Annotated in this window: 103 protein-coding genes, 1 pseudogene and 1 other annotated feature (2 of these 105 running past the window's edge); of the genes and pseudogenes, 25 read left to right on the forward strand and 79 right to left on the reverse strand. The window is 40.2% G+C overall.

Features of this window, described 5'->3' with window-relative positions; genetic code table 11:
• The 8 genes from MHI58_RS16860 to MHI58_RS16895 form a co-directional block, all read left to right on the forward strand.
• A protein-coding gene (locus MHI58_RS16860; RefSeq protein WP_041507825.1) for a PEP/pyruvate-binding domain-containing protein crosses the window boundary here: on the forward strand, nucleotides 1-1,071 show its end. Its footprint begins 1,455 nt before the window's first position; the window shows 1,071 of its 2,526 coding nt (coding positions 1,456-2,526); the start codon falls outside the window, past its left edge; its stop codon occupies nucleotides 1,069-1,071.
• A 90-nt stretch (nucleotides 1,072-1,161) separates the two neighbouring features.
• The gene (locus MHI58_RS16865; protein WP_008348201.1) at nucleotides 1,162-1,734 is read left to right on the forward strand and encodes a TetR/AcrR family transcriptional regulator; all 573 of its coding nucleotides are present in this window, start codon (nucleotides 1,162-1,164) and stop codon (nucleotides 1,732-1,734) included.
• Nucleotides 1,735-1,774: 40 nt separating this feature from the next.
• Entirely contained in the window at nucleotides 1,775-3,109 is a 1,335-nt protein-coding gene (locus MHI58_RS16870) for an MFS transporter (RefSeq protein WP_041507827.1), read from the forward strand.
• A 268-nt stretch (nucleotides 3,110-3,377) separates the two neighbouring features.
• Nucleotides 3,378-4,361: a YncE family protein gene (locus tag MHI58_RS16875; RefSeq protein WP_045033991.1), complete on the forward strand. Its 984-nt coding sequence runs from the start codon at nucleotides 3,378-3,380 to the stop codon at nucleotides 4,359-4,361.
• A complete protein-coding gene (locus tag MHI58_RS16880; protein WP_045033990.1) occupies nucleotides 4,358-5,044 on the forward strand; it encodes a response regulator transcription factor in 687 nt (228 codons plus the stop codon). Before MHI58_RS16875 ends, MHI58_RS16880 begins: the two co-directional genes overlap by 4 nt.
• Entirely contained in the window at nucleotides 5,041-6,459 is a 1,419-nt protein-coding gene (locus tag MHI58_RS16885) for an ATP-binding protein (RefSeq protein WP_024719908.1), read from the forward strand. The genes MHI58_RS16880 and MHI58_RS16885 overlap by 4 nt, the downstream gene beginning before the upstream one ends.
• 148 nt (nucleotides 6,460-6,607) lie before the next feature.
• Nucleotides 6,608-8,731 carry a glycosyltransferase family 39 protein gene (locus MHI58_RS16890; protein ID WP_045033989.1) on the forward strand — a complete coding sequence of 708 codons (2,124 nt, stop codon included), beginning with the start codon at nucleotides 6,608-6,610 and terminating at the stop codon, nucleotides 8,729-8,731.
• A 31-nt stretch (nucleotides 8,732-8,762) separates the two neighbouring features.
• The gene (locus MHI58_RS16895; protein WP_045033988.1) at nucleotides 8,763-9,755 is read left to right on the forward strand and encodes a glycosyltransferase family 2 protein; all 993 of its coding nucleotides are present in this window, start codon (nucleotides 8,763-8,765) and stop codon (nucleotides 9,753-9,755) included.
• Between the two features lie 48 nt (nucleotides 9,756-9,803).
• Here the strand turns inward: MHI58_RS16895 and MHI58_RS16900 are convergent, their stop codons facing one another.
• Entirely contained in the window at nucleotides 9,804-11,153 is a 1,350-nt protein-coding gene (locus MHI58_RS16900) for an amino acid permease (protein ID WP_008348215.1), read from the reverse strand.
• Between the two features lie 75 nt (nucleotides 11,154-11,228).
• Nucleotides 11,229-11,453: a binding site (T-box leader), on the reverse strand.
• Nucleotides 11,454-11,544: 91 nt separating this feature from the next.
• On the reverse strand, nucleotides 11,545-12,219 hold the full coding sequence (locus MHI58_RS16905; protein WP_045033987.1) for an NAD(P)H-dependent oxidoreductase: 675 nt from the start codon (nucleotides 12,217-12,219) through the stop codon (nucleotides 11,545-11,547).
• Between the two features lie 220 nt (nucleotides 12,220-12,439).
• On the opposite strand from MHI58_RS16905, the gene MHI58_RS16910 reads away from it, so the two are divergent.
• On the forward strand, nucleotides 12,440-12,805 hold the full coding sequence (locus MHI58_RS16910) for a helix-turn-helix domain-containing protein (RefSeq protein ID WP_045033986.1): 366 nt from the start codon (nucleotides 12,440-12,442) through the stop codon (nucleotides 12,803-12,805).
• A gap of 8 nt (nucleotides 12,806-12,813) precedes the next feature.
• Here MHI58_RS16910 and MHI58_RS16915 read toward each other — a convergent pair whose 3' ends face one another.
• The 3 genes from MHI58_RS16915 to MHI58_RS16925 all read right to left on the reverse strand — a co-directional run bounded on the left by MHI58_RS16915 (nucleotide 12,814) and on the right by MHI58_RS16925 (nucleotide 16,213).
• Nucleotides 12,814-13,986: a PDZ domain-containing protein gene (locus MHI58_RS16915; protein WP_082055543.1), complete on the reverse strand. Its 1,173-nt coding sequence runs from the start codon at nucleotides 13,984-13,986 to the stop codon at nucleotides 12,814-12,816.
• A gap of 83 nt (nucleotides 13,987-14,069) precedes the next feature.
• Nucleotides 14,070-14,423 (reverse strand): swarming motility protein SwrAA, encoded by a 354-nt coding sequence (locus tag MHI58_RS16920; RefSeq protein WP_007500014.1) that lies wholly within the window; start codon nucleotides 14,421-14,423, stop codon nucleotides 14,070-14,072.
• Between the two features lie 344 nt (nucleotides 14,424-14,767).
• On the reverse strand, nucleotides 14,768-16,213 hold the full coding sequence (locus tag MHI58_RS16925; RefSeq protein ID WP_041091482.1) for a S41 family peptidase: 1,446 nt from the start codon (nucleotides 16,211-16,213) through the stop codon (nucleotides 14,768-14,770).
• A gap of 153 nt (nucleotides 16,214-16,366) precedes the next feature.
• On the opposite strand from MHI58_RS16925, the gene MHI58_RS16930 reads away from it, so the two are divergent.
• On the forward strand, nucleotides 16,367-17,107 hold the full coding sequence (locus MHI58_RS16930) for a sulfite exporter TauE/SafE family protein (RefSeq protein WP_017368130.1): 741 nt from the start codon (nucleotides 16,367-16,369) through the stop codon (nucleotides 17,105-17,107).
• Between the two features lie 48 nt (nucleotides 17,108-17,155).
• On the opposite strand, the gene MHI58_RS16935 is transcribed toward MHI58_RS16930, so the two are convergent.
• The 5 genes from MHI58_RS16935 to MHI58_RS16955 form a co-directional block, all read right to left on the reverse strand.
• Complete coding sequence (locus tag MHI58_RS16935; RefSeq protein WP_045033984.1) at nucleotides 17,156-18,418, reverse strand: murein hydrolase activator EnvC; 1,263 nt, start codon at nucleotides 18,416-18,418, stop codon at nucleotides 17,156-17,158.
• Between the two features lie 114 nt (nucleotides 18,419-18,532).
• Nucleotides 18,533-19,423 (reverse strand): permease-like cell division protein FtsX, encoded by an 891-nt coding sequence (ftsX, locus tag MHI58_RS16940; protein WP_025208057.1) that lies wholly within the window; start codon nucleotides 19,421-19,423, stop codon nucleotides 18,533-18,535.
• Nucleotides 19,416-20,102 (reverse strand): cell division ATP-binding protein FtsE, encoded by a 687-nt coding sequence (ftsE, locus tag MHI58_RS16945; protein WP_008348229.1) that lies wholly within the window; start codon nucleotides 20,100-20,102, stop codon nucleotides 19,416-19,418. The genes ftsX and ftsE overlap by 8 nt, the downstream gene beginning before the upstream one ends.
• 382 nt (nucleotides 20,103-20,484) lie before the next feature.
• Entirely contained in the window at nucleotides 20,485-20,814 is a 330-nt protein-coding gene (cccB, locus tag MHI58_RS16950; RefSeq protein ID WP_045033983.1) for a cytochrome c551, read from the reverse strand.
• Nucleotides 20,815-20,862: 48 nt separating this feature from the next.
• A complete protein-coding gene (locus MHI58_RS16955) occupies nucleotides 20,863-21,711 on the reverse strand; it encodes a YitT family protein (RefSeq protein WP_045033982.1) in 849 nt (282 codons plus the stop codon).
• 189 nt (nucleotides 21,712-21,900) lie between these two features.
• Here MHI58_RS16955 and MHI58_RS16960 point away from each other — a divergent pair, with 189 nt between their 5' ends.
• A complete protein-coding gene (locus MHI58_RS16960; protein WP_045033981.1) occupies nucleotides 21,901-22,635 on the forward strand; it encodes an alpha/beta family hydrolase in 735 nt (244 codons plus the stop codon).
• A 17-nt stretch (nucleotides 22,636-22,652) separates the two neighbouring features.
• Here MHI58_RS16960 and MHI58_RS16965 read toward each other — a convergent pair whose 3' ends face one another.
• The 24 genes from MHI58_RS16965 to MHI58_RS17080 form a co-directional block, all read right to left on the reverse strand.
• Nucleotides 22,653-24,446: a M3 family oligoendopeptidase gene (locus MHI58_RS16965; RefSeq protein WP_045033980.1), complete on the reverse strand. Its 1,794-nt coding sequence runs from the start codon at nucleotides 24,444-24,446 to the stop codon at nucleotides 22,653-22,655.
• Nucleotides 24,447-24,570: 124 nt separating this feature from the next.
• Nucleotides 24,571-25,672 (reverse strand): peptide chain release factor 2 gene (gene prfB, locus MHI58_RS16970; protein ID WP_096881918.1). Its coding sequence is split into 2 segments (ribosomal slippage): nucleotides 24,571-25,599 and nucleotides 25,601-25,672, totalling 1,101 coding nucleotides; the frame shifts between segments, so codons are not numbered across the junction.
• A gap of 67 nt (nucleotides 25,673-25,739) precedes the next feature.
• Nucleotides 25,740-28,265: a preprotein translocase subunit SecA gene (secA, locus tag MHI58_RS16975; RefSeq protein ID WP_039169779.1), complete on the reverse strand. Its 2,526-nt coding sequence runs from the start codon at nucleotides 28,263-28,265 to the stop codon at nucleotides 25,740-25,742.
• A gap of 198 nt (nucleotides 28,266-28,463) precedes the next feature.
• Nucleotides 28,464-29,027, reverse strand: coding sequence for a ribosome-associated translation inhibitor RaiA (gene raiA, locus MHI58_RS16980; RefSeq protein WP_007499992.1), 564 nt, complete (start codon nucleotides 29,025-29,027; stop codon nucleotides 28,464-28,466).
• Nucleotides 29,028-29,216: 189 nt separating this feature from the next.
• Nucleotides 29,217-30,902, reverse strand: a complete 1,686-nt coding sequence (locus MHI58_RS16985) for a methyl-accepting chemotaxis protein (RefSeq protein ID WP_045033979.1) — start codon at nucleotides 30,900-30,902, stop codon at nucleotides 29,217-29,219.
• A 33-nt stretch (nucleotides 30,903-30,935) separates the two neighbouring features.
• Complete coding sequence (locus MHI58_RS16990) at nucleotides 30,936-31,316, reverse strand: hypothetical protein (protein ID WP_008348244.1); 381 nt, start codon at nucleotides 31,314-31,316, stop codon at nucleotides 30,936-30,938.
• A 13-nt stretch (nucleotides 31,317-31,329) separates the two neighbouring features.
• A complete protein-coding gene (locus MHI58_RS16995) occupies nucleotides 31,330-31,671 on the reverse strand; it encodes a flagellar protein FliT (protein WP_008348246.1) in 342 nt (113 codons plus the stop codon).
• The gene (gene fliS, locus MHI58_RS17000) at nucleotides 31,668-32,072 is read right to left on the reverse strand and encodes a flagellar export chaperone FliS (protein WP_008348247.1); all 405 of its coding nucleotides are present in this window, start codon (nucleotides 32,070-32,072) and stop codon (nucleotides 31,668-31,670) included. The genes MHI58_RS16995 and fliS overlap by 4 nt, the downstream gene beginning before the upstream one ends.
• A gap of 17 nt (nucleotides 32,073-32,089) precedes the next feature.
• Nucleotides 32,090-33,616, reverse strand: a complete 1,527-nt coding sequence (locus MHI58_RS17005; RefSeq protein ID WP_045033978.1) for a flagellar hook-associated protein 2 — start codon at nucleotides 33,614-33,616, stop codon at nucleotides 32,090-32,092.
• Nucleotides 33,617-33,636: 20 nt separating this feature from the next.
• Complete coding sequence (gene flaG / locus MHI58_RS17010) at nucleotides 33,637-33,978, reverse strand: flagellar protein FlaG (RefSeq protein ID WP_007499987.1); 342 nt, start codon at nucleotides 33,976-33,978, stop codon at nucleotides 33,637-33,639.
• A gap of 153 nt (nucleotides 33,979-34,131) precedes the next feature.
• The gene (gene csrA, locus MHI58_RS17015) at nucleotides 34,132-34,356 is read right to left on the reverse strand and encodes a carbon storage regulator CsrA (protein WP_008348252.1); all 225 of its coding nucleotides are present in this window, start codon (nucleotides 34,354-34,356) and stop codon (nucleotides 34,132-34,134) included.
• Nucleotides 34,350-34,784 carry a flagellar assembly protein FliW gene (fliW, locus tag MHI58_RS17020; protein ID WP_025208061.1) on the reverse strand — a complete coding sequence of 145 codons (435 nt, stop codon included), beginning with the start codon at nucleotides 34,782-34,784 and terminating at the stop codon, nucleotides 34,350-34,352. Before fliW ends, csrA begins: the two co-directional genes overlap by 7 nt.
• Before the next feature lie 28 nt (nucleotides 34,785-34,812).
• Complete coding sequence (locus tag MHI58_RS17025) at nucleotides 34,813-35,391, reverse strand: DUF6470 family protein (protein WP_024719238.1); 579 nt, start codon at nucleotides 35,389-35,391, stop codon at nucleotides 34,813-34,815.
• Between the two features lie 46 nt (nucleotides 35,392-35,437).
• Complete coding sequence (flgL, locus tag MHI58_RS17030) at nucleotides 35,438-36,349, reverse strand: flagellar hook-associated protein FlgL (RefSeq protein WP_008348257.1); 912 nt, start codon at nucleotides 36,347-36,349, stop codon at nucleotides 35,438-35,440.
• 8 nt (nucleotides 36,350-36,357) lie between these two features.
• Nucleotides 36,358-37,878, reverse strand: coding sequence for a flagellar hook-associated protein FlgK (flgK, locus tag MHI58_RS17035; protein WP_024719239.1), 1,521 nt, complete (start codon nucleotides 37,876-37,878; stop codon nucleotides 36,358-36,360).
• 15 nt (nucleotides 37,879-37,893) lie between these two features.
• Nucleotides 37,894-38,376: a flagellar protein FlgN gene (locus MHI58_RS17040; protein WP_039169793.1), complete on the reverse strand. Its 483-nt coding sequence runs from the start codon at nucleotides 38,374-38,376 to the stop codon at nucleotides 37,894-37,896.
• Nucleotides 38,377-38,394: 18 nt separating this feature from the next.
• Complete coding sequence (gene flgM / locus MHI58_RS17045) at nucleotides 38,395-38,658, reverse strand: flagellar biosynthesis anti-sigma factor FlgM (protein ID WP_003213252.1); 264 nt, start codon at nucleotides 38,656-38,658, stop codon at nucleotides 38,395-38,397.
• A gap of 79 nt (nucleotides 38,659-38,737) precedes the next feature.
• Nucleotides 38,738-39,157 (reverse strand): TIGR03826 family flagellar region protein, encoded by a 420-nt coding sequence (locus MHI58_RS17050; protein WP_017357864.1) that lies wholly within the window; start codon nucleotides 39,155-39,157, stop codon nucleotides 38,738-38,740.
• Nucleotides 39,158-39,213: 56 nt separating this feature from the next.
• Nucleotides 39,214-39,900: a ComF family protein gene (locus MHI58_RS17055; RefSeq protein ID WP_176544677.1), complete on the reverse strand. Its 687-nt coding sequence runs from the start codon at nucleotides 39,898-39,900 to the stop codon at nucleotides 39,214-39,216.
• Nucleotides 39,897-40,190 (reverse strand): competence protein ComFB, encoded by a 294-nt coding sequence (locus MHI58_RS17060; protein WP_008348267.1) that lies wholly within the window; start codon nucleotides 40,188-40,190, stop codon nucleotides 39,897-39,899. The genes MHI58_RS17055 and MHI58_RS17060 overlap by 4 nt, the downstream gene beginning before the upstream one ends.
• A 64-nt stretch (nucleotides 40,191-40,254) precedes the next feature.
• A complete protein-coding gene (locus tag MHI58_RS17065) occupies nucleotides 40,255-41,382 on the reverse strand; it encodes a DEAD/DEAH box helicase (RefSeq protein WP_045033977.1) in 1,128 nt (375 codons plus the stop codon).
• A gap of 371 nt (nucleotides 41,383-41,753) precedes the next feature.
• Nucleotides 41,754-42,596, reverse strand: coding sequence for a DegV family protein (locus MHI58_RS17070; protein ID WP_024719242.1), 843 nt, complete (start codon nucleotides 42,594-42,596; stop codon nucleotides 41,754-41,756).
• Nucleotides 42,597-42,807: 211 nt separating this feature from the next.
• Nucleotides 42,808-43,497 carry a two-component system response regulator DegU gene (degU, locus tag MHI58_RS17075; RefSeq protein WP_008348273.1) on the reverse strand — a complete coding sequence of 230 codons (690 nt, stop codon included), beginning with the start codon at nucleotides 43,495-43,497 and terminating at the stop codon, nucleotides 42,808-42,810.
• Nucleotides 43,498-43,561: 64 nt separating this feature from the next.
• Nucleotides 43,562-44,737: a sensor histidine kinase gene (locus tag MHI58_RS17080; protein ID WP_024719243.1), complete on the reverse strand. Its 1,176-nt coding sequence runs from the start codon at nucleotides 44,735-44,737 to the stop codon at nucleotides 43,562-43,564.
• A 221-nt stretch (nucleotides 44,738-44,958) separates the two neighbouring features.
• On the opposite strand from MHI58_RS17080, the gene MHI58_RS17085 reads away from it, so the two are divergent.
• Both MHI58_RS17085 and MHI58_RS17090 read left to right on the forward strand, forming a co-directional pair.
• Nucleotides 44,959-45,627, forward strand: coding sequence for a YigZ family protein (locus MHI58_RS17085; RefSeq protein WP_017357860.1), 669 nt, complete (start codon nucleotides 44,959-44,961; stop codon nucleotides 45,625-45,627).
• A complete protein-coding gene (locus MHI58_RS17090; RefSeq protein ID WP_024719244.1) occupies nucleotides 45,612-46,709 on the forward strand; it encodes an LCP family protein in 1,098 nt (365 codons plus the stop codon). Before MHI58_RS17085 ends, MHI58_RS17090 begins: the two co-directional genes overlap by 16 nt.
• A gap of 38 nt (nucleotides 46,710-46,747) precedes the next feature.
• Here MHI58_RS17090 and MHI58_RS17095 read toward each other — a convergent pair whose 3' ends face one another.
• The 15 genes from MHI58_RS17095 to MHI58_RS17165 form a co-directional block, all read right to left on the reverse strand.
• Nucleotides 46,748-47,815, reverse strand: a complete 1,068-nt coding sequence (locus tag MHI58_RS17095; protein WP_024719245.1) for a glycosyltransferase family 4 protein — start codon at nucleotides 47,813-47,815, stop codon at nucleotides 46,748-46,750.
• Nucleotides 47,816-47,949: 134 nt separating this feature from the next.
• Nucleotides 47,950-49,146, reverse strand: coding sequence for a glycosyltransferase (locus MHI58_RS17100; RefSeq protein ID WP_039169832.1), 1,197 nt, complete (start codon nucleotides 49,144-49,146; stop codon nucleotides 47,950-47,952).
• A gap of 19 nt (nucleotides 49,147-49,165) precedes the next feature.
• Nucleotides 49,166-49,921, reverse strand: a complete 756-nt coding sequence (locus MHI58_RS17105; RefSeq protein WP_008348281.1) for a glycosyltransferase family 2 protein — start codon at nucleotides 49,919-49,921, stop codon at nucleotides 49,166-49,168.
• 24 nt (nucleotides 49,922-49,945) lie between these two features.
• The gene (locus tag MHI58_RS17110) at nucleotides 49,946-50,623 is read right to left on the reverse strand and encodes a hypothetical protein (RefSeq protein ID WP_024719248.1); all 678 of its coding nucleotides are present in this window, start codon (nucleotides 50,621-50,623) and stop codon (nucleotides 49,946-49,948) included.
• 61 nt (nucleotides 50,624-50,684) lie between these two features.
• Nucleotides 50,685-52,151 (reverse strand): O-antigen ligase, encoded by a 1,467-nt coding sequence (locus tag MHI58_RS17115; RefSeq protein ID WP_045033976.1) that lies wholly within the window; start codon nucleotides 52,149-52,151, stop codon nucleotides 50,685-50,687.
• Between the two features lie 39 nt (nucleotides 52,152-52,190).
• Entirely contained in the window at nucleotides 52,191-53,120 is a 930-nt protein-coding gene (locus tag MHI58_RS17120; protein ID WP_045033975.1) for an NAD-dependent epimerase/dehydratase family protein, read from the reverse strand.
• Between the two features lie 14 nt (nucleotides 53,121-53,134).
• A complete protein-coding gene (locus tag MHI58_RS17125; protein WP_045033974.1) occupies nucleotides 53,135-54,472 on the reverse strand; it encodes a UDP-glucose/GDP-mannose dehydrogenase family protein in 1,338 nt (445 codons plus the stop codon).
• Between the two features lie 75 nt (nucleotides 54,473-54,547).
• The gene (locus tag MHI58_RS17130) at nucleotides 54,548-55,732 is read right to left on the reverse strand and encodes a glycosyltransferase (protein WP_045033973.1); all 1,185 of its coding nucleotides are present in this window, start codon (nucleotides 55,730-55,732) and stop codon (nucleotides 54,548-54,550) included.
• A complete protein-coding gene (locus MHI58_RS17135) occupies nucleotides 55,729-57,180 on the reverse strand; it encodes an MOP flippase family protein (RefSeq protein WP_039169814.1) in 1,452 nt (483 codons plus the stop codon). Before MHI58_RS17135 ends, MHI58_RS17130 begins: the two co-directional genes overlap by 4 nt.
• 18 nt (nucleotides 57,181-57,198) lie before the next feature.
• Nucleotides 57,199-57,858, reverse strand: a complete 660-nt coding sequence (locus MHI58_RS17140; protein WP_045033972.1) for an exopolysaccharide biosynthesis polyprenyl glycosylphosphotransferase — start codon at nucleotides 57,856-57,858, stop codon at nucleotides 57,199-57,201.
• Nucleotides 57,859-58,056: 198 nt separating this feature from the next.
• Entirely contained in the window at nucleotides 58,057-58,635 is a 579-nt protein-coding gene (locus MHI58_RS17145; protein ID WP_223255607.1) for a hypothetical protein, read from the reverse strand.
• A gap of 135 nt (nucleotides 58,636-58,770) precedes the next feature.
• Nucleotides 58,771-60,261, reverse strand: a complete 1,491-nt coding sequence (locus MHI58_RS17150) for an N-acetylmuramoyl-L-alanine amidase (RefSeq protein ID WP_045033971.1) — start codon at nucleotides 60,259-60,261, stop codon at nucleotides 58,771-58,773.
• Nucleotides 60,262-60,401: 140 nt separating this feature from the next.
• On the reverse strand, nucleotides 60,402-61,892 hold the full coding sequence (locus tag MHI58_RS17155; RefSeq protein WP_025208076.1) for an N-acetylmuramoyl-L-alanine amidase: 1,491 nt from the start codon (nucleotides 61,890-61,892) through the stop codon (nucleotides 60,402-60,404).
• Between the two features lie 21 nt (nucleotides 61,893-61,913).
• On the reverse strand, nucleotides 61,914-64,022 hold the full coding sequence (locus tag MHI58_RS17160; RefSeq protein ID WP_045033970.1) for a SpoIID/LytB domain-containing protein: 2,109 nt from the start codon (nucleotides 64,020-64,022) through the stop codon (nucleotides 61,914-61,916).
• A 25-nt stretch (nucleotides 64,023-64,047) separates the two neighbouring features.
• Nucleotides 64,048-64,371: a hypothetical protein gene (locus MHI58_RS17165; RefSeq protein ID WP_024719258.1), complete on the reverse strand. Its 324-nt coding sequence runs from the start codon at nucleotides 64,369-64,371 to the stop codon at nucleotides 64,048-64,050.
• A 182-nt stretch (nucleotides 64,372-64,553) separates the two neighbouring features.
• On the opposite strand from MHI58_RS17165, the gene MHI58_RS17170 reads away from it, so the two are divergent.
• On the forward strand, nucleotides 64,554-65,474 hold the full coding sequence (locus MHI58_RS17170) for a LytR family transcriptional regulator (protein WP_045033969.1): 921 nt from the start codon (nucleotides 64,554-64,556) through the stop codon (nucleotides 65,472-65,474).
• Nucleotides 65,475-65,708: 234 nt separating this feature from the next.
• Here the strand turns inward: MHI58_RS17170 and wecB are convergent, their stop codons facing one another.
• On the reverse strand, nucleotides 65,709-66,848 hold the full coding sequence (gene wecB, locus MHI58_RS17175; protein WP_045033968.1) for a non-hydrolyzing UDP-N-acetylglucosamine 2-epimerase: 1,140 nt from the start codon (nucleotides 66,846-66,848) through the stop codon (nucleotides 65,709-65,711).
• Between the two features lie 268 nt (nucleotides 66,849-67,116).
• On the opposite strand from wecB, the gene galU reads away from it, so the two are divergent.
• The gene (galU, locus tag MHI58_RS17180) at nucleotides 67,117-67,998 is read left to right on the forward strand and encodes a UTP--glucose-1-phosphate uridylyltransferase GalU (protein ID WP_041507852.1); all 882 of its coding nucleotides are present in this window, start codon (nucleotides 67,117-67,119) and stop codon (nucleotides 67,996-67,998) included.
• A gap of 26 nt (nucleotides 67,999-68,024) precedes the next feature.
• Here galU and tagH read toward each other — a convergent pair whose 3' ends face one another.
• The 10 genes and pseudogenes from tagH to tagD all read right to left on the reverse strand — a co-directional run bounded on the left by tagH (nucleotide 68,025) and on the right by tagD (nucleotide 81,487).
• Nucleotides 68,025-69,623: a teichoic acids export ABC transporter ATP-binding subunit TagH gene (gene tagH, locus MHI58_RS17185; RefSeq protein ID WP_041507853.1), complete on the reverse strand. Its 1,599-nt coding sequence runs from the start codon at nucleotides 69,621-69,623 to the stop codon at nucleotides 68,025-68,027.
• Nucleotides 69,624-69,642: 19 nt separating this feature from the next.
• Nucleotides 69,643-70,482, reverse strand: a complete 840-nt coding sequence (locus MHI58_RS17190) for an ABC transporter permease (RefSeq protein WP_025208081.1) — start codon at nucleotides 70,480-70,482, stop codon at nucleotides 69,643-69,645.
• Nucleotides 70,483-70,730: 248 nt separating this feature from the next.
• A complete protein-coding gene (locus tag MHI58_RS17195) occupies nucleotides 70,731-73,430 on the reverse strand; it encodes a glycosyltransferase (RefSeq protein WP_045033967.1) in 2,700 nt (899 codons plus the stop codon).
• Nucleotides 73,431-73,435: 5 nt separating this feature from the next.
• A complete protein-coding gene (locus tag MHI58_RS17200) occupies nucleotides 73,436-74,176 on the reverse strand; it encodes a hypothetical protein (RefSeq protein ID WP_041507855.1) in 741 nt (246 codons plus the stop codon).
• 54 nt (nucleotides 74,177-74,230) lie between these two features.
• Nucleotides 74,231-75,508, reverse strand: coding sequence for a nucleotide sugar dehydrogenase (locus MHI58_RS17205; protein ID WP_041507856.1), 1,278 nt, complete (start codon nucleotides 75,506-75,508; stop codon nucleotides 74,231-74,233).
• A 14-nt stretch (nucleotides 75,509-75,522) separates the two neighbouring features.
• Nucleotides 75,523-76,812 (reverse strand): glycosyltransferase, encoded by a 1,290-nt coding sequence (locus MHI58_RS17210; protein ID WP_041507857.1) that lies wholly within the window; start codon nucleotides 76,810-76,812, stop codon nucleotides 75,523-75,525.
• Nucleotides 76,809-78,023, reverse strand: a complete 1,215-nt coding sequence (locus MHI58_RS17215) for a glycosyltransferase family 4 protein (protein WP_041507858.1) — start codon at nucleotides 78,021-78,023, stop codon at nucleotides 76,809-76,811. The genes MHI58_RS17210 and MHI58_RS17215 overlap by 4 nt, the downstream gene beginning before the upstream one ends.
• 286 nt (nucleotides 78,024-78,309) lie before the next feature.
• Nucleotides 78,310-79,458 (reverse strand): annotated as a pseudogene (locus MHI58_RS17220) (CDP-glycerol glycerophosphotransferase family protein); the annotation flags it as partial.
• 74 nt (nucleotides 79,459-79,532) lie between these two features.
• Nucleotides 79,533-81,002 (reverse strand): alpha-glucosyltransferase N-terminal domain-containing protein, encoded by a 1,470-nt coding sequence (locus MHI58_RS17225; protein WP_045033966.1) that lies wholly within the window; start codon nucleotides 81,000-81,002, stop codon nucleotides 79,533-79,535.
• 95 nt (nucleotides 81,003-81,097) lie between these two features.
• On the reverse strand, nucleotides 81,098-81,487 hold the full coding sequence (gene tagD, locus MHI58_RS17230) for a glycerol-3-phosphate cytidylyltransferase (protein ID WP_008343212.1): 390 nt from the start codon (nucleotides 81,485-81,487) through the stop codon (nucleotides 81,098-81,100).
• 370 nt (nucleotides 81,488-81,857) lie between these two features.
• Between tagD and MHI58_RS17235 the strand changes: the two genes are divergently transcribed.
• Complete coding sequence (locus tag MHI58_RS17235; RefSeq protein WP_045033965.1) at nucleotides 81,858-82,628, forward strand: WecB/TagA/CpsF family glycosyltransferase; 771 nt, start codon at nucleotides 81,858-81,860, stop codon at nucleotides 82,626-82,628.
• A gap of 11 nt (nucleotides 82,629-82,639) precedes the next feature.
• Complete coding sequence (locus tag MHI58_RS17240; protein WP_082055541.1) at nucleotides 82,640-83,827, forward strand: CDP-glycerol glycerophosphotransferase family protein; 1,188 nt, start codon at nucleotides 82,640-82,642, stop codon at nucleotides 83,825-83,827.
• 17 nt (nucleotides 83,828-83,844) lie between these two features.
• Here MHI58_RS17240 and MHI58_RS17245 read toward each other — a convergent pair whose 3' ends face one another.
• From MHI58_RS17245 to MHI58_RS17300, 12 genes are all read right to left on the reverse strand, one after another.
• The gene (locus tag MHI58_RS17245) at nucleotides 83,845-86,475 is read right to left on the reverse strand and encodes a glucosaminidase domain-containing protein (protein ID WP_045033964.1); all 2,631 of its coding nucleotides are present in this window, start codon (nucleotides 86,473-86,475) and stop codon (nucleotides 83,845-83,847) included.
• A 122-nt stretch (nucleotides 86,476-86,597) separates the two neighbouring features.
• Nucleotides 86,598-87,548, reverse strand: coding sequence for a mannose-6-phosphate isomerase, class I (gene manA, locus MHI58_RS17250; protein ID WP_007499909.1), 951 nt, complete (start codon nucleotides 87,546-87,548; stop codon nucleotides 86,598-86,600).
• Nucleotides 87,549-87,695: 147 nt separating this feature from the next.
• Complete coding sequence (locus MHI58_RS17255) at nucleotides 87,696-88,517, reverse strand: carbohydrate ABC transporter permease (protein ID WP_008343219.1); 822 nt, start codon at nucleotides 88,515-88,517, stop codon at nucleotides 87,696-87,698.
• Nucleotides 88,514-89,485, reverse strand: a complete 972-nt coding sequence (locus MHI58_RS17260; RefSeq protein WP_192876889.1) for a carbohydrate ABC transporter permease — start codon at nucleotides 89,483-89,485, stop codon at nucleotides 88,514-88,516. The genes MHI58_RS17255 and MHI58_RS17260 overlap by 4 nt, the downstream gene beginning before the upstream one ends.
• A 57-nt stretch (nucleotides 89,486-89,542) precedes the next feature.
• Nucleotides 89,543-90,811 carry an ABC transporter substrate-binding protein gene (locus MHI58_RS17265; protein ID WP_035389707.1) on the reverse strand — a complete coding sequence of 423 codons (1,269 nt, stop codon included), beginning with the start codon at nucleotides 90,809-90,811 and terminating at the stop codon, nucleotides 89,543-89,545.
• Between the two features lie 99 nt (nucleotides 90,812-90,910).
• Nucleotides 90,911-92,332, reverse strand: coding sequence for a response regulator (locus MHI58_RS17270; protein ID WP_045033963.1), 1,422 nt, complete (start codon nucleotides 92,330-92,332; stop codon nucleotides 90,911-90,913).
• Complete coding sequence (locus MHI58_RS17275; RefSeq protein WP_045033962.1) at nucleotides 92,326-93,768, reverse strand: sensor histidine kinase; 1,443 nt, start codon at nucleotides 93,766-93,768, stop codon at nucleotides 92,326-92,328. The genes MHI58_RS17270 and MHI58_RS17275 overlap by 7 nt, the downstream gene beginning before the upstream one ends.
• Nucleotides 93,765-94,766, reverse strand: coding sequence for a sugar-binding protein (locus tag MHI58_RS17280; protein WP_041507867.1), 1,002 nt, complete (start codon nucleotides 94,764-94,766; stop codon nucleotides 93,765-93,767). Before MHI58_RS17280 ends, MHI58_RS17275 begins: the two co-directional genes overlap by 4 nt.
• A 70-nt stretch (nucleotides 94,767-94,836) precedes the next feature.
• Nucleotides 94,837-95,292, reverse strand: coding sequence for a GNAT family N-acetyltransferase (locus tag MHI58_RS17285; RefSeq protein ID WP_045033961.1), 456 nt, complete (start codon nucleotides 95,290-95,292; stop codon nucleotides 94,837-94,839).
• A 109-nt stretch (nucleotides 95,293-95,401) separates the two neighbouring features.
• On the reverse strand, nucleotides 95,402-96,010 hold the full coding sequence (locus MHI58_RS17290; protein WP_041507869.1) for a bifunctional 4-hydroxy-2-oxoglutarate aldolase/2-dehydro-3-deoxy-phosphogluconate aldolase: 609 nt from the start codon (nucleotides 96,008-96,010) through the stop codon (nucleotides 95,402-95,404).
• Nucleotides 95,982-96,998 carry a sugar kinase gene (locus tag MHI58_RS17295; protein WP_082055540.1) on the reverse strand — a complete coding sequence of 339 codons (1,017 nt, stop codon included), beginning with the start codon at nucleotides 96,996-96,998 and terminating at the stop codon, nucleotides 95,982-95,984. Before MHI58_RS17295 ends, MHI58_RS17290 begins: the two co-directional genes overlap by 29 nt.
• A gap of 86 nt (nucleotides 96,999-97,084) precedes the next feature.
• Nucleotides 97,085-98,095 (reverse strand): LacI family DNA-binding transcriptional regulator, encoded by a 1,011-nt coding sequence (locus MHI58_RS17300; protein ID WP_045033960.1) that lies wholly within the window; start codon nucleotides 98,093-98,095, stop codon nucleotides 97,085-97,087.
• Between the two features lie 257 nt (nucleotides 98,096-98,352).
• Here MHI58_RS17300 and kduI point away from each other — a divergent pair, with 257 nt between their 5' ends.
• From kduI to MHI58_RS17325, 5 genes are all read left to right on the forward strand, one after another.
• Entirely contained in the window at nucleotides 98,353-99,180 is an 828-nt protein-coding gene (gene kduI / locus MHI58_RS17305; protein ID WP_017368169.1) for a 5-dehydro-4-deoxy-D-glucuronate isomerase, read from the forward strand.
• A 4-nt stretch (nucleotides 99,181-99,184) separates the two neighbouring features.
• A complete protein-coding gene (gene kduD, locus MHI58_RS17310; protein WP_045033959.1) occupies nucleotides 99,185-99,958 on the forward strand; it encodes a 2-dehydro-3-deoxy-D-gluconate 5-dehydrogenase KduD in 774 nt (257 codons plus the stop codon).
• A gap of 104 nt (nucleotides 99,959-100,062) precedes the next feature.
• On the forward strand, nucleotides 100,063-101,529 hold the full coding sequence (locus MHI58_RS17315) for a spore germination protein (RefSeq protein WP_045033958.1): 1,467 nt from the start codon (nucleotides 100,063-100,065) through the stop codon (nucleotides 101,527-101,529).
• A 3-nt stretch (nucleotides 101,530-101,532) separates the two neighbouring features.
• The gene (locus MHI58_RS17320) at nucleotides 101,533-102,633 is read left to right on the forward strand and encodes a GerAB/ArcD/ProY family transporter (RefSeq protein ID WP_045033957.1); all 1,101 of its coding nucleotides are present in this window, start codon (nucleotides 101,533-101,535) and stop codon (nucleotides 102,631-102,633) included.
• A complete protein-coding gene (locus MHI58_RS17325; RefSeq protein ID WP_045033956.1) occupies nucleotides 102,630-103,775 on the forward strand; it encodes a Ger(x)C family spore germination protein in 1,146 nt (381 codons plus the stop codon). The genes MHI58_RS17320 and MHI58_RS17325 overlap by 4 nt, the downstream gene beginning before the upstream one ends.
• A gap of 204 nt (nucleotides 103,776-103,979) precedes the next feature.
• On the opposite strand, the gene MHI58_RS17330 is transcribed toward MHI58_RS17325, so the two are convergent.
• Together MHI58_RS17330 and MHI58_RS17335 are read right to left on the reverse strand one after the other, a co-directional pair.
• A complete protein-coding gene (locus MHI58_RS17330; RefSeq protein ID WP_045033955.1) occupies nucleotides 103,980-105,377 on the reverse strand; it encodes a bifunctional glycosyltransferase family 2 protein/class I SAM-dependent methyltransferase in 1,398 nt (465 codons plus the stop codon).
• 136 nt (nucleotides 105,378-105,513) lie between these two features.
• Nucleotides 105,514-106,878, reverse strand: a complete 1,365-nt coding sequence (locus MHI58_RS17335; RefSeq protein WP_089374136.1) for a sugar porter family MFS transporter — start codon at nucleotides 106,876-106,878, stop codon at nucleotides 105,514-105,516.
• A gap of 271 nt (nucleotides 106,879-107,149) precedes the next feature.
• On the opposite strand from MHI58_RS17335, the gene MHI58_RS17340 reads away from it, so the two are divergent.
• Both MHI58_RS17340 and MHI58_RS17345 read left to right on the forward strand, forming a co-directional pair.
• On the forward strand, nucleotides 107,150-108,115 hold the full coding sequence (locus MHI58_RS17340; RefSeq protein WP_035389731.1) for an LCP family protein: 966 nt from the start codon (nucleotides 107,150-107,152) through the stop codon (nucleotides 108,113-108,115).
• 348 nt (nucleotides 108,116-108,463) lie between these two features.
• Nucleotides 108,464-109,345 (forward strand): Cof-type HAD-IIB family hydrolase, encoded by an 882-nt coding sequence (locus MHI58_RS17345; protein ID WP_173408353.1) that lies wholly within the window; start codon nucleotides 108,464-108,466, stop codon nucleotides 109,343-109,345.
• Nucleotides 109,346-109,401: 56 nt separating this feature from the next.
• On the opposite strand, the gene MHI58_RS17350 is transcribed toward MHI58_RS17345, so the two are convergent.
• The 5 genes from MHI58_RS17350 to pgsB all read right to left on the reverse strand — a co-directional run bounded on the left by MHI58_RS17350 (nucleotide 109,402) and on the right by pgsB (nucleotide 113,730).
• Entirely contained in the window at nucleotides 109,402-110,625 is a 1,224-nt protein-coding gene (locus tag MHI58_RS17350; RefSeq protein ID WP_041507879.1) for a C40 family peptidase, read from the reverse strand.
• A gap of 106 nt (nucleotides 110,626-110,731) precedes the next feature.
• Nucleotides 110,732-110,902, reverse strand: a complete 171-nt coding sequence (locus MHI58_RS17355) for a hypothetical protein (RefSeq protein ID WP_008343253.1) — start codon at nucleotides 110,900-110,902, stop codon at nucleotides 110,732-110,734.
• A complete protein-coding gene (locus MHI58_RS17360) occupies nucleotides 110,899-112,065 on the reverse strand; it encodes a CapA family protein (protein ID WP_017360004.1) in 1,167 nt (388 codons plus the stop codon). Before MHI58_RS17360 ends, MHI58_RS17355 begins: the two co-directional genes overlap by 4 nt.
• Before the next feature lie 18 nt (nucleotides 112,066-112,083).
• Nucleotides 112,084-112,533: a poly-gamma-glutamate biosynthesis protein PgsC gene (gene pgsC / locus MHI58_RS17365; protein ID WP_007497520.1), complete on the reverse strand. Its 450-nt coding sequence runs from the start codon at nucleotides 112,531-112,533 to the stop codon at nucleotides 112,084-112,086.
• 15 nt (nucleotides 112,534-112,548) lie between these two features.
• Nucleotides 112,549-113,730 (reverse strand): poly-gamma-glutamate synthase PgsB, encoded by a 1,182-nt coding sequence (gene pgsB / locus MHI58_RS17370; protein WP_007497522.1) that lies wholly within the window; start codon nucleotides 113,728-113,730, stop codon nucleotides 112,549-112,551.
• 747 nt (nucleotides 113,731-114,477) lie between these two features.
• On the opposite strand from pgsB, the gene MHI58_RS17375 reads away from it, so the two are divergent.
• On the forward strand, nucleotides 114,478-115,343 hold the 5' portion of the coding sequence (locus MHI58_RS17375) for a spore germination protein (protein ID WP_045033954.1). Its footprint extends 616 nt past the window's final position; 866 of the gene's 1,482 nt are visible here — the first part of the coding sequence; its start codon is at nucleotides 114,478-114,480; its stop codon lies beyond the right edge, outside the window.

Genomic DNA, 115,343 nt, shown 5'->3' on the forward strand with positions numbered 1-115,343 from the left:
AAGTCTCTTGAAACAGATCAAAAGCTATCTCACTTGGCAAAAGACGTTCTTCAAGATTCCGAGCTTCTTCAGGCATTTAAACATCATTCAACGAATGCTGAACTATTATTTGCCCTCAATCACACAGATAAAGGAAAAATCTTCATTTCTGACGTAGAAGCTTTTCTCCAAGTCTATGGTTGGCGGTCTGTTAAAAGCCATGATTTTACAGAGGAAACATGGGTGGAAAATCCTGAATTTGTCTTGGACATCATTAGAAACAACATTCGGTATCAATCTGATTTTGATGAAGAATTTGCACAAGCCGTGATCAAAAGGCAAGAAACGTATGAAGAGTTTATCAGTCAAGTGACAGATGAAGCGTTTAAAACAAAATTTGAGGAACTTTATCATTTTGCACTCCATGCAGCCAATATTCGAGATGATCATCACTTTTACATTGATGCCATGTTAGATGCAAAAGCGAGACTCTATCTCTTAAAAATTGGTGAACTTCTTGTTCAAAAAGGAGCGATCCCTCATCAAGAAGACCTTTGGTATCTTTACGATGATGAAGTACTCAATGCGCTCACAACTTCGACCACATACGATTCGATCATTCAGCAAAGAAAAATTGAAATGAAGGAAAATGAATCCATCCAACCACCAGCTTATACAGGAACCCCTTCTGAAGCTGAATTGCAGCAAGTAGAAAGAATGCTCGGTTCGCTAAGGGAAAATGAAAACAACACAGACGATGCAATCTATGGAATTGGTGCATCTAGCGGCATTACTTCCGGAAGAGTCAGAGTCATTACATCTGCTGATGAATTTTCACAATTTGAAAAAGATGACATTTTAGTTTGTAAAACAACGACACCTTTATGGACCAGCTTATTTAGAGACGCAAAAGCAGTCATCACCGATTCTGGCGGCATTTTGTCCCATTCCGCTATTATCGCTAGAGAATATATGATACCTGCTGTCTTAGGTACACGGATCGCAACTGAAAAACTAAAATCTGGTGACCTCGTGACAGTAGATGGAGCCAATGGGCGTATCCAGTTATTAAATCAGCATTCACGGGCATAGTCGTCACTGTTTGGATCATATTGGCGGTCACAGATTTTATCGGTATACTTACTTTGTTGCAAACACATTCATAACCTGAGGTGAGTATGCTTGTTAAAATCAACAAATCAGCGGATCATTCGCGCAACAATGGAATTATTGTCTGAAAAGGGCTATCAAAAAACAACGACAAAAGAAATTGCGACAAAAGCGAATGTAAGTGAAGCGACAATTTTTCGTAACTTTAAAAACAAACGCGGCGTGATTGCTGCCATTATGAAAATGAAATCAACACCGACCAAAACCCTTGAAGCTGAATTTAAAGACGATTTATACACCGATTTAAAATTTCTCGGTAGCTATTTCCTTGAAGATTTGACTTCAAAAAAAGAATTTATCTATATCAGCATGAGAGAACCCGCTATGTTTAAAGATTTAACAGACCATGAAAAAATTTATCCTCAAGAATTGAGAGATATGCTGATTCATTATTTCAAAAAAATGAGTGCTCAGCATCGTGTATTAGAAGGAAAAGAAGACATCTATGCAGATATATTTATTAGCACGTATTTTGGCTTTTTCATTCAACAGCTAGAGCAAGACATTCAGCTTGTTTTAACACAAAAAGAAGACTTTATTGAGACATGCACACACATTTTCATGAGAGGAATTTCCCCCACTTAACTGGGTGAAATTCTTCTTTTTTACAAAGGTGGTAAACACATTGAATCTTAAAAAAGAGAACTTGATCATTTATTCTTTGCTGCTTGGAGCTATTTTAGTTCCAGTCAATTCAACCATGATCGCAGTCGCTCTATCATCCATATCAACTTATTACGAGCAATCCATATCAAACATTACTTGGGTGGTCACGATTTATCTAATTGTCATGGCAGTCACTCAACCTATTGCGGGTAAGCTGGGAGATATATACGGCCACCGCAGCATGTATTTAGCTGGTGTGATACTCTTTTTGATTGGCTCCATTGGATGTGCTTTCGCACCTAATCTTGCTTTTCTTATTAGCTTCCGATCAATTCAAGCGGCAGGCGGAGCTATATTAACACCGAACAGCATTGCTTTAATTCGAGCAACAGTATCACATGAAAAACTTTCTAAAACTATGGGTTTTTTCGGTTTTGGAGCGGGAATTGGTGCCGCACTTGGACCTTTTATCGGCTCTATTCTCATTCAGAGCTTTGACTGGCATTCCATTTTCCTAGTGAATATACCATTTTTGATTCTCACACTTGTGACAGGCGTTTTTATGATTCCGAAGATGAAACATACGCGTTTACAAGCCAATGTAGATATCATCGGTTCGTTATACTTAACAATCGGGATCGCCACACTCATTTTGTTTACTAAAAGCCAATTATTAAACGAATACATGATCTATGGCGTTCTAGCGGTCATTTCCATTCCTTTATTTTTCAAACACGTACGGAAAGTTACAAATCCCATCATTGATTTGACATTATTTAAAAACAGTACCTTTACGAACGCTAACCTTTCTATCATGCTTAGTAATTTTGTGATGTACGCGATTCTTCTCATTATGCCGCTGTTTATGGAGCAAAAACTCGCGCTTTCTCATACACAAAGCGGGATTTTCCTTTCGATCTTTTCACTCTGTATGTCTATTAGTGGATTACTCGGGGCAAAGCTCCATCCAATAAAAGGCGCCAAAAAAATGATTCGATTTTCATTTCTCTGTCTTACTTTATCAGGTGTTATGCTGATCACACTAAGCAGCTACCCAAATTTACCACTCCTTATCATCACATTAGTCGCTGGGGGGATCTCATCAGGTATTGGCATGACTAGCATGCAGATGGCTTCTTTAACATCTGTTGATCAGAGTTTATCCGGCTCTGCATCTGGGATTTTTTCTACCTTTAGATATTTCGGAAGTATCATTTCATCTACTTTAATTGGTATATTAAGTGGTTTTCAATCTTTATTTATCATATTAATGGGCGCAGGTATTCTTGGTTTCCTCCTCTCTCATCGTCTAAAAACGAAACCCACTTCTCATTCATCTGAACACTCTGCTTAATGACTCCCTTCGCTCTATTTAGGGCGGGGGAGCTATGATTATTTGTTACTGTAACCGATTATGGATACAATGATCAAACTGTGAAAATGATCTTTTACTCATGAAAAAATGTCATATGAATAAACGAAAAAGAAATTTCAGCTTTCATTTACCTCTACTTCCCCACCTAAAAACTTCTTTTCATTTCTTCCAGCATTCATAACTTCGATTTTTTTTCACAATTTTTGTGTTATGCTTTTTGAAAATAGAGCACAAAAGGAGCAGAAGGATGAAACGAGTGAAATATTTTTTAATATGCTTGTCAGCTCTACTATTTTTCCTAGCAGGCTGCGGAAAAGACCAGCAATTTACGCCCCCTGGCAGCTCTCAATCAATTGCTGTCATTTCTCAACTAAAAAAAGCCTCCTTTTCAATCGTTGATTTACAAAAAAATAAAATTGTCTCTTCCGTTGATTTAAAACATCCTCTCACTGATCTTGTTCACATCAACAAAGACGTGATCATTGCATCAAGTAAGGAAGGACAATCTCTTATAGAAATCAATTTAAAAAAAGGAACAGCAGCGGACTATATGGATGTGAATAAAGGTCTGACTTCACTTGCGTATGATGCGGATACCAACACTTTACTTGTGACCGATTCAGAGAAAAATGTCGTTTATTTTATCGATACAGTGCACAAGAAAATAAAAGCAACTGTGAAGACCGGGACATTACCCTCTTCTATGGCGTTGTCTTCTTCTGGAACGTTGTTTGTTTTAAATGCAAAAAGTCATTCTGTTTCAGTCATTGATATTGAAAAGAAAAAAAAGATACGAACGATTTCCGTTCTAGAACGGCCATCTGGCATTCATTTTGATGGGCATTCCATTTGGGTTGGAGGACACGGTAAACCGGGCACATTAAATAAGAGCATTTTTGCTTACGACCCTAAAACAGGTAAGAAACAGCGAGAAATCAAACTAGGTGTTATGCCAGTCGCATTTTTTTCAGAAAAAAACTCTTCTACTTTATATGTATTATGTCATGGAGACCATACACTATATAAAGTAAATACCGAGAAAAACAAACTGCTTTCCTCTGTTGAGACCGGTCAAAATCCGAATTATATCACTGCTGATTCCTCATCTATATATGTCAGTAACTTAGATGACAATTCAGTATCCGTCATCGACAAACATACATTTATGTTGAAGAACCGACTAAACATCCCAGCAGGACCTTATGCTATCATGTTGGAGGAAAAGAAATGAAAGAACAGATGAATATTTTAATAGTAGATGATGAATTAGATATGCTTGAGTTAATCGGATCCTTTTTGCAGAGACAAGGCTTTAACGTGATAACTGCAAATAATGGCACGGGCGCCTTACATCAGCTTGAAAAAGAGGCCATTGACCTTGTTGTATTGGATATTATGATGCCAGATATGGATGGATTCGAAGTCTGCCAGCGCATCAGGCAAACCTCCCAAATCCCCATTTTATTTTTAACAGCTAGAAGTTATGAAGAGGATCGCATTAAGGGGCTGGAAATTGGAGCAGACGACTATATCATGAAGCCTTTTAGTCTACGTGAGCTTGCAGCTAGAATTGAAACGACATTAAGACGAATTAGAGGTCTTTCTTTAAAGCGCAGTCGAATCATGATTGGTGACTTGGAGATCGATCAAGATGGCAGACAAGTCTATCTCAAGCAAAAGCCCATCAATTTAACAAGAAGAGAATTTGATTTACTTATGTTTCTTCTGCTCAATCAAGGCCAAGTCTTTTCCCGTGAACAGCTCTATCAAAAATTGTGGGAATCACACTCACCTAGTGGCTCTTTAAGAACAGTCGATACACATATTAAAACACTAAGACTGAAATTAAAGGAAGCGGAACGGTATATTAAGACCGTTTGGGGTGTCGGCTATAAGTTTGAGGAGGACAAATGAAGCCATTATCTATTAAAAGGAAAGTGCTTTTCTTAATCCTTTCCGTTATAGGCATCGTTGCTGCCTCAGCTCTTGCCCTGACTTATTACTTATACCAGCACTTATATATAGATAAACAGATTGACTCTTTAAGTTTACAAGGAAAGAAACTGGCAGAAATCTATCACAAACACGGGAAAGACACATATTTTACTGACAGAATGAAGTGGGCAAATGACTCAAGTCAGGCAAGTGTTATTTTTACTGATGATCCTATGGAGCTTTCAAGCGGTATTCCTTTTGATACGAATACAAACGATAACCTCATTACGTTTAAAGAACGCCAAAAGCTTCTTCAGGGGAAAACAGTTGTGTTAATTAGAGAACACCCCCAGTTTCATCAAGATATTCTCGGGATTGCCATCCCTGTGTTCTCAAACAAAAATGATTTATCAGGAACCATTTTCCTCTCTATGCCTTTATCTGATGTGTATGAACCGTTTGTTCAAATTCGATTAACGCTTGGCATCTCTATTTTAATTATCCTGCTTTTGATTTTCTTTATTGGATATAAAAGTTCTAATAAAGTCGTAAGGACGATCAATCAAATGAAAGAAATTGCAATGGAAATGGAATCTGGTGATTTTTCAAAACGCATGGCTGTGACCAAAAAAGGGGATGAGTTAAATCAGCTGAGCCGTTCCTTTAATAAACTGTCCTCTACCTTAGAAAAAGTTGAACAGCATCGCAGAGAGTTCCTTGCCAATGTCTCCCACGAACTGAGAACGCCTTTAAGTTATATGAAAGGCTATGCTGAAGGAATTGAAGAAGGCATTATTGATCAAAAGAAAGGCATGCAGATTATTCAAGACGAATCCACAAGATTAAGCCGGCTCGTACATGACCTTCTTGATCTCGCACAGTTAGAGGGGGAATCTTACCCACTAACGATGGAGCCGATCGTCTTTGCGCAGCTTATTCATGATGTTCTTGATCAAATGACATTCATTGCTAGTCAAAAGAGAATCTCGTTCAACCGAGAACTTGAAGAGGATTGTATTATTTATGGTGATAGCGATCGACTTGAGCAAGTCGTTCGTAATTTATTGGACAATGCCATCCATTACACGCCTTCAGGAAAATCGATTTCGATTGAATTATTCGTTCACCAACAAACTGCTGAATTGAGAATTACAGATGAAGGCAGCGGAATTCCAAAAGGAGATCTCCCTCATGTTTCTGAGCGTTTTTACCGAGTAAATAAAGCCCGCACAAGAAAAGATGGCGGCTCTGGTCTTGGACTAGCCATTGTTTATCAAATTATAAAAAAACATCGTGGCACGTTCGTTCTTCAATCTGAACAAGGCCTAGGTACGACCGCTATTATACAATTACCAAGTGCAGAGAGCACTGAAACTCCGCCTGTCTCCTCATAAAATAAGATGACATCTTAAACAAAACAGCTCTTTTCTAGAGCTGTTTTTATTCAACAGAAAAATAAAGAATTGGCCTTTTTTTATTAACAATTTATTCATATTTGCTTGTTACACTTTTTTCAAGTTAAGAAAAAGGAGTGACAAGCTTTTGATTAGACGCTTTCAGAAATTTGATCTTTATTTATTTTTCATATTGATTTTATCTGCCATTTTAAACATTTATAACATTTGGAACGACGATACGGTGAACGCTTATTATACAGCGGCGGTCACAAGTATGATGCAAAGCTGGCATAATTTCTTCTTTGCTTCGTTCGATCCCTCAGGTTATGTCACGGTTGATAAACCACCGCTCGCCTTCTGGCTGCAAACGATCAGTGCCAAAATTTTCGGCCTGCATGGCTGGAGTGTGATCTTACCCCAAGCTTTAGCTGGCATTGGATCTGTTTATTTAATCTACCGCCTAGTCAAACCTACATTTGGCCAGGCTGCTGCAAGACTGTCAGCGCTCATTATGGCGTGTACACCAATCGCAGTTGCTGTATCTCGTACAAATAACATTGACAGCTTACTCGTCTTTATTCTTTTACTCGCAACAGCCATGATGTTCAAGGCTGTGAAACAGCAGAAAGTGCTTTGGGCGATTGCTTCTTTTGCAATGATCGGTGTCGGTTTTAATACAAAAATGCTACAAGCGTATATGATTGTACCGGCTCTCGTCCTGTTTTACATCATTGCCTATCGAACGACATGGAAGAAAAAGTTGTTATCGCTGATGATTTCAATGATTGTTCTTTTAGGTGTATCTGCTTCATGGTCTATAGCGGTTGATCTCACTTCCAAAGACAATCGTCCTTATATGGGATCAAGTCAATCGAACTCAGCACTAGAATTAGCCTTTGGTTACAATGGTCTTCAGCGGTTGACTGGTCAACAGTCTGGCGGAGGAGGCGGCACAAATCAGGGTGAGGGAAAGCCACCTTCACAGCAGGGTGATCAGCAAAATGACAATAATTCATCCACCATGCCTCAGCCGCCATCAAATGGAACTCAAAACAACTCAGACAGTTCAAACCAATCATCCAGTCAGGAACAGCCTTCAATGCAAGGACCACCAAGCAGTGCAAACGGCACAACACCACCTGATATGCCTTCAGGCGGTAATGGTGATGGACCGCCAAATGGTGGGGGCGGAAAAATGGGAAGTGGTTCTGGCATGTTTGGAACAGGAACAAAAGGGCCATTACGTCTGTTCCAATCTGAACTGTCCGATCAAATCAGCTGGCTGCTTCCATTTGCGCTCTTTGGTGCGATTGGTATCTTCTTCTCGACAGCCTTTGAAAGAAGACGTCTCAATACAAAACAAAAAGAAACACTATTTTGGTTAGCTTGGCTTATACCTGTTGCTGCATTTTTCAGTGTAGCAGGATTTTTCCATCACTATTATTTAATCATGCTGGCACCGCCAATTGCTGTATTAGCAGGAGCCGGATGGGTGTCTATGACTCAATTGTTTCAAACGGGAACTGGCTTTAAAAAATGGCTACTGCCAATTGCGATATTCGTCACAACCGCATTTGAAATCTTTATCCTATCCACATTTACAAGCACAATCGGTCTTGGATTAAGCATTGCAGTCGGTATCATTGGTGTTGGAACCATCCTTTCTCTACTCTTGATAAAAGGGAAAGAAAAACTAAAACGATTCATGTCTCTCATTGCCATCCTTGGGATGCTGATCGCACCCCTATACTGGGCAAGCACACCTCTTCTTTACGGAGGAAACAGTATGCTGCCAGAGGCTGGCCCTCAGCTTGCAACTTCAAGTGGCAGCATGAGTTCACAAGTCAATGAAAAGCTGATCAGCTATCTTGAGAAAAACAATACGGGAGAAGAATTCCTATTCGGGACAACAGATGCAACCACTGCTTCGCCTTACATTATTAAAACAGGAAAAGCTGTTATGGCATTAGGTGGATTTAGTGGATCTGATAACATTCTCACGCTTAATGAATTCAAACAGCTCGTTAAAGACGGCAAAATCAAATACTTCTATCTTTCTGGTATGAGAGGCGGCAGCTCTGACATTCTCACTTGGATTCAAAAAAATGGCAAAGAAGTATCTGCTTCTAAATGGCAGAATAGCTCTACATCCAAAACGAACCAGCAAACAGACAGCTCAGACAGCCAACCATCAAAACAAAATGATCAGTCAAATGGACGAATGGGCGGAATGGAGAGCGGTACTCTTTATGAACTATCCGTTGATTAATTCATCTATTAAAAGGGAGGAACGATGACTGATGGAAAAGAACATACAATACTCTGTTGTAGTCCCAGTGTATAATGAAGAACTTGTGATCCATGAATCGTATCAGCGCCTCAAGACCGTCATGGATTCGACGGGAGAAGCATATGAGCTTCTCTTCGTCAATGACGGCAGTATGGATCGAACAGCTGAACTGATTAAAGGGTACTGCCAGACCGATCCGCATGTGAGACTCATTGATTTTTCTCGTAACTTTGGGCATCAAATTGCCATTACAGCGGGAATGGATTATGCAAAGGGAGAAGCTGTCGTAGTGATTGATGCGGATTTACAAGATCCACCTGAATTGATTTTAGACATGATTGAAAAATGGAAGGAAGGCTATGAGGTCGTATACGCGGTCCGCACGCAACGAAAAGGCGAAACAGCTTTCAAAAAGTACACGGCTTCCCTTTTCTACCGAGTGCTACGTCAAATCACCGAAGTAGATATTCCTATCGACACCGGCGACTTTAGATTGATGGATCGTAAAGTGTGTCATGAAATGAAAAAAATACGCGAGAAAAATCCATTTGTCCGCGGATTAGTGAGCTGGGTTGGCTTCAAACAGATTGCGGTAGAATATGTTCGGGATGAGCGGTTGGCAGGAGAAACAAAGTACCCTCTCAAAAAGATGCTCAAGCTCTCGATGGATGGGATCACATCTTTTTCTTACAAACCTTTAAAGCTAGCCAGCGTGGCAGGTATTACCCTTTCAGCTATTGGCTTCATTTCGATGTTTCTAGTTTTATATTTAAAGCTTTTTACAAACAGCACCATCACCGGCTGGAGTTCATTAATTGTCATTCAGCTATTCTTTAGCGGGATCATCCTCTTTATGTTAGGCATGATCGGGGAGTATATCGGCCGAATCTACGATGAAGCCAAGGACCGGCCGCTTTATATCGTCAGGGATAGCTATGGCCTTCAGGCAAAGCCACATCCCGTTCAATCCCCTGTTCATTTTAAGCAATATAAACAGCATTAAAAAAAGCGTGCGAGACCCTTCAGAAGGTCCTGCACGCTTTTTAATAAATTAGACGGCTGTTTCAAACCGTTTTCTGTTAATAAAGAAAGAAAGTGTAATGATTAAATAAATGCCCATTGTGACCAGCGTTTGAACAATTGGTGTATTGAATACAACGCCGACAAAAATGGCCATGATCGCAATAACTGAAAACCACGTTGTGAAAGGATACAGCTTCACGCGATATCCGCCTGGCTGTGCGACGCTTCGAGATTTCAAATGACCGACGGCAATGATAAACCAGATGAATAGAACTGTGTAACTTAAAGAGCCCATTAAGTAATTAAACGTTTGACTTCCTACAAAAAGAGAAATCAATACAGCTGCATACAAGGTAGATGTACATACAAGGATGGCTCGAACAGGCACCTGCTGTTTTGACAGCTTGGAGAATCCTTTCCATACACGGCCATCCATTGCCTGTGTATAAAGCACCCGTGATGAAGCATACAAGCCAGAGTTCATAGAAGACAAAATCGCTAGTAAGATAATACCATTCATGATGTCACTAGCATACGGTACTCCGATTGTTGCAAACACTGTCACAAATGGACTTACTTGCTCATTGTTTACTTGATTCCAAGGGATTAAGCTGACAATGATAAAGAACGGCAGTACATAAAAACCGATGATGCGTACAAACGTACTTTGAATGGCCTTTGGGATGACTTTTTCAGGGTTTTTTGTTTCTGCTAACGTGACCCCAATCATCTCCGTCCCACCATACGAATACACGACAACCAGCATTGCTGCAATTAATCCGCCAGTACCATTTGGGAAAAATCCACCGTGATCCGTTAAGTTAGACAATCCAGGTGCTGCATGCTGTCCAAATGAGACAAATAGCATGGTAAATCCAATGATAATAAATAAGATGATGACAGCAATTTTAATAGAAGCCAACCAATACTCTGTCTCAGCAAACATTTTGACTGAGCAAACATTAATGATTGTGACTACAAGTGAAATGATTAACACAAGCATCCAGATTGGCACTTGTGGGAACCAGTACTGAATAAAGATGGCCGACACAATCGCTTCTGCTGCAATATTCAGCACCCACATCTTCCAATAGATCCAGTCTAAGAAATAGGCCGGATACTTTCCTAACACAGGTTCAATCAAGTCACGGAATGTTCTTGCTCCAGGTCGTGCAACGGTCATTTCGGCAAGTCCTTGCATAATAAATAATAAAATAAGACCACCAATCATGTATGCCAAAATGACAGCAGGACCCGCAATATCAATGGCAGAACTGCTTCCTTTAAACAGACCAGCACCGATGGCACCGCCAAGCGCAAGCATCATAATATGCCTTGATGTCATTGTTCGTTTTAACTGCACATGTTCCTTTTCCATTTTCTATAGCTCCTTTAAATTTGAATCTTCAGACAAATATGAGATAAAAGCATATAAAAAGGCCAGCCATCTCCTGGAAGAGACGACTGACCTTGCAACCGCGTTACCACTCTTATTGATTCAGCCATGGCTGAATCCAACTTAAAACCCGATAACGGAGGTCACACGTAAAGACTTACTATTCATTCAGTCTTACCGCTCTTTGAGCGAGTTCAATGATTCGTTTTACTGCGTTGCACCGACCCGCAGCTCTCTTAAAAAACGGATGTTCATTTACTATTCTCAAGTCAAAGCGTTTATAGTCAAATTTGTATATTCGTCAAAGATTTTATTTTTTAAATATACTGACTAACCACGCAATTGTCAACAGCCTTTTTCAGACAAACAGCGATTAACGAATCCAAACAGCTACTTCATCCATCGGGCGACGTGTTTTGCCGCGTTTTGGCTCAGTGACACGATAACCGAAGGCTGCCATGACAGAGATGTCGTATTGACCATCCTCCAGTAACCCTTCTTCTTCTAAGATACGATGGATGTGATCGTAGCTAAATCCTTCAACTGGGCATGAATCAATGCCGATCTGTGCCGCAGCTGTCATCATGTTACCTAAGGCAATATACGTTTGTTTTGAAGCCCAATCAAATAATGTACGGTCATTTTCTAGTAGATGAAGATCGTTCTCTTGGAATTCTCTGTAGCGCCCCTTGACCATTTCAAACGTTTCGTCTGTCATTCCTTTGATTTGCTTGTTGATGTATTCTGCATATGCTGAATCATAGCGGGCATCTGTTCTTGCCAAGATGATCACAAAATGGCTGGCAGTTGGAAGCTGCTTTTGCGCCCCCCATGTATACTCTTTTAATTTTTCTCTGAATGCTTCATTTTGAACAACGAGGAACTTCCAAGGCTCAAACCCTACAGAGCTTGGAGAAAGTCTTCCTGTTTCTAAAATAAATGCAAAATCATCCTCTGGAATCTTTTTCGCTGGGTCAAACTCTTTTGTCGCATGACGGAATTCATACGCCTCAATGATTTCTTTTTTTAATAGCTCTTTGTCTCGCATATTATTCATCCTTTCTAATGAACAGGTGTGTTCCCACAATCCAATTTCTTTCCATTCCCTAATAGAAATTGTTATGATAGGAAAACAAACAACCCGAATGTGTGATGTCTATCTCTATGGTAAAAGAAAAGCTTCCATTGATTCAAGTACGCACATTTTTGTTCGTTAGGTACAAACATGTTCGTTTATGACCATTTTCGTTTAAGAAAGGAATGTTGAGATGAGTGCACCATCCAATCCAGTCAGTATTGTGAATCATGGCTGTCCCGTGTCTATCACTACAAATGTCATCGGAGGGAAATGGAAAGGCGTCATCCTTTATCATTTGACTTGCGGTCCAAAGCGTTACAACGAAATACGCCGGCTTCTGCCAAGAATTTCGCAGCGTGTCTTGACGTTGCAATTACGAGAACTTGAACAAGACGGAATTGTTCACCGTGAAGTCTATGAGGAAGTTCCTCCTCGTGTCGAGTATTCACTGACTTCTCTTGGAAATACGTTAAAGCCCATTATCTTTGCCATGCGTGAATGGGGCGAATCCTATGGGAAAGAAACGCGCCCAAAAGAAAAAAGCTGCCATCTCTAGCAGCTTTTTTAAGATGAAATCGCCGTTGGCTCTTGCTCAGGATCGTCCTTCACAAACAAGATACCAAGCTGGTGATGCTCCCCTTCGTAAGAGGCGCGTTTCTCAAACCTTGTCTGACCATTGAGACCAATGATCTCGAGCTTTGTCAGAGCACGGTTGGTTTGTAGTGCTTCATAAAATTCTGAAACGGTTTTGATCTCGATTCCATTGACCTTTGTAATAATTTCTCCGATCTCAAGCTTTAAATCAGCCGCAGGGGTATTCGGAATGATACCAAGCACCATAAGCCCTTGATTCCGCTTAGAGAAAAAGAATGGTGCAGCGTTGTCATTCGCCCTCTGCTTCCATGATAAAAAGGCTCTTCCTGCAATCGCTAGAACAACAGCTCCCCACGCAATCGGCTCAAACCAAATACTTGCCGCACCTACTGCAGCAACAACTAGACCGAGCATCATTATTCGGCGTGACGTAATTTGAATACTCACAATTGGCAGCGATCCTTGAATACGCTGGCCAAAGCCGATGATGTACGGGATCACAATAAATGAAAAGCTTTGATCGTGCACTTGAAGCACAGGCCACCATGGCAGAGAAGAAGTCCATTCACCTGCCGGCATCAGCAAAACAAGTGGTAGAAGCCACAGACGGTTTGCTCGCTGCTGGCCGATCAAAAGTCCTCTCGCACTCATCACCATTGCAGGCGATGTACGTAAATGCGCCGTTCGATAGGCTAAGATGCCTTCGGTCATTAACAGTAGCCCTAACAGGATCACAACGGCTGATGCATTCATCATTGAAAGCTGCGGCAGCCAAGAATGGCTCACTTGAACAGACATCAGTCCAAATGCCGCAATAAAACTGAAACCGAGTGTGTATGCAGACGAAAGCGCACTCGCCTTAAAGAATAAAGAGAAAACGATGGTCATCGCTGCAATCAGCACGATGAATCCAGGCGGAAGGGAAATCCCTAAGCCTACAGATATGATCGATAGACAAATTCCTGGAACCCATCCTTTTGAATATGTAAATTTCAGTTCATCGTAAACATCTTCTATTCTTGTTTGAAACGCTTTTCTCTCCCGCTTTACGCGGATGTAGCCATATAATAGGCTGATTAATATCATAAAATAAAAAAGAGGATGGATTAAAAACAGACCGACCGCTTTTAATCCGGCTCCCATCCACTCCGAGCTCATTATCGTTCACCGCCCAAGTCAAGCATTTTCTCTTATTCTATCAAATAAATCGATGCTTGACATCAGGTTTATTTCTCCTGATTCATCCAAAGTGTGACATTCGACAGTGAAAAATCTTTTAAATAGTGATTTACATCTACATCTAGTATGCCGCCGAGAAGCTGCATGGACCTCTTGATGTCGGTTAAGTTTATACCAAGTCTCTTATGATTATCCATTAAATAATTGAAGTATATCTCAGCACAGTCTTCATCGATCTCGTCGACTGATTCTACCGTTGTGTAATTGACCAAGTACCTGCTTAACAGCATGAGTAGACTTAATGCCTTTGTAGCCGAAAACGTCACATCTTTCGTACGACTCTTAAGCTCCTCTACCAACTCGTAATATTTTTTCTCTCTCACAATACTTGCCCTTTTCAATTGTGTACCCCCATTTACTAGTTCTTTTAAGAAAAGCGCAAACCTCGGTACAGCTCAATGCTTAAGCTGAATATCCGCAAAAAATAAAATATTTAAAATGAGTGCTACTTTTTATTGTAAGAATTATTTATGTAACATACAACTTTCAAAAGTTTCATTTTCATGACATGTTTAAATCAACAGAAAGTCTCTTATATAAATATGTTATCGGGTAAATTCGAAGGAATGTTATGTTTTTTGTAAAATAAATGAATATATTTCTCGATATAATATATTTTTAAGAATAAATTATTACATGTTCGTAACACTTATGAACCAAAAAAAAGAGGCATTTATTCGCCTCTTTATTTTTTGAGATATAGTGCTTTTAGTGCAGTTTGTAGCTGAAGATCATTCTTTTCATAAGATTTCACTTCATCTACCATCTTGTTCATCATTTTCGCTGTCTTTAAATCAATCACACCTGATTTTTCGAGATTGTATGTGCTTTGAAATGCGAGTACAGCCTTTTTCGTTTCTTCGTCAAAATATCCATCTACTCTGCCAGGGTCAAATGACAACCCTTTTAACAATGTCTGTGCTTGTCTGACTTCTTCATTGTTCATATCAAGCTGAAGCGGTTCTTTCAGCTGGAGCGGGCCAACGGTGAAGTAATCTGGTTGATGAATCGCAATGGTCGGCACAACGCCTTTTTTGTGAATCCAATTCCCTTTCGGTGTCAGCCACTTATACAACGTTAATTTAATGTTACTTCCATCTCCCATTGGTACCGCCTGCTGCACAGTCCCTTTACCAAAGGAAACGTCACCTACCACTTCATACTTCCCTGCTTCTTTCATGGCACCAGCCAGAATTTCAGAAGCGGATGCACTTCCTTTATCAATTAAGACATTGACCGGGTATGGTTTTTGTTCTTTTCGTTTTGAAAAATATCGTTTTCGATCGCCATTCCGTTCTGCAATTTGAATATATGGCTGATCCTTTGTGATAAAATGTTTCAAAATGTCTTCCACACTTTGTAGATAGCCGCCAGGATTTCCTCTCACGTCCAGCACAAGGCCTTCCATGCCCTTTTTCTCGAGCTTATTCAAGCTTGCCGTGAAATCCTTCGCCGTATCTTCAGAGAAGCTAGAGATCGCAATATAGCCTGTTTTATGACCATTGACCTCTTTCATTGAAGCCGTTACGGTTTCAAGCGGAATTTCTTCTCGTTTGATATGGAATGTTAGCTCTTTTTCAATTCCATTTCGTCTGATTTTCAAGGCGACAGACGTTCCTTTTTTTCCTCTTATTTTCAGTACAGCATCGTTTAGGCTTTTTTCTTTCATCGACTCACCGTCAATGCTGATGATTTCATCTTTCGGTTTCAGACCCGCCTTTGCCGCAGGGGATTTTTTAAAGGCAGAGACAATGATAATCTTTCCTTCATCCATTCCAACTTCTGCCCCAATTCCTTCAAATGAGGAATCAAGTGAATCCGAAAATTGCTTTGCGGTTTGCTTGTCCATGTATACTGAATACGGATCATTTAAGGTTGAAAGCATTCCTTGTATGGCACCTTCAAGCAGCTTTTGACGATCCACTTCCTCTACATATTCATTCGAAATGAGGTCATAGGCTTTCTCAATTTTCTCCATTCCGTTTTCCTTCGCTCGATCACTTGATTGAGCTTGTCCAGCCACTGCAGCCGCTTTCGGTGACTCCGCTTGAGTCGCCTCTTTATGCGTCATAACCCCTGCACTGATGATGAGAATGACACTTGCCATGATGGATGCGATTTGTTTTTTCATATTTGGCCTCCTTCTTCAACTCTTCCTGATGACCTGAGTTATTATATGCCAGAAGAAGGGATTTCATGTAAAGACATTCTCCTAAGGAGGCTTGACTAATCATTTCATTAGGTGTAATTTTTATTTTGTTACGATCGAGAAGGAGTCTTCGCTATGTATATTATATTGACGATGCTTTTATTAGGAATTTTACTAGGGTTTGTAGGAGCTGGCGGGGCTGGTTTTGTCATCGCATTGCTGACGTTAATCTTTGATGTACCAATCCATACTGCACTTGGAACATCTTTAGCTGCTATGGCATTTACGACTTTATCTGGTGCATACAGCCACTACCGAGAAGGAAATATCCAGCTCAAATCAGGTTTGATTGTCGGTGCACTAGCTTGTATTGCTTCATTTGCCGGAGCAAAAGTGGCTCCTTTTATTCCAGAGGATAGCCTGCACTATTTAACAGCTGGTATGCTCTTTTTATCTGCTGTTTTTATGATGATCAAATTGTTTGTCCTAAAAGAAGATGCTGAGCAGCAGCCGCTTTCTTCACGCCAATTGCTGATCAGGGGCATTATATTAGGCCTTGTATCAGGGATGCTTTCAGGGATGTTCGGTATCGGATCAGCACCATTTATTCAAGTGGGGCTTTTGATTTTGCTGAAGCTGTCTATTAGACAAGCTGTTGGCACAACGATGCTAGTGATTATTCCAATCTCTATTGGCGGTGGAATTGGTTATATTTCAGAAGGCTATGTTGACTTTATCCTGCTCGTTCAGATCTTAATCGGTACCGTATTAGGGGCTTTTATTGGGGCAAAATTTACACGCCTTGCGCCGAAACCTCTCTTAAAATCCGCTGTGCTTTTAACACCTATTATTGCCGGATTACTGCTGTTATTTTAACTTCATCTACATGAAAAAAGCCGATAACATGCTGTTATCGGCTTTTTGTCAGCGGATATATTGCGCTGGATTGACTGCATTTGATTTCGCGCCATTCCATAATCCTTTATGAATTTCAAAATGAAGATGCTGGCCATCTGATTGACCTGTGTTCCCCATATATCCAAGGAATTGACCTTGCTCGACTCTTTGACCTGTTGACACACTTCTTGTTGAAAGATGAGCGTATACCGTTTGATACGTTTGGCCATTGATGTTATGTGTAATGAACACCACATTCCCATAGCTCGTCGAATAGCTTGAGTTCGTGACTGTTCCAGATGCGGCTGCAACGACAGATACAGTGCCCTTTGCAGCGATATCTAATCCGTAGTGCTGTCCGCCAGAACGTCCGCCAAAGCCTGATGAGAAACGGCCTGCAGCTGGCTTAATGAAACCTGAGCTACTTGCTGGTGTATCTGACACTTGATCAGATCCTCCACTTGGTGCAGGTGCACTTTTTTCAGCAGCTGCTTGTTCTGCTTTCTTCGCTTCTTCTTTTTGACGGCGTGCCTCTTCAGACTTTACCGCCGCTTTTTGATTCGCTAAAATTTCTTGTTCATTTTCGAGATTGCCCAGCTCATCATGTGCATGTTTCTTTTTATCTGTCACATCACCTAGGATTTTCCCTTTTTCCTTATACTTCTTAGATAGGTCCTTTTTCAACGTTTCAAGCTCTTTCAAAGATGTTTCAAGTCCACTTAGCTGTTTATTTAGCTCTGCTTCTTTTTGCTCTACTAGCTCCAAATCATTTTCGTGTTCTGTAATCATGTCTTTATCTGCTTCGACGATGGTTGTAACAGCTCCCACACGACTGACAAAATCACTAAAGCTACGAGCACCTAGCAGCACATCTAAATAGTTGATTGTACCGCCACTTTTTTGCATAGAACGAATTCGATCTTTGAAAATCGCTTTTCTCTTTTCAATTCGCTCGTTGATGACTTCAATCTCTTTTTTTAGTTTTTTGATCTCTTGTTTCGTCTGTTTGACCTCTTTTTCTTTTTCAGCGACTTTTTCAGTTGCGGCACTTACTTTTTGGTCAATTTTTTCAATTTCTTGCTTTAGCTTTGATTCTTTCTTTTCAAGCTTTGCCAGTTCTGATTTCTTTTTCTTCAAGGTTGATTCAGTCTTCGATGTTTTCTCTTCAATTTGTTGACGTTTTTGATCTAGGTCTTCGTATGCGAATGCACGATTTTCGTTCCCTGGAATGTATAGCCACGTTGTTCCAATAAACGCTGCCATTCCAGCCATCATCAGCTTTCTTTTCAAAACGATATTCCCCTCCCATGACAACTGCCTGCATAAAGAGTCGACCGGATGAATTGGATCAACCGGTCACACCTTCTATAGAATCTTCGAGTGCTGCCATCAATATAAATAGATTTATACTTTCAAGAATTTACGGATGGACGTTAAACTTCCCCACACACCGATAATGGCACCGATCAATAGAAGGATCAGTGATACTTGATAGACAAACGGATTGTATGGAAGCATTGAAATAAATGAACCTTGTACCCTTGGCGCCACCCAGCCGACAGCATAATGATATGTGCCAAGCAATACAGCGATTGGTATAATCGAGCCAAATACACCAAGTAGTAATCCTTCGATGAAGAACGGCCAGCGGATAAACCAGTTCGTTGCACCTACTAGTTTCATAATCTCAATTTCTTTACGTCTAGCAAAAATCGTAATTTTGATCGTATTGGAAATCAAGAACATCGCTGTAAATAAAAGCCCAATAATAAGTGCGATGCCGACATTACGTGCCACTCCGACAACATTAAAGAGTCGGCTGACCTCTTCTTTTCCATAAGTGACTTTATACGTCCCTTTTAGGTTTTCTAATTTTTTCGCTACTTTTGGTGTATCGTGGGGATCTGTTGTTTTCACAATAAACGCATCATTTAATGGATTTTCTTGATCAACCAGTCCCATAGATTGTCCATTTTCACCAAAGCTTTTAATCAGTGCTTTTAGTTCATCATCCTTGGATGAATATTTCACATCACTGATTTCAGGAATCTTCTCAATTTCTGCTTTTAATTCATCCTGCTGCTTTTGATTCGCAGTTAAATCGATGAGAACTTTTACTTCTACTTCTTTCTCAGCGTTCGATGCCATGTTATTCAAGTTGAGCATAATGACAAGAAAAACCCCAACTAAAATCAATGTGACAGTAACCGCACTAATTGATGCAAATGTCATCCACGTGTTTCTTCCAAGTGAACGGAAGCTCTCACGTAAATGCCGCGAGAGAGTTTTAATCATAAATTCCGTACTCCCCTCTTGCTTCGTCACGCACAATCATTCCATCTTCGATTGCGATGACGCGTTTCTTCATGCTGTTTACAATCTCTTTGTTGTGTGTCGCCATGACAACTGTTGTTCCGCGGTTATTAATCTCTTCGAGTGTCTTCATGATTTCCCATGAAGTATCTGGATCAAGGTTTCCTGTCGGTTCGTCTGCAATGACAACCTCAGGATGATTGACGATCGAACGAGCGATCGATACACGCTGCTGTTCACCGCCGGAAAGCTGATCTGGAAATTGACGAGCTTTGTGCTTTAATTGCACCAAATCAAGTACCTCAAGCACTTTTTTCTTAATAATACTTGGCTGTTCACCAATGACTTCAAGAGCAAATGCCACGTTCTCAAAGACCGTAAGACTTGGAAGTAGTTTGAAATCTTGGAATACTACGCCAATTTCTCTTCTCACATAAGGAATTTCTTTTTCCTTCATCGAGCCTAAATCTTTGTTATTAATTAAGATTTTCCCTTTTGTTGGCTTCTCTTCACGATACATCATTTTAATGAACGTGGATTTACCAGCGCCACTGGGACCAACAACATACACAAACTCTCCTGGATGGATAGAGACATTGATTCCATTGATCGCCTTTACACCATTAGGATAGATCTTATAGACTTCCTTCATTTCAATCATGTAATCACCTAATCTTTTCTTATTCGCTGTCAAACAGCTTATCATGATGTTCTGACACTTCTCGTCAAAAAACGTTATGTATGGTCACGCACATACCCTTCGATACGCACAAGCAATTTATGTCCTTTTCATCCAAAAAGATGAAAAAATTGAATCGTCTAAATTTCAACAACTCCAATTATACGTCATGAATCGACGCAATGGTATTACATTTATATTTCAAAACTTATAAATAAAAGGTAAATAGAGCAATCAAAACCGAAAAACGTGTCTTTTTACCCTTATTTTTTAAATAAAATTTAATATAATACGTTTTCATACTATCCAAAAGTCTTTTTCTACAAATAGAAAATAAAAAAACCTTGTCGATTAGACAAAGGTTTTATTTTTTCTCTGCAAGCCATTTGGCGACTTCTTTTGCTTGTTTTTCATCTACCATTCCACTTGGCATAGATCCTTTACCGTTCTGGGCAATATCTGCAATTTGGCTTTCATTATATTTCTTTCCGACTTCTTTCAGACTTGGACCGCCTCCGCCAGATAAGTCTTTTCCATGACAGCCAATACAGTTTTGCTGATAAATCTCTTCACCACTGCTCACATTTGAAGCACTTTTACTGCCTTCTTTGTCACTGCTGCTTGAATTTCCTCCACAGGCCGCAAGTACAAAAAGCATAGCGAAAAAAAGAAGCGTTAATCCGCTCTTTTTCATGTATTTTCCTCCCTTACAATCATTTGGTCAACGTTATTATATCCTTGTTTACGCCCTTTTAAAACCCTCACCCAGCACCTCTTTTGCATCCATGACGATGACAAACGCTGATGCATCGATCGCTTTTACCACTTGTTTCAACTTTGTGAATTGTGACTGCCCTACCACACACATTAAAATAGGCCGGTCATGGTCGGTGTACCCACCTACTGCTGAAATCTTCGTTACACCACGATCAATTTGATCAAACACCGCCTGTCTGACCTCATCCTCATGACCCGTAATAATCATGGCAATCTTCGAGTGACTAAAGCCAGCCTGTACGACATCAATCGTCTTACTAGAAATGAACACTCCGATCACAGCGTACAGTCCTTCTTCAATCCCAAAAACAGTCATGGCCGCCAAAACAATCAAACCGTCCATCATCGCTAAACAAGTACCTAACGTCAGCCCTGTATATTTATTGATGATTTTGGCCGCAAGAGCCGTTCCTCCCGTTGAACCATTGCCGAGGAAAACGAGCCCAATTCCGATCCCAATCACTACACCGCCAAATATTGCGGCAAGCAGTGCTTCATGGGTGACAGGAGCAATGTGTCTTGTTAAGAACACCATTAAAGGTAAAAAGACAGAACCAACGAGCGTTTTTACCCCAAATGTTCCACCTAATAAATAAAAGCCTGCGATAAAGAGCGGAATATTGAGACCCCATTGTACATATGCAGCTTCAAAACCGAATGACTGCATAATGGTACTGATTCCGCTCACACCGCCAGCAGCAATCTGATTTGGTAATAATAACGTATTAAAGCCAACCGCCACGATGGCTGATCCTATTAAAATAAGTACATAATTTTTCACTTCAATCCAAAGTTGAGAATGTTCCTGCTTCATGTCTTTCTTCCTCCGTTACTTCTGAATGCACACCTATTTTAAGCCCTCTCATTCAGATTGTAAATAACAGCCAAATGCAGTGCTAATGGATTAATACTTTATCACACAGCCGGATCAGCGTACTTGCCGTTTGGCAGAAGAGTAAATGATGGTATATTTAATATGTACATGAGAAAGAAGGGACATACGATGAAGAAAATACTGAAGATCACCGGTATTACATTACTTGCACTCATCATCTTAGCTTTTGGTGCTTTCTATACATGGAGCCGCTTTACATATGGACCATCGGAAGCGTTAAAAAAGCAGATGAAGATTGAGCAGGTCGATCATAAAAATGGGGTATATTCATTTGAAGCATCAAAAAGCGATACTGGCATCATTCTATATCCTGGGGCAAAAGTTGAACCTCTTGCTTATGCCTATCTAGGGAATGCGCTGATGAAGAAAGGCTATTCGGTCTTTATCCCAGACATGCCATTTTCCTTCGCGATTTTTAATACGAAGAAGGCAGAGGATATCCTCAAAAGTCATCCAGCCATCAAGCATTGGTACATTGGCGGACATTCGCTAGGCGGGACAGCTGCCGCTATGTATGCAGAGAAAAATCAAAGCAAGCTGGACGGCCTCTTTTTCCTTGCCTCCTATCCTGCATCAGATGATTTGAAACAGGCTTCCTTGCAAGTATTATCTATTTCAGGCGAAAAAGACGGGCTGGCGACACAAGAAAAAATCAAAAAATCGAAAAAACAGCTACCTTCTCAAACGGTGTACCATGAGATACAAGGCGGTAATCATGCTCAATTTGGCATGTATGGCAAACAAAAAGGGGATCAGCCTGCAGATATTCCAGTCCTCACGCAACAAAAAGACATCGTTCAGACGATGCTGGAATGGTTAAAACCAGCAAAAAAGCTCCCGTAATGGGAGCTTTTCATTTTTTATGCCTTCGTCGCTTCTAAAAACTCTTCAGCATCTGCCACAGCCAGTGAAATGGCCTCTTCCCAAAATGCTTTTTGAGTCAGGTCGACACCTAGGTGCTTATATGCCAAATCTTCTACAGTCATTGACGCTGTATCTTTTAATAGCGCAATATATTTCTCTTCAAATGATGCCCCGGCCTGCAATGCTTTTGCATAAATACCTAGAGAGAACATGTACCCGAAAGTGTAAGGGAAGTTATAAAACGGGACCCCTGTAATATGGAAATGCAGTTTAGACGCCCAGAAATGCGGATGGTATTCATCTAAAGAGTCGCCAAAGGCTTCTTTCTGTGCTTCTACCATCAACTCATTCAAGCGGTCAGCTGGCACTTCTCCTTGTTTGCGCTCTTCATAAAAACGTTGTTCAAATAAGAAGCGTGATTGAATATTCATAAAGAATGCCACACTGCGCTGCAGCTTATCCTCTAGCAAACTGAGACGCTCTTCTTCATTGGCCGCCTCTTTTAATGAAGCATCTGCCACAATCATTTCTGCGAATGTCGACGCAGTTTCAGCTACATTCATCGCATATTTACGATTCAACATCCGAACATCCTGCATGACTTCCTGATGGAACGAATGACCAAGCTCATGTGCTAGTGTCGCTACATTGGATGGAGTCCCTGAGAAGGTCATAAAAATACGTGATTCTCCGCTATCAGGGAAATTCGTACAGAAACCGCCCACTCGTTTGTTTGGGCGATTCTCAGCTTCTACCCAGCGTTCATTAAAAGCTTTTTCAGTAAAAGCAGCAAGCTCTTTTCCAAACCCTGCGAAATGCTTGATAATAAAAGCGGCTGCATCTTGATAAGAATAGGTTTTTGTCTCACTTCCAATAGGCGCTCCCACATCAAACCAGCTTAGTTTATCAACCCCAAGCATGTCAGCTTTACGTTGTAAATAATCAATGAATGGCTGTTTATGTTCATCAATGACAGACCACATAGTATCGAGCGTCTCTTGTTTCATCCGGCAAATATCAAGGGGCTCTTTTAATATATGATCCCATCCTCTTGCTTCATATACTTGTAGACGAAAACCAGCGAGATGATTGAGTGTGCTTGCAAACAAATGTTCATCCTGTGTCCATGCATGTTCTAAATTATGATACACGGCTTTTCTTACTTCACGATCTGAATCATCCATCGCATTTTCTGCTTGGCCTACAGAGATCATTTGTGTTTCACCATTTTGCTCAAATGGAATGGTAATTTTGTTCACCAAGCTAGAATAAAGTTCATCCCACGCATGATACCCATCTACTGCTAGTTTTTGAATGAGTGTTTCCTGTTCAACAGGCAGTTGATCTTTCACATGTTCTCTTCGTTCATTTAATATGTAACGAACATCTGAAAAAGCGACTGAATCCATTAATTCTTCCCACTGGCTAGTAGGAATCTCAGCAAGTGATTGATCAAACCCTGCTAGTATGGTTCCTAATTCAGCTTCCAGCTTGGCAATGGACCCCCGGAGACTGCCCGCCTTCATATCCTTTGTATTTTGAGATTGTAGACAGGATACAAATGAACCTGCTTGCGCTAGTTTTTTATATGTGATTTCATACGTTTCAAGGACAGCTGTTAACTTTTTTTCAATTTGTGTATCTTCTTTTGAAAAGGCATCTACCTTTTGTCGTAACTCATCTAATAGCTGCTGTATATGCTCTAAGTATGTGATAAATTCTGATGAAGAACTGCCTCCTTTAAAAAAGGCATCTAAATCCCACGTCTCTTGTAATGGTTTTAATCCCAAATTATTTCCCCCTTTAATTGCTAATTTCATCATACAAAGGATATAGAGTCAGTATGGCATATGTATTCCTTTATATTCATTATATTTTCTCACAATTAAAAAAACCCGGCAAGAAGCCGAGTTTTTATGATAATTTTGAACGTAAATACGCATCGATAAAGGAATCTAAATCTCCATCCATCACCGCTTGAACATTTCCCATCTCCGTGTTGGTACGATGGTCTTTCACAAGAGAATATGGGTGGAAAACATATGAGCGAATTTGGCTTCCCCAGCCAATTTCTTTCTGTTCTCCTCTGATTTCATCCAATTCCGCCTGCTGTTCTTCGATCCGTTTTTGATAAAGCTTAGATTTCAGCATTTTCATTGCACGTTCTCTGTTTTTGATTTGGGATCTTTCCGTTTGGCACGTCACGACGACATTTGTTGGGATGTGTGTGATACGAACCGCAGAGTCCGTCGTATTGACGTGCTGACCCCCTGCACCACTTGCACGATACGTATCCACCTTAATATCCTCTGTACGAATATCGATATCAATTTCTTCATTAAATTCTGGCATGACATCACAGGAAACGAAAGAGGTGTGTCTACGGCCTGATGAATCAAATGGAGAAATACGGACTAAACGATGGACACCTTTTTCTGCTTTTAAGTAACCATAAGCGTTATGTCCTTTAATCAGTAATGTCACAGACTTAATTCCCGCTTCATCACCAGGAAGGTAATCAAGTGTTTCGACCTTAAAGCCTCTGCGCTCTGCCCAGCGAGTGTACATTCTGAGTAGCATAGAACCCCAGTCCTGTGATTCAGTACCACCTGCACCTGGGTGAAGCTCAAGAATGGCATTGTTTTTGTCATAAGGTTCGCTTAAAAGAAGCTGTAGCTCAAATTCATTAAACTGCTTCGTTAAGTTCTTCAGCTCTTTTTCAAGCTCTGCATGAAGCTCCTCGTCATAATCTTCCTTTAATAAGTCATGTGTCATTTGTAGTTCTTCATGCGATTCACTGAGTTCATGATAGGAGTTCACAGAATCCTTTAGTGCATTGGCTTCATTGATTACCCCTTGAGCCTTTTGCTGATCGTTCCAAAAATCAGCCTCTGACATCGTCGCTTCAAGCTCTGCGATTTTGACTTCTTTTGTTTCTAGGTCAAAGAGACCCCCTAAAATCAGCTAGCCTGCTAGCCATATTTTCAAGCTCTTGTCTAATTTCTACTAATTCCATATCCTTCACCTCATAGATGTATGGGGGCTGACATGAATAGAAAGAGGTTTTCACCTCTTTCCATTACTTATTCTGTCTTCCCATGACAATTTTTATATTTCTTGCCGCTTCCGCAGTGACACGGTGAGTTTCTTCCGATATCCACCACTTTACGCACCGGCTTTTTCTTCACGGTTTTCTCCTCATCGCCTTCTTGAGGCTGATGAGCAGTTGTTTGTCCTTGAACGACTTCTTCACGTTCTAGGTTGTTTTGGATTTCTGATTTTAGCACATATTTAGCGACGTCATCTTCAATTGAAGCGACCATATGCTCAAACATCGCAAATCCTTCCATTTGATACTCACGAAGCGGATTGGTTTGTGCATATGCACGTAAATGGATTCCTTGACGCAGCTGATCCATTGCATCGATATGATCCATCCACTTCGAATCTACTGCACGAAGAACGATGACTTTTTCAAATTCACGCATTTGTTCATCGCCAAATGTCTCTTCTTTTGCATCGTATTTCTCTTTAATCCGCTCCATGATGAATTCGGTGATCTCATCTGCTTCTTTACCGAAGATATCTTTGACCGTAATGGCACCTTCATCTAAATAGTTCGTATTGATTAATTCAACAAGACCATCTAGTTTCCATTCTTCTGGAAGCTCATCTTTCGGCGTATAAGAGCCAACAGCCCGCTCAATAGACGATTGAATCATATTGATCACAATCGATTTCAAGTTATCAGAATCGATGACTTCAAAACGCTGTTTGTAAATGACTTCACGCTGTTGACGAAGAACATCATCATATTGCAGAAGCTGCTTACGCGAATCAAAGTTATTCCCCTCAACACGTTTTTGAGAAGATTCAACAGCTTTTGAGACCATTTTACTTTGAATTGGAGTAGAGTCATCCATACCGAAGCGATCAAGCATCGCCATTGTCCGCTCTGCACCAAATCGGCGCATCAATTCATCTTCCATTGAGAGATAGAATTGAGTAATTCCTGGGTCTCCTTGACGACCAGAACGACCACGGAGCTGGTTATCGATACGGCGTGATTCATGACGCTCTGTCCCAATAACAGCAAGACCGCCTAGTTCTTTCACACCTTCGCCAAGCTTGATGTCTGTTCCACGTCCCGCCATGTTTGTCGCAATTGTGACGGCACCTTTTTGTCCAGCTTCCTCAATAATTTGTGCTTCACGCTCATGGTTTTTTGCGTTTAACACTTGATGAGGGATGCCTTTATTTTTAAGCAGTTTTGAAATCAATTCAGATGTCTCAACCGCAACAGTTCCGACAAGGACCGGCTGTCCTGTCATATAACGCTGTGCGACGTCTTCAGCTACTGCTTTAAATTTGCCATCCATTGTACGGTAAATTAAATCAGGTCTGTCATCACGCACAACCGGTTTATTGGTTGGGATTGTGACAACCTGCATATTGTAAATGTTACGGAATTCCTCTTCTTCCGTTTTCGCTGTACCTGTCATACCAGATAGCTTTTCATACATACGGAAGTAGTTCTGGAACGTAATGGTTGCAAGTGTCATGCTTTCATTCTGCACTTCAAGACCTTCTTTTGCTTCAATAGCTTGGTGCAGACCCTCACTATAGCGACGTCCTTTCATTAAACGTCCTGTGAAGGAGTCAACGATGACGACTTGACCATCTTCCACAACATAATCAACGTCTTTTTGCATCGCAACATGCGCCTTAAGAGCCTGCGCGATATGGTGGTTAAGAGCAACATGTTTGACATCAAACAAGTTCTCGATGCCAAATGCTTTTTCCGCCTTCGTCATTCCGCTTTCAGTCAGCTGTACACTTTTTGTTTTAATATCATAAGTGAAATCGTCTTCTATTTTTAACGTACGAACAAAGGCATTTGCTTGTACGTAAAGTTTCGTCGATTTTGCAGCTTGTCCAGAAATAATAAGAGGTGTTCTCGCTTCATCAATTAAGATGGAGTCAACTTCATCGATGACGGCATAATGAAGTGGTCTTTGAACCATTTGCTCTTTATACAGCACCATGTTATCTCGTAAATAATCAAAGCCAAGCTCATTGTTTGTTGAATACGTGATATCAGCAGCGTACGCTTCTCTTTTTTCATCTTTGTCTAAGCTATTTAAGTTTAAGCCAACCGTTAATCCAAGAAATTCGAAAATCTTGCCCATTTCCTCTGCATCACGGCTTGCCAAATATTCGTTGACTGTTACAATGTGGACGCCTTTTCCAGAAAGAGCATTCAAATAAACAGGCATCGTTGATGTCAACGTTTTACCTTCACCTGTTTTCATCTCAGAGATATTCCCTTCATGTAGGGCAATCCCCCCCATGAGCTGCACCTTAAATGGGAACATTCCTGTCACGCGGCGGGAAGCCTCACGAACCGTTGCAAATGCTTCAACCAAAAGGTCGTCTACAGATTGTCCTTTTTCAAGTTTTTCTTTAAATTCGATCGTTTTATTTCGTAAAGCCTCGTCAGATAATTTCTCGAAATCTTGAGCGAGAGCTTCGATTTCATTTGCCTTTTTTTCATATCGGCTGATCGTACGTTTCGTAGGATCAAACACTTTGTTTAAGATTCCAAGCATATAATAACGCTCCTCTATTTCATGCAATTTTTCGGCATGTCCAAAAGTTTGACAGGTCCATATTTACCTGCATTTATCATACCATACCTTCCTTGATTTCCAAAGAATTTGCAATGATTTAGCACAAAAAACCCGCCCCTAATGAAGGGAGCGGGTTTACTTTTTTTAGGTCATTTTCGGATCAAAAGGAACGAATGATTAAGCGTTCGGCTCAATGAGTCCATATTTACCGTCATTTCGGCGGTATACCACATTGGTCAAATTTGTCTCAGCATTTGTGAAGACAAAGAAACTGTGACCTAACATGTTCATTTGGAGAATGGCCTCTTCGCTATCCATTGGTTTTAAATTGAAGCGTTTTTGTCTGACGATTTCTGTTTCATCAATTTCTTCGTCATCTTGAACTGCTACTTCGGACGCACCGTTTCCTCCAGCAAATAAATGCTTTTTCGCACCTTGCTCACGGAATTTACGGTTCACTTTCGTTTTATGTTTTCTAATTTGACGTTCTAATTTACTGGTTGCTAGGTCTACTGCATTGTACATATCCTCATTATGCACCTCTGCTCGAAGTGCTAGATCAGTCATTGGAATTGTAACCTCAACTTTAGATTCTTGATCGTTGTAAAATTTCAAGTTCACGTTGACTGAAGCATCAACATCTGACTCAAAATAACGCTCCAACTTTCCAATTTTTTTCTCGACATGATCTCTTAGTGCAGGTGTTACTTCGATGTTTTCTCCTCGGACATTGTAATTCATGTAAAGAACGCCTCCTTTAAAATTAAGGATATGTAAACTTATTTCTACTTTTCCCTCCTTTTCTCCTGCTCAAACGTAAAAAAAATGTGAATTTTTATTGAAATTTGTCGAATCCTGCGGTGCTTCAGCTTTTACTTGATAGGTGATGAATATATATTCGATTGATTCTTGAAAAAGACCATCGCGCTGTTAAATCTTGAAAGATGAAATAGATGTTTTCAGTGATTGAGACAAAGATTTTAAATCTTCCGCAGCTGCTTTCATTTCCTCATTCGCCGCTAGTGATTCTTCAACAGCCGCCGACATGTACTCTGTTTCCTCAGAATTTCGCTTGGCTCCTTCTTCTATCACACCAACTGTTTGAGAAATTTCTTCTGTACTAGCTGAGATTTGCTCTGTCGTGGCAGAAAGCTCCTCTGCTTTCATCGAGATATCACGGATGGATTCCAGAATTTCTTGAAAGCTCTGTTCAGACAATTGCGATACTTTCACACCTTCTGCTACATCTCGTTCCACTTTCGTCATAGATTGAGACGATCTTTCAGTATCTTTGTTCACGTTGGCGAGTAACTGACTAATTTGATCAGTCAGTTGACTTGATTCTTCTGCCAGCTTTCTGACTTCATCTGCAACAACCGCAAAACCTCGTCCATGTTCCCCAGCCCTTGCTGCTTCAATGGCTGCGTTTAAAGCAAGTAAATTTGTCTGATCTGCAATGGCATGAATATTCCCCAACAGGCCTTGAATGCCGGTAAACTGTACTTGTACATTGGCCATTGTAGAATGATGTTCATTCACAGATTCCTTAATAGAACTCATTTGTTTCACAAATTGTTGAATGAGGGATGCGCCCTCTTCAGCCTTTTCAGTCACTGAAATTGAGTGACCCGAAACATCAGACGTATGTTCAGCCGCATTATGCATACCAGTCGAGACTTCTTGAATCGCCGAAGCTACTTTTCCTACTGCATCCGATTGTTCACGTGAAGCTTCACTGACCTGTTCAATCGAGCTAGACGTCTGTTCACTAGCCGATATGGTTTGACTGATGGTTTCTTCAAATTGCGCAGCAGAATCAGCTAATTGCCTTGATCCATTTTGCACCTGTAGGATGAGCTGACGCAAATGAGCTGTCATTTGGTTAAAAGCCGTACCGAGCTGGCCAATTTCATTTTTAGAGGTTACTTTAATCTCTTCTAGTGTGAGGTCACCATCTGCCATTCTTCTTGCTGCATGTGTGACAGAGACAATCGGTTTTGTCATACGATGAACAAACCTTGTGCCAATGACTAAAAAGCCGACTATAATCGCTGCGCTAACGAGAATGAGCGTCAGCAATAATTGGTTACTTTCTTCATTGAGCTGACTGATTTTTTGATCACGCTGTTTCAATTGTGTTTGAGCAAATTCTTTTGTAAAGGTATGTATTTCTTGTTCGATAGGTTGTAATTCTTGACTGAGGCGGGTGTTGAATTCTTTTTGATTTTGCATATTCAATGAATTAAATAATCGATTTGTTGAGGTGTAGTAAAGATAATTTTTTTCGGAAATTTGATCTAACAGATTTTTTGCTTGTTTAACGGTGCTCATTTTTGATGCTTCAGCTGTTTTCTTATTGATTTCTTCATATGTTTGCTCAATCTTCTGTAAATTTTCAGCATCTTGAACAACCACATACGTTTTAATTTGTGCTTCTTGCTTTTGTAGCAGTGCCTCTAATTCCAGCGAGGTCTGGTACAGCTTTACTTCTTTGGTGAGAAGTGCTTTATACGATTGATCTGTTTTGTAATAAATAAAACTAGAAAATCCTAAAATACTGACAAACAATACACATATGACAATAAGCCCAAATAAAAATTGATTTTTTAGTCTCATAAATTCCTCCGAATGGTCTGAATTGAACAAAAATTAATGAATGACATACGGCCTCATACAGGCATGTATTTCATCCATCCACTTTCTATATTCAGGTATAAAATATGATGTAAGGAATGACTGGAAGTGATTTGAAGGGAATGTATAGAAAGCTAGTATATCGAAACTTAAAAAAATTTGGTCAAACGATCGAATCGTCTTGGCAAAGTGCTCATTTTCAATAATCGAAAGCAGAAGCGGATGTGTTGTCTCTAAATGAAAGAAGGCATGGATCAGATCATTAAAGATCCGATCCCCTTCTGTTTTAGCGAAATCCTTCTCAATTTCATCTAAATATTTTAGACTCTCTTCTATCGTATATAGAAGGTCATAATATGTGGTTAATAAAATATAGTCATCTGAACGATACGCCACAGGTCTCACCTATTTATTTCCGTTTATCGTAGTATACGCCATCACTTGTCATGGGCTGATACGGATTTTGATAATTCAGCTGTTTTGTTTTCTTACGTTGAATGGCTTGAATATCTGCCTTGATCCCATTTTGAATCTCTGTTAATTGCTTGGCCATCAGTTGATCTGTTTGAATGATTTCTTTGATTTTCTCTTTTTCTTGAACGGAAAGCTCATGTTGAATGTCTCTCATTAGTTCGTCTCTCTCAACTAAAAAAGCATCAAAGTCTTCAACGAGTGTTTCGCTTTGCGGGTTGGCCTCTATTTCCGCTGCCATTTTTAACGTTTGGTCGTGCAGTTGGTCCACAATACTCATAGAGATCCTCCAATAGAGTGGTGACGCCCTTTTCGATCGGTTTGAATGACTTCCTTCCAAGCATCTCGGAAATCAGTCACATATTGCTCTACTTCATTCAGGATCTCTTCGTCATTTTGCAGATTGGCTTCAATCAGTCTTCGATAGATGTAGTCATACATACTTGCCATGCTCTTTGATACATCATACGTACGATTTAAGGTGACATTTAATTCTTGGATGATGTTTTGAGCCTTTTTCAGGTTCAAGTTTCTCATTTCAGCATCTTCTTTTTGAATGCCATGCTTTGCTAGTCTAATAAACTTTAAGCATCCTTCATAAAGCATAAGCGTTAACTCGGCCGGTGTTGCGGTCTCAATAGAATTTTTCTGATAGGCGGCATAAGGGTTCTGAATTGCCATATGTTATAAACCTCCAATTATTGTCCAAGCAGTTGAGAAAGATAGCCAGATTGGTTGTTTAGCTTTTGAATCGCACTATCCATGGCGTTAAACTTTTTGTAGTAACGAGCTTCTACCATTTTTAAACGGTCTTGGAATGTATCCATTCGTTTTGTCAAAGAATCTAAATCCTTACCAAGTCCATATTCTTTTAGCTCCATTGATGTACTACCAGCTTTTGTTTGAATACTCTTCGTGAAGGCTGATAAGGAATTTTTGACGCGATAGATGATTCCTTGTTCTTTATATTGCTGCTGTGCTTTGTCTTTGTCTTTAGAATCAACATTTAAAGAACCAGAGATAAACATTTGCCTTACCTTGTCTGGGTCTTCTTCAATGGCTTTTTTTAATTTCTCTACTCCATTAATATTAATTAATTCAAGCTTCCCGCCATCTTTATACGAGGATGAAGTAGAAATACCGATTTGTGTCATGTGAATTTTATTCCCATCACTTGTCGTAATATCAGCATAAAAATCACTTCTTATTTTAGAGGCACCAGCTCGTAAAATAGAATCACTTCTCAGCAAGCCAGACTTAGCTGTTGTTTCCCATAACTCAATTTCTTTTTCAGACATGGCTTTTTTCTCTTCAGCCGTTAATGGTTGATAGTCTCTATTTCGCTTTTCATTCACTTTACCATTGACCAGTTCAACGAGTTCGTTGTATTTATCAACAAATTGTTTAATTTTATCAAAGATGGCATCGACATCTGTTGAAACGTTCAAGCTGACAGGCTTATCTGTTGTTCCTTTCAGCTCATATGTGATACCAGCCTGCGTGAAAGTATTATTGTTATTTTCCATTTTGAGACCATTAATTTCGTATTGCGCTTTCTGCCCTTGAGTAGTCGCAACTAATTTATTATCTCCATCCACTTGGAAGCCTAATTGCGTTAAAAATGAAGCAGAATTACCATCCGCTGCCTTAATACTGACACCTTCACCAGTCGTACGCGAAGTCAGAGCGATCGTATCTACGTAGTTGGTTCCATCAAAGATCTGGCCTTTATAAGCCGTGACACCAAGTTGAGAGCTGTTCAATTTTGTCACGATTGTATCAAGGGTATCTGTATCAGTTGTATTAATGGTCACTGTTTTAGGTGTTGTAGAATCTGGTGTCGTCACCTCAAACGTAAACGTACCGTTTGAAGCAGTAAATCCAGATGGACTAGAAGATTTGAATACGGATGCTGTCGCTAGTTGGGTCACATTAATTGAGCCAGAGGCAGCATTTGTTGAGCCAGTTGCTGTGACAGCAGATTCGTTTGAGCTTGTCACCTTTTTTGCGCCATAAGTACTTGGTAATGTTAAATTTAGTTTGGCAATGAGATCATCTAATTCTTTGACCTTTGAATTGACCTCGCGGTAGCTGTCTCTTTGCCATTCAAGTGTTTGTTTCTGGCGTGTCATTTTATCAAGTGGTGCTTGCTCAGTTTTCATTAGCTTTGAGACGATTTCATCAATATCAAATACATTTGAAAATCCAGTAATTCGATTAACCATGGTTTATGTTCTCCCTTCAATTACATTCTTTTATCGACAAATAAACCGACAATCTCTGTCATTGCCGCATAGAAATCAAGCCATTCTTTGGAAGGAATCTCTCTAATGACTTCTTCGGTTTGGTTATCTACGACTTTGACATAATATTCATTGAGTTTTTCATGTAATTCAAATTGAAGATGAAATTGAGTAGGTTCAATCAACTTATTTGCTCCTTGAAGCGTTTTCTCAATTTCTTCTTTTGAAACGACTTTTCCATTTGCTTGTAAATCAGTGTTTGCATTGTCATTTTGATGATTCGTAACACGGGTTTGAAATGCATCAATCAGTGGCTCTAGCGAAGTCAACTTACCAACAGACATAGTTATTCAGCTCCTGTGCTTTAATCTATCTTTTATATCGGCTTTGAATTATTAAATTAAATATAGATGGACCGATTTGTTAAAGTTTCATATAGATGGTGTACTTCTACGGTTTCACACGGAGGAGGATAGACAAATAGGATAAAAAAATCCTCACTTTTTTTGTGAGGATAATTGAGAAAGTAGATCGAAGGACAAGCTAGCAGCACGGCTGTTTTCTTCTTGAATAGACAGGTATACTTCCTTCCTGTGAATATCAATATGCTTAGGAGCCTCAATTCCGACTTTTACTTGGTCGCCTTCAATCGCAATAATTTTAACTTCAATATCGTCGCCTATTTGAATCGATTGATTTAATTTACGAGATAGAACTAACATGAGGAAGCCACCTCTAACAAATGTTTTGTATGATAGGCTGAATCATGCAAAATGACCTGCTTGGCTTTCATGTTTTTCCGATTCACAATAATAGGCGCTCTTAAATTGGCTGTCGTTTTTTCAATAGAAGATCCCATTGTTAAAATAACCATGACTTCCACATCATTGGCATCTTCTACCCCAAGAATGTCTACAACCGATTCTTCTAAGTCAAATTCATATTGATTGAAGAACAAAAATGGGCTGCTGACAATAAAGCCTAGTTCTGCATTTTTCAAAGATTGAAGAACTAAAAATGGGGATTCTTCTGATAAAGGTAAAATGACAAATTGTTTTTGATCCAGAAATCCTGGTATCCCATTAGAGAAGTGAATGATTTGCTCCTCTTTAATCGTCACTTCGCCATGGTATTTTGTTTGAATGATCATAATTCACGACCTTTTTCATTTTTCTTAACTATACCTTATCACCATTTTGACCTGTTTCGTCAACTTCTATTTTTAATTCTGGGTATTGTAACATATCAATATGAACTTTACCTGGCTGGTAGTTAACAATTGGTTTATGAGGTGTTGCCTCTATAATAGCTTTTTGCGGCTCCACATCAATTTTAAGTTCAGATGGCTGATAGTGAATTTTCACACTAAAAAATGAAGGAATCACACCGATGTTGAATTGTTTTGCTGGAGGACTGCCGTTGATTTTCGCAAACTCAGCAATCGCATTCCCACCATTCTCGATCTTGATGAGTTCACTTCCTTCTTCCGCTCTACGTCCCATTCCTTCTCCAATCGCACGTTTCCCCTCAGCAGCCCATTCCTCTGAACGCCTAAAAATCGACTTAATATCCATATCGGCAAATGCCTCGGTTTGATCTATGGTTAGTTTCGACGGTGTCCTTGTGATATTCATGACAGCTCTTGGCTGCTGAATCTCAAGCTCAGCTCTTGGCTGCTCTACTTCTTGCTTGGAAGGGGTTGTCGACATTTGCAGCTTTGCATAAGTTTGCTCCATTAACAATCTAGGGATTTGCATAGGTTCACCTCCATGATGCAAAAAAGCACCCAACGGATGCTTTTTCTTATCTTAAGAAATCGACAAGGGATGGCTGAATCACTTTAGCTGTCGTCGCTAAAGCAGCTCTATTCACAGTCTCTTGTTGAAGAAGATCAAGAATGGCTTTTTCACTTTCTACATCTTCGGCATCTGATTTAGCCTTTTTCAGCACTTCAAATTGCGAAGTCAAACGGCTCCCGACTAAGTCGATACGATTGGATCTAGCCCCAAGATCTGAACGCTCAGCACTCATCACTTCTTTAAACTGATCGATATTTCCTAATGCATCATCTGAATTTGTAAACGTTCCATTTTTTAATGAGTTTTCTAAATCAGTCAGCATTTCAATGACATTTTGACCACTGGCAGATTGTCCACCAAAAGCTGAAAGAGGATTTGAATTCACATTTAATGTGATTCCATCAGAAATGTTCGACTGAACCACGTTTGCATCTGTATAGTTTTCAAAGTTAAATGTAAACGTACCATCTGCATTCTCTACAACTGGTTTAACATTTGTATTCGTCCCATTAAAAACAAACTTACCTAACATCTGCGTGTTCATTGCATCGATGATTTGATTCTTCATCTGACCAATTTCCACTCCGATAGCAGCTAAATCTTCTGGCTGTTTTGTTCCATTGGCCGCATCGAGTACTTTATCTCGTATATTTGACATGATATCAATTATTTCAGTGACACTTGTTTCAGATGTATCAATCCAGTTTCGTGCCTCATTTAAATTAGTTTGGTATTGCTCATTTCGAAACATGGCTGTACTATATTGAAGACTTTTCACTGCTGCAACAGGATCATCAGACGTTTTTGTGAAACGTTTTCCAGACTGTGCCTGCTCATTAATTTTAGAGAGTTTTTCATAACTTTTACTAATATTTCGAAGTGAATTTTGAGAAATCATACTTTGCGTGACTCGCATCAGTTAGCCTACCTTCCTACGACTCCCATGCCGTTTATTATTTTATCTAATACTTCGTCTTGCATCGTCATAATTCTTGCTGCTGCATTATACGCATGCTGAAATTGGATCATGTTCGTCATTTCTTCATCTATAGATACAGCACTAGTTGACATCCTGCGTTCATTGGCTGAATTCACAAGAGCTGCTGAACTGCTTTCAAGGGTCATGTTCTTTTTAGCTTGTATCCCCATTTCGGCAATGACATTCTGATAGTAATCCTGAATTGTTGTGGTATTTCCGCCGATTGGTAGCTTTAAGTTTTGAATATTAGCTAATTTCGTAGCATTCGAACCATCACCTTGCGTTTGATTAAGAGATGCAGCAATGTTATCTGTCGATGCTAAAATCACGTCACTCACTTTGATACGGGCTGCCAAGCCTTTATTCAAATCATTGTTATTCTCAATATCGAAAAAGTCTTGTCCACTTGTGCCATTTAACGTGTACCCTTGCTTATGGACATCGTTAAAAGCATCCATAAATACTTTTGCTACTTCATCCAGCTCAGCAAGCATATCCGGGTACATGCCTTTTTCAGCTCCATTAGACATGTAGCCATACGCCTCAACAAGTGCTTTTACTTTACCATTCACTTGTAATTGATCAGCTGCGATGGTTGTCGTTCCAAATTGGAGTGAGTTAACAAGTCCTGTCGTATTATCATAGGAAAGTTGCAATTCAGATTTTTCATTGGTAATGCCATTTAAAATCGTTCCAGCAGATTGTCCATTTGCACCGATAATGTCAATGTTAACGGTTCCTTCAGCAATTTCCAGAGCATTTCCTCCAGAAGGGTTGTAGCTCACTTTAATATCAACAAGTGAGGAAAGCTGATCTATAAGAGCGTCTCGCGTATCATAAAGATCATTGGGAAGATAACCATTTGGCTCAACTGTTGCAATCTGTTTATTCACTTCATCAATTTGAGTTAATAGGGTGTTCACATTTTTTGCCGTTGAATCGAGTTCAGTTTTTAAATTCTTTTGTATCGTTGTTAAAGAAGAATTTAGCAGGCGGAATTGATCTACTAAAGCCTGAGCACTTGTCTTAACAACTGTACGGGCTGAAGCAGTATCAGCATTTTTCGATTCCGATAAGACTTGTAATGATTTCCAGAGGTTATCAAAGGCTCTATTCAAGCCTTCATCTGTCAAATCATTCATCACTCCTTCCATTTGTGAAAGAGCATCAGACTTCGTCGCATAATAAGACAAGTTATTGTTATGATCTCTATACTGAAGATCTAAAAAGCTGTCTCGAATTCTTTCAACAGTTCCAACTTGGACACCTGTCCCCATTTGGCCGTATGTCTTGCCATCATAAACAGAAATCACTGGGTATGGATTCTCTGCTTTAAAGGTAACTCTCTGTCTTGAGTAGCCATCAGTATTTGCATTGGATACGTTGTTTGATGTGACATAAAGCCCTGCACGCTGGGCTGTGATTCCTCGTTTTGCCGTTTCTAGTCCCATGAATGTAGAACCCATAGATATCCTCCTTGTTTACGCCTTTGAATCAAACAAAGCCCTATGCTGTTTAGGCTTTGAACTCTCAAGACCATTTTGTCCGTAATTCATATTTTCTTTGTTAGGATTCACAAGATCGAATGTCAGTGAAATAAATTGAAGTGACTGCTGAATAAGCTGTTTGTTCAGTTCGTTTACATCTTTCAGTTCCACCATGATGTCATTCAGCTTCTCATATAACGAAATAAGCTCTTCTTGATCCGTTCCTGTAGCTTTTTCGATGCATGCGGTGATTGTTGGCGATTGATCATTTTGTAAAAATTGAACTGCTGCTTCAATCCGCTTTTCTTCTAATTGTGAAATGGCCTGAATATATTTTTGCTCAAGGTTCAGAACCTCTGAAAGAGCATCGATCTCATTATTTTTCAGCATTTCTGTTTTATTCTTAGACAACTTTAGAAGCTGTTCATGTAATCCGTAGAGACGGTGCAGTTCTTCAATCATTATTTTTACTGACATTCACGCTACTCCCTTTTGTTATTGTTGTTTATAAAAATTCAACATTTTATCTGCAATGCCTTTTGTATCTACTTGATATGTTCCGGCTTCAATGCTTTTTTTAATTTGGTCTATTTTATCTTGACGTTCTTTCATGATATTCGGCACCTTTTGCATTTCGATTGCCTTTTTAGAAATTTCGACTTTGTCAGTTGATTTTGCTTGATTCGATTGCAACGTTTGTTTCTCATATGTTTTCTTGTAAGGATTTACTGGTTGTGTTCCATATCGATTAATTTTCACGGGATTCCTCTCGCTTTCCGTTACAGTCTGTCTTGATTCTATCCATTTTATCGACCAAACTGCAACTTAGTTTAGGGAATCAGTCGTTTTTAGGATTAATGGCATAATAGGTGTCTTTTTTCCTAGATTCAATCTCCCTTTTACGCTCTTCTTCTTGGTCCATTTGGCTGATTTGTGTCTTTATATCCTTTTCACAATGGCTACACAGCTTGTTTTTCCTGATCGGTTGGCCGCATCTTTCACAAGGATAGTTGATATTCGGGAATTGACTAATTTGAAGTCTTTTCAAACGGATAAATTTCAGGATTAATTCTTCATCAACTTCTGTTGCGTCTACTATCTCAGCAATGGTTGATTGTCTATTACTTTGCTTACGCAAGAATTTATAAACGATATCAAAAGAACGTTCTTCTTCTTCAAAGCATTTGTTACAAACCGTTTGGATGGTGGTTTTTAAAAATAACTGATTACATTGTGGACAGTTTGCCAATTGATTCATAACCAAAACCCCTTACGTTATTTTCTTTTCTTAATATCGGTTGATTGTCATGATTTTTAACTACGAATCAACGTAAAAGAGGAAACACTTTTGGCGCCTGCGTCTTTTAAAATTTTTGCTGCATGATAGACTGTCGCCCCAGTTGTATAAATATCATCGATTAATATGATATCCTTTAGAACGATCGGGTTTGACTGCCTTAATTGGAACAAATTCTGTTGATGTAAACGTTCATTTTTTCTTTTCTTAGACTGCTTACTTTGATGTACTTTTATAAGTGGCTCCAATATAGGTCCGCCAATCATGGAAGCAAGCATCATTGACTGATTGAATCCTCTTTCCTTTAATCTCTCTTTACTCAAAGGAATTGGGACAAGGACCGGTTCTTTGATTGAAAAAGAACGTTTAAACGCTGACCGTACATCTTTTTTAAATAGATCAGCTAAAGCCGTATCACCTCGAAATTTAAATCGAGCTAGAATATCTTTCATAAAGTCGTTGTAAGCATAAACAGACCGATTCATTACAAGAATCTCAGCAAAATCCCGTCGTTTATTCCACCTTGAACAATCCTGACACAATTGATCATTTGATTGCGCTCTTCCGCATTTGGGACAAGTAGGACCTTGAATCTTCATCAAGTGGTTCTTACATGCTACACATAAACGATCTTCATTTAATAGTAGGAATGATTTCCATGTAAAAGCAGCCACAAAATGGCTCTCACAAATTGGACAAATCAACGCTTTTCTTTGTTCAACGGCAAATGATTTTCGCACCTTGGATATGTAGTGACCGTTGAAGCAGCTTCTGTCAGAATGACGAGCATCGCAGTATTTTTCTGTTTATCCACCATCTCGGATTTACTGTAGGATATTTTATCGATATCTGTTATATATTGCGGTTTCACTTGATTTAGAGAAATGGCTAATACATCTTCTATACATTTTTCACAATGACAAATCATGTTTAATTGGTTGAGATATTGATAGAGAATTTCTTTAAGTAGTATTTCTTTTGCGTTGAGTAGCATATTTTGTCTCTCCTGCCATTTGTGTTTTGTGAATATAATGTACCATGATTTAGTTGAACCCACACTATTTTTCAGAAAACTCTTTTTCAGCTGTATTATTCATTTTCACGATATGTTTCTTTGCTTGTTTCATACTTCTCGTTAAACCAAAATGAAAAAAATACACGTCTCCGTTAAAAAAATCTGGATGTCTCCCTGCTCTACCAGAAATTTGGACAAGTGCACTTTCTGAAAAAACAGGAGATTCCGCACCTAATACGCCCACCTGAACATCTTGAATGGTAACGCCTCTTTCTAGAATAGTTGTTGTAACCAATACATCGTATCTATGATCTCTGAAATACTGGACTTTTTGCTTCCTTTCTTGATCATCCGCAGAAACACCCTGTACATTTACATCTTGAACTTGAAGAATATGAGTTACCTTCTTCATAGTAGAAATAGAAGGAACAAAGAGTAACACTCTTTTTTTCTTTGTGATATGTTCATGCAGCCAGTTCATTGTAGATGCTGGAAGCCGATTTCTTTTTAATTTCTTTTTCCAATCTCCAACCCATTGAAATGTTGGGACAGGCAACGGTTTTTGGTGGAAGCGCAGAGGAATTTTGATCGCTTCTAATTGTCTACGAGCAACATCTTTTTGCATTTTTTTAGATGGTGTGGCACTTAAGTAAATTCTAACTCCTGTTTTTTTCATTGATTTTAAAACAGCAAACTGAAGCCGTTCATCCATTGAATAAGGAAAAGCATCGACTTCGTCTACAATGAGGACATCAAAGGCGTTTTTATATCTCATTAGCTGATGGGTTGTAGCGATCATAAGCGGTGCCATTTGAAACCTTTGAGAACTCCCGCCATAAAGTGCAGCTATATTCAGTCCTTGAAATGCCTTTCTCATTCGAGGTTCAAGCTCCAGTACAACATCGGTTCTAGGCGTCGCAATACAAACACTCATTCCGTTATTTAGCGCATATTTTATTCCATGAAAAAGCACCTCCGTTTTCCCCGCACCACAAACAGCCCAAACGAGCAGATCAAATTTGTTTTGGATTGCTTCTACTAGCCTATCGGACGCTCTCTTTTGCCCTTTAGAAAGCTCTCCCTGCCATGTTAATTCAACTCGTCTTGTTTCTTTCTTTTGTGGACCCGTCCATTCGTAGAGAAAGCCACATTCGCTTACTTTTCCCAGCATGATGCAGGATCTACAGTATACACAGTCTTTTTTACATGTTTCACACGGAGAGAGGGCAAAGTAGCGCTTGTTTGATACACCGCACCGGCAGCAGATCAAACCACTCGCCAACCTATCGACAGCAGGTGTTCTATGGATAAATCCTTGATTCTCCAGCCACTCCAATTCGGACTGTGTACATTGACATTCAACAAGAAGAAGGTGCCTTGATTGTAGCTTGTGACTGAGTTCCATTGCTTTTTCCAGATTCAATTTCACGCACTACCTTTCCATTCATGTTGACCCATTATGTACAAAGAGAAGGCCTTTCGTCTAATTGTAAAAATAGAAAAACAAATCCCCTTTTCCATGAGAAAAGGGGATTTTGATATCTACCTGATGATCCAGCCAAGTGCTAAAGAGCCTTCGCCTAGATGAGTGCCAATCACGGCACCAAAGTAGCTTTTATAAAATTCAACATGAGGATACTTTTCTAATAAGTGCGCAATTAATTCATCTGCTTCTTCTTCTCTATTACCATGTATCAGAGTTGCTCTCATTGGAACACCACGTGATGCATCTTCATCAAATAATTCGAAAATACGTGAAATGGCTTTTTTGCGTGTACGAATCTTCTCAAAAGGGACAATTAGCTTGTTGTCAAAATGCAAGATAGGCTTTACCTTTAAGAGGCTTCCAATAAAAGCCTGAGCACCATTTAATCTGCCGCCACGTTGTAAATGAGTTAAATCGTCTACCATAAAATAAGCTCTTTGATTTTCTTTTAGATAATTGAGATGGGAAATCACTTCTTCTGGAGAAGCACCACCTTGGATTTTTTCAGCAGCTTCTAACACATAAAAACCTTGCGCCATACAGCTAGTCTCTGTATCAAACGGATAAATGTCGATTCCGTCAACTAGTTCATTCGCTGAGGCCGCACTATTGTATGTTCCACTAATTCCGCTTGACAGATGTATACTAATCACAGCATCATATGTTTCACTAAGTTTTTCATATAATTCTATAAGTTCACCGAAAGCAGGCTGAGAGGTTGTTGGAAGATCTTTATGTTTCTTGACTTCTTCATAATATGTCTTCCAATCCATTTCTACTTCTTCACGGTATGATTCAGTACCAAAGATGACATTCAGAGGGATCATATGAATATGATGTTTATCACGTAGTTCTTGTGGTATATAAGCAGTACTGTCTGTTACAACGGCTATTTTCATTCTTAAATACCTTCCTTATCCGTTAAGTTGCTTTTTAAAAAAGAATGATCATTGTTTTTCACTAGATTTATAATACTAATCAAAAAAGCTTGCCTAATCAATAGGCAAGCCCGCTATATCCGAAAAAGACTCCTTACCTGCCTATCATTGCTCTCTAACTTGAATGTGAGAGAACTAAAAACAGGCGAAAAAGGAGTACTTGTCCGGAACATTATCTCATTTCTACCCAGCCGTTTTTAATTGCTACAACAACAGCTTGAGTACGGTCGTTTACATTCATTTTTTGCAAGATGTTACTCACGTGGTTTTTGACTGTTTTCTCACTAATAAAGAGCGACTCACCAATACCTCTGTTGCTCTTTCCGTCAGCTAACATTTGAAGAACTTCACATTCACGTCTTGTTAAAATATGAAGTGGTCTGCGAATTTCAGGATATACCTCGTGCTGTGGATGTGCTGAAACGCCGCTTGTTGCTAAGCGTCGGAATTCATTTACTAAGTTATGAGTGACTTTCGGATGTAAATAAGAGCCTCCGTCAGCTACTACTTTTACTGCTTCAATGAGGGTATCTGCATCCATTTCTTTTAACAAGTAGCCTCTTGCTCCTGTTTTTAATGCATGTGTCACATAGTTTTCATCGTCATGAATAGATAGGATAATGACTTTTGATTCGGGATAAAGCTCTACTAGCTGTTTTGTAGCCTCCACACCATTTACATTCGGCATATTAATGTCCATAATGACAACATCCGGATGATAGTGTTCTACGATACGTGCAGCTTCGTCACCGTCGTCTCCTTCTGCAACTACTTCAAAAGTAGGTTCAAAATCTAAAATCCGTTTGACACCTTCACGGAATAATTGGTGGTCATCGATAATTACAATATTTACTTTAGTCACAAGCTACGCCTCCCCATGTTTATTGTTCTACACCTGAACTTTATGGTCAATATGTCTTTTGTCTCTATTTTACAATTTTATTTTGTAATGTTAACGGTACTCTAATCATGATGAATGTCCCTAGACCTATTTTTGAGTCTATGGTCATTTTACCTTCTAGTAAGTCTACGCGCTCTTTCATACCAAGTAACCCAAAGGATTTGTTTTTATTTGTTTTCACATCTTTCATATCAAAGCCTTTTCCATCGTCTTTGATAATTAACGTGACAAAGTCTTTTGTCACTTCTACTTTTACAGAGATTTCTTCAGCTTCGGAATGCTTCAATGAATTTGTGACAGCTTCTTGGGCTAGTCTAAACAGTGCCACTTCGAACTGAGAAGCAATTCTTTCATTTTCTGTATCCCCTAGGCATTGGAACGTAATTTTGGTTTTTCCATCATATTCTTCAATTGTGTTTAAGTATTTTCGCAGTGTCGGAATGAGACCCAAATCATCTAAAGCCATCGGTCTTAAATCATAAATGATTCTTCTCACTTCGTACAGTGCATTTCGCACATTCTGTCTTAGACTTCTAATTTCTTTAAAGCCTTCTTCTGTTCCACGGTCTCTAAAAATTCGTTCAATTAGTTCTGAACGCATCATCACGTTTGCCAGCATCTGAGCAGGTCCATCATGGATTTCTCGTGATACCCTTTTGCGCTCTTCTTCCTGGGCTTCAATAATTCTTAGTCCAAAATCTTGTTTTGCCTGAGCATCTTCAAGTAAAACACCGACCTGACGTAAATCTTGGTTCAAGTAGTTGAGAACCACTGTGATCTGGCTCACAAGCGTTTCAGAGCGTTCAATGACGTCTTGCAGGCTTAACAATCGTCTTTCGAGATCATCTCTTCTTTCCCTCAGCTGTTTTTCGCGCTGCTGGATCATGGTCAATTCTACTTGCAGGTTATGTGCTTTTTCATAGGCTTCTCGTATTTCTTCTTCGCTGAATTTGTTGAAGTTTCTGCTGACCTCAGATAATCGATTTCTAGCATGTCTCGTATGTACTTCTAGTTTATCCCCAAAATCAATTACTTCGTTGACTTGCTGTTTAATTTGCTTGAGCTCTTCTACTAGGCTTTCATATTGTTGACGGGACTGTTCGCCGATTCTAAATACTTCGTCCTTACTGCCATCAACTGTACTTAGCATTTTCATGATGATTGAATCCAATAACTTCGGATCCATTTTAGGTGTTGTCATGGCTTTTCCCTCCCGTAACAGTGATGTCATCTTTTTTTATTATAAATGTCATTGATCTGCATTTTATGTCGAATTATAATGAAAGAATGCGTATAAATCATGAAATTTTTATGACGACCCTTTTTCCGCTCCTATCATCATAACAAAATACGCTGTAAAATTCTAAAACCAATGCAAATTTTCTCTAGCCTTACAATTTGCTTGTCAGGAGGGTATGTCTTTTGCTGAACCGCTATCTCACAGTAAAAAGCCGTGGCGAGCATGAGATCGTCATTGAAAAATCACGTTTTATTTGTCATATACAACGTGCTGTCTCAGAAGAAGAAGCACAAGCTTTTATACAATCCATAAAAAAACAACATTGGAACGCCACTCATAATTGTTCCGCCTATTTGATCGGTGAACATGATCTGATTCAAAAAGCAAATGATGATGGTGAACCAAGCGGTACGGCAGGTGTACCCATGCTTGAAGTGCTAAAAAAACGCAAGCTGAAAGATACAGTAGTTGTCGTCACTCGTTATTTCGGCGGTATTAAGCTAGGTGCCGGTGGATTAATTCGCGCGTACGGAAAATCTGTGTCTGAAGCAATCAATCATGTTGGTATGGTAGAACGCTGTTTAATGCGTACGATGCACACAACAATAGATTATACATGGCTTGGAAAGGTAGAGAATGAGCTTAGAGCCTCATCTTTTCAGCTAAAAGACATCCATTATGCAGAAGATGTGATTTTTGAAACGTATGTAGAAGAAACACAAACAGAGCAGTTCATTGAATGGATGACTGAGTTAACTAATGGAAAGAGTGTTACTAAAGAAGGCGAATTGATTTATTTAGAAAAGGACGTTGGTCCGATAAAGGAGACAGATGAATGGCACAACGAGTAAAAGTGCGTGTACGAAAGAAAAAGAGTAAGAAGAAAAAGATTTTCAAACGGATTCTGGTCTTATTTTTGCTTCTCTTCATCTGCATGGGCGGATTTGCAGTTTATAAGATTGTGAATACACTCCAGGCTGCTGACAAAACTTATGATGAATTAGAGCGTGGGGAGAAATCGAAACTCCGTGATGCTGTTATTGATATAAAGAAAAAACCTTTCTCTGTCCTATTTGTTGGTATAGAGGATTACGCCACAAATGGTGATCACGGCCGTTCAGATTCACTCATCGTCGCAACGATTAATCCTCAGGATAAAACGATGAAAATGGTCAGTATCCCCCGTGACACACGAGTACAGCTTGCTAGTGACACAACGGGAAATAAAGTAAAGATCAATGCGGCATTTGCTAAAGGCGGTAAAGACGAAACGATTGAAACTGTCGAACAATTCTTGCATATCCCAATTGACAAATATGCAACAGTGGACTTTGACGGTTTTAAGGATGTCATTGATGAAGTTGGGGGAATCGATATAGACGTTCCATTTGACTTCAATGAAAAAAGTGACGTCAAAAAATCGAAAAAGATTTACTTTAAAAAAGGAAATATGCATTTAAACGGGGAAGAGGCACTTGCTTATGCGCGAATGAGAAAACAAGATCCACGTGGTGATTTCGGGCGTAACGATCGTCAGAAACAAATCTTACGTGCCATGATTGATCAAATGGCGAAACCGCATAACATTGCAAACGTGGATAATATCGCAAAAGAAGTAAGTGATCATATAACAACCAACTTCCGCATCACAGAAGGACTTGCTCTACAGCAAATTTACAGTGGTTTTAAAGGAGACGATACTGAAACACTATCTATTAAAGGATCAGACCTTTATCTAGGACCAAATCGAACATACTTCTTTGAGCCAGATCAAACCAACTTGGCTGAGGTGCAAAATGAGTTAAGGACACATTTAAAGCTTCCTGCTGAGTCATCGTCCTCAACTGAAACAAATACACAAACCGATTCATCTTCTGGTACAACAGGGTCAGCCGATACACAGGCCCCTTCGACCAGCACATCAGGACAATAATAGGAAAACAGCCCGTTCCTTGGAAGCGGGCTGTTTTTTTATTGTCTTTTGACCATTCGTTTGTAGAATTTCGTAAATGGTTTAAACTCTTCGTTCACCAAACCAGTGACTTCAGCGATAACTTGCATAAACATGACCAGTAAAAAGATGATGATCAATGACAGCCAAATGGTGGCACTTGTCAGCAAAATCGCGCTTAAGCTGAAGACTAAGCCAATCATGTAAATCACAATCACTGCCATTCGATGTGATAAGCCAAAGGCCATCAGTCGATGATGGATGTGTGATTTGTCAGGTGATGAGATAGGCTGTTTATTCAATATTCGTCTTATGATCGCAAAGGTCGTATCAAAAATAGGCACACCTAAAATAATTACAGGGACAACAACACTAAACAAAGTAACACTTTTGTACAATCCTAAAAGTGACAGGACCGAGATCATATAGCCTAAAAATAACGAACCTGTATCACCCATAAATATTTTTGCTGGATGGAAGTTATAAAAAAGAAAACCGATGGTACTGCCAATGACGACAAGAGATAACGAAAGAATCAGGATCTTGTCCGCAGAAAATGCCATGACGGCAATCGTGGTTAAACCGATAACCGAAATTCCGGCAGCCAGTCCATCTAATCCGTCAATTAAATTGATCGCATTTGTAATCCCAACAATCCATAGTACAGTCAGGGGATACGCCATCCATCCTAACTCCAGTCGATCTGTTAAGAAAGGAACAGAGAAAAAGTCCATTTTTAAGCCCGTGCTCACGATTAAGCAAGCAACGAGAACTTGCACAAGAAATTTAAATTTTGCACTTAAATTATATTTATCATCAAATATACCTAAAATGACGATGAGTACAGCGCCAACTGATATAGCTGTAATTTTATTATGTAGAAACAGCCCGCCTGCTAGTGCTCCAGCCGCTACCCCAATAAAAATCGCCAAACCGCCCATTCGAGGCATTACTCTATCATGAACTTTTCGTTTATTCGGCTGGTCCACTGCACCAATCTTAATTGCAAACTTTTTGACGATTGGTGTCACAATTAAAACTGTAGCCAGAGAGACAAAAAACGCTAATAAGGCGCGTTCGTAATCCATAGGTCAGTCTCCTTCTAAATTGAAATCTGTATTTTGTATATTGGCCGCTCTTTCCATTATACAATTGAATATAGGATGATCACAAGCTCCCCCTAAGAAGAAGAAACAAATAAAAACGCACAATCCTGAATGAATTATGCGTTTTCTTTAATATTCGTTAATTCCACCATGTTTGTGAACAGTGCGTGCCAATCTTTTTTCTTTGCCCGGCTTTGTCTTAGATGTCTGCATTTCATGTCATCTTTTTTACTGATCACTTTCTGGCAGGCTTCTACGAAGAGAGCTGGATCTTCGCCCTCTACATATTCATACACATCATTCTCTTTTAGCCTTTCCGTTGATGGAAGATTTAAACCAACAACAGGGATTCCGGCTGCTAAAAATTCATACAGCTTGAGCGGAAAAACCGCTTGATTGTAAGGAGACTGTTTGTATGGCATCATCCCTACATCAATTAATTTCATATAAGCAGGCACTTCTTCTGGTGCGACTGCTCCTGTCCATAGGACATTGGGCAGTTTGAGTGCATGCTGAAAAGATGGATCTCCATTCGTTCCATCCGGACCGACAAATAAAAATGTCCAATCTGGCTGCATGCGAGCAGCTTGAGCGATCATGTCAAAATCGAGCTTCGGCTTGATCCCACCTATAAAGCCAAGAACCGTTCCCTCTCTTCCCTCTAGCACGTCTTCCCTGCTAGGGAGGTTGCTTTTTGCAAACACATCATACTCGACGCCATTTTCCACTGTAAAGACATCTTTCGGTTCACCCATGAGCCTTTTTTTGATTTGATCATGTAAGTATTGTGAAGAGCATGTAATGCTGTGCGCATATTTAATAATGCGGTTTTCTGCTTTTACAATGACTCGCTGTCTCATATAAGAGAGAATGTTGTTTTTTCCGCTGATGGGCTCTCCCCACAGGTCACTGCAATCATACACAATATGTTTCCATTCAAATAAAGAAGATAAGAGCGGAAATCCCGGAAACGTATACCATAAACAGACGGCTATGCCCTGCTTTTCTTCTTGACGCAAATGCTCAAGAAGAGGAGATAATTTATGAAAATAAAACATATCTTGATAACGGCCAAAGCGAAAAAACTTGCTCTTGAGCACATCAGGAATGGTCATTTGCTTCATTCGATCCGTTATAGGCTGAAAGGGAGCTGAATGACGAGTGGCAGATGGGCATACCCAGATGACCTCTTTCGTTTCTGGATCAGATGCAAGAAATTCCGCCAGTCGATGCCGTCTGTACCTTAGGCCATCGTGTCCCCATTCTCCCGTTGCGACAATCACATGTATGATCGACTCTGCTTTCACCTTCATCACCTTTTTTCCCTTCTGTTTATAAGCGCTTTTTGACAGCATTTGTGGCATAGTGCATAAAACACCAAGATGCTTTCACAAAATGAAGCTGCTCAATTTCTCTGTAGACAAACCATGTTTTTTTCGCTGCTTTCCACTTGTTACTAGAAATCGAGTTTCCCACGATGCGATATTCACTGAGCGGCTCACTCATTCCATAGGCAGTAAATCCTTTTTTTAAAATAGAGAGCCATGTGGCTAAGTCCTGCCTTGTTCGAATGTTTGGCATTTCCACGTGTCCTACTTGTTGAAGATCGAGCATCACCGTCAAACAGCCGATAATCGTATTTTTTAAAGCTTCATTGTAGTTCAACTGAGCCGGCGCTGTGACGGTTTTTTGTAACGGCTCTCCATTTTCTGAAATGATGTCATATGCCGTGAAAGTAAAGGCATGATCATTTTCTAACATAAACTTGACCTGCTTTTCGAGCTTTGTCTGTTTCCACATATCATCGCTATCTAAAAAAGCGATAAAGCGGCCTTTCGCCTGTTTGATGGCGGTGTTTCTAGCAATAGCGGCTCCCCCGTTTTCCTCTAAATAAATGACGTTGATTCTGTCGTCCGTCTGACTTAATTCCCCTAACAACTTCCTTGTGCCATCTGTTGAGCAATCATCTGCAATGATCAGCTCCCAGTTGGAATAGGTTTGGGCAAGGACGGAATGAACTGTATCCGTTAAATAACGTTCCGCATTATACGCCGGTGTAATAATTGATACTAACGGTTGATTGTTCACCTAAGACTCATCTCCAGTTCATCATTAAGATTCTTTGAACACTTCAGGTAACACCACAAACATAAGCGAGATGCTAAGGCCAATGACAAGTCCAAGCAGTGCTCGTTTTTTCGCTGACATGCCTTTGCCTGCTTCATCAAGCACTTGGGCAGGATCGACAATCTTTGCCTGCTTCATCCCGAGCTTTGTCGATTCCAATTCATATAAAAATCGTTCTTTATCGACCTTGGAGTCATTGCTGACAGATTCATCTTCAAGAGCGGATAGTCTCCTTTCAATGACTTGCTGTCTTTTCGTAAATAAGGCTTTGTCCTGCTTTAAAAATGTATCTGACACTTGTTTCACTACCGCCAAAGCTCGAGCTTGATCAGCATCTGTAAACGACAACTGCAATTGTGTATCGGACTGGTTCGTGAGAATCAAACGATTTTTCACATCCTGCCTTTCTTCTTCCTTTACATCACGGAGTGCTTGATTCAGAAATGCATCACTTTTTAATAGAGATGTCACTTCTTCCATATTGTTATACACACCGTCGTCATATTTCCCAAGCGTCAAGGTCACAGCAGCTGTGTAACTAGACTGTTCTACTGTCCCCTTGGCAAAAAAGAAACCAAAAGCAGCCAATACAACGGGCAGCAGCACAAGCCAGACGATATATTTTTTCATTCGCTTCCCTATTCTTAACATAAAACCAGACATGCTCATTCTCCCAACATTGACGTATTTGCTTTTTCACTAGTGTAGCCATACAAACTCAGCATCACACGTTTGCCCACGGCTTGAAGCGCTGTTTATTTTTCATGATATTGACCGCTGCGATCACTAGACCTAGAAACACCCAGTGGAAATATAAATTCGAGACCGAACTCGGACTGATACTTGAGACGAGAAAGCTCAGCATGGCAGCAAATAGACCTTCAATGATCATCTTGGCTGATCTCGTGTCAGCCAATTGGTATTGTTTGTACAGTGAGAACATGAGATAGGCATACACTGAGATATAACCTAGCATGACGGCAAACCCAAAATTCGTCATCACCTCTAGCAGCCAATTGTGAACTTCCACGACCTGATCTGTATCAAAGATAGAAAAGTGAGCTAAGTAATAAGACACATTGCCCGCTCCGACTCCGAAACCGTATGAATTCGTAAAGAAATACCAGGCGTTTTTGATTAAATTCGCCCGGGCAATGTTGGACGGAAGTGGTTCGCTGAAAGAATGAGCGACCTGAGAAGCGAGAAACAAGTCATAAAAGACAGAATAGATTTTGGCTGAAAAAATGGCGATACAGATGATAACAAGCCCGCCTGCTGCCATGATGGACCACTTTTTTAAAAAGCGAGGCATCAACAGCCATACATAGATTGTAGCTCCGGCTAATATGCCAAGCAAGCTGGCGCGCGATTCTGTTAACAAAATGAGATACAGCGCTAAGATGGCTCCTAGTAATCCGAACGCTTTGATATAACCATTTTTCATTTGGCGCATGCACGCCACATATAAGAAAAAGCTAATAGATAAAAAAGTCGCAAAATCATTTTGGTTAAAGAAGACAGCTGTAGGATAGTGCTGTTTGTATGCTGGTCCAAGATACAATGAGGTATTCGGTAAATGGTTCAAGGTCAAGTGATTATAGAACCCGATTCCCATCACAAATACGGTCATGACTAGCCAAATACTATAAAAAGTCACGATCTGATCCATTCGCTGAATGTACATGACCACAAGAAAGACAAAACCCATTCCCATCGCAAGAAGAGACATATATTTCAGGCCGTCTGTGACCGAATGAGCCCAAAGCAGTGAGATGAGTCCGTAAAGAAACCATACAGCGAAAAAACCAAGAATGCCTTTAACGCGAATTTGCTGCCACTGGGATATGTACGTTCCTTTGTCCCTCATCCGCCATATGAATAAAGCAAAGACAGCCAAGAGCATGATGCGGTAGAGAAAGAGACTAAAGAATCCGGCACTGATAGAGAAAAAAGCGTTATTGAGAAATGTTAATGCAATCAAAAGGTAAATGGCTGACATGAATATGTGCTCACCATTCATGTAGAGCTTCATACATATAGCAGCCGCTATGAGCACCACAATCAAAACCGGAATGACCACCATCTTCTTTAACCCGATAGGCTGCGTGGATGCCATTTGTACAAGCCCGATACCTGCTGCTAATAAAATACATCCGATTATGATTTGCCATGCTGTTTGTTTCACACTCATACCCTTGTTCCTCCTAAGCAACCCATCCGATTTGAGGGATTAAGCCTTTACTTCCTGTTCATAGTAGGAAATGGTACGAGCCAAACCTTCTTGTAAACTCACAACAGGCTCCCATGCTAAGACTTGTTTCGTTTCCTCATTTTCCAATGTACTATGCACAATATCTCCTGCACGCTGAGGCTTATAAATCGGTTCAAGATCTGATCTCGTGACTCGCTTCATCGTTTGAAACAGCTCATTCACCGTGATGGAATGACCACATGAGATATTTAAACAAACGTTTGATTGAGCTGTTAAAGCTGCAACATTCGCTGCGGCTAGATCGCCTACATAGATGAAATCTCTTGTTTGTTCCCCGTTTCCAAAGATGAAAGGTGCCTCATGCTTTGCAAACTTATCAGAAAAAATTGAGACAACACCGCCTTCACCAAGTGCGTCTTGGCGCGGACCATATACATTGCTGTACCGCATAATACAATAGTCCACATCATAGAGTGATTTTGCCATCTGTAAGTATCGTTCAACTGTCAGTTTCGACAAGCCATAAGGTGAACCAGGCTGCAGTGGATGAGCTGTGTCGACCGGCAGATAGACTGGGTCTCCATAGACTGCTGCCGATGAGGCAAACACCACTTTCTCCACCCCGGCTTCAGCCGCTGCTTTGATCACATGCAGCGAACCTTTAATATTGACCTCTTCGTCGTAGACGAAATGTTGAACCGAAACGGCTACACTCACTTGCGCTGCAAGATGAATGATATAATCTGGTGCAATGTGTTTGATCAAATCGACCGTTTCTGATTTTGTGACATCTGCTTCAATGCATTGTACGGAAAGATGAGCGATATTTTCCTTTGATCCAGTTGAAAAGTTATCAAGAACGATGGGCTCATAACCTTTCTCTAATAAAGCCTCTACCGTATGAGATCCTATAAATCCACTTCCCCCAGTTACCAATACTTTCTTCATCCAAGTTCCCCCTATTATTGTGCCTTCGATACCAATTCTGTTTCCCATACGCCTGGGCGGCCGATGGACTGGTAAATAAATCCTCTCTCTTTCATTTCTGCTGGATCAAACAAATTCCTTCCATCAATTAAAATGGGAGAACGAAGCAGCTGCTTGATCTGATCCTTATCCATCTTCTGTACGTCATCCCATTCCGTTAAGATGAGACAAGCATCTGTATCTTTCACTGTTTCATAGAGATCATTGCTGAAGACCGCCTGCGGGCCAAGCTCTCTTTCTGCTTCTACATAAGCAATTGGATCATAGGCTTTGACAAAAGCTCCGAGCTCTCTCAGCATTGGGATAATATCTAGTGCTGGGGCTGAACGCATATCGTTTGTATTTGGTTTAAATGCGAGCCCTAAAACAGAAATCGTTTTTCCTTTAATATCACCGAACACACTCATCAGTTTGCTGACAAGATGGGCTCTTTGGTGGTTGTTTGTTTCAATGACAGATTCGATCAGCTTGAACTTGTAGCCAGCTGTTTCAGCAATTTTGAGAAGAGCCATCGTATCTTTTGGGAAACAAGAACCACCAAATCCAATGCCTGCTTTTAAAAATTTATGCCCGATCCGGCTGTCTAACCCAACGCCTTCGCTGACTTTTTCCACATCAGCACCAACTCTCTCGCAAATGTTCGCAATGTCATTGATGAATGAGATTTTTGTGGCGAGCATGGCATTTGCCGCATATTTAATCATTTCTGCACTTTCTAGATTGGTCTCAACTACTTCTGTTTGAAACGGATCATGCAATTTTTTAATGATCGTGGATGCATGTGCGCTTGTAGAGCCAATGACCGCTCTCTCCATATTCATCGTATCTTGAATAGCTGAACCTTCCCGTAGAAACTCTGGATTGGACACGACGTCAAATGGATATTTACTGCGTGAAGCCTTTTGAACAATGGCTTGAACAAGACGTCCTGTTCCAACTGGCACTGTGCTCTTATTCACGATGATTTTGTAGCCATTCAGGTGTTCCCCAACCGTTTGAGCCACAGCTTTCACGAATGTTAAATCCGCTTCCCCCTGAGGTGTCATTGGTGTTCCTACAGCAATATAAATAATCTCTGATTCTCGAATTGCAGCGGGAATATTGGTTGTAAAACACAATCTTCCCTCTTCTGTATTCTTCTCAATCAATTCCTTTAAGCCCGGTTCATAAATTGGAACGAGACCGCTTTTTAAGCTGTTGATTTTTGATTCGTCGATGTCACAACAAATGACTCGATTTCCGATATCAGCAAAACAAGTACCCGATACTAACCCGACATATCCTGTTCCAATCACAGCAATTTTCTTCAACATGTTTCATCCTCTCAGTAAAAGCATATTGGTCGTTCCAAACTGTTTATCTATCAGTCTTTGCACATTTCATCCTGTTTAAACGGTGGATGTTGATTGATTCAGCACCTTTTCATATTGCTGAATCAGGAGCGTAGCATTATGTGATGATGAATAATCTGTATGGACGATGTGGTGAAGATCGTTCTTCACTTGCTCGTTCCATCTATTTTCATAAAGATAAGCGTGAATCGCTTCTTTTAGCTGACTCGTTGAACGCGGTTCAATGAGCAGAGGTTGATAGGTAGAAAATAGTGATGGCAGACCACCAACCCGTGTTGCGATGACAGGCAGTTTTAAAGCGAGCGCCTCAAGGACGACAGTCGGCATTCCTTCACTGTAGGATGGAAGGGCAAACAGGTCAGCTGCCATTAAATAATGTTTGACTTGTTCATTCGGCACCTGCCCCGGGAGTATAATGGATTCTCCCGCCCGTTCGGCCAGCTCCTTTGCGAGGGGTCCTTTTCCGACAAAGACGGCTTTTACACCCTCCATCCCGCTGACAGCTTCCGCTAATTCAAGCAAACCTTTCTCTTTGACTAAACGGCCGACAAAAACGACGAGCTTGTCGTGAAGTGGTAAACCAATCTGCTTTCTGATGGCTGTTTGATCCCCCAGTGTTCTAGAAAATGACTTGAGCGGAATTCCAAGCGGGAGGCATTGTGCATCCACCTCTGTCATGTCATGTGTTTTCTTTGCCAGCTCTTCACTCACTGTGAGAACAGCAGACGCCTGTTTTACTGCTTCTTTAAAGGCTGCAAGCGCCCCTTGGCTATAGTTTGGATAGACGTTTACATCACTGCCGTGTAAGGTCAGAAGATAAGGGATGTTTGCTTCCTTTTTGATCACAGCTGCTGCGCCGCCAGACGGCATGGCAAAGTGCGCATGGATGAAATCCGGTGACAGTTCATAACGCTCCATTGTGCGCAGGACAGAAGCTGCGATTCGTTTACTCGGCTGAGCCCATTTTAGCTGTCCAGGCAGCGCTGTATAGGGCGGTCTGTAAACCGGCACGCCGCATCTCACCTCCTCCTGGGGAAGATCTTTTCTCTGACGATAGGAAGCTTTAAGCATCCGTAAGATGGGCGGATTGACAGGAGTAGGACAAATCACGCTCACTTCTACGCCCTGTTTGACCAGCTCCTGCACTTGCGTTTCATGGAAGACGCCTTCACTTGGATGTTTTTCACTAGGATATACACTTGTCAGCCATAGCACCTTCATGACGAACGACCTCTTCTCCATAATTTCCCTGCCATCTGCGGATACATTTTGACAAGTAGCAAGCTATATAAAGCCGCACTTAAACCAATCGTCAGTAGTAATTGAAGCAGTATATCCGCTGATGTCAGCTTCATCCCTTGATGAACAGCCACTGCGCAGCCGGCCATTAGCAGCGTCATGACAGCAGGCTTTACGAGTGATTTTACATACATCTTCATATCTAGCTGAATGACATAAGCCATCAGCCACCTGCCGACAATGAAGTTCAGCAGGCTGACCCCTGAGTAGACCCAAGCTACAGTCAATAGACTGCCAGTATGGACTCCTGCATATAAGGCGCATCCATATACGATGAGCATGCCTGTATCCCAATAAAAAGCTAAGTCAGCTCTCCCTTTTGCAAGAAGGATGGAACCATTTGGATTCATCAGCACACGGAGTAGACCGACAATGCACAAAATATTCAAAACCGGGACCGCCACTAGCCATTTCTCTCCAAACACCACTTCTATAAAGCTATCTGATACGGCAGCAAGACCGATGAGTAGTGGAAAACTAATGAGTGCAAGCATATTCGTCATGCTGAGGAAGCCCTCACGCAGCCTAGAGTGATCACGCTGACTTTTTGCGAAAACTGGGAAAGCCACTCTCGTCACAATCGGGTTAATTTTCAGCACCGGGATTGTGACGATTTGATAAGCCAGGCTGTAAATCCCTAATGCCTCTGCTCCAAGAAACCGTCCTATTAAAATCATGTCGATGTTTGAGCCTGCCCGATTGACGAGTCTTGACGCAAGCTGGAAAGCCCCGAAGGAGAAAAACTCTTTCACTTCCCCTAATGCGAAAACGGGTGCTGGGCGCCACTTCTTCCAATAAGCCGCTGCATACATGAGACCTTTTCCTGATTGAAGCAGCACTTGAGAGATCACATAGGCCACAATTGGATTGATAAAAAAGGCTAGGATAAGTAGAACAATCAGCGAAATGATCGTCGCTATCGTCTCAATCGTACTTAAGGTTTTAAAGGCTAAATCTTTCTGCATCATGTATTGGTATTGCTGACCAATTGGTGCAATAAGAAACATGATTGATAATAACTTGAGTAAGCCTTCCAGCTCAGGTCTGGCATAAAAGGCGGCAATCAAGGGACTTGCGAGGATCAATACACAAAACAAGAGAATTCCCGTCAGCAAGTTGATCCAATATAATGTAGATAATTGACGTTCCGTCGTTTGTTCCTTTTGAATGATCGCAGCACCGATGCCTAGATCAAGTAAAATCTGTGTAAATATTGTGACAGTTGTGATCATGCCAACGAGTCCAAATTCTTTCAGTGACATTACGTTTCCTAAAAAGGCGAACTGTGCAATTTGGATGATGGTAATGATCAATGCGGACAAGCTTGTCCATTTTGCTCCGCCCAGCAGGCGATTTTTCATACTTGCCATTTCTCTTCCCTACTTTACTTATCTGGCTCCGTCACCAGTCACGATGACTTTTAACGTTTTTACCATAATCTTCGTGTCGAGAGAAAATGTCAAGTTTTGAATATACTGTAAGTCGTGTGATAATTTTTCACTTGGACTCATTTCATATCCCCCATTTACTTGAGCAAGGCCTGTCAGCCCTGGCTTCACTGTCAGTCTTTTTGTAAAGCCTGGAATCGTCCGATTAAATTCGGCAGTAAACATTGGTCTTTCAGGACGTGGACCTACAATACTCATTTCTCCTTTTAACACGTTGATAAATTGCGGCAGTTCATCAATTCTTGTTTTTCTGATGAATGCCCCCACTTTGGTGATACGAGGGTCATTTTTTTGCGCCCATTTCGCTCCTCCGCTTTCTGCGTTGGTTCTCATCGATCTGAGCTTCCATAATTTAAAGTAGACACCGTCTTTTCCGACCCTTTCCTGCATATAAAAGGCTGGCCCTGGTGTTTCTAGCTTAATTAAAAGGGCAAACAGTAAAATGATTGGCGTACTCAACATCAATCCGATGAACGAGAATACGACATCTATGAAACGTTTGACAAATAAATATCGAACCATATGTTCTGTTAAAGCAAAAGAGTGGTTTCGTCTCACTTCATATTCTCTGTAAAGGTTCATCGCTTTCTCTGCGCTCACTGACCTGCACCTCACCATTCAAAGTAGTTGTTGTGTAAAGAGATGTTCTATGAAAGTCAGTTTAGCAGAGCAACATTAAGCAAATGTAAATGGGCTGTTAAGTCTTGTAAAAGTGTGTTAAGAATGTGCCCTTATATCAAGTTATGCCCTTTTAAACGTAAAAAAGACCCGCATTTCTGCGGGTCTACGTGTCTTTTTTTATTTGGCCTTTACGGATTCGATCGTCTTCAGTCTAAGCGTTCCGTTTGCATCTTTTGTATAAGTTACTTTCACTTTTGACTCTTCTTTTAGGCTGTTCACTTGTTTAGAAAATGTATTTCCGAATTGAATGGCTACTTCTTTTCCATCAATGTTGACAGCAATTGTATGTCCATCAGCCAAACCGACATATGTGCCTTCTTTGGTGACTTCATTTTTCTTCGTTGTAGATTCTTTTTTTGTTTTAGATTCAGCTTTTGACTGATCGTTTGTCGTTTCTTCTTTTGTGATTTCCTTACTTGAGCTTTCTTTTGCATCTTCATCAGATTGACCTGCTTGGTCTTCTGTTTGAGCAGCTGTTTCTTTGCTTTCATCATCTGCTTTTTCACTTGCAGACTTGTCTTCCGTCTTTTCATCTGTTGCATTTTCTTTCTTTTGATCTGCTGCTTCAGTTGTTTCTTTTTTGCTGTTATCCGTATTGTTATCGTTTGACTGATTTGATGTGCCGCATGCTGTGAGCATTACTCCTAGAAGTAAGACTAAAAACGGCATTGTGATTAATTTTTTCAAGATCGTCACCTCTTCATGATTTGTCGATTTGCTGTCATTGGAAGGCAAATACGTGAAAAATCCACCCTCTATGTTTCGATTATAACAAAAACAACCTGAAATGAAATGTATTTTTAACTTGACATATCATTCATTCGATCTATTTTATTCAAAATATTGAGATACACCTGCAGCGATTCCTGAAGCCATCCGCTCCTTGGCAGTCGATGATTTTAATATACTGGCATCAATCGGACTGGTTACAAACCCCGTTTCAAGCAAGATGCTGGGCATTTTTGAATACTTGATCACGTAGAACCCTGCTGTTTTCACACCACGATCTCTTGTGCCAAGGGCTTTCACCATCTGGGGCTGTACCTTTTGTGCCAGCTTTAAACTATTGGCCGAAGCATACGTCGCATCATAATACGTTTCTGTTCCATTTGCAGCGCTATTATCATTTGCATTGGCATGGATGCTGATGAACACATCCGCACCAGCCTGTGATCCTTTGCTTACACGTGTTTGCAAGGAATCAAATGTATCAGATGTTCTAGACATGACCGTCAGTGCACCCGCTTGTTTGAGCCTCGCTTGCAGTTTTAACGCGACATCCAGATTAACATTTTTTTCAAACAGCCCATTTCCTACCGCTCCAGCATCCTGTGCACCATGACCTGGATCAATAAAGATGGTTTCACCTAACACATGATTTTTCAGCTGTGTGATCACACTGGTTCGTATGGTTGATGTTCCGCCCACCACTGTAAATGTTGAAATCTTTTTAGTCCCAATGACACGACGAATCGCATCTGGCACTGATTGAGCGTCTGTAAGAAGAAGGGTTTGCCCTTGCTTGGCTGCCATACTTGCCGCAGCTGCCGCATCGGCATATGCATAGCCGTTACTCATATACGTTTGGGTTGTCTTCATCGGGTATGTTTTCGCAATTCGGGCTGCCACTTCATACCGATTGGCTCCGCTGATTCTCACGGGTGATGGCAGCTTTTGATAGGCTGCTTGATTGACACTTGTTTCCCCGCCAATCACAATCGTCCGTTTCACCGCTTTGCTTTTTAATAGATTGGCTGTTTCCTGCCGCAGCCCTTTTGCATCGGTTAATAAAATAGGAAAGCCCTGTTTTGCAGCATATGGAGCAATCGCCACAGCATCTGCATAAGCAGAACCATTCACAATCACAGCTGTATCAACACTCTTCATTTGCTTAGCAACGTTTGCCGCCAATTCATATCGATTCTTTCCTTGTATTCGCGATACGGAAAGATTCATTGCTTTTAGCTGCGCTACGACTTTTTGCGAAATGCTTGCGGTTCCGCCAAGAATGATGACACGCTTCGTTTTCAACTGCTGAAGACCTGACTTAGTTGCACCTGAAAGACTGCTAGTATTCGTTAACAGCACTGGGGCTCCCTGCTGAAAGGCATACGGCACAGCACTTAGCGCATCTGCATAAGCCTCACCACCTACTAAAACAACTGTAGATGCTGTCGACCAGCCTCGTTTTGCAGCGTTAACTGCCACTTCATATCGATTACTTCCCTCAATCTTCGATACATTGTGCTGCGCAAATGCTGTTGGTGCATATAAACATAGTGAAACCACAATTAAAACAAAACATTTGATATAAGAACGCATGAAGTCAACCTCCTTGGTTTTGAACCCTTCATCATGGAACCCAGGAAACCCTTCATGTACTTTTGAAAAAAGGCTGCCGAGAGTCGTTTCTCGAGCAGCCTAAGAGGTGTATCTTCGGCACCCCTCATCTGTATGTTTTCTTATCTAAAATAGCCTGAAACACCGCTTGAAATACCTGACGCCAATCGATCTTTATAAGTAGCGGATTTCAAAATATTTGAATCAACTGGACTGGAAACAAAACCAGTTTCTAAGAGAACGCTTGGCATCTTAGAATATTTAATGACGTAGAAGGCAGCTGTCTTCACGCCACGGTCTCTTGTGCCTAATGCACTGACCATTTTAGGCTGAATATTTTGCGCGAGCTTCAAGCTGTTTGTTGCCGCATATGTTTTGTCATAATACGTTTCAGTTCCATTTGCACTGCTGTTATCATTTGAGTTCGCATGGACACTGATGAAGATATCTGCATTTGCTGACGCACCTTTGCTCACCCGTGTTTGAAGACTGTCGAATGTGTCTGATGTTCTTGACATGGTAGTGAGTGCACCAGCATTTTTCAGTTTAGTGTTCACTCTCTTCGCTACGTCTAAGTTTAAATTTTTCTCATAAAGACCATATCCTACAGCACCAGAATCTTGAGCACCGTGGCCAGGGTCAAGGAATACTTTTTTACCTACAACCGGGTTCTTTAATTGAGATGCTACAGTATTCGTCACTGTCGTTGAATTTCCGACTACTGTGAATTTCGTTATGTTTTTACTGCCGATAATTGACCGAGTATGGACAGGCAAAGTTTTCTCATTTGTTAATAAAAGAGCTTTCTTTTCTTTCGCTGCAATGCCAGCAGCTGCTGGTGCAGAGGCATAACCAAATCCTCTCGCAACATACGTATTGCTCGTACTTAGTTTATACTTATTCACAATCTTTGCTGCAATATCATAGCGGTTAGCGCCCTTTATTCTCGTTGGCGACTTTAGCTTGTTGTATGCTGCTTTGGTAACATACGATTCGCCGCCAATCACAATTGTTTGCTTAATATTACTAGCTTTTGCGAAAGTTGAAATTTCAGAACGAAGTCCCTTTTTATCTGTATATAAAATTGGGAAACCTTTTTGTGCAGCATATGGCGCAATCGCAATCCCATGCGCATACGAATGACCTTCTACAACCACTACACCAGCTGGTTTTTTCATTTGCTTTGCAATATTCGTAGAGATTTCATATCTGTTCTTTCCCGTAATTCGTTTTGTTGAAATCCCTAGTTTTTTTACTTGATTGATGACATTATTTGAAACACTTGCCGTTGTTCCAATCGCAATCACATTTTTCGCTTTTAATGACGTTAATCCTTTCTTCGTTTCTGATGAAAGGTTTTTACTATTTGTAAAAAGAACTGGCGCATTATGTTGATACGCTAAAGGGACAGCTGCTGTTGCATCAGCGTAAGCTTTTTTCCCTACTAGCACAACGGTATTCGCTGTTCCCCAACCTTTTTTCGCCACATTGACAGATAAAGAGTAACGATTTCCCCCATCTATTCGTGATACAGAATTGTCCGCTGAAGCTGTTGGAACAATAATGAAAATGGCGATGAGGCTGAGGATGGCTGTTTTGATCATTGAGCGCATCTTCTGTGTCCTCCCTTAACTTTAATAATTTGTTAGTTTTGTACCTGGATAGTAGAACGAAAGTATAGAAGAATACGAGTTTCCAGATTCAGCTCTAGCTTTGGCGCCGTATTGACTCATCCCAATACCGTGACCATAGCCTTTTCCTGAAATCGTGAAATCATTTGTATTATTCTTTACTGACGCAAACGTACTTTTCACCTTTGTTGCGCCCATGACTGTTCTAAACTCTGTCATTTTCATACTTGCCGTTGTACTTTTGTTCACTGTATACGTACCTGTTTTGTTTTTCAGATGGTAATTCAGCTTGATTGAAACGGTCTTCGCTCGCTGACCTTTTGTTTTTCCTGAGAATGTCAGGCTTGAAATAGATGCAATTCTCATGTCAGATGCAGCTGTTTCTTTATTTTTCAACAGCCATGATTTTAGACCAGCAAGGTCGGCAGCATTGGCTTCTTTTGCCTTAGACCACTCAGAAGCTGCTTTACTTGCAGTCAACGTAGTGCCTAATTGCTTTTTAGACAACTTCAGTGTCCACGCATTGACAGGATCTTTTGTGTCCTGCTTAGCGACTAAGTATGGCAGTGCATTTCCCCATACTTCTTCACTCGCCTCAGTGTATCCACCATTACTAGAATAATAGGTGGCTGAAATAAGTTGATTGTTGTATTTTAGAACCTTGCCTTTTGTGGCATCAACAGCTTTTGTCGAATTTGTGTACCAGTTATATCCTCCATATACTTGGAAGGCTGTTGTATCAGGTACGACTTTTCCAATACTTTTCACTGAATACGTTCTAGCGGCAACCGCTTGTGCTTTTAATGCCTCAACATGCCAGCTTGCAGGCATTTCGTTTGGCACAACACCTTTTAGATAGTCTTCAAATGGAATGTTTTCATTAGTCGGCCTAATATATCCTGATTCAATAGCAAAGTTGACGTTACCTAAGTATGGCTTCCCTGCGATTTGAAGGGCATTTTTGGTTGAATATTTCTCAGGAACAACTCTTAATGTGTTATACGTCTTAATGCCTTTCAATGAAATTTTTCCGTTAGAAATATTCAATTGGTAGTTTTGATTTTTTTTCAGATAGACTTGTTTGGCTAAAGCGTTTTTGAGCGTATCTGAAAGCACACTTGAACTGCCTGCTATATGATATGTATGTGTGCCGTTTTCTTTTAAAAGTTTCTTTAAAGAAGAAGAGAAAGAATCTTTTTTGACATAAATCATAGTACGATTGTTTTTCGCTGCTAAAAGTGACATAGGAATTGCATATTTTGAGCTAGAACCTTTAGCAAGATATACTTTATCTACATTTAACTTTAATTTCTTGATGATGTTAACAGAAAGTTCATAGCGATTTTCACCACTGATTCGTGTAACTTGTGAAGTCTTTTTTAATTGTTTTTCTACTTTTTCGCTAATGCTTTTTGTACTTCCAACTACAATTACCTTGCTAGGAATCTTATAAGTCGGAATTGAATTTTTCTTTGTTAATAAGATTGGATACCCATTTCTAGCTGCATAAGAGATCATGGATGTCCCATTCATAAAGGAAGCCCCGCCAGCAACAATTGCCTGCTTATAACTCCCCATCTCTTTGGCTACTTTTTGAGATATTTCAAATTTATCTTTTCCACTTATTCTTCTAATCTTCCCGTACTTTTTTAAGGTTTTCTCAGTTGTAGACGAAATACTTTTTGTATCCCCAATGATTAAGATGTTATCGGGTTTCATTTTTTTAATTTGGTTCTCAGTTGCTTTTGTTAGCTTCGCAGCACCAGAATAAAGAATTGGTGCATCTAATTTGTAAGCCAATGGAGAAACGGTCATTGCATGATCGAAAGCATCCTTATTTACGACAACGATAGTTGATGGATTCTTCCAGCCAGAATCAGCAATACTATTGGCTACTTCGTATCTATTATTCCCCTCATATCTTTTCGTCACAGCAACATTGGATCCTGACAGCTTGTATTCCCCAGTTGTTGAAATATCCATGCTTGTTTTGTTTCCTATATAATTAGACAATTTCACTGAAATTGTCGAGCTGGCCATGGCAGACTGAAAAGGTGCAATTAATAGTGTCATTGTCATGAGAACGATAAGTGTAATGCCTGTTTTCTTCAATTTTGTTCATCCCGCCCATCTTTTTTTACTTCTGTTTTTCAATCTTCTGAATTTCTTTTTGACCATTGTCATTGATAAAGTAAGAGATTTCTACTTTGTCACCTGGTTTAAATTCATTTAATACATCTTTAAAATTATCCGTAAATTCATAGCTTAAGGTCGTATTCACTTTTTTTACTTCGACTGTATGTGCATCAGCCATTCCAATAAATTCAGCTTTTTCTTCCAGCACCTGAGGAGTTGAACTGCTTGTCTTGTTTTCTCCTGAGGATTGCTCAGCCGTTCCACATGCTGTGAGCACGATACCTAGTAGTAGTATTAAGAACGGTAAAACGACGATTTTCTTCATTTTTTTCACCTCATGTCTTTGTATCGTCTTATAACTTAATATTTTAAGGTAAATTTAAGGTTTTTTGAAACCTTTTTTTTGTTACAACGTCTATATCTAGGTTCAGAGTAAAAAAATAACTTGTTTATCAAGATTCGTAAACCTATAATCATGGAAGAATGAGAGAAAAGGTGAGGGACAGAATGAGAGCAGAAAGAAAAAGAAATAAGAAAAAAGCACTTTGGATTATTTTATCTATTATTGGCTTGTTTGTATTAGTAACGGGCGGCTATGCCTATCATCTTTGGAATACAGCAGCATCCACCGTCGCAGGCATTCAGGAGAACTTAAAGAAGTCAGATAAGCGTGACAAAGATGTCGATTTAAGTAAAAAAGACCCGATCTCCATTTTAGTCATGGGTGTTGATGAAAGAAAGAATGACCGCGGCCGTGCAGATACATTAATATACATGACAGTGAATCCGAAAACGAAAACAACTGAGATGGTGAGTATCCCCCGCGATACATATACAAAGATTGTCGGAAAAGGCACAATGGATAAAATCAACCACTCCTACGCTTTCGGTGGTACACAAATGGCGGCAGATACAGTAGAGGAACTGCTTGATGTACCTGTAGATTACTTTGTAAAAGTCAATATGGAAAGTTTTAAAGACATTGTCTATACACTTGGCGGCATTACGGTGAACAGTACGTTTGCTTTCAGCTATGATGGCCATTCATTTGGTACAGGAGAGATTAACCTGAACGGTGATCAAGCCCTTGCCTATACAAGAATGAGAAAGCAAGATCCTAAAGGTGACTTCGGTCGTCAGGAAAGACAGCGTCAAGTTATTGAAGGCATCATTGCAAAAGGGGCTAACATTTCATCTATTACGAAATTCGGTGATATGTTTAAAGTCGTTGAAAATAACATGAAAACGAATATGTCCTTTGACGACATGTGGACGATGATGAATGATTATCGTGATGCAAGGAAAAAAGTGAAACAGCACGAGCTAAAGGGAACAGGCACACGAATCAATAATATTTATTACTATCAGCTTGATGACAGCAGTTTAGCGAAAGTGAAGAAGGAATTGAAGGATAGTTTGGAGCAGTAAAAAAGAAGACTACAGGAATGTAGTCTTCTCCGATTGTTGACAAAGGGCTAAAATGAACTTTATTTTAGCCCTTTGTCTTCTTTTCAGCGTGATAGAAAGCCCTTGAAGTCTAGGAAGGACGAGAACTGGAGCGGAGCGAATTTGATATTCGTGAGTACCAGCACGCAGGACTGACAAAGAATGCGAAGGTTTGTCTACACGCTGAGAAGACTACAGGAATGTAGTCTTCTTTTTTTATGATTGAAATGGGGCTGGTTTTTCATCACTTAAACCAAAACGATGAAGGAGTTCTTGGACAATTCGTTTCGACGCTTGTCCATCACCATAAGGGTTAGAAGCCTTCGACATGTTATCGTACTCTTGCTGGTCTTCTAACAGCTCTTTTGCCATCTGATAAATGGTTTCCTCATCGGTTCCTGCAAGCTTAAGCGTACCAGCTTTCACGCCTTCAGGACGTTCTGTTGTATCACGCAGCACTAATACTGGCTTTCCTAAAGAGGGAGCTTCCTCTTGCACACCGCCTGAATCCGTTAAAATAAAGTGCGACGCAGCAGCGAAGTTATGGAAATCAACTACTTCAAGCGGCTCAATTAAGTGCACACGATCAAGATCACTGAATTCTGTCTGAGCCGCATCACGAACAGCAGGATTTAAATGGACAGGGTATACGACTTGAACATCTTCAAATTCTTCGACAACACGGCGAATCGCTCTAAACATGTTCTTCATCGGCTGACCGAGATTTTCTCTGCGATGAGCCGTTAATAAGATCATTTTATCTGAACCGATCTTCTCTAGAATTGGATGTTGATAGTGTTCTGTGACTGTTGTTTGCAGGGCGTCAATGGCCGTATTCCCTGTCACACAGATGGTCTCTTCTTTTTTATTTTCTACTAAAAGATTCTGCTTCGCCTCAGCCGTAGGGGCAAAATGAATGTCAGCAATAGTGCCTGTCATTTGGCGGTTCAATTCCTCAGGGAACGGTGAGTATTTATTGTGAGTTCTTAAGCCAGCTTCGACGTGGCCGACAGAAATTTGGTGATAGAACGCAGCCAAGCTTCCTGCAAAGGTTGTCGTTGTGTCGCCATGAACAAGCACAATATCAGGTTTTTCTTCTTGGAATAATTGATCTAGTTTCAACAATGCATTTGATGTAATTTCAGATAATGTTTGGCGCTGTTTCATGATGTTTAGATCATGGTCTGGCGTAATAGAAAATGCCTCAAGAACTTGATCTAGCATTTCTCTATGCTGAGCTGTTACAGTGACAATTGAATTTATTTGTGGATGTTTATTAAGTTCAAGGACAAGTGGAGCCATTTTGATTGCTTCAGGTCTAGTACCGAAAATAGTCATTACATTTAGTTTTTTCACTGGTCTATGCCTCTTTCCTAATATAATACTTTCAATTATACACAATTTGGAGGATAAATTTAATGATATAAAAAAGAAATTTACATTGAATTAACGTTATCATTCACCCTCCTTTACATTTAACATATAAAATGTAAACTATCTAAAAATCATTTTTAGTGAAATCATTTGTCTTTCCTATGATTTGTAAGTTACACTTTATAAAGACGACCAAGAACTAACATTGATTATTAAATCGGTTATCTATGTAAGGAAGGTGCAAAGTTCATTGAAAAAAGTACGTAAAGCCATTATACCAGCTGCAGGTCTCGGGACACGTTTCCTCCCTGCCACAAAGGCTATGCCTAAAGAAATGCTACCAATCGTTGATAAACCAACCATTCAATATATTATTGAAGAAGCTGTTGAGTCAGGAATTGAAGACATTATTATTGTCACTGGAAAAGGGAAAAGAGCCATTGAGGATCATTTTGATTTTGCGCCAGAGCTTGAGCGCAACCTTGAAGAAAAAGGAAAAAGTGAACTTTTAGAAAAAGTGAGAAAATCCTCTAATATTGCTGATATTCATTACATCCGCCAAAAGGAACCTAAAGGACTCGGACATGCCGTTTGGTGCGCACGCAACTTTATCGGTGATGAACCCTTTGCTGTTTTATTAGGTGATGATATTGTCCAAGCCGAAACACCTGGACTTCGCCAGCTGATGGATGAATATGAAAAAACCCTTTCATCTGTAATTGGTGTTCAGCAGGTATCGGACAGCGATACGCATCGCTACGGGATTATTGATCCTCTTACCCAAGAAGGCCGCCGCTATCAAGTAAAAAACTTTGTTGAAAAGCCGCCGCAAGGAACCGCACCATCCAATTTAGCTATTTTAGGGCGCTACATTTTCACGCCAGAGATCTTTATGTACCTTGATCAACAGGAAATTGGTGCAGGTGGAGAAATTCAGCTGACAGACGCCATCCAAAAGCTTAATGACATCCAGCGTGTATTTGCCTATGATTTTGAAGGAAAACGATATGATGTCGGAGAGAAGCAAGGTTTCATTGAAACGACGCTAGAGTTTGCCCTTCAAGATGAAGAGCTAAAGAAAAAACTCATTCCATTTATGAAACAGCTACTTGAAAAAGAAGAAGTGAATTAAAAAAAGCTGCCGGCATCGGCAGCTTTTTATTTGCTCGCTGAAACAGTCAGCGTATGCTGTTCATTATCGATAACAAATAGATGATTTTCGCCTTTTACTGCGAATTTCGTTTGTTTTTCATTCATCCATACATTTTGTTCTGTCAGCCCAATTGTTGAAGGAGAGATGGGCATGATCTCGTGGAACACCATCGTATTTGCCTGGCCATTTTCAATCACATAATCGGTTTTCTCAGTGGTCAGCCGCTCAATGGTATCGCCTTGTTCACTTTTGACCGAGCTAAGTGTCTGCATTCTTTGCTTCAGCACAGACTCTTCTTTTCCAAGAAAAGAAAGTAAGTACTCATACGAACCTGCAGATGCAGGCGATACATAAGAACTAAACTGGCCTGGTCCGATGGATAATGGCTTCAATTTATCCGTCGTCTTAAAGGCTTTCGGCTCCACAAAATACGTTCCTGCTGCTGTTTTAATTTGAACGATTTTTTTATTTTCACCTACAGCCTGTACTTCTTGTCCAAACGACAACGAGACGTCTGCCTTTTCCTTCATGGCTTGGTCTTTATAGACTGTTAATGGATCTTCCACAACAATACCTTGTTGATCAACCTTTTTTAAAGACGTATCCTTCGGCTGTGAACTTGTGGACTGGGGCACTTCTGTTTTATTTAACGTAATGGCCCCAAAGGTGGCCAGCGTTCGAAGTGGGCGATCTGAAAACATCGAAAGAGCAAGTAAAATCGTCAAGATTGTAACAAAGGTCACTTGAAATGCAGGACCAAAAAATGAACGTTTCTCTCCTCTATCTTTATAACGAGTGACTTTTTCTGCCTTGTGTACTCCTTTTCGAGCTTCCTTCTGTTCCATGTGATATTCTTGTTTCTCTTTCTTAGAAAGCTTGTTAAACCAATTCACAAACCCTTTGTATTCTTCTACGACCTTATCCGTAGCATCAAACATACGAAGCTCGCCATAATGCATCCATGCAACCCGGTCGCAAATTTTTTGAATTTGACCAATGGAGTGACTAACAAAAAAGATCGTCTTTCCTTGCTCTTTAAATTCTGTAATGCGATCCACACATTTTTGATAGAAGGTTTGATCTCCTACAGACAGTGCTTCATCAATAATGAGGATATCTGGATCAATATGTGCTGATATGGCAAAGCCCAGACGGGATTTCATTCCGCTTGAATAGCTCTTTACAGGCTGATCAATAAAGTCTCCAATATCCGCAAACTCTACGATTTTTTCATAAAGATCGTCAATTTCCTTATTTGTCAGACCCATCATTAAGCATTTTAAACGAATGTTGTCTTTCCCGCTTAACTGATTGTTCAACCCTGCTGATATGGCAATTAACGAAGGCTGGCCGTCCATATCAATCTCACCGCTTGTCGGAGGAATGATTTTCGCTAGAAGGTTCGACATGGTCGATTTTCCAGACCCATTGATCCCAACAAAACCAATTGTCTCACCCTCATATACATCAAAGGAAACGTTACGAACAGCAAAGAAACCTTTATTGTTTTTATTCGGAAAAAACAGCCCTTTGATTTTATCTGACTGCTTTTTATATAGAAAATACTGCTTGGATACGTTTCGAAACGAAACCTTTAGTTTCATCGTATAATCTCCTTACTTTTTAAAGAAAATCGACAAATTTATCCCTAAATTTCAAATGAAGCAATGAACCAACTATTAAAAGAAGAAGTGTAATCAGCCAAAAATAAAGCGTATATTTGACATCTTGAAAAAACCAATCTCCTTTAATAAAACTTTTCCTAAATCCATCAATAATATAATATAAGGGATTTAATTTTAGGGTAGTCGCAATCCATTCATACTTACCCGTGAATTTATCTCCAATATCCCATAAGATAGGCAGCAAAAACATGAGTAATCTTGTCAAGGATTGCAACAGTTGTTGATAATCTCGAACAAGAACACTAATCGTTGAATTAAACAGACTGAAAGCGAACATAAACGCAATCATACAGATAAAATAATAAATATATTGAATCCAGTGGATATCAGGATAGATGCCATTTGCTATGAGCATAATCACATAAATAACCATCATTAAAAAGTAGCTGAATAAATTAGAAGTGATGACTACTGAAGGCAAAGCACTAATAGGGAAATTCATCTTAGATACTAAGTTTATGCGTTTAAAAACACTATTCGCACCCTCTGTAATCGTCGAACTAATAAAAAACCATGGAATTAAACCTGCTAACATCCAAATAAGAAAGGGTATACTTACGTGAGAACCGTCTGCCATTTCTGCGGTTCTTCCGGCCCCTCTAAGACCTAAACCGAACACAAACCAATAAGCCATAATTTGAATTAGTGGGTTCAATAATTGCCACAGAACGCCCAAATAATTCAATTGGTATTTTGATTTGGTTTCATATACAGCTAACCTTAAAATTAATGGCATTGAACCAAACTGCTCTTTTAGAATTTTATACAATGCATTCACTCTAATCTTCCTTAATTTTAATTGAATAGAATAGACTTTAAATTGATAAAAGCACCGCTCATAATTGTAACAGAAAAATTCCTTCTTTTCACCTTTCGCCTTATACAAAGTCTTCACATTTAAATGACGAATATGTCAAAATGCTTTTTTCATTAAAGCAAATATTGACTTCAGCGACGTAATTCCCAGACCGTTTTTGGTGTTTTGCAAAGAACGAAACGCCTTATGTTATCCATAAGGCGTTAGAATTAATCTTTTTCTTTTAGAAACTCTATTATGTTATCATTTTTCCATTTCATACCTTCGTATAAATTCAAAATGCCTTTTAATATATCTCTTGCTTCACTTTTGTCATACTGATGAATAAGGCTGAACTTTTTCAAATACCAATTCTCTACGTATTTCTCTAACTTTTTCTTCTTATAAGCTGCTAAAAGGTTTTCTTCCTTTAACCATTCAATTCTTTCTTTTTCTAATATAAAGTACTTTTCAAAAAAGCTCTTATCGATTCGATTGATTGAAGAGTTCTCAACCATAGCATAATAAATATGGATAGGTGTGTTTAACACCTTGAAAGACTTCGCTTTTAACAACATTTTTTGGAAAAATAGTGTATCTTGGCCAAGTGCTCCTTCTACCATTCTCAGTTCATTTTTTATCAACAAGTCTCTCTTTACAATTAAAGCTTGTATACTCATTGCTTTAAATGCAACATTTATTAAAAAGTCCGAATGCGGTCCTTGCCTGTGATCTACTCCCTCATTAAGGGACATCATATTAGGGTAGTAAGTGAATACTTCCTTTTTATCAGAAAGCCTTATCATATTACCAATAAACAGATCATGTTCTTCAGATAAAGTAGCATCTAAGAGTTCTTTATATCCATCTGTAATTGCTTCGTTATCTGGATCTAGATATGTTACCCAATCCGCTGTCACAAGTTCCAGCCCTTTATTTCTAGGTCGAGAGGCGCTACCACTTCCACCCTTTGGATACAAATACGATTTGACATTCTCGAAATCTTTATCAAGGGACTGTACAATATGATCTGTTATATTATCAGTCGACCCATCATCCACTAAAATAATCTCCATTTTTTCAAATATAGAGCTTCTTTGAAGACTTTGGAAACATTTATATAATAGATGTCTGCCATTATTATAAACAGGGATAATAACAGATAATAAATATTCTTGAGTTGGTTCATTATCCATGATTTCACGTACATTCACTGATAATTCCAAAGGATCAACACTATATCCATTGGAAATAGAGGTATTTGAACTCTTTTCAATATCTCCCCAGGTGAATGACTTTCTCCAATAAACAGTCCTAAACCGGTCTTCTATTCTTTCAACATAATTATGCTCTACACCAGTCGTAAACTCACCATTATACTCATAAGCATCTTTTGTAATATAGTCACAACGTGTATATTTGAATGCATTTATCATATCTTCTAAATAAAATTGTCCATACTCATATTTATTGCTAAAACACGCAATGACGTCATAGTTATTATACATCTCTTCCGACATTTCATCTTGAGATATAAGTGTCTTATCAGGATAGGACTGTTTATTAAACATTTCAATCACATGTTCATTCAGGTTCTCTGCTACAACAAGGACTTTTCGATTTAGATGTCCTATATGATCATTATTAACTATTTGTATCAATTCGTTTACCCTATGGAAAGCCGTTTCGGATTTTAAAACGGTTCGAACACCTTCCATTTGAATTTGATACTTTTCTTTTTTAGTCAATTTAAGCAAATATTGTTTCAACTCTTCACTAGTATTCACTAAAAACACATTAGGAAATTTGCTGTTAATTCCCACACTATAGTTTGAAATGACAATAGTTCCTGTTGCTTGTAACTCATATACGCGATTTGCAAACATCGTCTTGCTATATTTTACTGAATTCAAGTTTAAAGTGAAATCATATAACTTGTGTATTTTTTGAAGCGTTTCATGGTCTGTTGATTCAACAATAAAAGGCACATATTTCTTTGGATAAAAATGGCGCTCCAATTTCAAGAAGAAGTTCCGATCAATAATAGTCAAATCTTTCTCGGCATTAAGCACACCTTCAAATAACTCTTGAGTATCCTCTTGTCGATATGGATACTTTTGATACCAAGACCCAGCGAATAGAATATCATCCCTTCTATTCATTCTGGTTCCTATAGGATTATGATACAACGGGTTTACAGCGAACTCTAGTACATCGTATGACCTGGCATTCGGACAATCTTTTCTGTAATCTTCTAGAACTTCACTACATGTTGTAAAGATATGATCTGCTTGTTGAGCTAAGTCAATATACTGCTCGTAGTTAACTGGATCTTCTTTAGAGTAGAATATTACAGGAATACTTTTACTCTTATAAAGCTCGATAATCGCATTTATTTCGTCTCTTACCTTTTTAATTTTAGGATTGCCGAGCCCTTTCCACTTACCATCTAATCCTTTCCAAGCAGTTGATACTAGGAATAGATCAATTCTTCCTGCCTCTTCTTCAAAATTATCTTGATTGATATAAATAAAATTGGCTGCATCTTTTAGGCTTTTGTACAAAAATTCATCTGCGATAATTCCAATTGTGACATGACTCTTCTGAAAAAATCTCGTTCCATTGCTAGAAGGCAAAACATTTATTTGAGATTTTATGGATTCATAATACCCTTTTTTGTGATTCTTTTTTAAATATTGAAGGTACTCTTTTTTCCTTTGGTTTTCAACTGTCTGAGTCTTTTGAGTTTGTATATCTACCAAGGTCTCCGGCACATGGAAATTAGGTATATTTTCCAGGCTTTTTTCAAGCTCGTTAAAATCTTGATTCTCTTCGAAAGCTTTTAACATTTGCTTAAAATAAGAAAGTTCCTGATTAGCAGTCGTTCTTTTCTTTTGGTTTACTAATAACTGTTTTTGAAATTTCCCCATCAAATTCACCTATTCTTTCTTTTTCGAGATTTATATCTCCAGTAAGCTAGTGTCAACCTACCTAATTTTGATGAGGATAGAGCTGCATAACGTCTTTTTATTAGGTCCAGTTCTTTTTCAGTCTTCTTAGCTTGTTCTAGTACTTTTTTCTCATTTGTAATTAGATTTAATTTTTCTTGTTTTGCTTCTACTAATTTTTTTAGAAGGCTAGCAGTTACATCCCTACTTTGATTTTGTTCAGTGTCATCGGATTTCTTCAGCCGATCCAAAACCTTCAACAGACTTTCAGCAAAATCAATCTCATTAGAGTTTGTAGTAGGAATTGCTATAAAGCCTGTCCATAAAGGTCTGATGACTTGTTCAATTCGAAAATTCTTTTTATGCATATAAAGCATTAATGATACTATTGACTTTACTTGCACAGAATTTTGATCATGGTTAATCCAAAACAACATAACACCATCATTATTTAGAAATGGTAACACATCATCGACTAACCGATTTACATCAGACATAAATTCAGTCGCATTACCTAACACAATTGTGTCTATTTTGTCTGGCTGATTGGACAAAGTACTGAATTCAATGATTTCTTTACCGATAAAGGATAAATATTTTTCACCCTCTTCTTGTAAACCAAATTGAAAAAAGACTCTTTTTCCCCTAGTGTTTGTTAATAACCATTTATCTGGTTGTTCCGTACTTTCTTTAAATACATTGAAAATTTCTGTTGAAGGTATATCCATTACTGCTCCTTTCTAAGAAAATCTAAGCTTTACATTCACCAAGGAAAAGCAGATTTAAACCAAGGCTTCTTCTTTTTTTATTTCAGAAGAGAGATTTCCAAAATTAATATAAGTGAAATGTTCATGTCGGTTTTGCAGAACATTTTTTGTGTCAAAAATCATTTTATTTTTCATGCCATCAAGTCTTTCAAAATCAAATTCTTTAAACTCTTGATGATCGGTTAGAATCAAAATTAAATCAGATTGTTGAACAGCTTCTTCTAAGTTTTTAATGACAAACTCCTCATCCACATGCGGATCATATGCATCGATTTCATATTTATTCTGATTTTTTAATAAATGATAGATTTCCATTGCTGGACTTTCTCGAATATCATCGACATTACCTTTGTACGTAAGTCCAAAAATAGTCACCTTATTTCCTTCTACTTTTTCCATGAGCTTCTCAACATTTTCGACAACATAGTATGGCATAGATGTATTAATTGAGCGTGATAAGTTAATCATTTTCGCTGTTTCAGGGGCCTTCGCTACAATAAAATACGGGTCTACTGCTAAACAATGTCCGCCGACACCAGGTCCAGGTGTATGCAGGTTAACACGTGGATGCTTATTGGCCATTTCAATGACATCTAGCGCATTAATGTCTAGATCATTACATACTTTGGTAAGTTCATTTGCAAGTGCTATGTTAACATCTCTAAATGTATTTTCCATTAGTTTAGACATTTCAGCGGTTTTGGCATTTGTTCTAATAATTTCACCTTGAACAAACGTTTCGTATACTTTTGCTCCCGCCTCTGTACAAGCTTCTGTAATCCCGCCAACGATCCGGTTATTAAAGATTAGTTCATGAAGAATCTGACCCGGCAGAACTCTTTCCGGACAATGTACTAGATATAGATCTTCACCAATAACGTAACCCTTTTCTTCGAATAATGGTTTAATCACGTCATCCATGCTTCTTGGACCAATAGTAGATTCGATAATTACAACATTCCCTTTTTTTAGGAATGGAATTACTTTCTCAACAGCGCTCTCTACGTACGTTAAATCACATGATTTATACATGTCATCACGGTTAGGTGTAGGAACAGCGATGATAAAGACATCTGCTTCCTCTGGTGTTAAAGAAGCTTTAAATTTTTCAAGTTTAATAACTTCAGTCAAAGCGTCTTGGAGACCTGGCTCCTCTATGTGAATCGTTCCACTATTTAAAGAGTCTATCACACTCGGTTTCACATCTACTCCTACGACCTTAACACCATGTTTCGCAAACATAATTGAAGTTGGCAGACCAATATACCCCAAACCTACTGTACAAAGTTTCATTATTTTTACTCTCCTTATGATTGAATTTGTCCATAAACTTTTAGAAGTGATTTTTTTTCTTGTTCCCAATTGTATTTAAGCCTTGCCTGATGACAATTCTCACTGTACTGATGACGCAATTCAGGATTTAAAACTAACTTGTTTACACCCGCTGCGATTGAAATCGGATCGTGAGAGTCAACGACTACTCCAATATTTTCACTGGAAACAACTTTCTTAATTTCTGGAAAGTCACATGCTATGACAGGCACACCCGCCATAATATATTCAAATAGTTTATTTGAAGAGGCTGAATAATGGTTGAAGCACACATTATTCAATACCTGAAAACCTAAATAAGCATTTTTTGTATACCTAGGGAGATCTTCCAAAGGCACCTTTGGTAAAAATTTCACTCGATCAGTAAGCTTCATGTCTTCCGTTAATTGCATGAGGCTTTCTTTAATTCGGCCATCTCCAATAAAGACGAGGATGCCTTCTTCAAAATTAGGTGCTGCCTTAACTAAATTTTCTAAACCTCTACCAGTTTGAATTCCACCTTGATACAACAGAATTTTTTCATCCTTGGAAATGTTTAAAATCTCATGCAAATCTATTTTCTCTATCTCTTTTTTTTGATCGAACGGATAGTTATGAACGACTTTTGGGTAAAAACCATAGAGATCTTCGTTGTACTTGGCTCTCGTGTGATTTTCGACTATCATTTGATCAACAAACTTTAAGAGGAAAGATTCCATCTTCCCATATAGTTTGCTGTCATACCCAGTCCTGCTTGTTTGAACTTCATGTGAATCATAGATGAGTTTTTTTCTGTTAAAAAGTTTAAACTTTGCACAAATAACACCCTGTGGTAAAGTATTTAAATCATTAGAATGATAGATATCATAATTTTTATTCCATCCTTTTACAATCATTCTTAAAAAGATACTAGATCTAATGATTAATGTTCTCACCTTTTTAAGAAGTAAGGATGAAAATAGGATTGTGAAGGCGATCGTTATAATTGGTAAATAAAAAACACCCGCAGCCCACACTAGTAATAGAAGAAGCAGAAGATACTTTTTCTTCTTTAGCAAAGTCAGCATAGACTGAAATAAAACTAACCATCGAGGGTACCTTTTAACTCGGTGGACACGAAATCTTTCATTGATTTCCTCATATGTCTTTAATCCAGGCATTGATGGATCGTGTATACAAATTAGGTCGACATCAGATCCGTCTTCTGACAATGCTGTACATTCTCTCAAAACTCTGGCATCGTTGGTAAAGTGGTTCCATACAAACATACATATATTTTTTTTCATGCTTCATTAACCTTTTTTATAGTATTTTTTATTACTTTATCTAAAATCATAATATTATTATCCCATAAAAAATTCTTTTCAATAAAGTTCTCGCAATTTGTTTTCATTTCTTGAACCAACTCCGGATGATGATACAAGCGTAAAATAAGAGAAACCATTTCTTCACTCGTTTTTGTTTTAGCTACTAAACCTACATTTTCTTGCTCAATTAAATTTTTTGAATATCCAGAAAGTGAAGCCACTACAGGTAACTGGCAGCTCAAGTAATCTATAATACGTCCTGGCAAAACCGTTTCAAAGATGACTGAACGATTAAGCGTTGCTATACCAATATCACAATTTGCCATCATTTTGAGACACTCTTTTCTTGATACTGGATCAATAAATTCAACGTGTTTCAATTCTTTTTCAATGATATATCTCTCTAATTCTTTCTTATTGACTCCATAACCTAGGATCATAAATCTGATATGATAATCCTTTAAACTCGTAACAATCTCACGAAAGACATGCACATCTTGAGCAAGACCTAAATTTCCTGCGAACACTACTTTAAACTCTTTCCTCGTGTTTTTTACTGAAATTTCTGGCAGTTCTTCACGCCTTGCAGAGTTTGGTATGAACGTTAATTTAGCTTCTTGCTCCTGTAAATGCTTTTGAAAACCTTGGCTGTTAATGATAATATGATCTGATTTTGAATAGACAAATTTTTCTGCAAGTTTAAAAAAACCGATGATCATGGGATTTTTGAATATCCCCACTCCTTTTAAAGAGTCTGGCCACAAGTCTCTTATGTCTAAAATCATTTTTGTCTTATATCTAAATTTAGCAATAATTCCAGCAAAGGCAACAAAAATCGGGGGGGTTGTAACATAAATTAGATCATATTTATTTTTATCCTTAAAAATAAATATGATCATCCTAAGCATTATTTCTAGATAATAGAAAAGTCTATTCAAAAAGTTAAAAGCATATTTTTTGTTTTTTACTTTCACTCTTATAAATCTTTCATTCTGACTATTTAATTCTTCTTCGTCCCAAAGGTCATGAGAATCATAGAAATTTTTTTCTGGATAAGTTGGATCCGTTGTTAAAACTTTCACATCGTATCCTTTTCTGTGCAGCATCAAAAATATATTCTTGAGTCTATTACCAGCGCTACCTATTTCAGGGTAGAAATTTTGAGAAATTAATAAAATCCTTTTTGACAATCAAATCCCCTGCACTTTCAATTGACAATCGATATTGGTAAACACAACATATTTAAACAATTTTTTAACTATAACAACAATTATAGGTTTATGCTTCCTTAAAAACAACATCTTTTTGATTCTAAAGACTTTAAATCTTTTAATTTTCAACAAATTTCGCTAAAAAAGTTTTATTTTTTTAGAGAGATTTTGTCATTTACAGGCTTAAAGATCTAAAACTAAAGTTATAAAAAGGGCATAAATCCGGTAAACATACATTGAAAGTATGTTACCTGATTTATGCCCTTCATCTTTTTTCCTTATTCAGAATGGTCTCTACGACTCGCTTAGATGACTCCCCGTTCTCTAAGTAACAGAATTTCTCATAAAACGGTTCAAATGACGGTGGTAATGTAAAGGTCGATTTCTCTGTCTCTTTGATCCAGTCAATTACACTTGCTGTTTCTTTCACAAGCGGACCAGGTGCTTCTTGTTCAAAGTCAAAATAGAACCCTCTTAGTTTGTCGCGATATGTTTCGATGTCTGGAACATAGAACAGCATTGGACGCCTAAGGTTTGCATAATCAAAGAACACGGAAGAGTAATCTGTCAAGAGTAGGTCAGAAATCATATAAAGGTCTCGAATGTCTTCGTAATGGGAGAAGTCATAAGCAAAGCCTTCATATGGTCCGAGATCAAAGTTTTCCGCTACTAAATAGTGCATACGAAGGATGATGATATATTCTTCTCCGATAGATGACCTCAACTCATGCAGATCAAGATCCAATTCAAATTTGTACTTTCCAATTGTATAATATTGATCGTCTCTCCAAGTCGGTGCATAGAGGATGATTTTTTTATCAAGAGGCAGGTTCATCTTTTGCTTCAGCGCTCTTATCGTTCCTTCATTATTCTGATTGTACAGAAAATCATTTCTTGGATACCCTGATTCAATCATGGTCTGTTGAAATTGGAACGCACGTGTAAAGATCTCAGTCGAGTATGCATTAGGAGATATAAGACAATCCCATTTCGATGCTTCTTTCGTGAAATTCTTTTTATATTTCTTCGTGTTTGCTCCAGGAATATGAACTTCGTCCATATCCACAGCCAGTCGTTTTAAAGGCGTCCCGTGCCATGTTTGCAAGTAAGTTGTGTGGTCTGGTTTTGGAATCCATAGCGGCAAACGGCTGTTTACAACCCAATACTCGGCTCTTGCCATTGCAAGAATCCATTTAAACGACAGACGATGAATGTAATAGATGCCCTTTTCTTGAAACGGTGCTTCATACCCTTTTTTAACGCTCCAAATCAACGTATAGTCAGGGTGGTTTTCTTTCATATACTCAAAAATTGCACGCGGGTTGCAGCTGAATTGTTTTCCATTAAAGCTTTCAAAAATAACCGTTTTCTTTTTTGGCTGCAGTTTACTGACACCCAAAAACAAGATTTTAAAAACGATGATATATAAAATTGTAACGATTTTTTTCATTTTCATTCACATGCTTTCACAAAGATACAGTCCGTTCTTTAATTGATCTTCCAAGAGTAGTAACCATTTTTCGTTTGGTAAGACCACCCATCTATTGACGAAGGTTTGTTGGTGAGCAGTTCTTCTTCCACTTCTAAACGCTGTAGTACCTCCTGATGATGTGTTTTTGACTTGCTTCGGATGTAAAAATCGACATGTTTCGTTTGATTGAGTTCGATCTGTTTCTTTGTTTGAAAATGACCAATCGGGAAAATCACTTGTTGATTTTCGTTGATGGTTTGAGAAATAATTTCAGCACCATTGACTCGATCAAATCCTGCAAAATCTATTTCTACCTGATCCGCAATGTTCATCTCGCCTTCCATCTCAAGCTGCAGATGAAGGACATGATGCTCAGAGCTTACATCACGCAACATCCATCTTGTATGTTCCACGACACTTCTTAGTTCTTCTTTAAGTACTCGATTATCAAGCATATTCTGAAGAGCTGCTCCCCAAGAAGAACCATCATCCTGTGGCAATAGATAAAAGGAAGATTGTTCCCCTAAAACTTTTTCGACATCTTCCTTATGTTTCGGATGACAAAAGAAAATAGCATCTACTTGCTGCTTCCTGATTTGTTTAAATAGTTCTTCATAATGAGTGTGCAATTGACGGGGATTTTCCTCGTAGTGTGCGTCATGCACAAAAGCAGCATAAAATACTGAATCGGATTTTTCCATTTTAAACAGATCGTGATCTATCTCTCGATCTTCTGCAATCATCAATTTCATGCGTTCATTTTTTGTTTGAATATCAGATAGCCATTGCTGTACGATATCGGATTTTTTCACAAATGTGGTGATGCCTGTCTTCTTGTACCAATTAATATGCCTTACTGTATTCTTCTTGGCACTCCCAGAATATATGGTTTCCATGTAGATACTTCTATCATCTCTAATGAATTCTTCCAGAAAAGGGACACCCTTATGCGGAACATAGTGAAGTACTCTTCGTAAAGCGCCATGTATATCGTATTCTTCCCGTTTCATCAATTGCTGTTCTTCATTAAATTGATCTATATACAGAATAGGGGAAGAAGGTAGTTCGTATCTTGTCACTTGAACGGTTGAGTTGTCCTCAGATATAACGACTTCATTAATCGATTCCGATACGGTACCTGTAATAAACTCCGAATAAACCCTTTTACTCCCGCTCTCCGGTAAAATATAGTGTTCAAATACATTCAAGATGGAAATTTGAGGGTGGACATTCTCCTCGAGGCTTCGAATATGCCCCTTTACATTTACGTCAAAATTTAAAGTTAAGATGGTAGCTCGTTTATTCTTCTCAGCCAATGATTTTAATCTTAAGTTTAATGAATCCGCTAAGGTGTTGTCCTGTTTTGGCACATCCCTCATCATAAAGTAGTAGTCCATGTCAGGAATTTCAACCGATTTCATTGTTTCATTTCGTTCAGGTTGATCCAATGTGTGTTCACCTTTTTTCTTCATCCAATTTTGAAACACAGGAAGCTCTCCTTATAAAAATGATCACTTGCTATTGTATTTTACATGAAAAAGCACTTCTCACCAAAAGATAAGAAGTACTTTTTTTCAATCTATTATAGTCCAGCAATTTCTTCCTTAATTTGTGTTGTCGAAATACCTTCTGTTCTCTTCAAGTAAACGACTTCGCAATGCTCTTTCAAGAAATCGAATTTACCTTCCCAGTCATCTCCCATAACAAACACATCAATGTCATGTTCTTGTACGTCTCGGACTTTTTGATCCCAGCTGTTCTCTGGAATGACTTCATCTACATAACGAATGGTTTCTAAAATCAGCTTTCGATGCTCGTAGCTATGATAAGCCTTTTTTGATTTTTGTAAATTAAACTCATCTGTCGAGATGGCCACTACTAAGTAATCTCCAAGCTGTTTTGCACGCTCTAGCAGCTTGATATGCCCCCAGTGTAATAAATCAAATGTACCGTAAGTAATAACTTTCTTCATTGCAAACATAAACTCCTTTCTTCATCCTTATTCGACTGCTTCAAGCAGTAATGTTTATCCGTAATCCTATTCTCATCGGTCATGTTTTTTCGCTCTTCGGAACCTCATTATATCATAATGCCTAAAAAACGTTAAGAAAATGTAAAGACAAACTATTTCCAATTTAATGGATGAAATAGTGAAACTGCGTCAATACAGTATTTCAACGTTTTTAGAGACTAGTTGTTTATTAAAATGTCATGAAATTAAAAGGATTGTAAAGTTATTGTTAATATTTCATGGAGCAACTGTGATAAAATGATCTGTAGGTTAAGAATGAATTTACAATGATCGTACAATAGATAACAAAAAGAAAAAGGGGGTTTATACAGTGGAAACAGAAGTGGTCTCTAACCTTTCTTATGTAAATGGCGACTTAGACGAATTTATTAGTTATATGAACCAACACCACCTTTCTCAGCGAAGAGGCGCAATGATTGCAACGGTAAATCCAGAAATAGGCTATGCAACTATGAAGGATCATGCATATCATAAAGTCATCTCTTCTGCAGACTATGTCTTACCTGATGGTGTAGGTGTTGTCTTGATGTCACGTCTTATAAACCATCCGTTGAAATCAAGAATTGCAGGCTTTGAGGTCTTCATGTCTATGCTTGATCTCGCAAACAAGCAATCTAAAAGTATTTTTTTATATGGTGCGAAAAAAGAAGTGCTCGAGGCTGTCAAACAGCGAATTGATACGGAATATCCGAATGTGGTGATTGCAGGCAGCTGTGATGGTTATCAAGCGGATAAACGGTTTGTGGCAAAACAAATTGCTCGTTCAAAAGCAGATATGGTGTTTGTCGCTTTAGGTTATCCAAACCAAGAGAACTTTATTTATGAATACCGTCATTTGTTCCCGCAAGCTGTTTGCATCGGTTTAGGCGGAAGCTTTGATGTATTTAGCGGAACGGTGAAGCGTGCACCACGCTGGATGATTAAAACAAATACGGAATGGCTGTACAGACTCATTGTCAATCCGTGGAGATGGAAACGAATGCTGAATATTCCAAAGTACGCTTTTGCCGTATTAAAAGAAAACAAAGGGAAAAAGCGCTACTATCCTGAGCAAGTAAAAGATCAGACGAAGCAGCTGTGAGAGACTGATACATGATGAATATACGCTCAATGATCATCTCATGCTATGCAGCCTTTGTTTCTTTTGCTGGATGGCTCATGAGCGGCGTGAAACCTCGTGACAATCAGGTGACGCTGCTTGTTTCATTCCAAGAGAATGCAGCTGCTCTCATCGATACTTATCAAAAACGGGCGAATATGACAATGAAGCTCACTGTCCTCTATACGAAGCATGCTTCTGTGATAGAAAAGGACGTGCCTCATGTGTCATTTCGCTATTTTCATGAAAAAAATCCCATCCATCTCATTCAATGTATCTATACGATGCTAAAAAGCAAAGTCGTCGTCACAGATAATTATTTTCTGATGACAAGTGTGCTAAGAAATAGACCTTCTACTACTTGTATTCAAGTGTGGCACGCCAATGGTGCTTTGAAAAAGTTCGGTCTTGAAGATGCTTCAAATCATCACCGTAGTTCTCGTGATCTGCAGCGTTTCAAGCGGGTCTATGCGTCTTTCGATTATATCGTTACTGGCTCAGATCACATGCGCGAGATTTTCAAAACTTCATTTGGCGTCAACGACGATCGTTTTTTGCCAACAGGTGTCCCCTTCACAGATGCGTACTATGATGAGCGCCCTATTTCCTTTCAGACGGATATTTTTCCAAAAGGCAAAAAAGTGCTGCTGTATGCGCCGACCTACCGGGACTTTGCAATGGACGGTCTTGTCTTACCTTTTTCTAAAGAACAATTGCAGAGTGAGCTGAATGGCGACTATATTCTGCTCGTCAAACTTCATCCTGCGGTGAAACATTTAGCCAAAGCAGAAACAGATGGTGAGTGGATCTTTGATGTGTCCGATCAGCCGCTCTTTCCATTGCTCTCTGTATGCGATGTCCTGATTACAGATTATTCGTCCATTGTGTTTGAATATGCGCTGCTCCGAAAGCCTGTTTTGTTCTTCACTTACGATCTAGAGACTTATCGCACAAAACGCGGCTTAGTCGAACGTTATGAAGACATCATTCCAGGAAAGGCTTGCGTCACTCAAGATATGCTCTTAACGGAGCTTAAGCAGCTAAACGAATCAGCCAATCAAGACTTATTGAAAACCTTTGCTGAGGAATGGAATCAATATTCAAAAGGGAAATCAAGTCAGCAGCTTCTTTCCTTTATTGAACATCAGCTCTTACACAAAAAACGTCCGGCTTCTCATTAAGAAGCACGGACGTTTTTTTATTTGTTATACACGGGGATATCATAATACAGCGTATAGTTATCAAGTAAGTTATACAAACTATACATACGAGTGACCTGTTTAGAAGCCCAGCCAATATCTGTTGCATATTGGTGAGTGGCTGTCGCAGACCAGCGCATTTTGTAAATGGTATCTTGTTTGTATGTGGCATTATTGATGTAGCTGTTGCCAATGAATTTTGCCCCGCCAATAATGGCTGCCTCTGGTGTGAACCATTGCTGTTCATACGCATACTTTGCACCGAGGTAATTCGGGTTACTGTCATATGCACCAATGCCATACATGTTGTACACGATTCTATCATTAAACTTCGTACCGTTCGCTAAAATGGAACTGCCGTTGCCTGTTTCAAGCAATGCATGTGAAATCAGATAGATTTCGTTAATATGATACGTTTTTGCTGCTGTGATAAAGGCTTGTCCTTTTCCGGCAAGAATCCCTTTCCCTGCTAAAATCTTCGTATTCACTTCAGTCGGGTTGAGATTTGCAGCTTCAGAGAGTTTGAGAAATTGAAAATAAGATTGAGTGCCCTCCGCGATATTCGCTGGGTCTACATATTTTAATACTTCTGCTGAACTCGCATTTCTCCAGCCGAGGCTAATCTTGATCCAGTTGCCTTCTTTTCCAAGCTGCTTCACTTTTGTCCCTTTGTTCAGCTGTGCGACGATGTTGCTAGCCGAACTTGAATCAGGTGTAGAACGTACATTTAGCCCGTCTGTATTCACTGTGGACGTCGCTGGATCTACATATGTCGCATAGACGTAGGCTGCACCATCTGTCTGCGGCGACACCTTCATTTGTTTGTTTACCATCTCATTGACTGTGAGGTTATAATTCGTCTCCATCACCATTGGACCATTTTTGATTTTGGTCGCAGTGGCTGTCCAGCCGTATTGGCTTTTCACAAAAGCAATGGCCGCATTCGCATTTGGTAACCCTGTAAACTGCTGTGTGATGTTGATTTTATATGCCGGTTTTGTCGTTGTTGTATAAGCAGCTGGTTCATTTCGTTTTTTGAAGAATGTCATGCCTTGGTCTCTTAAGGCAGCAGTCGAAATAACCCCTGTTTTGATCTGATATTGACCATAATCAGTTGCTCCCGTTTTTTGAGCGGCTGCTTTCATTTTTTGTTTGGTTAAATAACTTAAGGCTTGATTCAGCTTTGTCTGATTCACAGTTGCCTCTGTCGTAATACGGTATTGCTTAACAGCTTCTGTTAATGTTTTTGTACTGCTGGCAACGCCATTTTTTTTCATGATCTCTTGTGCCTGCTTTACTTTGCTTTGATCATATACAGGAGTTGTCATTAGGCTGTATGCTTTACTGACGGCTTGCCCCTTGCCTGTTGTGATGCTGCTTGTCACCTTTTGTGCTTTTAAGTATGCAGCACCTTTATTTACTTTTGTCTGATCTGTTGCTTGATTCACAACAAGTCGATACGTGCTGTCAGATGCTTTGCCTGTTTTTTTCGTTGTGGCGGATACTTTTTTCTTTTGGAAAAATGCCGTTGCTTTTTTCGCTTGATCATCGCCCAAAAGATTCCCAGTCACTACTTGATATGGCTGTGTAGAAGAGATCTTTTTAGATGTATAGCGCCATTTCTTTTTCTTGAAAAAGGCAACTGTTTTTGCGTAAGTTGTGTCATTTAATTGATTGAGCTTTACGATATAATTTTTCGTTTTTCCTACTCGCTGTACAGTACCTGACGCACCAGCTTGTTTCTTAATCTGAGCCGCCGCTGAGGCTGCTTCTTTATTGTCTTTGAAATAGCCTGATTCCATGCTATATACATTTTTAACAGCTCCAGCCTTCTGAATCTTTCCGCTAATTTTCGCTTCTTTTTGCAGCTGGGTCAGAAGGGTTTGCGCTTTAGACTGATTCGTTTGTGCAGCAGATGTGACGATGTAATACGGTTTGCCTGCTGCTACCGTTTGGAGTACTGCTTTTAAACCAGATTCCTTTTGAAAACCTTGCAGGATGGTATTTGCCTTACTCTGTCCGACAATATTGCCTGAGATCAGCTGATACACGGTGCCAGCTTTGTTTTCGGTTTGATATGTACTAGTGACTCCGGCCTGTTTTTGTAGTTCGGTTTGAATATTTTTGACTTTCGTTTCAGAATCAATGGCTCCTGATATGACCTGATATGATGGTCTGCTTTGATTGATAGCTTCATAAGTGCTATTGAGTCCTGATGTTTTCGTCAGCTCGAGCGTAAGTTTTTTCGCCTGACTTTCATCGTTGATTGGATCAGATACGATTTTCTGTAAAGGAAGGCGGTCACCTACTGGAGACACCGTACCGCTCATGCCTAACTCTTTTTTTAATGCAGCGGCACTTGCATTAGCTGCTACTTGTGAGTCATATCCTGAGGCAGTCAGTTGATAAGTCGATGTATTTCCTGAAGTTTGATAAGTGGCTGTCCATTTCTTATCCTTTTTCAACGTGTCAACCGCTTTTTTCACTTCTGCTTCTGTTGTAAATACTTTTGAGGTGCTAATCGTATAAATGGATTGATCGACATAGGAGGCTGCTTGCACTTCTTTGCCTGTGTGTAATGTCATACCAAAGGCAGCTGCGAGTAACATAATCTTGATGGTTTTTTTCACGTTCCCTGTCCCTCTCTTAACTTTGCATAATAGTCTACTAATCTCTTTATCGACAAAAACAAGTCTCTTTCAAGTCCTTTATGCAATAGAAAAATAGAGGACTCTCGAAGTCCTCTTTTTCTTTATATATGTGACACAATCAGTTCACAAGATCCTTCAATTGTGAAGTTCCCTGTTTCAGCAGGCAGGATAAAATGGGCTCCTTTTGGCAGCGGATATGTATGCCCATTATGCTCTAAGGACCCTTCCCCATTAATAACGCTGCACAGCAAAAACGGATAATCTTGCGATAGCTCTACTTTTTGATCAATTTCCCATTTATACACAGAGAAGTATTCTGCTTCTACAAATGTTCTAATGGTCACCCCTGGACGAGTTTCTACTGATTCATCTGCATAACCGTCTACATGAGGAACCGTTGTGACATCAATGGCCTGCGTGAAGTGAAGTTCACGTTCATGGCCATTTTGGTCTTTTCGTTCATAATCATACACCCGATAGGTCGTATCTGAACTTTGCTGCGTTTCAAGAACCAGTGTGCCTTCACATAGCGCATGAATGGTACCGCTTGGCACATAATAAAAATCACCCGGCTTAATTTTCACTCGCCGCAAAAGGCCTTCCCAATCTCCGCTGTTCATCATGGTCACAAGCTCAGTTCTCGTCCTTGCATTATGACCGTAGATCATTTCTGCGCCTTCTTTACAGTCAATGATATACCAGCACTCTGTTTTTCCAAGCTCGCCATTTTCATGTCTTTCCGCATAATCATCATCTGGATGAACTTGAACGGATAAGTCTTGGTTTGCATCTAAAATTTTTGTTAAGAGCGGAAAGCGATCGCCTTCTATTCCCCCAAACAATTCTCTGTGATTGTCCCATAGTTCGATCAACGTTTTCCCTTTATATGGACCGTCTTGCACGACACTTGGTCCGTTTGGATGAGCAGAAATTGCCCAGCATTCTCCCGTTTGATCAGAAGGAATATCATAGCCAAATTGATCCCTTAAGGCTGTACCTCCCCATATTCTCTCCTTCAATTCAGGCAGTAAAAAAATTGGTGACTGCTTCATTCAGGATGACTCCTCCCTTTGCTACCCTTTGATAATCCTTGCCTAGCATGATGAAAACTAGCAAGTCTCAACTTTTATTATGACGCTATCTAAAGAGAAGTCAATCCTTTCAGTACACCGAATGAAAACGATAACAAGAAAACCAATTTACCCTTTGACAGAGCCTGCAAGAAGCCCTTTCACAAAGTATTTCCCAAGTAGAATATAGACCAAAAGTGTCGGCAGTGCAGCCAAGATGGCACCTGCCATTTGAACATTCCATTGCACAATTTGACTGCCTGATAAATTTTGCAATGCGACCATGACCGGCTGATTCTCTGCTGTGGTCATAGTGACCGCAAATAGAAACTCATTCCACACATTTGTGAACTGCCAAATGGCAACCACGACAAACCCTGTGATGGAAAGCGGCAGAATCATATGTCTGAAGATCCCGATAAACCCGGCTCCATCCATCTTCGCTGATTCAATCATTTCATCAGGAATACTCACATAAAAATTGCGGAACATGAGTGTTGTGATTGGCAGGCCATATACGACATGGACAAGTACAAGTCCCGGAATGGAGTTATACAAGCCGATTTCACGCAAAAATTGAATGAGTGGAATGAGGATACTTTGATATGGAATAAACATACCGAACAACATGAAGGTAAACACCACTTCTGATCCTTTAAAGCGCCATTTAGACAGCACATAGCCATTCATCGCACCTAATACAGCTGACAATAAGGTTGCAGGAATGACTAGATAAAGAGAATTCATTAAATTGGGTGATAACTTTTCAAAAGCGATTTTGTAGCTTGAGAAATCTAGTGTAGATGGAAGCGACCACATTCGCTCAAGGGTCACTTCACCTAATGGCTTTAAACTTGTGACGAGCATGACATAAACAGGCATGAGAAAAAACAAACTGCACAGTATTAATAAAGCATAAAGAACTGGACGGACAAACCCTCTTGCGGTCATGATGAAGCCCCCTTCCGGCTAGACAGGAGATACGGCACGATAAAGACCGCAACAGAAATCAACATGACGATCGCAATGGCGGCACCACCTGCATAATGGTTTCCTCTAAAGGTCATTTCAAACATATAAACACCTGGCACATCGGTGACAAAGTTTGCACCTGGTCCTGTCATCGAGTAAATCAAATCGAAGATCTTTAAAGAAATATGTGCCATGATAATGACGACGCTCGCTGTGATTGGTTTTAACAGCGGGAAAATGATTTTCCAGTAGATTTGCCACTCGGTTGCGCCATCCATTCTAGCAGCCTCTCTCACTTCCTCTGGAATGCCTCTAAGACCAGCCAAATACATCGCAAGTGAGAACCCTGTCATCTGCCACACAGCAGCGATGACAACTGCAATCATTGCTGCCGGTACACCAAACTCAATTTTTCCCCAGACAAATCCAGCTAAAATGTTCGTATCCGTGTACCACTTGGGCTGGATGCCGAGTGTTTTTAAAAATAGATTCACCCCAGTAGATGGATTTAGGATCCATTGCCACACAACACCTGTGACCACAAAGGAAAGGGCCATCGGAAAGAAAAAGAGATTCCGAAAAAGTGATTCCCCCTTGATCTTCTGGTCTAGTAAAATGGCCAGTACAAGCCCAGAAGCAATGACTGCTCCAATAAAGAATAATGTAAAAAAGACCGTGTTTCGAAGATCTGACTGAAAGCGAAAATCTTGAAACAGCATGACATAATTTTTCATACCTGCGAAAGAAAAATCAGGAACAAGCGAGGTCCAGTTCGATAATGAAACATATCCTGTCCAGCCAATAAATCCGTAAACAAAAATGAATAATAAAACAGCTGACGGTGCTAAAAATAGCAGGGCAAGCAGCTGGTCTCCATTCCATTTTTTCCGAACACGTCTCACTTTTGCTGCTGGTGTTTTTGTGATCGGCGATGTGTCCATGCGCATGAAGCTACACTCCTTTTTTAAAAAAGAGGCGGTGCCTAACGGCCGCCTCTTTCATCTTTATTTCATTGAATCTTTTAAAGAAGAAACGAACTGACTGCTGTCTTTTTGTGTCACGAAAATATTGACGGCTTGGTTCGCCTTCGTGACAAAACCTTCTTCAGCAGCTGAGCCATGCGCAAGAGACGGTGCCAGCTTTGACTCTTTAAACGCCTTCATTGCCGATTTTCCATATTCATCATATTTTGATACGTCTGCATCCACACGTGCCGGTATTGACCCTTTCAGCGGATTAAACGCATCCTGTCCTTCCACAGATCCTAAGACAGATAAGAATTTTTTCACGTTTTCTGGCTGTTTGACACCCTTCGGCAATCCGAATGTATCCGTGATGACCATAAAGCTGCCCTCCGTACCAGGAGTTGCCACGTATCCAAAGTCTTTATTCACCTTCAAATCTAGATCATTCACAAAGTATCCTTTTGCCCAGTCGCCCATGACATTCATTGCAGCTTCCCCTTTTGCCACGAGCTGTGAGGCATCCTGCCAGTTACGCGAGCTATGATCGTCGTTGACGTATTCGAGCATACGTCCAAAGATGTCTGCCGCTTCCTTCACTTTTGCATCATCCATTTTTAAGTCGCCCGCCCAAAGTTTTTGATAGTCATCTGCACCTAGTACACCTAGAAGAACGCTCTCAAACAAATGAGTCGCCGCCCAAGGTTCTTTATCCCCAAGCGCAAGTGGAGTAATCCCTTTTTTCTTTAAGGCATCGGCTGTTTTGAAAAATTCATCAAACGTCGTTGGTGGTTCTAAGCCCTGATCTTCGAATACTTTTTTGTTATACCAAAGCACATTGCCTCTGTGAATATTCACTGGAACGGAATAGATTTTCCCGTCTTTGCTCACAAGGTCAATCAGTGATTCTGGAAATTTATCCTTCCAGCCTTCTTTCTCATAAAGGTCATCCAGCGGCTCCATTTTACCTGCGGCTACCCAGCTCTCATTCAGCTCTGCTCCCCCGTGTACTTGGAAAGTAGCTGGCGGATCATCTCCTTGCATCCGGCTTGTTAGAACAGCCTTTGCATTCGTACCAGCGCCACCGGCGACAGCTGCATTTTCAATTGGAATGTCTTTATTTTTCTCTTCAAACAATTGAATGAGTGCCTTCAGTCCGTCTTCCTCACCTGCACCAGTCCACCAAGAGAAAATTTCTAGTTTCTCCGCTCCGCCCTCTTTTTTTGCATCTGAGTTCGTCGATGAACTGCAAGCAGAGACGACCAGCATACAGAGTGCCAATAAAGTAAAGCCTAATTTAAACTTCATCATGGATCCCCCATCCCTATTTTGTAAGCGTTATCAAAATAAGTATACTGGCAGATCCTTGCCTTTTTTCAGGCAAACTTCTTCACTTTTTTATGAAATTCTTCATTTTTTTACGACCTGCTTTCGATATTCCTTTGGTGAACAGCCAACCATTTTTTTAAACACACGACTGACGTAATTCGGATCAGTATATCCTGCTTGATAGGTGATTTCTTTTAAACTAAGCGAACTCTCTTTCAGTAGCTTCTTCATTTTATCCATCCTACAGGTCGTCACATATTCTTTAAACGTCAGACCTGTCTCATCCTTAAAGCGTTTGGTGAAATACGTCGGGCTTAAATCAACATAGGCGGCCGTTTGCTCCAGCGTGATATGTTCGCAAAAATGTGTTTGAATGTATCGTTTCGCCCGTTCTATATCATTCACCGTCTGGGTTCTTGCTTCATACAGATCAAATAAATGTTCACAGCATTGGCGGCATTCTGTTTCTGTAGTGATAGCTAGAATCGGCACATCTGCACGAAGTCGTGATTTGAGTAAAATGAGCAGCTCTTTCACATGAGAAATGGTTGCCCCTTCTAATTGGAAGGCATCATAGTAAGCAAGAGCATCATCTCTTCTCCCTTCTTCTAGTGCAAGCATCATGTCATCGGCAAGCTCAGGCAAGTTGATCAATACGTAAGGTTGTCTATCTGTATAGTAAAAGCCATAACGAACCGCACCGTCATCTTTTTTTCGCTGATAATAGGAAAGCTTCGCTTCTGCCGCACTTTTCTGAAGTTGAAGTGGATTTGAGACAGGATGACCCATGCCAACAATGAAAGGGGAATGCTGCTCGCTTGTCATAGCAGCGCGAATCGCTTGCAGTACATTCGCCTTTAGATGACCAGGCGATTGACGGCTGTAAATCAAGCATGTAAACAGCTCACCGCTCACTTTGATAGGCACTGCTTGAAAAAGAGCAGACTCCTGCAAATGATTCAGGAGTTGATCCCCGCCTGTCCGCTGAACAGCGATCACTAGACCTGCTTGAAAATCCTGAAACAGCCGCTCAAACGCTGTGGAGGAATAAGATTGACCGTTCAACACATGAGCTTCCAGCCATTTTGACTGCTGATTGACTTTCTCCGCCTGCCGCAGGGAGACCTCCTGCTGAATTTCTGTCGCAACAGAACGAATCGCTGTAATGGTTTCGTCTTTATCAGCTGGTTTGACAAGGTATTGTTTGACCCCTTCCTGCATGGCTTGCTTGGCATAATCAAACGTATCGTAGGCTGTCAGCATAATAAATTTAGTATGAGGACAGCTTGCCTTGATCTGTTTGATCGCTGTGAGTCCATCCATGCCTGGCATCTGAATATCCATGAGCACAAGGTCAATTGGCTTAGACCGCGCCAATTCCACCGCCTTTTTTCCATTCGCAGCTTCCCCTGCAATATGACAGTCTGGCAGCCATTCGGTCATGAACTTACGCATCGCCATTCGTTCAATTTTTTCATCATCCACAATCAGCACGTTCAGCATGCTCGTTCCTCCTTGATTGGTATTGTCAATTGAATGGTGGTCCCTTCGTTTGGCTTTGAATCAATTTGAAGGGCATCCTGTACTCCGTAAAACAAACGCAGCCTCGACATCACATTTCGAAGACCAATTCCTGTCGAGTGACCTTTACTACGTGTGTCTGAATGATCTTCTTCCTCTTGCGATAGCAATCTCTTTTTCTCTTGATCACTGATGCCAAGTCCATTATCCCGAATCCGAATCATGACAAAGCGATCATCTCGATCAATAGAGAGCTCTACAAGCCCCCCCTCCTCTTTTGGTTCTACCCCATGAATAAAGGCATTTTCGACAAGCGGCTGCAATGTGAGGCTCGGAATGTGAACAGATAGACACGACTCATCTATAGTCGTTTTGCATGTAATACGATCGGAAAATCTTGTTTCTTGTATATGAAAATATTCTTTTACCACTTTCACTTCTTGTTCTAACGTAACAGATGCGCTGAGAGGAGATAGCGAATACCGCATCAGCGTAGAAACGGATTGTATCAATCTCGATGTCGCATCAGCTGATTCTAAGTACGCCATACGTGAAACGATGTTTAATGTATTAAATAAAAAATGTGGATTCATTTGGTTTTGTAGTGTTTTCAGCTTCATGTCTTTAATTTTCTGATCTAAAGCGGCCTTTTGTTTCATCTCTTCAATCATGACCTTCATCTCTCGCCGCATTCGCTCAAAGGCATGATTTAACACAGAGATTTCGTCCTTTGATGACACATGCAAATTCGGACCGTCAAAATTTCCTTCTGATACTTCTTTAGCACTTCGAGACAGATGAACGATCGGTCTTGAAATTCCACCCGCAATGATATAGGCCATCCATAAAGCGATGCCTATCGATAATGTAAACAGACATAGAGTAAAAAGCGCATACGTTTGATGTCTTTTTTGAAGGGATTGGTAGAGTACTTGATACTCAGATAATTCATCATCCAAAAGAGTCATTGTCTGCTCTTGGATATAAGAGGACACGGTTCTTACTTCTTTCACACTTGCAGCATATTCTTTGATTTTCCCTTCTTTGACATGATTCATTGTCGCATCACTTTCGTTTATGAGCGTCCGCATCATATATCGATATTTTTCAATGGAGGGGATGGCGGCATGAAGCCCTGCATCTTTGAGCAATGCTTGATCATATGATGTCATTTTCTGTTTTGATTCAGCATACCCCTTGGCAAACGCCTGATCCTTTTCGATGGCAAAGGCGTTGACCTTTTCATACATCGTTTTTGCCTCTGTCGAAATATCATTCAGCAGGAGAAAGGAACGAAAGCTCTTGCTATATTCTGATGTGATTTTTGAACTGCTCCAATACACAAAAAAAGCGGCCACATTACCAAGGAGCACAAGAATTAAAAATGCCAATAATAATTTACTTCGTATTTTTCTCATGGCTGAACCCCCTGTGGTCTTTTCGTTTGATGAAGGGGCAGGTCTCCTCGCCGAATCACACTCGTCTCTGTGTACTGCAGCGGTTCTTGTTTATCCCCTTGCTGCAAACGAACAAGAGATTCAACCGCTTGATAGCCCATTTCATAAGGGTGCTGTACAACCACTGCATCAATTTTCCCATCATCCAGCGCTTGAATCGTATCAGGCAGAGTATCAAATGCGAGCACATAAACATCTTTAGACGAATGATATTGCTCTGTTGCTTGAATAATGCCGACACCGTCTAATGCGCTTGTTCCATAAAATGCGGTGAGCTGCGTATGATCATTTAACAATTTATACGCAGCGCCGGAAGCACCTGATTTTGTAATCGCCGACTCTTCTATTCCAGCAATATGAATGCGTTTTTCACCAGAAACGGCATCTCGAAACCCCTTCACGCGAAGCTTCTGGTGAATCGCATCAAGCCGTCCCGTCACAATGCCCACATACTGTTCGCCTTTTGTATCGGCGATGAGTGCCTGTCCGGCGATAAAGCCAGAATAATAGTTATCTGTTCCGACATACACTTGACGCTTGCTCCCCTCTGCATCGGTATCGACTGTGACAACATCTATACCTTTCTCTCTTGCTTTTTGAAAGAGCGGTTTGTATCTCTTTGCATCAAGCCCTTGCGTCATAATGCCATCCACATGACCAGCAATCGCCATATCAATGGTTTTCAGGTGATCATCCAAATCAGCCTGCTTTGGACCTAGGTATTCAAGATACACCCGATGAACTTCCGCCGCATCAGCAGCTCCCTTTTGCACCAATTGCCAATATTCATTATCAAGTTCCTCTGGTACAAGAACAAAGTGATATTGATAAGTTGATACCGCCTCATCGGAAGCGCTTTCAATTTTAACTAAATCTTGACCTAATATAGATAAAAAAAGAACAGATACGACACAAAATGTGAGAAATGCGCCCATTCCGAACAACTTCGACCATTTCATTCACATTCTCCTCCTTCCATTGTTGCCGCATAAAAAAAGAGCTGCTTATAAAAGCATACTCTCTCGACCTCTATAATTCCTTTGTCATAAATAAACTGTTCGGATCTTCTTGGTATGAACCAAAAGGCGGACAATATTGAAATCCAAAGCTTTCATATAATTTTCTTGCCGGTTCAAAGAAAGCAATCGCACCTGTTTCAAGGCTGACTCTTTTATACCCCCGCCGCTTCGCCTCTTGGAGAAGGTGGGTCAACAGATGCTTCGCCACGCCTTTTCGCATATGGGCTGCTGCCGTTCTCATCGATTTGAGTTCACCATGTTCACTTGATAGCTCCTTGATGGCTCCGCAGCCAAGAAGCGACTCCCCATCCCACACACTCCACACTGTGACATCTTCTTTTTTCAGATCGTCTAACGGAAGGGCATGAATGCTTTCTGGCGGTGAATGTTTTTTCATCTCTTCTAAATGAGCTTGAATCAATTGTTCAATTTGACCATCTTTTAGTTCATCTTCTTGAATGTACATATCGACCTCTCCTTTATGCTCATTTTATGTGAAAAGAAGCGCCTTCCCATCTTTTATGTTAGATAAACGAACAAACAACCGGCAGTCATCAGCCGGTTGTTTATGTGAACTACATGATGGTGGAAGAAAGAACAGCCTGTAATTCTTCTGCTGTACTGCTTTCAAGCTGGCTGCCGACACCTACTGCCACGGCTCCTGCTTCAAGCCACTTTGGCACATCGACTGGATGAATGCCTCCTGTTGGGATGAACTCAATCTCTGGAAACGGACCTTGCAAATTTTTCATATAGGACAAACCGAAGGAGCCGCTCGGAAAAAGCTTTAACACGCTGTATCCATTTGCTTTTGCCTGCATAATTTCACTCGGGGTCAAAACACCTGGAACGTAGAGTGTATCGTGAAAAGATAGGTGCTCTCCGATGACAGGAAGATATCCAGGGCTGACGATGAATTGAGAGCCGGCTTCAATGGCTGATTGTGCCTGCTCAAGCGTTGTAATCGTTCCGGCTCCGACAATCAAGTCTTGGTCATGCTGGAAAGATGCAATGATCCGCTCTGCATTGGGCGTGGTATATGTCACTTCGATGGCCCGCACCCCTTTTTTCTTTAAACGACCAATCATCTCTATCCCGTCTGCTTCACTACCTGCTCTGACCACCGCAATGAGTTTACAAGCTGCGAGCTTCTCTTTAACGCTCATACTTGCTGACTTTCCCATACCTCTCATCTCCCTTCATATCGTGTCGCCTTTGATATCGTTTGGCTTCTTTTATAAATGCCTGAAGCTCTTCCCGAGTCGGCAGTCCCTCGTGATCTCCTGGGGACATGACTGCAAGTGCTCCAATGGCATTGCCTCTTGTCACCGCTTTTTCATATGATAAACCGTCCAACAGACCGCTCATCACTCCCACTGCAAATCCATCACCAGCTCCGACTGTATCCACGACATGAGACACATGGAAACCATCCACTACACCTTGGCCGGATGCACTTTTGAAATAGGCTCCTTCCGCTCCCAGTTTAATGACCACAAGCTTGACGCCTTTTTGTAAATAAATATCCGCAATCGCTTCCGGCTCATGACATCCTGTGAGTCTTTGACCTTCTGCAAGCCCTGGGAAAAACCAATCTACTTGAGCAGCCATCTGGTTTACCGTATGAATCATGTCTTCTTCCTCTTCCCATAGTTGAAGTCTAAGGTTCGGGTCAAAAGAAATGGTTTTTCCTGCTTTCTTCATTTCTTTAAGGGCATGAAAAGAAAACGCTCTCATTTCACTAGACACAGCAGGCGGGATTCCGGTCATATGAAGATGTCCTGCCTTCTGAAAATAAGTGGACGGGAAATCGCTTGGGTTCAATGTGCTCGCAGCAGAGCCTTTTCTGTAATACGTCACATCAGGGTCTCCATCGATGACTTTTGACTTCAGCAATATCCCTGTTTTGGCCCCATCATTTGAACGGAGCACTGCCTTCGTATCGACCCCTTCTTTTTGAAGCTCTTCTAAAATAAATGTACCAAGTGAGTCCGCCCCGACCTTGCTCATCCAGCCTACGCTAAAGCCTAATCTTGCCAAGCCGACCGCAACATTACTCTCTGCACCAGCAAGTGCTTTTTGAAACGTATGCACTTGGTGAAGCTCGCCAATTTCTTTTGCATAAAACATCGCCATTGATTCCCCAAATGTGATCACATCCAATGCTTTCACTCATTTCTCCCCTTTCTTGGTACCGGTTTCAAAACAGTTGAAAAAGAGAGAGCATGCACGTATGTATACTCTTCTCTGCCTAACGTTTATAAAGATTTTCTCACAATGATTTCTCCATCAAGTTGAATGGTCTGGGGTGCACTCTTATCCCCTTCAAGACGCGTCTTGATTTTTTGCATCGCCGCTTTCCCCATCTCATGAGATGGCTGCGCCACCGTAGTGATGCCTGGCCCGATCAGCTTATACCATTCTGTATCATCAAATCCGGCAATGCCTATCTCCTCAGGAATCTTCACCCCAAGATCGACGAGTTCACTGATGAGCTTCAGCATGAGTAATCCATTGCCTGCTAAAATCGCTTTTTTCTGATGGTTTGATTGTAAAAAACGACAAATCTCATCTCGCATTTGTTCCTTTTGCTTCAAATTGATTTCTGCAATCATAGGTTTCTTATGTTGACTCATCGCCGTCTGTTCATAGGCTTCTTTTCGTTCTTCACGAGGACTAATCCCATCGACCGGCTCAGTAAAGAAAGCGATGTGTTCGTAGCCTTTTTCATACATTTGATGAAGTAGACGAGCCGTGATGTCACGGTTATTCGTTGTGACGGTATCGACCTTGAGTTCAGGTAACTTACGGTCAACAAGAACAATCGGTACACCGTTTTGCTTAAAGTCTTGCAAAATGTCATTGTTTTGACCGGTCGTATTAATGATCAGCCCTTCAATATAATGCGCATTCAGCTTCAGAAGCATTTCTCGTTCTTTTTCTGGACGATTATCTGTGTTGCACACCATGATGCTGTATCCATATTCATCACAAATCTCTTCCACACCACGAAGTGTCGCAACAGAGAATGGATTCGTAATATCAGCCACAATAAAACCAATGACCTTGCTCTTTCTTACTTTCAATCCTTGGGCAAGCTGACTCGGACGGTAATGGAGCTCCTCAATGGCTTTTTTAATCTTTTTTACCTTTTCAGGAGAAATTTCATTTGTTCTGCCATTGATGTATCTGGATACCGTTGATTTTGAGACACCTGCATATGCTGCAACTTCGTTAATGGTGACTTTCGTTTGCTTTTTCTCTTTCATACAAAAAACTCCCAAGATCGATCTTCTCATTTTTTTCGAAACCGATTTCAAATAAACTTAAAAAAAGCATACCACAAGTTGAACTGTATCAGAAGATTTTTTTCATGAACATGAAGAAAAAAAGCTTTTATACAATTAAAGAAAGCGATTTCAAATTAATGGTTGACGCCGCCCTCTTTTTCCTCTAGAATTTTCCTTGAAACCGATACCAAATAAAACAATCATATGTTTCAGATGGAAAGGGAGGCTTATCTCAAATGGAAAATCGTTATGCTGTACATCCTGAGCAGGTCAAGCGTTTTACAACAGAGGAACTTCGTCGTCATTTTCATATTCCGACACTCTTTGTCAGTGGTGAATTGAAGCTATATTATTCGCATGAGGACCGTGTGGTGATTGGCGGTGTTATGCCGACATCAGAACCGATCAAGCTAGATGCCGGCGACTTTTTACGTACAGAATATTTCCTTGAAAGACGGGAAATTGGCATTGTGAATGTCGGCGGCCAAGGTACGGTTACAGTCGATGGTGAGTCATTTGTGCTGGAGCATAAAGATTTCTTATATATTGGACTTGGACACGAACATGTACAGTTTGCTAGTTCATCAGGTGAGCAGGCCAAATTTTATCTTGTGTCAGCCACCGCTCATAGAGCGTATCCGACACAAAAGGCTGCGATTGCTGAATTAACACCGAATCATTTAGGGGAAGCATCCGCCTCGAACGTACGGAATCTGTATCAGGTCATTCATGCAGACGGCATCCAAAGCTGCCAGCTTATGATGGGCATCACTCAGCTTGAAACCAATAACACATGGAACACGATGCCTGCTCATATACATGACCGGCGGATGGAAGTGTACTTATATCTTGATATAGAGGAAGACGCACGTGTCTTTCATTTTATGGGGGAGCCATCTGAAACGAGACATCTCGTTGTGGCAAATGAAGAAGCCGTCATCTCACCTGCCTGGTCCATTCATTCAGGCTCAGGTACCGCAAATTATTCATTTATTTGGGCAATGGCGGGAGAAAACTATACGTTTAAAGATATGGACTTTGTCCCGATGGACCAGCTGAGGTAATGAGATGACGACGACATCATATGTAGCGTCCCTCTTTTCCCTCGAAGGCAAAACAGCTCTTGTCACAGGTCCTGGAACTGGTATTGGGCAAGGTATTGCCGTAGCGCTTGCCCGTTCAGGTGCAGATATCATCGGCACCTACCACCATACGCCGCTTGATGAAACAAAAGAACTTGTCGAACAGACCGGCAGATCATTTCATGCGATTCAAGTAGACTTTTCAGATCCTAAGTCCGCAAAGCGGGATGTTGATGCCCTTTTAAAGCAGCATACAATTGATATTTTGATCAATAATGCTGGGACCATTAAAAGAGAAGAGGCCGCTCAATATTCAGAAGAAAACTGGCATACTGTAATGGATGTGAATATCAACAGTCTCTTTTTCCTCACGCAAAAGGTCGGACAGCAGATGCTGAATAAAGGGCAAGGGAAAATCGTCAATATCGCTTCCCTTCTATCATTTCAAGGCGGTGTCTTTGTTCCCGCTTATACAGCAAGTAAGCATGCTGTCGCAGGTTTGACGAAAGCTTTTGCAAATGAATGGGCAAGTCAGCATATTCAGGTCAATGCGATCGCGCCTGGTTATATTGCAACCAATAACACGCAAGCCATTCGTGACGATGCGAACCGGAATGAAGAGATTCTGAAACGAATCCCCGCTGGACGCTGGGGACGGCCTGAAGATCTAGCAGGTGCCGCCGTCTTTCTCAGCTCCACTGCCTCTGATTATATGAACGGTCATATTTTAGCCGTAGATGGCGGCTGGCTGGCGAGATAAACATGTGAAGAGAATTCCTATTTTAGGGGATTCTCTTTTTTCTATTTGCATAATTCTTCTCCTTCCGAGTCACTCTATAAAAAAAGACATGAGGGTGAGGTATTATGAAAAGTCGTATTGAACAAGATATAGAGTCCGTCATTCAGCGTGTCAAAAGCTTTGCCGGCAAAAGTGATGATATCGTGTTCCACTCTTTTTCATTTGGTCCTTCCGCTGTCTCTGCATGTCTCGTGTACGTTGAAGGACTCACAGAATTTGAGATGCTTTCCAAACAAATCATTTCACCTATGCAAAAGGAACTGACCATCACTGAGGTCGACCACACCACACTTTCTTCCCTTTCTAAAACGTTCTTTGGCATTCAAAATGATGTGCTGGAAGATATGAACCTTGCCATCGAGCAGTTATACAGCGGCAGGGCTATTTTATTTGTGGATAGGGCCACTCAAGCGCTTGCGCTCCATACGAATCTTTTTCAATTTAGAGAAGTAGAGGAGCCGCAATCAGAAGTCCTTGTAAGAGGACCCCGGATTGGATTTATTGAAAATCTCGAAAAAAACACGGCATTGCTTCGTGAACGGGCAAACGACCCGAACCTTGTCATTCAAAAGGTGAACATAGGTACTCGTAACAAGAAATCTGCTGCTCTTGTGTATGTTCGTGATATCGCAGACCCCAAATTAGTAGATGATGTACTCTCTCGCATGAAGCAAATCAAAATGGATGATATCCCTGAGACCGGCTACATAGAACAGCTGATTGAAGACAGTCATATTTCTATTTTTCCGCAGATTCAAAATACAGAACGTCCTGATCGGGTGATTGCCTCTGTGCTCGAAGGAAAGGTGTCTATTTTGCTCGATGGGACGCCATTTGCCCTCATTATGCCGATGACACTTACTGCTTTGATGCAATCACCGGAGGATTATTATCAAAGATGGACAAGTGCGACTCTTTTGCGTTTACTCCGTTATATTGCCGTACTTTTGACGATATTTTTACCGGGGCTCTATATCGCCCTTGTTTCCTATCACCCTGGTTTATTACCAACACGAATGGCACTTACCATCGCAGGCAGCCGGCAAAATGTACCCTTTCCTCCTGTAGTGGAAGCCATTTTGATGTCGTTTACGATTGAACTGCTGCGGGAAGCTGGACTTCGTCTCCCTAGGGCGATTGGGCAGACGATTGGACTGATTGGCGGCGTCATTATTGGACAGGCGGCTGTCCAAGCCAATATTGTCAGTGCCTTAATGGTCATTATTGTGTCTCTGACGGCACTAGCCGATTTCACTGCTCCATCATATGATTTCAGCTTTCCCTTACGCATCCTGCGGTTTATGGCCATCTTCAGTTCAGCCATGTTTGGATTATATGGCTTAATCATGTGTTATTTATTTGTACTTTGTCACTTGATGCAGCTAAAGACCTTTGGTTTTGACTATTTCACACCTGTTTTGTCTTCACCGTTTTCAGATTTAAAAGATATGTACGTTCGTTTACCAATAGGGCTATTTAAATCGAGACCGAAAACAGCCAAGACAAAAAATCTCAAAAGACAAGGAGAGTAAACGATGTACAGAGCTGAGAAGCTATCATTGTTACAAGTCACCATTCTGTGCAGTTCTACAATGATAGGCGCTGGAATTTTAACCATTCCACGCAGTTCTGCCAATTCAGGATTCCCTGATGGCTGGATCATTGTATTAATACAGGGAGTCATCTTTGCTTTCGTTGCTTTTTTGCTAGGTTGGATTGCTGAGAAGAATGCGCCGGATACCATTTTTGAATCGAATACAAAAGGAGCCGGTGCCTTCTTTGGCACGATCTTTAATTTGATGCTGGTCGGTTATTTACTAGCCATTGTAGGCTTTGAAGCTCGTGTACTTGGGGAAGTGGTTCAGTTTTTCCTGCTGCAATCGACCCCCATGACCGTGATTGTGATGATTTTTTTACTCGTAGCGATTTATCATTTAAAAAGCGGTATTTTTCCAGTAGTGAAGATGGTGACATACATTTATCCGATCACCATGGTCATTTATATTGGCCTCATGCTGTTTTGTCTAAAAATATTTGATTTTGATTATTTACGCCCTGTCATGGCGCACGGCTTTAAAGATTTTAGTAATTTGTTCTCTCAAACATTTATTCAATTTACTGGCTTTGAAGTCATTTTGTTTGTTGTACCGCTCATCTATAAAGACAAATGGTCAAAAGCGAAATGGGCGGCAGCAATCGGTGTTGGAATGACCTCACTTATTTACTCCCTCACGCTCTTTATTGTGATTGGGTCCATGACGGTTGGAGAAACGATGTCACTCACATGGCCCACCGTTTCACTCATTCAAGCGCTAGAACTTGAAGGGGTTTTTATTGAACGATTCGATATTTTCTTACTGACGATTTGGACATGCCAGCAGTTTATTTGTATGCTTGGTTTTTTCCAATTTGCCATTAAAGGCTGTCAAACGGTCTTTAAGACGACCAATATCACAAGGTTGCTATGGCTGCTGTTTTTCTTAACCTCTGCCCTATCTCTTTTTCCAAGTAATCTCAATGAAGTCTTTTACTACTCGACTTTACTCGGTTATGCGTTGTTCGCTGTTTTAGCCATTCCTTTTATAACAGCTATTCTGCTCATGATACGTAAAAAATGGGGAGGTCGTTCTGCATGAAAAGGCGGCGTTTATTTCTAATCTTTCTGTCTTGCTGTCTTTTGCTTTTATCGACAGGCTGCTGGGACTTAAAGGATATTGAGAAATTATCGTTTGTGCGCGGTGTTGGCATTGACGAGGAAGATGATAACGGAGTCAAACTCACCTATCAAAACCTTGTCCCTAAAATGGGCGGAACACAAGAAGCAGACTCCCCTGGCTATGTGAATGTCGTCTCAAAGGGGAAAAATGTACTGGAAGCAGTCAGCAATGTCGCTTTGAAGGACCCGCCGATTTACAGTGATCACCTCAAAATCTTTTTGTTTGGCAAAAATCAAGCCGAGCATCATGATATTCAAGGAACACTCAACCACTTTATACGAGATGATGAGGTTCGAAGAAGCAGCTACCTCTTAGTGTCACGCCATGAGGCATCAAAAGTCATCAATCAAAAATTAAAATCACAACAAAAGGTGCCAGTTGAGCATATTTTTGAAACATCAAAAAACCGGAGCTTTAACGGGAAGATTTTACTGCCAACACGTATTGGCCGAGCGTCGGATTACTTTCAGATGGGTACAAGCTTTCTTGTCCAAAGTGTGGATGTCGTAAACGGAGAACTCACCTATGATGGTGCAGGCATTATCCATGGAAAAACACGAAAGCTGATAGGGTTCATTCCAGCAAAAGATGTCCAATCTTTAAACTGGGTCATGAATCGCATCTCAGGCGGAGTCGTACCCGCCACCTACAAAGGCTTTCCGATTACGTATGAAATCAAGAAAGCAAAGTCCAAGATTGAACCCTATCTGAAGAACGGAAAGATTTCCTTTAAAATTAGTGTACAAACAAACGGGAAACTATCAGAAGATCAATATCCCCCTGAAAACTCATACGATGAGCAATACATCAAACGATTTGAGCGCATTTTTGAACGCAAAATCAAAGAACGCATTCAAAAAGCTGTCCACCACATGCAAAAAGAAGTTGGTGTTGACCCGATCCTTTTAAATCGGCAGGTGCGCATCAAGTATCCAGACTTTTGGGATCAGCACCGTAATGAATGGGATACACTATTTCAAGAAGTAGACATTGCATATGACGTCAAAGTTAGCATTTTGAACTTTGGTGCAGAAGGCGCAACGAAAAGCTTTAAATGGTAGCACAAAAGGCGGTCATCCGCCTTAGATGGTTGACAAAGGGCTAAAATGAACTTTGTTTTAGCCCTTTGTCTTCTTTTCAGCGTGATAGAAAACCTTTGCAGTCTAGGAAGGACGAGTACCGGAGCGGAGCGAATGAAGGATTCGCGAGCACCGGCGCGCAGGACTGACAAAGAATGCGAGGGTTTGCCTACACGCTGAGGCGGATTACCCGGAGGGGGAACCGCCTTTTTTACGTGCAACGATCAAAAGCTGATAGAGCGTCACTTGATCAGATAATGCTTTTGTTTGAAAGCCAAGTGACTCTCCTACTCTCGCCACTTCGTCAAAAAACAATTGAACGTTTTGATCAATTGGCACATTGATCGGCTGTTCAATCACGCGATGAAATAAATGGTCTGGAAAGAGCGCCCGCATTGTGTTTGGTGTGAAAAATCTCATATGTGTTCGATCTAAAATCCCCACATCTTGATACGTAAAATCACCTGCCAATAAAGGCAGCAGTACTTCCGCATGCATCATATTAGGTAAGCAGCAAATGATCACGCCTCCTGGTTTTAAAGACGCATGCGCTTGAGCAATCATCTGCCATGGGTCTGACACATGCTCTAACACATCAGAAAAGATCACAGCATCAAAAAAAGCTTCTTTCTCTGACCAAGGATACGCCTCCGCTTTTGTCTCAATCACTTCTTTGTAATACGCCTTTGCTATCTCTGCTTTTAATGCATCCGCCTCTACTCCGTACATGTCAACAGACTGCCGGTTGATCAGTTCAAGTCCTGTCGCCCCAGCACCGCAGCCAACATCCAGCACACATCCGGCATCCTCAGGGAGCAGTGCTGCAAAATATGGATGGGGCGTTATCAGATTTAAATCAATGCCCCATTTATCTAAAAAACGAAGCCTGTTCTCCGCAAACAATGTAGAGATGTTCGTTTCTTCATTGGCATTGAAGGTAGCATGACCGTGATGATGCACAAAAGAATCATGGACGATTTGCAGCTGGTACCCCTTCAGCAATGAGCGCAGACAAAGGTCATCATCCTCAAATGATCCATATACAAACCGCTCATCAAATAACCCTACATCCTCGATCAGCTCTCTTTTGACCAGCAAACAAAAACCAACAAGTCTGTGCACATATGTTCTTTGACCTTTTCTCGAAGCCGTATATGCCTTCGCAAAGGCAGGAAGCTCCTTCACATCTGTGTAAGATGGCTGAACGAGCTGAGGACCACTCACATAATTGGAGACAGGGCCTACCATGCCAATACGATCTGATGCAAAAAGGGCTTCTCTTAAAGGCAAAAGCCAGTTTTCGGTCACAATCGTGTCGTTATTTAAAAAAAGAAGACTATCTCCTGTTGCCTTTTTCGCCCCTTGGTTACAGCCCTTGGCAAAGCCTTGATTCTTCTCGTTGTCAATCAACACGACATCTTCCAGTTGTCTCACATATTCCTTTGTTCCGTCTGATGAAGCATTATCCACGATAATGAGTTCATATTCATCACGCCGAGTATGCTTCTTGATACTGTCGATACATTTTTTCGTTAGGTGCAGTTCATTGTACGTCAGCATCACAATGCTCGTTTTTCCTTTCATCTCATTTCCACCTTTCGCCCGCCTGTTCCATATGTATGTCATAGGCAGCACGTTCAGAAGATGAGTGATTGTCCTTTCTTGATTAAACGTTTGTTTAACAAAGGAAGACCAGCTGCCTCATGCAGCTGGTCTTTTTTCATACCGTTTCCCCTTCGTCATTCACGACGGCACGGTTTCTCTTTTTTAAATCTTCTTCAATCTCTTCAAGACTTTTCCCTTTCGTTTCTGTGACTAAATATTTCACAAATAAGAAGGCACCTATGCCGATGGCTGCATAAATAAGGAAAAGGTTACTGATGCCAATTGCACTTAACAAGGTTGGGAATGTGAGCGAGATGATCAAATTCCCTGTATGCAGTAGGAAGGTCGATACCCCCGTACCGATTCCCCGGACATGTACTGGGAACAGCTCCGGCAGCATCACCCATACGACCGGGCCCCAGCTGACAGCAAAAATGACGATGAAAAGTCCTAAACATATAATCGTCGTCCACCCTGCAGCTGTTGATCCCTCGAAAAAACGATTGACCACTGCTAGAACAATCAAACTAAGGACCATCCCTACATTTCCAAATAGGAGTAACGCTTTCCGCCCGACACGATCAATGATTTTAATCGCAACAAACGTCATGACAACATTGACTGCACCAATTCCTACAGTTCCTAAAATGGCTGCTGAATCGCCAAAGCCGACACTTGTGAATGTTTTTGGTGCATAATAAATGATCGTATTTGTCCCAATAAACTGCTGTAAAAAGGCTAAACCGACACCAGCAATTAAAGCGGGGCGCACCCATGGTTCGAGTAATTCCTTAAGACCGCCTTTTTCTTCACTTTCTGCTTTTTGAATATCCGCAATTTCGTCTTCAACTTCTTGCTTGCTTTGTCTAAGTTTTGACAATATTTCTTTCGCCCGGTCCGCCTGTCCTTGGACAAACAGCCAGCGAGGACTTTCTGGCATAAACAAAATACCACATAACAAGAGGACAGAAGGAACAACGGCAATTCCAAGCATCAGACGCCATGCCTCTGCATCCGCTAAAACGTAGTTCACAATATAGGCAAGAAGAATACCAAATGTGATCATGAGTTGGTTTAATGAGGAAAGTGCCCCTCTTGATTCCTTTGGCGCAAGTTCAGATAAATACAATGGAACTATCGTCGTCGAGCATCCGACAGCAAGTCCTAGCACGATTCGGAATAAGACCATGACCTCCGTATTCGGTGCAAGGGCTGTTCCAAATCCGCCGATAATAAATAAAATGGCTGCGGCGATAATCGCTTTTTTCCGTCCGAATTGATCTGTCAGTTTTCCAGAAAGAGAAGACCCGAGCATCGCCCCGATTAAAATCGAGCTGACTACAAGTCCCTCTGTAAATGCATTTAAACCTAAATCCTCTTTCATAAATAAGATAGCGCCAGAAATGACACCTGTATCGTAACCATATAAGGCGCCGCCAAGTGCGCCGAAGAAATAAAGCCACCCATTCCGATTTTTCATGATCATAACCCCTCTTTTATCTATGTAATGACTGGATGTTTCTCTATGAAAAATCATTTTCCTCACTTCCTGTCATTTCAAACATTTCGATGTTTTATGACAAATATATTTCATTTGCGTATCATTGAAACTTTTTTAGATAAGGAAACGTCAATTAAGCGTTAGTGAAAAAAATGTCGCACTATATCCCGTTTTAAGGTATATTTGTTTTAGTTTGTAAGCATAAAAGAAGGACATCTTTACTATAAAATCATAGCGAGGGTTTAAATATATGGATCAAACAAGAAGTAAACGCAAAGGCAAAAAGCGTTTAAAACCATGGGTGAAAGTCACTCTTTTTATTTTTGGTATTCTTTTACTGACAACCGCTTCTGTTACCGGCTATGCCTACTATAAAGTGACAACAGCTGCGAAAAAAGCACAAGTCTCTCTAGACCGCGGTGCACAATCTGTCAAACGGATTGAAGCATTTGATCCTGGGAAAGACAGCTTTTCTGTCTTGCTACTTGGCATTGACAGCAGACCAGGCGAAACCGTCAAACAAGCACGAAGCGATGCAATGGTATTAGCGACAGTAAATCGTACGAATAAAACCGTGAAATTATTAAGTATTCCAAGGGACTCATATGTTAATATTCCAGGTCATGGTTATGACAAAATTACACATGCACACGCATTTGGTGATGCAGACCTCACGGTGAGTACAGTTGAGAATTTACTAGATATCCCTGTCGACTTTGTGATTGAAAGTAATTTCAAAGCGTTTAAGGAAATTGTGAACGAATTAAACGGTGTTTCCGTTAACATTAAAGATGAATATGTTGTGAAACAGATTCTTAAAGATACAAAGGGCAAAGTTCAGCTGCAAACGGGTACTCACACACTAGATGGTAATCAAGCTCTCGCTTATGTGAGAACAAGAAAAGCAGACAGTGATCTCATGCGTGGACAGCGTCAAATGGAAGTATTAAAAGCCATTTTCGATAAATCAAAATCAGTAACGTCTATTCCGTCTTATGACAATATCATAGATACTCTAGGCGATAACGTCTCAACTAACCTGTCAATGAAAGAACTAGTCGGTCTTTTCCCACTACTCACTTCATTGAAATCTGTTGATACGATTCAACTAAAAGGATCTGATTACCAGCCAAATGGCGTTTATTATTACCAATTGGATCAAAACCAACTGAACGAAGTCAAAACGGAATTAAAGAAACAGCTTGAATTATCATAAAAACTGAAAGCGTCCTTTTGGGCGCTTTTTATGTGTTGAAAAAGGTGTTTGCGCTTTTTCTTCTTTTCAGCGTGATAGAAAACCTTTGCAGTCTAGGAAGGACGAGCACCGGAGCAGAGCGAATTTGACATTCGTGAGAACCAGCACGCAGGACTGACAAAGAATGCGAGGGTTTGTCTACACGCTAAAAGCGTCCTTTTGGGCGCTTTTTCTTATATCCTTGATCAATTGACCATTTTTGTTTAGCCTTAAAGAGAGGAATCCACAATCCGACTCTTTCATGAGAATGAAGGAAATCGTACATACTTTGAAGAGGCTATTGCATGAATGAAGGAGGATATAACAGCAATGAAAAAAATGATTGCGATTGATTTAGACGGTACACTCTTAAATACGAAAAGTGAAATATCCGCTCAAAACCGGCAAGCATTGATTCGTGCGAAGGAAGCTGGATATATTGTGACCATTTGTACAGGGCGCGCGACTTTTGATGTAAAAGAGCTTCTTGGGGATTTGGACATTCCCATTATTGCGGCAAACGGAGGAACTGTCCATACAGAAGGGTACAAGCTCTTCAGCAGAATCACCCTTGATCAAGAAGCTGGAAGACGTGCTGCAAAGGAATTAGTGGAACGGAACATTTATTTCGAGGTCTATACAGACGATGCCCTCCTTTCCCCATTTGATGGAAAAGAAAAGCTTAAAGCTGAATTTGATATGATCAAAAGTGCCAATCCTCATGAGGATGTAGCTGATTTATGGGAAGGGGCGATGACTCAATTTAAACAGTTTGGCATCAAACCTGTCGATGACATCCGTCAAATTTTCGAGTCGAATGAACCAACTTATAAATTACTATGCTTCTCCTTTGATATGAATAAGCTGCAAGAAGCACGAGATCTTCTTTCTAAGATGCCTGAGCTCTCCTTGACCTCATCTGGAGAACATATCATTGAGGTACTGCCAAAAGAGTCAGGTAAAGGACATGCCCTCAAAAAACTTGCAGCCCATTATGGCGTAGACCGATCCGATATTTATGCGATCGGTGACAGCCCCAATGATCTATCCATGTTCGATGAAGCAGGACACAGGATAGCGATGGGGAATGCGGTGGATGTCATTAAAGAAAAAAGCACCTATATCACAAAAGGCAATCATGAAGATGGCGTCGCCTATTTTATTGATCTGCTTTTGCAGAATCAATTTCAAGAAAAAAAGACGCTTGTCTGATCAGCGCCTAGTGAGAAGTCGAGAAGTCCGATCCGAGCATTGATCGGGCTTTTTCTTTATTTTTTGATTCTAACAGCCGTCTCATATTTATCCTTCCAATACGTACTTGTTTTCATATTGGTAATGACAACGCCATTTGAAACCGTCACATGAATGACTTGATTTGAACCAGCATAAATGGCTGGCATCAACGAAGTCCCTTTAAAAAAGACAAGATCTCCTGGCTTTAGTTCCGATCGTTTCACAGGTGTACCTGCTTTAACTTGTCCCGGCGCATAGCGAGGCATATCAATTCCAAGCACTTCTTGATAGATATACTGCGTGAATCCTGCTGTATCAAAGCCTTGCCTTGGGCTCGCACCACCTTTTACATAAGGTACTTCTCCAATATACGTAGCGGCTTTTGATACGACTGGGTCTTCTTTCGCTAGTTTCAGCTCAGTTAATCGTTTCGCACCTGTCCATTTCTCACGCCAATACGATTCAGACAAATAAGAAATCGTCACACTTTCCGAACGGCTCGCATGAATAAAGCGGTCTCCTCCGATGTACATTCCTACATGTGAAATTCCTTTTTTATACGTGTTGCTAAAAAAAACAAAGTCTCCAGGTCGAATATCGTCTCGTGCTACTTTCTCTCCAACCATCCATTGCTGCTCAGCACTTCTTGGCAAATAAATCCCAAGTGATTTTTCAAACAAATATTGTAAAAAACCTGAACAATCGAATCCTACTTTTGGATCTGATGCCCCGAATACATAAGGGATTCCTAAATATTTCATCGCATCTTTCACCAGTTGATCATCCGACATCTCTTGGGAGACAGGCAGCCGTTTGACCGCATAGAACCGATCGGTCCAATATTTACTTTTGCTGACATCTGTTTTCACCACCCCTTGACTGAGTGTGATGTGGATCACTTGATCATTTCCAGCGTACAAAGCAACATGTGTCGGGATGTCTTTTGTTTCTTCAAGACTGCGAAAATAGACAAGGTCTCCGGGCTTCGCTTTTTCCCATGATACGTTTTCACCGATTTGGTATTGATCAATCACCTTTCGCGGCAAATCAAATGCACCTGTTGTTTTGTATACATATTGTATAAAGCCAGAAGCATCAAAGCCCGTTTTCGGATCGATTCCTCCTTTATGATAAGGCGTACCTATCAGCGTTTCCGCTTGTTTTAAAGGAGATGTTGTTTGAGCAGACACCTCTGTTTGAGACATAAACATGAGTCCTACAATGGCACATCCTCCAAGCAGTATTCCTTTCCATTTCATCCTCTCTTCCTCCTTTCTTTTATAGTTTCGACATGACCCCTTTCATTTTACACCTTTTTCCGTCAAAAAAGAGCACGCCTCGCGTGCTCTTTTCATCATCATTTCTTTATTTACTCGCTTCCGCTTTTGACTGCTTTTGCTGTTCAATTTTCTGCATTTCAACCGAGATCTTTTGTTTCTCATGATCTGTAAGGCTGTCACTAAATTTAAAAGCAGACATAAAGACAAAGACTAAAATTAACGCAACAAACGGCCAGCTTGCTTTAAGGAATTTCATTTTTTATCCTTCCCCTCGTTTTCTTTTAATGTTTGAACTTTATCAGAGTGATCGACTTCAAAGAAAATATGTCCGTCTTTTTCTTTCCAATCCGCATTCGTGCCATTTGTCAGCATACGGATAATCGATTTTGATTCAAGAGATCCTGCTTTGACTGGAGCAGGTGTCGCTTCTTTGATGTACATTGGAACCACTTCAAATGTCGCTTTTCCATCTTCATTCAGATGATACTGAACAATGGCAGAATCACGTGTTCTTGACCAGCCTTGGTCAAAAATAAAGTTCCCCAAGCTATAGAAAATCGCTGTTCCGTTATAGACTTCCATCGGCTCAAGAACGTGCGGGTGTGCACCGATAATGATATCAGCACCTGCCTTTGACATCGCTCTTGCCAGCTCTCTTTGTCTGTCGTTTACTTCATTGTTATATTCCTGTCCCCAGTGCGCATGAACAACAACGATATCTGCCTTTTCAGCAGCTTGTGAAATCATCGGAATAAAGATAGATGGATCAGCTGGTAGAATACCTGCCTTGCGATTTGTTGCTTTAAAATCTTTTCCATATACATCTGTAAAACCAAGGGTAGCGATTTTAACGCCATTCACTTCTTTGTATGAAATGTTCTGCTTCGCATCATTGACGTTGCGCCCTGCCCCTGTATAATCCATGTCAGCTTTTTCAAAGGCATCAATCGTGTTATTTAAGCCTTTTTCACCGTAGTCTGCTGCATGGTTATTCGCAAAGTTTAGTACAGAGAAATTCAAATCCTTTAACGCTTGTACAGAATCTTCATCTGTTTTCAAATGAATGTTCTTTTGTGCTGCCTGTTCCTTATCTGAAGCCACTGGATGCTCAAAATTCCCAGTTACATAATCTGATACATCAAAATACGGCTTCGCATAGCGGAACAGGTGCTGCTTTCCATAGCGGTCTGTTACTTTCTCTACATTTCTTCCAAACATAATATCTCCGACAAACGAAGCGGTCAGGATGTTTTCTGGATTCTTTTCTACAGTTGGTACTTGTGCTTTTCCGATAAATGTAAATAGAAATGTACAAGCAATGACAATCGGTAAAGCAATCAGTACGTGTTTATTCGTCTTTTTCTTTTGGTTCTTTGTGATTTTCAGCAGCTTTTCCTGAAAGCTCAATTTTTTATTCATCATTGGACACACCTTATCTTAAAATAGATAGTAAACATACATGATGGCAAATGTTGCACCACTTAGAAGTAATGTGCTTCCAAGGGTAATCGTAAGACCTTGCTTTTGAATCGTATTCGCAATCAATCCAGGCACGATGATTCCGATTCCGCGGAATTCTGCTATTTCAAACGGAACCACTGGATAGAAGAAATCAAATATGAGCTTTAAGGCAATTCCTGTAATCAGCATCGCCGCAAACTTTCTGCGTCCGTACAAAATCATAAATTTCGATAGACCAAAACGAACGATCACATATGTCAGCAAGCTGACAGATAAAACAACTAAAATGAAGACTGGCTGGTTAAAGACGAGTGCCAGATAACCTGGAACAACCAACCCAGCTGGTACGATTCCTGTTTTTTCTGCAAAGATTAAACTGAGTAGAACACCTAAAATTAACGAGATATAAAGATCTGATCCGAACATTTTCTATATTTCCTCCTAGCTGACAAGCTGCTTAATTTTGTATTCTTGAATTTTTTCGATTAAAGGTTCAGCGGCGCCGTGAATATTGCCGACTCCATAAACCACTCGATTATGAAGCTTTTTCTCAAGCATGTTCATAATTTGTTCTGTAGATTGATATTCAAGGTTGTGTAAGTGGTCAGCCGGAATTTTTCCATCCTCAAATGCCTTCACAATTGGATCTGTCGTTTCACCAATTAAGACAAGATCACTTGCTTCAATATAAGGAAGTACATCCTCCGCAAACTGGATCGTTCTATCTACGCGATCCGCACGACAGTTCATGATAATAATCGGTTCATCTGTTGGATACCCAATTTCCTTCACACGCTTCCAAATGTTCAATGTAGATGCTGCGTCATTAGCCGCAAATCCATTTACAAAATGTCCAGGTGTTTTTGCGTCCATTAATGGAAGAATTCTCATCGCTCCTGGATCAGGCGGCGCATTTAACATGCCTCTAAATGCCGTATCTTCATCAATTCCCAATGCTTGTGCGACACCAAGTGCAAGTGAAGCATTATCCGGGAACACCATGTACTCAAATTTCCGTAAATACTCATCGGTAATCTTGGAATTATCTGCAACAATCACTTCAGTATTGCGCTTTTTCGCAATCTCTTTAAAGAAATCTGTATATTCACTATCCGTAATAACCAAGTGCCCATTGTAAGGAATTGTCGCTGTAAAGGCTTCAGCTATTTCATCAAGAGTTGGTCCCATCACATCCATATGATCTTCAAGAACGTTTACGATCACGCCAATATTCGCTTGAAGCAGCTCTTCCTGAAAGATAATTTGGTAATCTGGATTCACCGCCATACATTCACTGACGATGGCATTTGCTCCTCTTTCAACGGTTTCTCTCATAACTTCTTTCTGCTCTCCGATATTTGGTCCTTGCGGTTTCCTTTTAATCGGTTTCTCTTCTGGCGTATCCCAATAAATCATTCTTGCATCCGTTCCTGTTGTTTTGCCGACAGTTTTATAACCTGCCTCCATTAAGATACCGGTTGTCAATCTTGTAACGGTAGACTTTCCGCGTATACCATTAATATTGACGCGTACCGGCAGGGCATCGATATTTTTCTGATGACGCTTCTTTTCAATAAAGCCAATCCCTAACATGATGACACAGGCTATAACGATTAACCACATCGCTTATCTACATCTCCTTTTTTTATGAGTGTGATATGTAAATTCAATCAACAGTATATAGGTTCAGCATAAAATCACAATCGGTATTATGTAACATAATCTTTCACTTCCTCGTATGCCAAATTCCTCTAATCAGAAGGCGTATTTGCCTATCTCACGCTCAAATGAAAAGGCCAAAAGACGGACAAAATGACGACTGAATTTCTGCTTCAAACAAGAGAAAGCGTTACCATCATACAGTGGAAAATCTTTTGTCCTTTTCTCCCTAAATTTTTCGACAATTATTAAGATGTATTTTGAATCAATGTTTTAAAGCCCTCTCATCTCTATGAAATCAGTCATATCAGCGCTTTAAATGAATAGTGCGTGTTTTAGAATATTTTATATTTTTAAATGAACAGGTTAGAAAGTCATCCTCATTGGTCAGAACGCTATGTGTTGACCTATGACAAAGGTCACCTATCAAAAAATCAAGTCATCTGCTTATTTTCAGGTCACAAAAAATTGGGATAAGATGTCAAAGATTAATCATTTTGTTATAGACTCTTTTTACGATATTCACTCCTTATGACCTAAACAATGAAACATTATTCATTTCTTTTTATCAAGATTCATCATTTCTTAACATTTTTAATGTGATTTTAGTTGAAAGTTGTCGGTGCGTGTCATGCTTTCCCTAAAGATGACGCATAAAATCATCTTCTCGGCTTACACTATGGTTAAAAAATCTGTGAGAGGAGGCTAAAGATGCCAAATACGAATGAACAAACACGCTTACACTTTTTATCAGGTGGTTTTGAGGAAAAGATTCGGATTCTGAAAAAAGCATTTCAGCAAAGCGCTGATTTTGAATACCGGGAATTGATGGTGAATGAAACGAAATCAGTGCTGTTTTTTATTAAAACAAGAGTGGATGAAAGTAAATTAAACAACTTCATTATTGGCAACTTGCTTGGCCCTCCTGGAAAACAGGACTATGCAAAATCTCTTAGTTCACTCGAAACAGGTGACTTGACGCTGATTGTCGACAGCATTATTGCCGGAAGTATTGCCTTCCTTGATGAAAAATCCGCACAGATTAAAATATTTGCTGTCGGGCAGCCGCCACTGCGTTCCATTTCTGAACCTTCTTCTGAAAGTATTATTGCAGGCGCACATGATGGGTTTGTTGAGAGTTTAGATACCAATTTATATTTGCTGCGTTCACACTTAAATGATCGAAAACTTGCAATCCAGTATCATAAGGTCGGTACAAAATCTGAAACAAAGGTTGCGACGGTTTATATTTCTGATATTGCCAATCAAGAAAAGATAGATGAGGTTAACAAACGAATTTCTTCTATTAAAGTAGACACGCTGCTTAGCCCCGGTTCTATTGTAGAGGCGATTGAGGATGATTCGTATTCCATCTTCCCGCAGCTTATTGACACAGAACGACCTGACAAAGTGAGATCCGCCATTCTTGAAGGAAGAATTGTCGTCTTAATGGACGGCAGCCCAATGGCTATCATTCTGCCTATTACGTTCTTTAGCTTCTTTCAATCACCAGATGACTACAATAGTCGCTGGATTCCAGCTACGTTTATTCGTATTCTTCGTTATATTGCCTGTAT

Origin of the sequence: Bacillus sp. FSL K6-2869 (assembly GCF_040869405.1) — a bacterium.
Taxonomy (GTDB): Bacteria; Bacillota; Bacilli; order Bacillales; family Bacillaceae; genus Bacillus; species Bacillus altitudinis.

Coding starts and splice junctions, on each gene's coding strand:
- MHI58_RS17260 (WP_192876889.1), bottom strand. CDS start 89,485: ATGCGCATGGACACATCGCCGATCACAAAAACACCAGCAGCAAAAGTG.
- tagD (WP_008343212.1), bottom strand. CDS start 81,487: ATGAAGAAAGTTATTACTTACGGTACATTTGATTTATTACACTGGGGG.
- MHI58_RS17280 (WP_041507867.1), bottom strand. CDS start 94,766: ATGAAATGGTCGAAGTTGTTCGGAATGGGCGCATTTCTCACATTTTGT.
- MHI58_RS16930 (WP_017368130.1), top strand. CDS start 16,367: ATGTATATTATATTGACGATGCTTTTATTAGGAATTTTACTAGGGTTT.
- MHI58_RS17110 (WP_024719248.1), bottom strand. CDS start 50,623: ATGTCTGGTTTTATGTTAAGAATAGGGAAGCGAATGAAAAAATATATC.
- flgL (WP_008348257.1), bottom strand. CDS start 36,349: ATGCGAGTCACGCAAAGTATGATTTCTCAAAATTCACTTCGAAATATT.
- MHI58_RS17340 (WP_035389731.1), top strand. CDS start 107,150: ATGGATCAAACAAGAAGTAAACGCAAAGGCAAAAAGCGTTTAAAACCA.
- MHI58_RS17070 (WP_024719242.1), bottom strand. CDS start 42,596: ATGAAAATAGCCGTTGTAACAGACAGTACTGCTTATATACCACAAGAA.
- ftsX (WP_025208057.1), bottom strand. CDS start 19,423: ATGATTAAAACTCTCTCGCGGCATTTACGTGAGAGCTTCCGTTCACTT.
- MHI58_RS17165 (WP_024719258.1), bottom strand. CDS start 64,371: ATGAAGAAAATCGTCGTTTTACCGTTCTTAATACTACTACTAGGTATC.
- MHI58_RS17300 (WP_045033960.1), bottom strand. CDS start 98,095: ATGAAAGAGAAAAAGCAAACGAAAGTCACCATTAACGAAGTTGCAGCA.
- ftsE (WP_008348229.1), bottom strand. CDS start 20,102: ATGATTGAAATGAAGGAAGTCTATAAGATCTATCCTAATGGTGTAAAG.
- MHI58_RS16895 (WP_045033988.1), top strand. CDS start 8,763: ATGGAAAAGAACATACAATACTCTGTTGTAGTCCCAGTGTATAATGAA.
- MHI58_RS17290 (WP_041507869.1), bottom strand. CDS start 96,010: ATGGGAAAGTCAGCAAGTATGAGCGTTAAAGAGAAGCTCGCAGCTTGT.
- MHI58_RS17135 (WP_039169814.1), bottom strand. CDS start 57,180: ATGGCAAGTATGAAAAATCGCCTGCTGGGCGGAGCAAAATGGACAAGC.
- MHI58_RS16960 (WP_045033981.1), top strand. CDS start 21,901: ATGAAGAAAATACTGAAGATCACCGGTATTACATTACTTGCACTCATC.
- MHI58_RS17360 (WP_017360004.1), bottom strand. CDS start 112,065: ATGAATAAAAAATTGAGCTTTCAGGAAAAGCTGCTGAAAATCACAAAG.
- MHI58_RS17090 (WP_024719244.1), top strand. CDS start 45,612: ATGGCACAACGAGTAAAAGTGCGTGTACGAAAGAAAAAGAGTAAGAAG.
- MHI58_RS17270 (WP_045033963.1), bottom strand. CDS start 92,332: ATGCTGAACGTGCTGATTGTGGATGATGAAAAAATTGAACGAATGGCG.
- MHI58_RS17100 (WP_039169832.1), bottom strand. CDS start 49,146: ATGAAGGTGAAAGCAGAGTCGATCATACATGTGATTGTCGCAACGGGA.
- MHI58_RS16875 (WP_045033991.1), top strand. CDS start 3,378: ATGAAACGAGTGAAATATTTTTTAATATGCTTGTCAGCTCTACTATTT.
- MHI58_RS16910 (WP_045033986.1), top strand. CDS start 12,440: ATGAGTGCACCATCCAATCCAGTCAGTATTGTGAATCATGGCTGTCCC.
- MHI58_RS17095 (WP_024719245.1), bottom strand. CDS start 47,815: ATGGATTACGAACGCGCCTTATTAGCGTTTTTTGTCTCTCTGGCTACA.
- MHI58_RS17060 (WP_008348267.1), bottom strand. CDS start 40,190: ATGCTACTCAACGCAAAAGAAATACTACTTAAAGAAATTCTCTATCAA.
- raiA (WP_007499992.1), bottom strand. CDS start 29,027: ATGAATTACAATGTCCGAGGAGAAAACATCGAAGTAACACCTGCACTA.
- MHI58_RS17025 (WP_024719238.1), bottom strand. CDS start 35,391: ATGCAAATCCCTAGATTGTTAATGGAGCAAACTTATGCAAAGCTGCAA.
- MHI58_RS17040 (WP_039169793.1), bottom strand. CDS start 38,376: ATGTCAGTAAAAATAATGATTGAAGAACTGCACCGTCTCTACGGATTA.
- MHI58_RS17155 (WP_025208076.1), bottom strand. CDS start 61,892: ATGCGCTCAATGATCAAAACAGCCATCCTCAGCCTCATCGCCATTTTC.
- secA (WP_039169779.1), bottom strand. CDS start 28,265: ATGCTTGGAATCTTAAACAAAGTGTTTGATCCTACGAAACGTACGATC.
- cccB (WP_045033983.1), bottom strand. CDS start 20,814: ATGAAAAAGAGCGGATTAACGCTTCTTTTTTTCGCTATGCTTTTTGTA.
- flgK (WP_024719239.1), bottom strand. CDS start 37,878: ATGGGTTCTACATTCATGGGACTAGAAACGGCAAAACGAGGAATCACA.
- MHI58_RS17210 (WP_041507857.1), bottom strand. CDS start 76,812: ATGAAAAAAAATATATGTATGTTTGTATGGAACCACTTTACCAACGAT.
- MHI58_RS16915 (WP_082055543.1), bottom strand. CDS start 13,986: ATGGGAGCCGGATTAAAAGCGGTCGGTCTGTTTTTAATCCATCCTCTT.
- MHI58_RS16880 (WP_045033990.1), top strand. CDS start 4,358: ATGAAAGAACAGATGAATATTTTAATAGTAGATGATGAATTAGATATG.
- MHI58_RS16900 (WP_008348215.1), bottom strand. CDS start 11,153: ATGGAAAAGGAACATGTGCAGTTAAAACGAACAATGACATCAAGGCAT.
- MHI58_RS16885 (WP_024719908.1), top strand. CDS start 5,041: ATGAAGCCATTATCTATTAAAAGGAAAGTGCTTTTCTTAATCCTTTCC.
- MHI58_RS17195 (WP_045033967.1), bottom strand. CDS start 73,430: ATGGGGAAATTTCAAAAACAGTTATTAGTAAACCAAAAGAAAAGAACG.
- kduI (WP_017368169.1), top strand. CDS start 98,353: ATGGAAAATCGTTATGCTGTACATCCTGAGCAGGTCAAGCGTTTTACA.
- MHI58_RS16955 (WP_045033982.1), bottom strand. CDS start 21,711: ATGAAGCAGGAACATTCTCAACTTTGGATTGAAGTGAAAAATTATGTA.
- MHI58_RS16985 (WP_045033979.1), bottom strand. CDS start 30,902: ATGAGACTAAAAAATCAATTTTTATTTGGGCTTATTGTCATATGTGTA.
- pgsC (WP_007497520.1), bottom strand. CDS start 112,533: ATGTTCGGATCAGATCTTTATATCTCGTTAATTTTAGGTGTTCTACTC.
- MHI58_RS17170 (WP_045033969.1), top strand. CDS start 64,554: ATGAGAGCAGAAAGAAAAAGAAATAAGAAAAAAGCACTTTGGATTATT.
- MHI58_RS17050 (WP_017357864.1), bottom strand. CDS start 39,157: ATGAATCAATTGGCAAACTGTCCACAATGTAATCAGTTATTTTTAAAA.
- MHI58_RS17325 (WP_045033956.1), top strand. CDS start 102,630: ATGAAAAGGCGGCGTTTATTTCTAATCTTTCTGTCTTGCTGTCTTTTG.
- MHI58_RS17205 (WP_041507856.1), bottom strand. CDS start 75,508: ATGAAACTTTGTACAGTAGGTTTGGGGTATATTGGTCTGCCAACTTCA.
- MHI58_RS17115 (WP_045033976.1), bottom strand. CDS start 52,151: ATGAGTGTGAAACAAACAGCATGGCAAATCATAATCGGATGTATTTTA.
- csrA (WP_008348252.1), bottom strand. CDS start 34,356: ATGTTAGTTCTATCTCGTAAATTAAATCAATCGATTCAAATAGGCGAC.
- MHI58_RS17335 (WP_089374136.1), bottom strand. CDS start 106,878: ATGAAAAATCGGAATGGGTGGCTTTATTTCTTCGGCGCACTTGGCGGC.
- MHI58_RS17150 (WP_045033971.1), bottom strand. CDS start 60,261: ATGCGTTCTTATATCAAATGTTTTGTTTTAATTGTGGTTTCACTATGT.
- MHI58_RS17080 (WP_024719243.1), bottom strand. CDS start 44,737: ATGACAACACCTAAAATGGATCCGAAGTTATTGGATTCAATCATCATG.
- pgsB (WP_007497522.1), bottom strand. CDS start 113,730: ATGTGGTTAATCGTTATAGCCTGTGTCATCATGTTAGGGATTGGCTTT.
- MHI58_RS17255 (WP_008343219.1), bottom strand. CDS start 88,517: ATGACCGCAAGAGGGTTTGTCCGTCCAGTTCTTTATGCTTTATTAATA.
- MHI58_RS17240 (WP_082055541.1), top strand. CDS start 82,640: ATGATGAATATACGCTCAATGATCATCTCATGCTATGCAGCCTTTGTT.
- MHI58_RS17350 (WP_041507879.1), bottom strand. CDS start 110,625: ATGAAATGGAAAGGAATACTGCTTGGAGGATGTGCCATTGTAGGACTC.
- MHI58_RS17200 (WP_041507855.1), bottom strand. CDS start 74,176: ATGGATATACCTTCAACAGAAATTTTCAATGTATTTAAAGAAAGTACG.
- manA (WP_007499909.1), bottom strand. CDS start 87,548: ATGAAGCAGTCACCAATTTTTTTACTGCCTGAATTGAAGGAGAGAATA.
- MHI58_RS17320 (WP_045033957.1), top strand. CDS start 101,533: ATGTACAGAGCTGAGAAGCTATCATTGTTACAAGTCACCATTCTGTGC.
- fliS (WP_008348247.1), bottom strand. CDS start 32,072: ATGGCAATTCAGAACCCTTATGCCGCCTATCAGAAAAATTCTATTGAG.
- MHI58_RS17125 (WP_045033974.1), bottom strand. CDS start 54,472: ATGTTGAAGAAAATTGCTGTGATTGGAACAGGATATGTCGGGTTAGTA.
- MHI58_RS17345 (WP_173408353.1), top strand. CDS start 108,464: ATGAAAAAAATGATTGCGATTGATTTAGACGGTACACTCTTAAATACG.
- MHI58_RS17330 (WP_045033955.1), bottom strand. CDS start 105,377: ATGAAAGGAAAAACGAGCATTGTGATGCTGACGTACAATGAACTGCAC.
- kduD (WP_045033959.1), top strand. CDS start 99,185: ATGACGACGACATCATATGTAGCGTCCCTCTTTTCCCTCGAAGGCAAA.
- MHI58_RS17120 (WP_045033975.1), bottom strand. CDS start 53,120: ATGAAGAAAGTATTGGTAACTGGGGGAAGTGGATTTATAGGATCTCAT.
- MHI58_RS17285 (WP_045033961.1), bottom strand. CDS start 95,292: ATGTACATTCAAGAAGATGAACTAAAAGATGGTCAAATTGAACAATTG.
- MHI58_RS17355 (WP_008343253.1), bottom strand. CDS start 110,902: ATGAAATTCCTTAAAGCAAGCTGGCCGTTTGTTGCGTTAATTTTAGTC.
- MHI58_RS16925 (WP_041091482.1), bottom strand. CDS start 16,213: ATGAAAAAACAAATCGCATCCATCATGGCAAGTGTCATTCTCATCATC.
- MHI58_RS17065 (WP_045033977.1), bottom strand. CDS start 41,382: ATGCTGGGAAAAGTAAGCGAATGTGGCTTTCTCTACGAATGGACGGGT.
- flaG (WP_007499987.1), bottom strand. CDS start 33,978: ATGTCTGTTGGTAAGTTGACTTCGCTAGAGCCACTGATTGATGCATTT.
- MHI58_RS17005 (WP_045033978.1), bottom strand. CDS start 33,616: ATGGTTAATCGAATTACTGGATTTTCAAATGTATTTGATATTGATGAA.
- MHI58_RS16995 (WP_008348246.1), bottom strand. CDS start 31,671: ATGAGTATTGTGGACCAACTGCACGACCAAACGTTAAAAATGGCAGCG.
- MHI58_RS17265 (WP_035389707.1), bottom strand. CDS start 90,811: ATGATGAAGTTTAAATTAGGCTTTACTTTATTGGCACTCTGTATGCTG.
- MHI58_RS17275 (WP_045033962.1), bottom strand. CDS start 93,768: ATGAGAAAAATACGAAGTAAATTATTATTGGCATTTTTAATTCTTGTG.
- tagH (WP_041507853.1), bottom strand. CDS start 69,623: ATGAAACTAAAGGTTTCGTTTCGAAACGTATCCAAGCAGTATTTTCTA.
- MHI58_RS17315 (WP_045033958.1), top strand. CDS start 100,063: ATGAAAAGTCGTATTGAACAAGATATAGAGTCCGTCATTCAGCGTGTC.
- MHI58_RS17130 (WP_045033973.1), bottom strand. CDS start 55,732: ATGAAGGTGCTATGGCTGACAAGTGTATATCCTAGTGAAAAACATCCA.
- fliW (WP_025208061.1), bottom strand. CDS start 34,784: ATGATCATTCAAACAAAATACCATGGCGAAGTGACGATTAAAGAGGAG.
- MHI58_RS16905 (WP_045033987.1), bottom strand. CDS start 12,219: ATGCGAGACAAAGAGCTATTAAAAAAAGAAATCATTGAGGCGTATGAA.